Below are 97993 nucleotides of genomic sequence, written 5' to 3'. Positions count from 1 at the left end.
GGGGCGCCGGGGCGGGCGCGGGGGCGGCCCCGGGGGCGGGCGGCGCCCCCCCCCCGCCACAGGGTCGCGCGGGGGTGTTACAGCGCCGGGTGGGCGTTCTTCAGGAGCTCCTGGAACTGGGCCGAGAACCACTGGCCCGAGATCGGGGCGTCCGGCAGCGCGCCCGACATGCTGTTCCCGTTACGGGCGTTGCCCGTGTAGGTCGGGTCGCACATCCGGTCGAAGCCCTTGCCCTCGTTGTTCGGGATCTCCTTGCTGGCGCCGTCGGACTCGCCCGGGGGCTTCATCCAGACGTACGCGTCGATGCCCGTGGCGGGCGCCGCCTGCGGCCGCTCGCCGAGACCCGCGCCGGACTGGTTGCACCAGTTGCCGAGGTGGATGCGCCGGTCGTAACGGCCGCCGTTGACGTAGGTGTCGACGCTGGTCGTCGCGCCCGGGGCGGTGGGCCGGGCGGTGCCGCCCCAGCCGTTGCGGGAGGTGTCGATCAGCATGCCGAGGCCGCTGTCGAAGCCGAGCTGGACCAGCTTGGCACGCATGGCCTGGGCGTAGGACAGCTCGTCGGTGTACCGGTTCCAGTCGACCCACTTCGACTGGCGCACGGAGACGCCGTTCACGCTGTCGCCGATCGTGAAGTGGTTCTCCTTCAGCGCGCTGTAGTTGGCGGTGTTGACGATGAAGCCGTGGACGTTGGAGAGCGTGGAGCCCTCGGCGGTGGCCGCCTGCTTGAACAGTTCGGCGGAGGGGCCGAAGTTGTCGTCCCAGCCGAGCCAGCCGTGGTGGCCGGCGTCCACGTAGTTGTAGACGTTGCCGATCGCGCCGAGCTTCCTGAGCGCGTAGCCGACGCCGGTGACGTAGTTGCCGTTGGCCTTCATGACGTCGCAGTTGGGCGTGGCGGTCGGGCGGCCGGAGACGTTGGTGACGAGGTTGGGCAGCGAGTCGATCTCGACCGTGGTGACGATCCGCAGCCCCGCGTACTTGGGATCGGAGAGGATCGCGGCGATCGGGTCGATGTAGTCGGTCTTGTAGCGGCCGATCTCGGTCGGGCCGAGCTCGCCGTTGGAGGCGAGCGCGGCGCAGTCGCGGCCCGGCAGGTTGTAGACGACCAGCTGGACGACGAGCTCGCCGGCGCCCTTCTGCCGGAGGGCCTCGTCGAGGTGGGCGCGCAGGCCCATGGAGGTGGCGGAGCCGTTGACGGCGGCGATCCGGTCCAGCCAGACCCCGGTGGGCCGGCCGGAGATCTTCGTGCCGCCGGGCTCGGCCGCCGCCTTCGCCGCCCACTCCGGGTTCACGTACACCTTGGCGCCGGCGTACGGGTTGTCGGCCTTGCCGCCGGCCGGCGGCGGGGTGGTGGGAGGCGTGGTCGGGGGCGTCGTGGGCGGGGTGGTCGGCGGCTGGGTCGGCTCGGTGGCGCCGTTGCAGACGACCCCGTTCAGCTTGAAGGTGGCCGGTACGGCGTTGGTGCCGCTGTACGAGCCGTTGAAGCCGAAGGAGGTCGAACCCCCCGTGGCCAGGGTCCCGTTGTAGGAGAGGTTCTTGGCGGTGACGGCGGCGCCGGACTGGGTGATCGTGGCGTTCCAGCCCTGGGTGACCCGCTGGTTGCCCGCGTAGGACCATTCGAGGGTCCAGGCGGCCACGGGGTCACCGGTGTTGGTGACGGTCACGTCGGCGCCGAAGCCGGTGTTCCACTGGTTGGTGATCCGGTAGTCGACCCGGCAGCCGGGGGCCGCGGCGCCGGCGGTGGCGGTGCCGAGGGCGGTGGCGGTGGCGCCGGTGGCCGTGATGAGGCCGAGGGCCGCCAGGAGGGCGGTGCGGCTGGTGCTTCTGGTGCGGCTCATGCGGGTGGGTGTTCCTTTCAGGACGTCGGATCAGGAAGTGGGATCAGGGGGGGCGGGATCAGGGGGGGGGGCGGGATCAGGGGGTGAGGCCGCGCAGGTGATCGCGCAGCCCGATGCCGAACGCGGTGGGAGTGCCGTCGTACGAACTGATCAGCGCGGGACCCGAGTTGCAGTTCCAGGTGTTCCAGGTCCAGCCCAGGTACGAGAGACGGCGGTCGTCGAACCACGTCATGACGCGGTCGATGAACCCGTGTCCGCAGGTGTTCTCGCCGATCTCGCCGGCGAGGAGGGGAACCTCGGCGGCCACCGGGGCGAGGGTGGTGTTCCAGCACGTCTCGTCGGAGCAGGTGTTGAAGTTGTAGACGTGCCAGGCGGCGGCCAGATTGTCCGCCGGGTCGGTGGGGGCGTACGCGAGCCACTGGCTCAGGTCGTTGGAGTACGCGATGCCCGGGACGAGGACGAGGTTCCTTGCTCCCGTGGCGCGGACCGCGTCCACCAGGTCCTGCATGCCGGCGACCTCGTAGCCGATGCCCGGGCAGCTGCCGCCGTCGCGCCAGCAGGTCCACGCCTGGGTCGCGGTGGAGGTCGCCCGGTCCGGATAGGGCTCGTTGAACAGGTCGAACACGACGCGCCGGTCGTTCTTGAAGGTGTTCGCCACCGAGGTCCAGAACGCCGGGGTGTACCGGGCGCCGGGCATCGGCTTCTGGCAGGAGGCGTGCACGTCGGAGCAGCCCGCCGAGTTGCCCGTGTACAGACCGTGCGTCCAGTGCAGTTCGACCACGGGTGTCATGCCGTGGGCGAGGACCCTGTTCACCAGGTCCCTGACCGCGTCGACGTAGGGCGTGCCGCGGTACGCGGGCTTGATGTTGTCGAGGCCGAGCCAGCACTCCTCGTTGAGGGGGATGCGGACCGTGTTGGCCTTCCAGTCGGCGATGGCCCTGACCGAGGCGTCGTCGACGGGGCCGTCGAAGAAGCCGTGGCCCTGGACGCACATGAACTCACCGCCGGAGCGGTTGACGCCGAGGAGGCGTCGGGTGGCGCCGTTCTGGTCGGTGAACCTGTTCCCGGACACGCTGAGTTCGGGCGCGCCGGTGACCGGGGTCGGTGTGGTCGGGGGAGTGGTGGGCGGTGTGGTCGGAGGGGTGGTCGGCTCGGTGGGTGTGGGTGTGGGTGTGGGTGTGGGTGTCGGCGTCGGGGGGACGTCGGTGTCGCACGGGGCGCCGTTGAGCGTGAACGCGGTGGGAGCCGTGTTGGCGCCCGACCAGGAGGCGATGAAGCCGCCCGACACCTTCGCTCCCGTGCCGAGCGCGGCGTTCCAGCTCTCGTTCACGACCGTGACGGCGGTCCCGGACTGGGACCACTTCCCGCCCCAGCCCTGACTGACGGACTGGCCGGCCGGGAACCTGAAACCGAGGCTCCAACCGCTCAGCGGAGCGGCGTTGTTGGTGATCGTGACGGCGCCCTGATAGCCGCCGGCCCACTGGCCGACGACCGAGTACTCCACCGTGCAGACGGGTGCGGCCGCGGCTCCTGAGGCCGCACCCGAGAGGGCGAACGCGGTGCTCGCCATCGTGAGCGCCGCTCCGGAGAGCAGCGCGAACAGACGTGGGGGATGTCGCATGAGCGAGTCCTCGCAGCGAGGGCACACCTGTGACGGTGTGCCGACCGGACGGATTCGCTCCCACTGGTCGGCCAGACCGTAGCGTCAACTGCCGCCAAGGAAAAGAGGTGTTGGGTGAATTTCCTCGTCCGTTGCCTTCGACTCTTCACGCACCTTGACGCCGCAGCGCCCCAACTGCACAGTGGGAGCGCTCCCACTGGTTCACAGCTTGTCTCCAGGCACGTTCCGCTCTTCGCTCCCCCCGCCTCCACGAGCCGCGAGGAGAACCACCCGCATGCCACGCCTCCGACCGAGAACGAGCCCACGCCGGCAGCACCGTCGCCGCGGGCCCCGCGCTCGTGGCCTCCCCGAGCGGGCGACACCCACCTCACCGCGACCCCCGCCGCGCCCGTCTTCACGTACCACCGGCTCTGGGTCCAGGCGGACCTCGCCCCGGCCATGGGCTCGTACGCCGAGCGGCTCGCGCGGCAGCCGCCCCGCAGGGAGCGGCTCGGCGTACGGCGAGGCCGGGCGGCCGCCGGAAGGCGCCGCCCGGCCCGCACGCGCACCCGGGCGGTCCGCGGGATCAGGCGCCCGTCGTGGAGCCCGGGCGGACGATCATCAGGACGACGATGACCGCCCAGAGGACGTTGAACATCCCGGTGGTCATGGAGAGCCGGGACGCGATCGGCCGCGCCTCCCGCTCCGGCGCCGCGCCCTCGGCCAGGGCGAGCAGGCGTCGCTGGCCCGGCAGGATCGCCAGGCCGAGGAGGGCCGCGGCGGCGACGGTGAGCAGGAGCGAGACGATCAGCCACGCGTCGGTCAGCACGCCGAGCTGGGCGCCGGTGGCGATGCCGAACACCGGGACGACGACACCCGCCACGGCGTACCCGGCGCAGACCCGGTGGAGCAGCCTGGCCGTCCCGGTCCCGGTGTCCCTGCCGGTCAGGGTCCCGGCCTCCCCGGGGTGCGCGTCGGGCTCCCCGCCTCCGAAGGCCCGTAGTGCGACGCGCGGGAACATCGACGCCGCCACGGTGATCGATCCGACCGTGACGATCGCGACCAGGACGTGGACGGACAACAGGAACTCGGTCACGACGTGTGCCTCCGCGGGGGATGCCGAGCAGAAGCTCGATGGACTGGCTGCCAATATGTTGGCTACCAATACATACACTGCCTACGGCTCTCTTGTGTAGGCTGCCTACCTATGAAGGCGGATGCGGTGCGAGGGCACCTGGACGGACTGCTGCTCGCGGTGCTCGAACCGGGCCCGCTGCACGGCTACGCGATCATCGCCGCGGTCCAGAGCCGCAGCGGGGGCGTGCTCGAACTGCGGACGGGCACGATCTACCCGGCCCTGAACCGGCTGGAGCGGGTCGGACTCCTGAGCAGCAGCTGGCAGTCCTCGGGCGAACGGCGCCGGCGCTGCTACGAGCTCACCGACGCGGGCCGGCACACGCTCGCCGGCGAACGGACCGCGTGGAACGAGTTCACCGCCGCGATCGGCTCGGTCCTGAACCCCGCCACACCGCCCGGGCTCGCCACGTGAACGCCGCCGCCACCGGCCCCGACCCCCTCGCGGAGTACGTCGCCGACCTCGACGCGGCCCTCCACGGACCGGCCCGGGCCAAGGCCCGGCTGATCGAGGAGATCCGCGGCGGGCTCGCGGACACGGCGGATGCCCACGTCGAGCAGGGGGTCCCGCGCCGGGACGCGATCGGCGCGGCGGTACGGGAGTTCGGCACCGTCGGTGAACTCGTCCCCGGCTGCCAGCGCGAACTGACCCTCGCCCAGGCCCGCCACACCGCCCGGGCGGTCGCCCTCACCGCCCCCTTCCTGATCGCCTGCTGGTACCTGGCCGGGGCCCCCGACCACGACCTGACGGGGCTGATCCCCCGCACCGCACAGCTCCTCGCCGTGCACCTGGCCGGTGTCGCCATCGCCGCCACCCTGCTCGCCGCCGGGACGCTCGCGATCACCGGCACCCTCGCCCGCAGGCTGCCCACACCGCCCCGGCTGCCGCTCGTGGTGGCCTGGACGGGCACCACCGCGGGCATCGCCCTGGCGGTCACGACCCTCGCGCTCGCCACCGCCTCCGCCCTCGCCACCGACTGGCCCCTGCTCGCCTTCGCGGGCGCGCTCGCGGCCGCCTCCCACGCCGTCGTGGCGGCCTCGGCCCGCGCCTGCCGCCGCTGCGCCCGCCTCCCGGTCTCCGGAACACCGGCCCGCTGACCGCTCCGCACCACCCTTCGCCGCAATCCCGCCGGCCACCGCGTCGCACGGCGAGGAGCCCCTTACCGGCCCGGCCGTCCGCGTGGGAAGCGCGAGATGACGGCCCGGTCGGCCACGATGGAGCCATGAGCCACGGTTTCGAGACACGCACCCTGGACGTCACCACGGGGAGGGCGGAGACGGTCCACGACCTGACCCAGGAGTGCGCCTCCTTCCTCGCCGAGGTGGCACAGGGACGGGACGGACTCCTGAACGTCTTCGCACCCCACGCGACCACGGGCGTGGCGCTGATCGAGACCGGATCGGGAAGCGACGACGACCTGCTGTCGGCCCTCCACCACCTGCTCCCCGCCGACGAACGCTGGCAGCACCGCCACGGCAGCCGGGGACACGGCCGCGACCACGTCCTGCCGGCCATCGTCCCGCCCCACGCGACGCTCCCCGTGATCGCCGGCGAACTGGCTCTCGGCACCTGGCAGTCGGTGTGCCTCGTCGACACCAACAAGGACAACCCCCACCGCCAGGTGCGCCTCTCGTTCCTCGGGTGACGGGCCCGGCGGCTCCTGGGGCCTCGTGCTCAGCAGGGGCGGCCGGCGCCCGCACGGTGGCCGACCAGGGCGGGGACGGCCCTCGGGTGGTCGACGCGGGTGCGCAGGACCGGGGTCCAGCCCGCGTCCGGCCGCAGCGGCTCGTCGGGGAACTGCGCGTTGTGGACGGCGAGGAGGTCCACCGGCCGGCCGTTCACGTAGTTGCCCGCGGTGGTGACCGGCGCGTCCTTCCACCTCTTCAGGATCTTCCCGGCCGGCACCCCCTCGGCCAGCGTGAACGCGTTCTTCTCCGCGAAGAGCCGGGACTCCAGCCCGACCCCGAGGCTGTACGCGTAGGGGGCGGCGCTCGGCACCACGAAGTGGTTGTTGTACGCGTCGACCTGCCCGAACCGGACCCGGGGCGCCCGCTCGACCACGTTCTCGAAGAGGTTGTGGTGGAGGGTGACCCGCAGCTTCCCCCGGTCGGTGGCGCCCGCGCTGTCGCTGTTGCCGATCATCAGGGTCTTGTCGTGGTCGGTGAAGACGTTCCAGGAGACGGTGACCAGGTCCGCGCCCCGCACGATGTCCAGCTCGCCGTCGTGCCGCTGGTAGACCTCCCCGTAGTACGAGGGCAGCGAACTGTCCGGGTGGGCCCCGTCGGTGAAGGTGTTGTGGTCGATCCAGACATGGGTGGAGCCGTACACGACGAGGCTGTCGTACTCGGAGTTCCACGCCCCGGTCGCGCCGTCCGTCGGGTCCCACTGCGGGAAGCAGTCGAGCGGGCTCTCCAGCGTGAGGTCACGGACCACGACGTTGTCGACGCCCTGCACCTGGAGGCTGCCGCCGGTGATCCCGGCGTTCCCGCCGACACCGCTGATCGTGGTGTTGGCGGGCACCCTGACCTTGATCGCCTCGCCCTGGGCGGTCGCGGACGCGGCCCGCAGCTCCTCCTGGGGGCCGCTGACCACGTTCTCGTACCCCCAGACGGCGGGGTCGTAGTCGGCGAGGTAACGGGCGAAGTCGTAGCCGGGCGCCTCGAAGGCGGCGCAGCCGGCGGCGGTGGCGTTCAGCGTGCCGACCACCTTGACGATCCTTGGCTCGGTGCCGGGCACGGCGAGCGCGGCCCGGAACTCCTCCCAGGTGGTGACGGTGAAGACCCGCGAGGCGGGGGCGGCGGCCCCGCCGGTGGTGCCGGTGCCCGCGGACGCCCAGCCGTCACCGGCCGGGAGCGTCACACGGGCGGGGTCGGCGCTCGGGCGCGGGGCGGCGTGGGCGCCGGCCGCGGGGGCGGTGACCGTCAGGGCGAGGGCGGCCGCGGCCACCGCTCCCCGTCGCGTACGTCGGTTCATGGACGGCTCTCCTCGGAGGTGGCGGTGCGGGGGGAACGAGGTGTGGAATCGGGTGCGGGTGCCGACGGGGGCGCGGTCTCGGGTGCGGGCCAGGTGATCAGGCCGGCGGGGATCTCGGTCTCGGTGCGGCGCGTCTCGCGCGGCGCGAGGACCTGGGTGCGGAGCAGCTCGGCGACGACCAGGCGGGCCACCGCGATCGCCCCCGGCGGGTTGAAGTGCGTGTCGTCCCGCTCGGTCGCCGTCCAGTTGAAGTACGACTTCGTGGCCTCGGGGCCGAGCCGCTGCCACAGGGCGAGCGACAGCGCCGCGATGTCCAGGAGCGGGACGTCCGACGTGCGGGCGGTCTCCCGCATCGCCGCCGGATACGCCCCGTGGGTGCGCAGCGCGGTGCCGTCCGCGTCGAACCCGCGCCGCTCGACGGAGGTGGCGAGCACCGGGAGCGCGCCCCGCGACCGCGCGGCCTCGACGAAGACCCGCAGGTTGTCCTGGTAGGTGGTCCACGGCTCGGTGAAGCGGCGGGGGTCGGCGGCCTTCTGGTCGTTGTGGCCGAACTGGACCAGGAGCAGGTCGCCCGGGCGGAGCGCCGTCAGGAGGGTGTCGAGCCGCCCCTCGTCGAGGAAGCTCTTGGTGCTGCGCCCGTCGACGGCGTGGTTGGCGACCCGCACGCCCCGGTGCAGGAAGAAGGGGAGGGCCATGCCCCAGCCCGTCTCGGGCGCGGCGTCGGAGTACTTCTGGGCGGCCGTGGAGTCGCCCGCGAGGAAGAGGGTGCGCATGCGGGGGGTGTCCTTGGGAACGGGCCGGGGAAGCCCCGGCCAGGGCGAGCGCGAGGCCCGCCCCGGCCGTGACCACCGCGCGGCGGCCTGCGCTCACGGGTTCTGCCGCTTCCATTCGGCCTGCGCCGCGTTCAGCTGCTCGGCGAGGTGGTCGAGGAACTCCTTCGCGGTGGACGTGCCGAGCAGGACCTTCTGGAAGCCCGACTCGTTCTCGGCCTTGGAGATGGTGTTCCAGTCCGGCAGGTAGTACGGCAGCTCCACGATGGTGGCCCTGCTGCTGAAGAGGACGTCGGCGCCGAGCTTGGTCGGCTCCGCCTCCTGGAGCCACGGGTCCTTGGCGGCCTCGGTGTTGGCGGGGATGGCGCCGGCCGACCTGTTCCACTTGCTGTTGGAGGCGTGCGAGGCCGCGAACTCGATGAACTTCCAGGCGGCGGCCTTGTTCCTGCTGGAGGAGAAGAGACCGAGGCCGTCGACCGGGTTGGAGACCTGCACCCGGGTGCCGTCGTCCAGGGTCGGGTTGGGGATGCCCCGGAACTTCTCCGTGCCGAGCGCCTTCACGTGGTCCTGGTAGGAGCCGAGGTTGTGGTTCAGCATGCCGATCTCGCCGCTGTCCCACTGGGCGACCATCTTGGTGAAGTCGTTGTTGACGTCGGCGGCCGGGGTGGTCCGCTTGAACAGTCCGGCGTACTTCTCCAGGGCGGCCACGTTCCCGGGAGCGTTGACGGTGGTCCGGTCGCCGTTCCAGAACGTGGTGATGCCGCTCTGGCCGTACATCGCGTCCAGGGCCTGCGCGATCGAGCCCGCGCCGCCGCGGATCGTGTAGCCGAAGCGGTTCCTGTCGGTGGCGGTCAGCTTCTCGGCCGCCGTGTAGAAGGCCGACCAGGTGGCCGGCTCCGGCAGCCCGGCCGCCTCGAACAGGTCGGTGCGGTAGTAGAGCACGCCGTTGCTGGCGGAGGTGGGGACGGTGAACAGCTTGCCCTGCCCGCCCGCCGACTTCACGCTCGTGACCATGGCGGCGTTCAGCTTGCCCTTGAGCGAGCCGCCCTCGACGCGGGCGTCGAGCGGCTCCAGCGCGTTCTGCGCCGCGATTCCGGCGAGCATCGCCGCGCCGACACCGCCGACGTCGGGCAGACCACCGCCCTGGATGGCGGTGTCGTACTTGGACTGGACCTCCTTGGAGGCGATCCCGACGTACTCGACGTCGATGTCGGGGTTCGCCTTCTCGAAGTCCGCGATGATCTCCTTCCACACGTCGGTGCGGACACCGCCGTTGTTGTCCCAGAAGGTGATCTTTCCCTTGCCCGATCCCTCGGTGCCCTTGTCGCCGCCCGCGCCGCTGCCGTCGTCACCGCAGGCGGTGGCGGTCAGGGCGAGGACACCGGTCAGGGCGAGGGCGACAGCGGCTCTGCGCCGTCCGCCGGGGAAGATGGTCATCGTCGGCTCTCTTCTCTCGGGGTGGTACGAGGTACGGGGGGTGGTGCGGGGGTGTGGGGGAGCTCGGGGCCGCCCGGACGGGGAGCCCGGTCGGACCGTGGCGCCGGCCGGCCGGGCGGGGACGCGGGTCGGCGGGCATGGCGGTCGGCGGGGGTGACGGTCGGGCCGGGTGACGGTCAGGCGGGGGGGACGGTCAGGCGGGGGTGACGCGGAAGTCGGAGAACACGGCCGTCCCGGCGTGTCCCGCGCCCTGCGGCGCTCCGGCGAAGAGGCCGAGCAGCGCGCCGACCCAGCGCCACGGGGTGGCGGCGAACTCCGGCCCGAGCGGGACCGGACGGCCCCCGCCGGAGGGACCGGTGCCGTCGCCGTCGTGGGGGGCGTACGAGAAACGGCAGCGCGCGTCCGTTGTCACCTCGATCCGCAGCAGGACCCGGTCACCGGGGACCGGCCGGGAGCGCGCCGCGTCCCGTTCCCGGTCCGTGCCCGCCGGGGCGAAACGGTGCACGAGCCGGGCCGTGCCGTCCGGGGCCCGCTCCAGGCCGATCCACGCGTACGCGTCGCCCAGGACGACGAGCCCCGCGCGGGACCCGGGCGCCCCGGAGCCGAGCCGGAGCCCGGCCTCGACCACGCGCGCCCCGGCGGGCAGCCGTTGGGTGAGGACGTGCGGCACGGTCCGCAGATCGCCCAGCCGGTCCGTCCGCACACAGCCGAGCCGCAGCCCGTCGCCCGCGTGCTGACTGGCCCAGCCCTCGGCCGGGTTGGCGGTCCACTTGCGGTAGGTGCCGTCGCCGAGATCGCCGGTCGCGTACGGCTCGCCGCCGACCTGACCGGTCGGCGCCGGCCTCACGAGGTCACCGCCGTGCGGACCAGGGCGGCGGCCCCGGCCCGGTCGAGGCGGCCGTCGGCGACGACCGTCACCACACCCCGTACGAGGGTCTCGCCGTCCGCCACCGCGAGGCGTGTCTCGTGGGCGAGGGAGGAGCCGACCCCCGGGTATTCGGCGGCGCGGACGAACCACGGGTCCTCGCGGGTCCGCGCGGTCGCCCCCGCGAACACCAGGGTCCAGCCCTCGCCCGCGAGCGCCACCCAGTCGGCGCGGCGCCCGTGCACCGCCTCCTCGCCGTCCCCCTCCGCCGTGAACACCGCCGGGGCCGTGGCCTCCTTCGGCGCGCGCCAGAAGAATCCGCCGTACGCGGCGCCCGGCCGGCCGTTCGTCGCGGGGCTGCCGATCGACAGGTCCCGTCCGGACACGTTGGTGAGCGAGAAGGTGAGGCCGAGTGCCCAGGCGGAGTCGGTGAGCGCGGTGGCCGCCACCGTGCGGTGCTCGCGGAGGAGCGGATCGCCGGCCGCCGTCCAGGTCAACTCCTGCACAAAGCTTTCCGGTTCGCGCCGCGTGAACCCGTCGTGCCGCTGCGCGCCGTGGTTGTCGAGTGCGACGGGCCCGCGGTCGCGGACGAAGGTGCGGCCGCCCCAGAAGTTGTGACCCGCGACGTCGGGCACGGCGACACCCGCCCCCAGGTGGTGCGGATGGTCCTCGGGCAGGCTCTCCGTCACCACCCGCCCGGCGAGGGTGGTGACGGGGTGGAGATGAGGCCGGGGCGCGTGGCCGGGGGTGAGAGCGGACCGGGTCGTACAGCGGGCGACGGCGCGCCCCGCGCAGTACAGGACCGTCGCGGATGCGGATGCGGATGCGGACGGGGCTGCGGATGCCGGTGCGGATGCCGGTGCGGAAGGAGAGGAGGAGCGGGACGAGGAGGCGGACGGGGGCGGGGACGGGGGGCTCATCGGGCCTCCACCCGGGTCGACGGGGCCCAGGGGGCACCGAGTTCGGAGAACAGCCTGAGTTCGTCGGCGCTGGTGTCCACCAGGGCGTCGATGCCGTCGACGACCCGGCGCGGCGCGCTCTCGCCGGGTTCGCTGTGCCAGTGCGCCGCGGGAATCCCCCGGGGGTCGGGAGCCGTCCGCACCGCCTCGACGACCCGCATGAACGCACCGGTCTCCGTCGGCGGCACCCGGAGCGGCTCGCCGTCCGTGACGTGCGCGACGAGGTTCTCCAGAAGGTCGGTACGGCCGTACACGGTCTCCACCGGGCCGTGCCCGGCACGCTGCACGAGCACCCGGTCCTGCCGGTACCAGAAGGTGATCCGGCCCCGGCTGCCGTGCACGATCACATACGGCTCCGAGGACGTCTCGGCGCACAGCGTCACCGCCACCGTGACCTGGACACCGGCGGAGGTCACCACCCGTACCCCCGAGGTGTCGTCGGACTCGATGGAGTGGGCGTGCGACAGCTCGGTCTCGATGTGCTCGACGTCCTCGGCACGGGTGGCGCCGGAGAGCGCGAGCGCCGTCGCGACGGCGTGGGCGAGGGGGTTGGTCAGCACCCCGTCGACGACGTCGACCCCGCCGAGCCGACGCCGGCCGGCCCAGGGCGCCCGCCGGAAGTACGCCTCGTCGCGGACCCAGGCCCCGGCTCCGCCGACGCCGAGGAGTTCACCGATCGCGCCCTCCCCGACCATCCGGCGGATCGCGGGCACCGCGTGCGAACCGAGGGACTGGAAGCCGATCTGGCAGGCCACCCCGGCCGCCTCGACGCCGTCGGCCATCCGGCGGAACTCCGCGAACGACGGGGCCGGCGGCTTCTCCAGGAGCAGGTGGGCACCGTGCCGGGCGGCGGCGAGGGCCATCTCGGTGTGGGTCTGGATGGGGGTGCTGAGCACGGCGATCCGGGCGCCGGTGGAGGAGAGGAGGGCGTCGAGGTCGGCGGACTGCTCCGGGTCCCCGAGGCCGTCGAGCTCGGCCGGATCGAGCGGGCGCAGCTCGCAGATCCCGGCGAGGCGGACGAGCCCCCGCTCTTCGAGCCGGCGGATGTTGAGGAGGTGGCTGCGGCCGTGGCCGCGGGCCCCGGCGAGGACGACGGGCAGCGGCGTACGGGCGGGGGCGACGGGTGGCGCGGCTGCGGTGCTCATCCCTTCACCGCCCCCGCGCTGAAGCCGGTGACCAGCCACTTCTGGATGAAGGCGAAGACGACCACGACGGGCACCGCGGCGATGACCCCGCCCGCGGCGAGCGCCCCGAGGTCGACGCTGTCGGCGCCCATGAGGGTGTTGAGGCCGACCGGGATCGTCTGCTTGTCCTGGCTGCTGAGGAACATCAGGGCGAAGAGGAAGTGGTTCCAGGCGTGCACGAAGGCGAAGGAGCCGACGGCGACCAGACCGGGCCGCAGGAGCGGCAGGACGACGATCCGGAAGGCGTGGAAGCGGTTGCAGCCGTCGACCCAGGCCGCCTCCTCCAGGGAGTACGGCACGTTCCTGATGAAGCCGCTGATGAGGATCATCGAGAGGGGGAGCTGGAAGACGGTCTCGGCGATGATCACGCTGCCCAGGGAGTTGATCATCCGCAGCTCGGCGAAGATCTGGAACAGCGGCACGAGGAGCAGGGCGCCCGGCACGAACTGGGAGCAGAGCAGGGCCAGCATGAAGCCCTTCTTGATCCGGAAGTCGAAGCGGGCGAGCGCGTAGCCGCCGGCCAGGGCGACGACGGTGGTCATCACCAGGACCGCGACCCCGATGAGCAGGCTGTTCTGGAAGAAGACGCCGAAGCTGCGCTCGTTCCACACCTTCTCGAAGTGCGCCGTCGTCATCGGCCAGGGCAGCAGCGAGGTGGAGCCGGCGGGACGCACCGCGAAGAGCAGGATCCAGTAGAAGGGGATGAGGGTGAAGAGGAGATAGATCCCCAGGGGCAGGTAGATCTGCCAGCGGGGCACCTCGTCCCAGGCCCTGCGCCGGGCGCGGGCGGGGGCGGGCGGGGTCCGGTCGGGGGGCTGCGCGGCCCGGGGCGGGGTCACGCCGGCCGGGGCCGGGCTCAGGGTGGACTCGGCTGTCACTTGCCGTCGCCTCCGAACTTGCTCAGGCGCAGATAGACCATCGAGCAGAAGAGAAGGATCACGAACGCCACCGTGGTGAGGGCGGAGGCGTATCCGAAGTTGTGGGCGTCGACGCTGGTGTGGGCGATGTACAGCGGCAGGGTGGTCGTCTCGCCCGCGGGGCCGCCGCCGGTCAGCGTGTACAGCAGGTCGACGTTGTTGAACTCCCAGACCGCCCGCAGCAGGGTGGAGAGGACGATCGCGTCCCGGATGTGGGGCAGGGTGATGTGGAGGAACTGGCGGACCCGGCCCGCCCCGTCGACCTCGGCCGCCTCGTACAGGTCCTTCGGTACGGACTGGAGGTCGGCCAGGATGAGGATGGCGAAGAAGGGCACCCCGCGCCAGAGGTCGGCGACGATCGCCGCCGGGAAGACGGTCGAGGTGTCGGAGAGCCAGGACGTGCCGTACGTGCCGAGGCCCAGGTCCGCCAGGTAACGGCTGATCCCGGTCTGGGAGTTGTAGAGCAGCACCCAGATCGCGGAGGTGAGCACGCCCGACACGGCCCACGGGGAGAAGACCAGGGCCCGGCCCAGGGCGCGGCCGACGAACGTCTGGTTCACGATGAGGGCGAGCGCGAGGCCGAAGAGGAGCTGGAGCGTCACCTCGACCACGACCCACTTGAGGCTGAAGGACAGCGTCCCCCAGAACTTCGGGTCGTCCGTGAAGATCCGGGTGAAGTTCTCCAGGCCCGCGAAGCCGTTCCGCCAGGGCTTCGTGGGGTTGTAGTGCTGGAGGCTGTAGGAGAAGACGCTGAGCACCGGGTAGGCGATGAAGCCGAGCATCAACAGGCCGGCGGGGGCGATCAGCAGGTACGGCAGTCGGCGGGGAGTGGCTCCCGTGCGGCGGCGCCCCCGTGCCGCGGCGGCTCGGGGTGGTGGGGTCACAGCTGAGGCCATGACGGCGGCTCCGTTCTCGGTGAAGCGCTTCGCGAACGTCGTTCGAGAATTCGGACAAGGCGTTGCGGTGGGGCGGGAGACGGGGGAGGGGCGTTCCCGGTGTACGGACTGCGGGACGTCGGCCCCCGTGCCCCCGGCGGGCCGTCAGCCCGCGTACGGATCGGGGGTGGCGCCCGGCCGGGCCAGGAACGCGAAGTCGCAGCCGGTGTCGGCCTGGGAGATCTGCTCCATGTACAGCGCGCCGTAGCCGCGCTCGAACCGGTTCGGCGGCGGTGTCCACGCGGCCCGCCGGACATCCAACTCCTCGTCCGTCACGTGCAGATGGAGCGAGCGCGCCGCGACGTCGAGCGTGATCGTGTCGCCCGTGCGGACGAGGGCGAGCGGCCCGCCGACATGGGACTCGGGCGCCACGTGCAGCACGCACGCCCCGTAACTCGTCCCGCTCATCCGGGCGTCGGAGATCCGCACCATGTCCCGGACCCCCTGCTCCAGGAGGTACCGGGGGATGGGCAGCATGCCGTACTCCGGCATCCCCGGACCGCCCTTGGGGCCCGCTCCACGCAGCACCAGCACGTGCTCGGGGGTGATGCCGAGCGCCGGATCGTCGATGATCCGCTGCATCGACCGGTAGTCGTCGAAGACGACCGCCGGACCGGTGTGCTTGAGCAGCCGGGGCTCCGCCGCGATGTGCTTGATGACGGCGCCGTCGGGGCAGAGGTTGCCGCGCAGCACCGCGACCCCGCCCTCGGCGGCCAGCGGCCGCGTCCGGTCGCGGATCACCTCCTCGTCGTGGACGAGGGCGCCGGCGAGCTGCTCCCGCAGGGTGGCGTGGGAGACCGTGGGCCGGTCCAGGTGCAGGACGTCGGTGAGCCGGGAGAGGAAGCCCGGCATCCCTCCGGCGAAGTGGAAGTCCTCCATCAGGAACCGTCCGCCCGGCCGCAGGTTCGCCAGGACCGGGACCGTCCGCGCGATCCGGTCGAAGTCGTCGAGCGACAGCTCCACCCCGGAGCGCCCGGCCATCGCGATCAGATGGATGACCGCGTTGGTCGAACCGCCGAGCGCGAGCACCGCGGCGACGGCGTCCTCGTACGCCTCCGGGGTCAGGATCTCCGACAGTCGCAGGTCCCGGCGTACGAGCTCCACGATCCGCAGCCCCGACGCCGCCGCCATCCGGTCGTGCCCCGAGTCCACCGCCGGCACCGAGGAGGCCCCCGGCACCGTCACGCCCAGGGTCTCGGCGGCGGCGGTCAGCGTGGACGCCGTCCCCATCGTCATGCAGTGGCCGGGGGACCGGGCGAGACCGCTCTCCAGCTCGGCCATCTCGCAGTCACCGATGAGCCCGGCCCGCTTCTCGTCCCAGTACTTCCACATGTCCGTACCGGAGCCGAGGACCTCGCCCCGCCAGTGGCCCGGCAGCATCGGACCCGCCGGAACGAACACGGTCGGCAGGTCGACCGAGGCCGCGCCCATGAGGAGCGCCGGGGTCGTCTTGTCGCAGCCGCCCATCAGCACCGCCCCGTCCACCGGGTACGAGCGCAGCAGCTCCTCCGTCTCCATGGCCAGGAGGTTGCGGTAGAGCATCGGGGTCGGCTTCTGGAAGGTCTCCGAGAGCGTGGAGACCGGGAATTCGAGCGGGAAGCCGCCGGCCTGCCACACGCCCCGCTTCACCGCCTGGGCGCGGTCCCGCAGATGGACGTGACAGGGGTTGATGTCGGACCAGGTGTTGAGGATCGCGATGACCGGCTTGCCGAGGTGCTCCTCGGGCAGATAGCCGAGCTGCCGGGTGCGGGCGCGGTGGCTGAACGAACGCAGCCCGTCCGTGCCGTACCACTGGTGGCTGCGCAGCTCCTCGGGGCGCTTCGGGGCGCCGCCGGGGTGGCCCGGACCGGCGGGCGCGCCGTCCGTCGCGGGCCACGCGGGGTGCGTCCCGGCCGGACGGGTGCCGCTCATACCGGCCACCCGGCGGCTATGGCGGCGACCTCGGCCCGCTCGGCATCGGGGAGTTCGCGGCTCGGCGGACGGACCGCGCGGCGGCAGAGGCCGAGGGAGGCGAGCGCCTCCTTGACCACGGTCACGTTGTCCGCGTTGCCGTTGGCCGCGCGCAGCTCCTCGAAGCGGCGGATCCGCTCCCAGACCTTCATCGCCGTCGGGTAGTCGCCTGCCCTCAGGGCGTCCCGCATCTCCAGGGAGAGCGCGGCGGAGACGTTGACCAGGCCGGAGGTGAACCCGGTGGCGCCGCTCGCGAAGTAGGCGGGGGCGTACGGCTCGGCGAGGCCCGCCACCCACACGAACCGGTCGAGGCCCGCGTCCCGGGCGAAGCCGGCGAACCGGGCCGCGTCGGGGACCGCGTACTTCACTCCGACGACGTTGGGGCAGGAGGCGCCGAGCTCGGCGAGGCGCTCGCCGCCCAGCAGCGGGTTGCGGATGTAGGGGACGACGCCGAGTTCCGGGACGGCCTCGGCGATGGCCCGGTGGTAGTCGACCCAGCCGCCCCCGGAGACGTACGGATGGACCGGCTGGTGGACCATCACCATGTGCGCGCCGGTGGCGCGGGCGTGCCGGGCGGCCTCGACGGCGGTCGGCACGTCGTGGCCGACGCCGACCAGGACCGCGGCCCGGTCGCCTGCCTCCTCGACGGTCACCTCGGTGAGGGAGCGGCGCTCCTCGGGGGTGAGGGCGTAGAACTCACCGGTGTTGCCGTTCGGGGTGAGGGTGCGGACCCCGCCGTCGAGCAGCCGGCGCAGCAGCGCGCGGTGGGTGGCGGTGTCCACGGAGCCGTCCTCGGCGAACGGGGTGACCGGGATGGCCACGACGTCCGCGAGCGCGGTCCTGAGGGTCTCGAACTCGATGGTCACGTGCTGCCCGCTCATTCGCTGTCCAGGGGTGAGTGGGGAAAGGCGCGCTCGACGAACGAGGCGATGTGGTCGTGCACGGCCCGGCCCGCCCCGTCGACGTCGCCGCAGGTGGCCAGCCGCAGGATCTCCTCGTGCTCCGCGGCCTCGCGCTCCCACGAGGGGACGGCGGCCCAGGCGACCGTGGAGACCAGCGCGGCCTGGTCGCGCACCTCGTCGAGCATCCGGCCGAGGAGCGGGTTGCCGCACGGAAGGTAGAGCGCGCGGTGGAAGTCCCGGTTGGCCAGGGAGCGTTCGGCCGGATCCTCGGCACCGGCGGCCCGGCGCAGCGCCTCGTGGGCCGCTTCGAGCGGAGCGCCGGAGGCGACCGCGCGGCGGACCGCCTCGGGCTCCAGGAGCAGCCGCACGTCGTACACGGCGCGGGCCATGTCCGCGTCGACCATCCGGACGGTGACGCCCTTGTACTGGCTCATCACCACGAGCCCGCTGCCCGCGAGGGTCTTGAGCGCCTCACGGACCGGGGTCTTCGACACCCCGAAGCGGGCGGCGAGTTCGGTCTCCACCAGGGCCTGGCCGGGTCTGAGCCCTCCGGTGAGGATGTCGTGCTTGATCGCTTCCAGGACGTACTGGGTGCGGGAGGGGATGGGACTGGGGGCGAAGGCCATGGCGCACTCTCAGATCTCATGTATCGCGTCTCATATATGACGTACGAAGTGCAACGGGCATGAAGTTAGGGGGGCGTTCGTGTTTCGTCAATGGTTCGCGCAAGCGCTTTCTCCCTTGCGTGCCAACGGGACGCGTGGATCAGGGGAGGGACGGCCCGTAGGGTCGGGTCCATGACGAACGATCCGACGGTTCGGGGTCCCGAACAGCGCAAGAAGGACGTCCTCGCCCGCCTCGCGGAGGAGGCGGACATCTGGGTGGCCTCGGCCGGAGGCGCGGACGCGCCCTACCTCGTGCCGCTGTCCTTCCACTGGGACGGCACCGACATCTGGCTCTGCACCCGGCTGACCAACCCCACCGGCCGCAACCTCAGTACCGGGGGACGGGCCCGGCTGGCGCTCGGGAACACCCGGGACGTCGTCCTGCTCGGCGGCGAGGTGACGACCCTCTCCGTCGGGGACGTACCGACGCGGGCCGTCGAAGGGTTCGCCGCGAAGTGCGGGTGGGACCCGCGCGGCTCGGGCCCCGCGTACGCCTGGTTCCGGGTCCGGCCCACCGAGGTGGAGGCCTGGAACGAGGAGCCCGAGATCGCCGGTCGCCACCTCATGCGGGACGGCGTCTGGGCGGTCTGAGGCGGGCGCCGCCCACTGGGGCCCGTCAGCCGCCGGTCACCAGGACGACTTCGAGCGTCCGGGGGCCGTGGACGCCTTCCACCCGGTCGAGTTCGATGTCGCTGGTCGCCGACGGACCGGAGATCCAGGTCAGGGGGCGGGTCGGGTCGAGACGGGGGAGCGCCAGCGGCACCGAGGCCACCACCTGCTCCGGGGCGTGGACGACGCAGACGTGCAGGTCGGGGACGAGGGTGAGGGCGCGGCGGCCCTGCCCCGGTCCGCCGTCGAGGACGAGGGTGCCGGTCTCGGCGATCGCGAGGGCGCAGCCCGTCACCACGGCGTCGATGCCGTCGAGTTCGTACGGGGTCAGCCGGGGCTCGTCGGCGCGCCGCTCGGCCCCGGTGGAGCCGAGCCAGCCGCCGGGCAGTCCGGGCGGTACGGCGACGCTGCGGGCGCCGCGCTCGGCCAGGATCCGGGCGATCAGCCCGGCCAGACCGTCCGGCGCGGTGCGGTGGACGTGGGCGCGGTACTCGGCGAGGTTCTCGTGCAGCAGGTCCAGGAGTCCGTCGGGGTCGTCCGTGCTGTGGCTCGTCCGGTAGGCGCGGACGACGTCCGGCGCCGGGGTCGCGGGTGGTCGCGGGGCGCCCGGTGCTCCCGGTGCTCTGGGGACGGCGGCGGGCATTCCCGGGGCGTCCTGCGCTCCCTGGGCATCTCGGCCGTCGGGGTCGTCCTGGTCGTTCCGGTCGTGCCGGTCGCCCTGGCTGCCCCGGTCGTCCTGGCCGAACTGGCTGTCCTGGCTGTTCCGGTCGTCCCGGTGGTTCCGGTCGTCTCGGCTGTTCCGGCTGTCGTGGTCCTCCCGGGTGTCCGCGATCGCGGCCCGGATCCGGGCGAGTACGCGCGTGCGTGAGCCGCCCGGGGCGTCGCCGGGGGAGTGGGTGGGGGAGGGGGCGGGAGAGTCGGCGGCGGAGTGGGTCACGTGCGGTTCCTCTTCCACCAGTCACGGAACGGTTCGGCGGGCAGTTCGGGCAGGTTCCGGTGCGCGGACCACTGGCGGGCGCCGGGTCCCGGCAGCCGTTTCGGGTGCAGCGCACGCGTGGCGGAGGCCAGGCGTTCGCCCGCCACCAGGGCGGTCGGGTGGTCGAGCACCCAGGAGGACGCCTTGATCGCGGCCCGTTCGAGCCGGTGCCCGCTGCCTCCCTCCCCGGCCACCTTCTCGCGCAGGTGCACCAGCACCTCGGGGATGTCGATGGCCACCGGGCACACCTCGTAACAGGCGCCGCAGAGGGAGGAGGCGTACGGCAGGGAGGCGTCGACCTCGCTCGCCGTGCCCCGCAGCTGGGGCGTGAGGATCGCGCCGATCGGCCCGGGGTAGACGGAGCCGTACGCGTGCCCGCCGGCCCGCTCGTACACCGGGCAGACGTTGAGACAGGCGGAGCAGCGGATGCAGCGCAGTGCCTGGCGGCCGACCTCGTCGGCGAGGGCGTCCGTACGCCCGTTGTCGAGCAGCACCAGGTGGAAACGGGACGGCCCGTCGTCGTCGCTCGTGCCGGTCCACATGCTCGTGTACGGGTTCATCCGCTCGGCCGTCGAGGAGCGGGGCAGCGTCTGGAGGAACACCTCCAGGTCCCGCCAGGTCGGCACCACCTTCTCGATGCCGACGACGGAGATGAGGGTCTCGGGCAGGGTCAGGCACATGCGGCCGTTGCCCTCGGACTCGACGACGACGAGGGTGCCGGTCTCGGCGACCATGAAGTTCGCCCCGGAGATCCCGACCTTGGCCCGCAGGAACTTCTCCCGCAGGTGCAGCCGGGCGGCCTCGGCGAGCTCGGCCGGGGTGTCGCTCAGCCCCTCGGGTGCCGGCCGTCCCCAACTCCCCATCCGATCGCGGAAGATGTCGCGGATCTCGGCCCGGTTGCGGTGGATCGCCGGGACCAGGATGTGTGAGGGGCGGTCGTCGCCGAGCTGCACGATCAGCTCCGCGAGATCCGTCTCGTACGCGGCGATGCCCTCGGCCTCCAGGTGCTCGTTCAGTCCGATCTCCTGGGTCGCCATCGACTTGACCTTGACCACCTCCGTCTCGCCGGTGGCCCTCACGAGGCCGGTGACGATCCGGTTGGCCTCGGCCGCGTCGGCGGCCCAGTGCACGGTGCCGCCCGCCGCCGTGACCGCCGTCTCCAACTCCACCAGAAAGCTGTCCAGGTGACGGAGCGTCCGGTCCTTGATCTCCTTCCCGGCCTGCCGCAGTTCCGCCCAGTCGTCGAGTTCGGCGACCGCGCGCGCCCGCTTGTCCCGGATGGTGTGGGTCGCGTGCCGCAGGTTGGCGCGGAGCGTCGGGTCCCCGACGGCCGCCCGCGCCGCTGTCGGGAAGGCCGGCATGCCGACGAACGTTCCGCTCACGACCAGGGCTCCTCTTCGGTGCTCGCCAGGATGTCCGCCAGGTGCACCGCGCGCAGCGGCGAGCCCTGGCGGCTCAGCATGCCGCCCACGTGCAGCAGGCAGGAGTTGTCCGCACCGCACAGGACCTCCGCGCCGGTGGAGAGCGCGTGCGCGATCTTGTCCGCGCCCATCGCCGCCGACACGTCCGGGTTCTTCACCGCGAACGTTCCGCCGAAGCCGCAGCACTCCTCGGCGCCCGGCAGCTCCAGGAGTTCCAGACCCTTCACCGCCTCCAGGAGCCGCCGAGGCCGCTCCCCGAGCCCGAGGAGGCGAAGTCCGTGGCAGGACGGGTGGTACGTCACCCGGTGCGGGAAGTACGCGCCCACGTCCGTCACGCCCAGCACGTCCACCAGGAACTCGGTCAGCTCGTACACGCGGGGGCCCAGGCCCGCCGCCTCCGCGCCGAACGAGGCGTAGTGGTGGCGGACCATGGCCGCGCAGGAACCCGAGGGGGTGACGACGTACGCGTACCCCTCGAACGCCCGCACGGTGCGGCGCACGAGCGGTGCGGTCTCCTCGCGGTACCCGGTGTTGAACTGCGGCTGCCCGCAACAGGTCTGCGCGGCGGGGAAGTCGACCTCCACGCCGAGCCGTTCGAGGACCCGGACGGTGGCCACGCCCGTCGCGGGGAAGACGGCGTCGTTGACACAGGTGACGAAGAGGGCGACACGCATCACGGTTCCTCGGGGACGGGGCGGCGGTGTCCAGTGTCGCAGGACCGACGTGCCCAGGACGGGCCGACCGGCCGACGAGCCGACCCACCGGCGGCCGACCGGCAGGCGGATCGACCCACCGGAGGGCGACCGGCCGGCGGATCGACCCGCCGGCGGGCCGATCCGCCGACGCGACGGGTCGTCCGCGCCGGGCCCCCTCAGCGGACCCCGAGCAGGTGCTCCAGGGCCAGTTGGTCGAGGTGCTCGAAGGCCATGGAGCGCGCCGCCGCCGCGTCCGGATCGAAGGCCTCGTACGCCGTCGGGTCGGCGAGCAGCGCCGCGAGGCCGTCGGCGGCGGTGGGGACCGCGAGTTCGGGCAGTCGGGAGGCGGCGAGGGCCGCCGTCACGTCCGGGTCGGCGCGGAAGGCCGCAGCGCGCTCCTTGAGGATCAGGTAGTTGCGCATGCAGTTCCTCGCGGACTCCCACACCCCGTCCGCGCCGTCCGTGCGCACCGGCTTGAAGTCGAAGTGGCGCGGGCCCTGGTACCCGGCCGTCTCCAACAGGTCCACCAGCCAGAACGCCTGGCGCAGGTCGCCCGCCCCGAAACGGAAGTCCTGGTCGTACTTGATGCCGGACTGGCCGTTCAGGTCGATGTGGAAGAGCTTGCCCGCCCACAGCGCCTGCGCGATGCCGTGCGGGAAGTTGAGGCCGGCCATCTGCTCGTGGCCCGTCTCGGGGTTGACGCCCACGAGCTCGGGGCGCTCCAGGCGCTCGATGAAGGCGAGGGCGTGCCCGATGGTGGGGAGCAGGATGTCGCCGCGCGGCTCGTTCGGTTTGGGCTCGATGGCGAAGCGCAGGTCGTAGCCCTGCTCGGTGACGTACTGGCCGAGGAGGTCGAAGGCCTCCTTCATCCGGTCCAGCGCGACCCGTACGTCCTTCGCGGCTCCCGACTCGGCTCCCTCACGGCCGCCCCAGGCCACGTAGACGGTGGCGCCGAGTTCGACGGCCAGGTCGATGTTGCGGAGGGTCTTGCGCAGCGCGAAGCGGCGGACGTCCCGGTCGTTGGCGGTGAAGGCGCCGTCCTTGAAGACGGGGTGGGTGAAGAGGTTCGTGGTGGCCATCGGCACCGCGAGACCGGTGCGGTCCAGGGCGGACCGGAAGCGCTTGACGATCGCGTCGCGCTCGGTGTCCGGGGCGCCGAAGGGGATGAGGTCGTCGTCGTGGAAGGTGACGCCGTACGCGCCGAGGGCGGCGAGCCGCTCCACCGCCTCGACGGGGTCCAGGGCCGGGCGGGTGGCCTCGCCGAAGGGGTCGCGGCCCTGCCAGCCGACGGTCCACAGGCCGAAGGTGAAACGGTCGTCGGGGGTGGGGGAGAAGAGCTCCGGCATGGTGTGTCCTTCTCGGGTACGGGGGTGCCGAGCGGCGCCCAGGTCTGGCCGCCGTATTTGTTTTCTGAGATAACTAATACGCGACGGGGTACCGGGACGCCAGACCCGACGGCGAATCCGCGACACGCTCCACCGGCGCGCCCCGCAGGCGACCAAGGAACAGGGAAGAGGTGAGGGCGTGCCCACCAGCCGCTCCGTCGTGATCGGCGTGGACAGCTCCACGCAGTCCACCAAGGCCGTGGCCGTCGACGCCGACACCGGCGAACTCCTCGCCCTCGGACGCGCGCCGCACACCGTCACCGGCACGTCCGGCGCGCGCGAGAGCGACCCCGGGGAGTGGTGGACCGCCCTCGTCGCGGCGGTCCGGGCGGCGGTACGCGACGCGGGTGTGCCGCCCGGCTCCGTCACCGGCATCGCGGTCGCCGGACAACAGCACGGCCTCGTCACCCTCGGCGCCGACGGCCACCCCCTGCGCCCCGCGCTGCTCTGGAACGACACCCGCTCCGCCCCCCAGGCCGCCGCCCTCGCCACCCGTCTCGGCGGCCCCGGGGCCTGGCCGGCCCGGACCGGATCGCTCCCCGTCGCCTCGATGACCGCCGCCAAGTGGCAGTGGCTGCGGGAGCACGAACCACGGCACGCGGCGGCCGCCGCCGGGGTCCGCCTCCCGCACGACCACCTCACCGAGCGCCTCGCCGGAGTGGCCGTCACCGACCCCGGAGACGCCTCGGGCACCTGCTGGTACGGGACCGCCGACGGCGCCTACGACCCCGAGGTCCTCGACCTCATCGGCCTCGACCCGGCCCTGCTGCCCGCCGTCGCTCCCGGCGGCGCCACCCGCGTCGGCACCCTCACCGCGGCCGCCGCCGAGGCCCTCGGACTGCCCCGTACGGTCGTCGTCGCCGCCGGAACGGGCGACAACATGGCCGCCGCCGTCGGTCTCGGCCTCGGCGGCGGGGGGCTCCTGGACCACCCGGTCGTCAGCCTCGGCACCTCCGGCACCGTCTTCGCCGCGACCCGCGCCCGCCCCGCCGACCCCGAACTCGCCGGCTTCGCCGCCACCGACGGCACGCGCCTGCCGCTCGGCTGCACCCTCAACTGCACCCAGGCCGTGGACCGGTTCGCCACGCTCCTCGGCCTGGACCGGGAGGACGCGGTCCCGGGCGGCGGAGCCGTCGTCCTGCCCTACCTCGACGGCGAACGCACCCCCGACCTGCCGCACGCCTCGGGCCTCGTCACCGGCCTCCGGCACGACACGGACCCCCGGGCGGTCCTCGGCGCCGCCTACGAGGGCGCGGCCTTCACCGTGCTGCGCGCCCTCGACCGGGTCCTCGCCGCCTGCGGCCTCGACCCGGCCGCGCCGGACGTACGGGACCGGCCGCTGCGCCTCATCGGAGGCGGCGCGCGCGGCCGGGCCTGGACCGACACCGTCCGCAGGCTCTCCGGCCGTCCGCTGCTCCTCCCCGCCGCCGACGAACTCGTCGCGCTGGGCGCGGCGGCCCTCGCGGCGGGGGCGGCGACGGGCGCCGACCCGGTGGCCCTGGCGACGGCCTGGGGTACGGGGGCGGGCGAGGCCCTGCCCCCGGTCGGCCGCGACGACGAGACCTGGGACCGCGTCGCCGGCGTCCTGTCCGCCGCGACACCGGCGCTGCTGGGCGGCCCCGCCCGGTCGTGAGGGGTGTCCCTCGGGGTGAGGTGCGGCCCCGTCCGGTCGTCGAGGGGCTCCCCGCGACCGGACCGGTCACCGCCCCGGCGTCAGCGGCCGTCGAAGAGGTGGGCCAGGCGCGTGGGGGCGAGGCGGATCTCGTCGAACTCGACGCGGCAGCCCTCCCCGACGGGTGACTGCACCTCGATGCCCACCCGTACGGCACCGGGCCCGTCCAGGGCGAACTGCCGTACCAGGCGCCAGAGACCGCCGTCGTCCGAGACGTGGAAGGCGAACCCCTCCCCGGTCCGGCTGACGCGCAGCCACAGCGCGTCCCCCGCGGCCGGGCCCCCGACCGCGTCGTCGGAACGGCCGCGGGTCACGACCGAGAAGACGCCGGGAACCCCGTCGGGAGCCTGCTCGAAGTTCAGCTTGGCCCAGTGGTCGTCGTCGTACCGGACGATGAGGGCCCCGGCGTCCCAGGCCGCCCGGAAGCCGACGCGGAGCCGGGCCGAGAACTGCCAGTCGCCGTCCGGCGGGACGGTCAGGGCCACGGCGGCGTCACGTCGCGCCGCCCCGCTGAACGGATCCGTGAAGATGTCCGTTCGCGGGGCGGCCGTGACGGTCAGGACGCCTGCGGAGAGGGCCCACGCCTCGGGGGCGGTGACCCAGTCGAGGCCGAGCGGAAGCGGGATGTCGACGGTCATGGCGCCATGGTCGCGAGCCGGCCGCGGGCGCGCGAGGGATTCCTCCGAGGATCCACGCCCGCCGGGACGAAAGTCCAAGCCGACGCGGCCGCCCGGGGCGGAGCGGCAGTGCCACCGGCCGACCTCTCACCGGCCGACCCGTCACCGGCGGACCCGCCAGTGGCTCAGGGTCAGGCCCCCGCCGCGCGCTGCCCCGCCGTGACGCTCCGCTGGTGCACCCGCAGGTGCAGGGTCGCCAGGTCCAGGAGCGGGGTCGGTACGCCGAGGGCGCGCGCCCGGGCGGTCAGGTCGCCGAAGAGGTGCTCGACCTCGGTGGGGCGGCCCGTCGTGAGGTCCCGGTAGAGGGACGGCACCATGGGCGAACCGGACGCGGACACGACGGCCAGCGTCGCCGCCCGCTCCGCCTCCGTCACGGGGTGGCCCGCCGCGGCGGCCACCGCGGCGGCCTCGTCGAGCACCGCCGGGCCGAGGGCGGGGCCGCCCGGTGCGTCGTACACCTCGCCGACCGTGCCGCGCATCAGGCTCGTCACGGCGCCGAACGTGGTGATGAACACCCACTTGTGCCACATCGCCGTCATCACGTCCGCCGGCACGGGCGCGTCGATGCCCGCCCCTTCGAGGACCCCCCGGATCCTCTCGACGCGCGCGGAGACCGTGCCGTCCTGCTCGCCGAAGGCCAGATGGGCCAGCGGGGCGAGCCGCCGGATGTCCCCCGTGTCGTCGAGGGTGGTGACCACCTTGGCCACGCCGCCGAGGACGGCCGAGGCCCCGAAGCGGGCGTTGAGGGCGTCGATGTGGGCGAGACCGTTGAGGAGCGGGACGACGGCCGTGTGCGGGCCGACGGCCGGGGCTATGTCCTCGATCGCCCTGTCCAGGCCGGTGGACTTCACCGAGAGCAGGACCAGGTCGTACGGGGTGTCGAGCGCGTCGGCCGTGACGAGGCGGGGCGTCAGGACCCACTCCTCGTCCCGGCCCACGACCCGCAGTCCGCGTGCGCGCAGCGCCGCCGCGCGCACCGGGCGGACCAGGAAGGTCACGTCCTGCCCGGCGCGGGCGAGGAAGGCACCGAAGTAGCCACCGGTGGCACCGGCGCCGACGACCAGGATCTTCATCGTTGTGAACCTCTCGTGGAGCGCCCCGAGGGCGCGGTGGTGAGGAGGGGGGTGAGCAGCCGGTGCGGCCGGGCGAGCGCCGCCGTCACCGGGTCGTCGTCCGGGGACGCGGGGGCGAGCCCCGGGCGGGGGACGACCAGGACGTCCGCGACGGGCACGGCCGCGCCGCAGTCCGTACAGCGTCCGTCCGGGGTCAGGGGGGCCTCGTCCCCGGCGTGCAGGAAGGCACGGCGCGGGCCGCCCTCCGCCGCGTGGAACTCCTCGCCCCAGGCGGTGAGCGCGCGGACGGCCGGCCAGAGGGCGACGCCCTTGGGCGTGAGCGCGTACACCTCGCGGCGCCCCGTGCCCGGCTCGGGGCGGCGCTCCAGGACCCCCGCCCCGGTGAGCGTCGCGAGCCGGTCGCTGAGGACGGCCCGGGGAACGCCCAGGTGCGCGGCGAACTCCCCGAACCTGCGGACCCCGTAGAAGGCGTCGCGCAGGATCAGCAGCGTCCAGCGCTCTCCGACGATCTCCATCGAACGGGCGAGGGCGCAGGTCTGGCCGCGGTAGTCGCGCGGAAGCGTCATGGCCGGACCCTAGCGCAGAAGAGTTCGGTGACTGAACCGATGGAGGGGTGAACGGAGCCGTGCCCGGGCCGTGGAGAGCGGTCCTCGGCCACGCGAAAGGGGACGACTAGGCTCTTGCTCACCATGAACCAGCCCACGGAACCCAAGGCCGACAAGTCGGGTGTGCGCCGGCACAACCTGAGCCTCGTCCTGCGGACCGTCCACGACGCGGGAGAGACCACGCGGGCCGCGGTCGCCGCCCGCGTCGGCCTCACCCGGCCCGCCGTCTCCTCCCTCGTGGAGCAACTCCTCGACCTGGGCTTCCTCGTCGAGTCGGGCAAGACGTTCAGCGGGCAGGCGGGACGGCCGGGCACCGTCCTGAAACCCGCCGACACCGGACCTGCCGGGCTCGGCGTCGAGATCAACGTCGACTACGTGACCGTCCGCGTCGTCGACCTCACCGGCGCCGACCGCGTCCGGCGCACCGAACGCCTCGACAACCGCACCGCGGGCGCCCCCGAGGTCCTGGCCCGGGCCGCCCGGATCGCCGCCGGCGCCCTCGACGAGGCCGCCGAGCGGCACCTCGCCCCGGCGGGAGCGGGACTCGCCCTGCCGGGCCTCGTCTCCGGCGGAACCGTCCGGCAGGCCCCCAACCTCGGCTGGCACGAGGTCCCCGCCGAGCGTCTCTTCGGCGAAGCCCTGACCACCCTGCGCCCCGCCATCGAGGGCCTCGCCCTCACCTCGGACAACGAGGCCAACATGGCCGCCCTCGCGGAACTGTGGTCCGGCACGCTCGGCGACGTCCGCACCTTCCTGCACCTGACGGGGGAGATCGGCGTCGGCGGCGCGATCGTGGTCCACGGCGAACTCCTGCGCGGCGCCCACGGCTTCGCCGGAGAGATCGGCCACCTGGTCGTCGACGCCGAAGGGCCCCGGTGCCGTTGCGGCTCGCGCGGCTGTCTGGAGCAGTACGCGGGACAGGCGGCCCTCCTGAGGTCGGCGGGGGCGACCGACGTCCCCGCCCTGGCGCACCGCGCCGGCGCGGGGGACCGGGGCGCCCTCGCCGCGCTCGCCGACGCGGGCCGGATGCTCGGGCGCGCCCTGTCGGGAGCCGTCAACCTGCTCGACCCCGAGGCGATCGTCCTCGGAGGCATCTACCCCCAGCTGATGCCGTGGCTCCGACCGGCCCTCGCGGAGGAGCTCTCCGCGCGGGTCGTCTCCGGCCTCTGGACCCCGGACGCGGGCCGCCTGCGCCCCGCCTCCACGGCCACCGACGCCTCCCGCGGCGCGGCCGCCCTGGTCCTCCACGACGTCCTGGCCGACCCACTGACGTACGCCACGGCCGCCGGGGTCTGAAGTCGGGTCGGCCTCGTAGGCCACGGCCGCCGGGGTCTGACGGCGGGACGGCTGCGTACGTCACGGCGGGTGAGGTCGCCGGTGACCAGCACGTCCTGTCCGTCCGGCCGTTCGAAGGCGTCCCGTGCCGGCTTGAAGAACACCCCGGTGGCGTCGAGCAACGCCGTCACCGGTCCCCTCCGCGGCATCCCGCTGCTCTGCGACATGACGCCGGCCCTGCCATCCCGGACGCCCGCCCGCCCAGTGGATCGCCGCTCTCATCCCGCTCTCACGCGGGCCTTATCCCGTCATCACACGCCGCCCCTACCTTCACGCCCATGTTCTTCACCTACCTCCGGCGCGAACTGCGCCGTCGCAGAAGGGCGGCGCTCGTCGTCGCCTCCGGGCTCGCGCTCGGGATCGCGCTCGTCATCGTCGTCAACTCCGTCTCCTCCGGCATGAGTCAGGCCCAGGGCAAGGTCCTGGAGTCCCTCTACGGTCTCGGCACGGACCTGACGGTGACCAAGGCGCAGGAGCGGCCCGAGGACGGCGCGCGGCCACAGCGTCCCCGGTTCGAGTTCCAGGGCAAGGAGGACGGCGAGGAGCAGAGCAGCGACCGGCTGATGGTCCAGGGGTTCCAGACCCTCGCGGACACCACCGTCGCCACGGTCGCCGGGCAGCCGGGTGTCGACCGGGCGGTGGGCGGACTCAGCCTCGTCAACCTGAAGATCGACGGCGAGTTCCAGCGCGGCCGCATCGAGCGCGGCGAGCCCCAGCCGGAGCGACCGGGTGGCGAGAACGGCGGGGGCGACGGCGGCGGCTCCGGGCCGGGTGACACCGTCACCGGCGGCGGCGCGGCCTTCGACGTCGACTCCTTCACCCTCTACGGCACCGACGTCACCGCGCCCGACCTCGGCCCCCTCACCACCTCCACCGTCTCCCGGGGCCGTACCTTCAAGACCACCGAGACCGATGCGAACGTCGCGGTCGTCGACAGCGCCTACGCCCAGCAGCAGGGACTCGCCGTCGGTGGTGAACTGACCATCAAGGGCGTGAAGTTCGAGATCGTCGGCATCGCCACCGCCGACCGCGGCCAGTCCGCCGCGCAGGTCTACCTTCCGCTGAAGCGGGCGCAGACGCTCTCCGCCTCCGCCGCCAAGATCACCACGATCTACGTGAAGGCGGCCGACTCGACGCGGATCGACGCGGTCAAGACGGCCATCCAGAAGAACGTCGCCGGCACCACCGTCACCACCTCGGCCGACCTCGCCCAGACGGTCTCCGGCTCGCTCGACACCGCGGCCGACCTTGCCGCGAACGTCGGCAGGTGGCTCTCGTACGCCGTGCTGCTCGCCGCCGTCCTCGTGGCGGGGCTCCTCACCTCCTCCGCCGTCACCCGCCGGGTCCGCGAGTTCGGCACGCTCAAGGCGCTCGGCTGGAAGAGCGGCCGGGTCACCCGCCAGGTGGTCGGCGAGGCCCTCGTCAACGGAGTCATCGGCGGCGCCCTCGGCATCGCGATCGGCCTCGCCGGGGCGTATGCCGTGACCGCCGTCAGCCCGACGCTGACCGCCGAACTCGGTGCGGTCGGCGGTGGGTTCGGCGGAGGCGGACGCGGCGGCATGGCCTTCGGCGGCGGCCCCGGCGCCACGGCCGCGGGCCGGACGGTCGACATCGCCCTCACCGCCCCGGTCAGCGTCACCACCGTGGGTCTCGCCGTCCTCCTCGCCCTCGGCGGCGGACTCGTCGCGGGCGCGTTCGGCGCCTGGCGCGCCTCGCGGCTCCGCCCCGCCGACGCCCTGCGCCGCGTCGAGTAGCCGCCCGAACCCACCCACGTTGCACAGGAGTCGCACCATGTACGAACTCATCGGCGTCACCAAGCAGTACCGGCGGGGGCAGAAGAAGGTCGACGCGCTCGCCGGGGTCGACCTCACCCTCGCCCAGGGCGACCGGCTGGTCATCCAGGGCCCCACGGGCGGCGGCAAGTCGACCCTCCTCCAGATGCTCGGAGGGCTCGACCGCCCCACCTCCGGACAGGTCCTGCTCGACGGGACCGACCTCGCCGCGCTCTCCGAGCGCAGACTGACGGCCGTACGCGGCCAGAACATCGGCTTCGTCTTCCAGAGTTTCAACCTCATCCCCACGCTCACCGCGCAGGAGAACGTGGAGACCGCGCTCGTCCCGCTCGGCGTCCGCCCCGCCGAGCGCCGGAGCCGGGCCGCCGAGGCGCTGGACTCCGTCGGTCTCGGCGAGCGCCTCGGCCACCTGCCCTCCGAGCTCTCCGGCGGCCAGCAGCAGCGCGTGGCGATCGCCCGCGCGTTGGTGAAGCGGCCCAAGGTGCTGCTCGCCGACGAACCCACCGGAAACCTCGACGAGTCGATGCGCGACGAGATCGTCGACCTGCTCGAAGGGCTCTGGAAGGAGCACGGTCTGACCTTCGTCATGGTCACCCACGACAGCGCGATCGCCCGCCGGGCGCCGCGCCTGGCCACGATCCGCAAGGGCCGGATCACGGTCAGGGAGAACCTCCCGACGGCCTCACCGGCCCCGGTCGAGGCCTGAGAGGGGCCCCGTGCGGGGCCTGAGCGAGGCCCGTGCGGGCCTGAGTGGGGCGTGAGTGGGGGCTTCGCTGCCCGAGCGGCGCCTAGACGCGTACGCCGTGGGCCCGAAGGTAGGCCAGCGGGTCGACGTCCGAGCCGAAGTACGGCGTGGTCCGCACCTCGAAGTGCAGGTGCGGACCGGTCACCCGCCCGGTCGCCCCGGAGCGCGCGATCCGCTGTCCGGCCGACACGCTCTGCCCGGGGGACACCTCGATGCGGGAGAGGTGCGCGTACTGGGTGTGGCGGCCGTCGGGATGACGGATCACCACCTCGTAGCCGTACGAGCGGCCGTACCCGGCGGTCACCACCCGCCCGGGTCCGACCGAGCGGACCGCCGTGCCCGTCGGCACCGCGAAGTCCTGCCCCGTGTGGTAGCCCTTCGACCAGGCACCGGTCTGCCCGTAGTACCCGGTGAAGACGTACGAGGAGACCGGCGCCGTCCAGCCCCGGGAGGAGCCGGACGGCGGCGCCGTCGGCCCGGAAGGCGCGGAAGGCGCGGAAGGCCGGGACGGCTTGGACGTGTTCGAGGGCTTGGACGGCTTGGACGGCTTGGATGGTCCGCCCGGTCCGCCCGGTCCGCCCGGTCCGCTCGGGCGGTTCGGCCGCCTCGGTTCGTTCGGCTCGGACGGGTCGCCGGGCGGGCCCGTCCGCTGCCGGTACTTGCACGCGTGGCCCGTCCAGTACCAGTGGCCACCGGACTCGTACCAGTACACGTGGTCCCGGGCGTCCCAGCCCTGCCGCCCCCGGAAGACCGGTTCGCCCCTGTTCGCGGGGGTGGCGGACGCCGCGCGGCGGCGCTCGTACACCGTCGCGTGGCTGGTCCAGCGCCACTCACCGGCCTCGTTCCGGAACCAGTACTTCGAGCCGTCCCACCCCGCGTGCGCCGGGGCCGGTTCGGCGGCCGCCGTGCCCGTTCCCGCGCCGGCCAGGGCGAACGCGCCGACGGTCGCGACGACCGCGCGGCGCACCCCGTGCAGGGCGGGCGCCGTCCGCGTGCCGTCCGTGCCCGGGCGGCGGGCGGCGTCGGCGCAGCCCGCGCAGCCGCACTCCACGGGCGTCTCATCGGTGAACTCGGGGGTGTCCACGATCCTCCTCACTTCTGACCCGGGTCGGCGGGGCCGCCGCTCCGGGTGTAGAAGGCCACGGTCAAGTCCTTGACCAGGGCCTGGCGTTCGAAGTCGTCGAGCTCGACGAGTCCTCGCGTGGTCAGCCGGGTCACGGTGTCGTCCACGGCGTCGATCACGCCGGTGAGGACCGAGTCCCGGTGCTTCGCGTCCAGGACGGCGATCTGCCGCCGTCGCATGGCGGCGGCGACCTCGGGGGCGTACTCGATCCTGGTCGGCTGCGCGGAGAACACGGCGACGCCGACCGGTCGGCACTCGGCCGCGAGCAGGCGGGTGAGCGCCTCCCCCACCGCCTCGGCGTCCCGCAGGGTCGGCGCGTCGCCCCGGAAGGCGTCGGCGGGGAGCTGCGAGAGGACCCGGGCGGTCGCCGCCTCCACCTGCTCGCGCAGATAGCCGAGATGGTCGTCGACCGAGAGCAGGGCGCGAGCGGTGTCCCGCACCGACCACACGATCAGGACGACCACGCGCAGCGCCGAGCCCTCGGCGTCGACGACGGCGATCGGCTCGCTGCGCCAGTGCCTCAGCCGTACGTCGATCCGGCGGCGCAGGACGAAGGGGCTGATCCAGACGAGACCGGTGCGGCGCACGCTGCCCCGGTAGCGGCCGAAGAGCGAGAGCACCCAGGCGGAGCCGGTCCGTCCACGGGTCAGCCCGCCGAAGGAGACGACGGCGACGACGACACAGCCGGCGAGCGCCGCCCACTGCCAGGGCGAGAGGTCGGCGTCGCGGAGCGGCCTGGCACGCCACAGCGTCGTCGACGCTCCGGTGAGCGCGGTCAGCCCGGTCAGGACGGCGACCCAGCCGGGCAGGGCGGGGCCGGGGCGCTCCGCGAGGTCGGGGTCGGCGGGCGGGGGACGGCGGGGGAGCGGAGCGGGGCTCCCGGCGGCGCGGTCGGGTGCTCGCCCGGCCTCCCGGTCGGCGGCGGCGGTCGGGGTCCGTGTCGACCGGGCGGCACCCGACCGGAAGAGGTCGTCCATGGGTATGCCGTCGCTGTGCCGCCGGACACGGACGGGCAGGGGCCGCTTCTGTTCCTCGATCGTCATGAGGCCCTTCCGGCCGTTCGGCCGCCCGGCGGTTCCCGAGGTGACGGCGCGTCGGATGATCTTCAGGCACCATCGTCACAGGGGGTATGTCCGGAATGCCGCGACGAACGTCCCGAATGCCGAGGACTTAGGTCCCTCGGCCAAGGCTTCACCGAAAGTCGTTGTCAGTGGCTGCCCCTACCGTTTCCACCATGACGACGACCTACCTGGAGCTGTCGCAGGACGACGGCGCTGCCCACAAGTTCTACGAAGTGACCGTCGACGACCTCACGGTGTCGGTCCGTTACGGCCGGATCGGCGCGGCGGGCCAGACGCAGCGTTCCACGTTCCCGACGCAGGCGAAGGCCCAGGCCGCCGCGGCGAAGAAGATAGGGGAGAAGGTCCGCAAGGGATACGCCCCGGCCGTGCGGGGACAGCGGGCCGCCCGCGCCGTGACGCGCCGCGCGGTGACCTCCGTGCCCTCCACGGCACGCGCCGTCGCCCCCGTGCTCTGGCGCTTCCGGACCGGTTCGGCGGCCTTCGGCATCCACGTCGACGAGGAGCGCTGCTGGGTCGGCAACCAGGCGGGGGACGTCTTCACGCTCGACCGCTCCGGCGAGGTGCAGGCCCGGTTCAGCCTGCCGGAGGGCGTCAAGTGCCTGGTCGCCGACGACTTCTGGATCTACGCGGGCTGTGACGACGGCAAGGTGTACGACCTGTCGTCCAAGCTGCCGTTCGCCGCCTACGACATCGCCACCGACGTCGACATCTTCTGGCTCGACATCCACGAGGGCGTCCTGCACGTCGCCGACCGTTCGGGCCGGCTCACCGTCATCGACCACGAGGACGAGCACCAGTGGGCGCGCGGCGGGCAGGGCGAGCACGCCTGGATGGTCCGCGCCGACGGTGACGCCGTCTACTACGGGGACACGCGGGGCGTCGCCGCCCACGCGCCGGACGGCGGCGGGGAGCTGTGGCACACGGCCACCGAGGGCGGGGTCCTCTTCGGCTGGCAGGAGGACACCGCCGTCTACGCGGGCACGGCGCGGAAGAAGGTCCAGCGGCTCGCGAAGAAGGACGGACGCGTCGAGGCGGTCTACGCCTGCGACAGCCCGGTGTACTCCTGCGCCACCTCGCCCGGCGGCCGGTTCGTCTTCGCCGCCGACTCGGCCTCCTCCGTCTACTGCTTCGCGGAGGACGGCACCCGGCTGTGGAAGCTCGGCACGGGGGGCGGCTCGGCGCTCTCCATGCAGTACCGCGACGAGCGCCTCTACCTGGTGACCACGGACGGCTCGCTGGTGTGCGTGGACGCGAGCGAGTCGGCGATCGAGGCTGCCCAGGAGGGCACGGTCCCGGTCGCCCGGGACATCAAGCTCGCCGCGGCCCTGCCGGTGTACGAACCGGCGACCACCGTCACCGCCGTGACCTCGGTCAGTGACGCTCCCGCCGGCTCGGTGGTCGTGGAGTGTGTCAACGAGTCGGGCAGGACCCGGGTGCGGGTCATCTCGCAGGGCTACGACTCCGCGTGGAACGTCCAGTTCCCGCGCGCGATCAGGGAGCCCGGCGCGCGGTACGTGGTGGACGCCCTGCACGCCGCGGCGGGCGGCTTCTACCGGGTCCGCGGAGACATCCGGCGGCTGCTGTGACCGGCGGACCCGGAGGCGGCGCCGGAAGCGGCGGACCCGGAGGCGGTGGTCTCGGAGGCGGCCGGTCCGCGGGCGGCGGCACCTTCGAGGCGGCCACCGGCGACGGCCCGGCGGTGGCCGCGGCCGAGGTGGAGCAGCGCTCGCGGGACGTGCGGTCGGCGCTCGACGGGCTGCTCCAGATCAGACGGCTGACCCTCCACCAGGGCGGGGGCGACCCGAAGGCCGTGCCGGCCGAGTGGGAGCGCCGGCAGCCGGTCCGGGCGGTGGCGCTCGCCCTGGAGTCAGGCGGGCTCACGCCCTCGTCGGTGGACGCCTCCGGCACGCGGATCACCACCGGCTACCGGGTCCGGGCCGGGGACCGGCCCGGGACGACCGTGGTGGAGTGGCTGGGCCCACCGGGTTCGGGCGCCGCCCAGGAGGAGACGGCGGCCCTCGGCGCCTGCGTGCCGGCCCTGGCGCGGCTCGGCTGGGAGGCCCTGCTCTACAAGGGGCCGCGCGGACGTCGCTTCCTGGAGGTGGAGCCCTTGACGAGCTGAATCCAGGCTTCGGTCGTCAGAGGCTCCGTCGTCAGGCCTCTGCCGTCAGGCCCCTGTCGTGAGGGTTCGGTCGTCAGGGTTCGGTCGTCAGGCGATCGAGGCGGAGACGATCGCCGAAACCGCGATGTTGCAGGAGGCGGTCACCCAGACCGCCGGGTGCGGCTCGGGATCGACCAGGGTGGCGCCGAGCTTGCCCGGCGTGACCAGGTCCACGACGAGGAAGGCCACGGCCATCATCGCCAGGCCCAGGAGCCCGAACGCGGCCGTGGAGACCAGGCCCTTGCCGAAGTTCTCGTACGTCGTCCAGATCGAGGTGAAGACGATGCCGCCTATGCCCAGGAGCGCGGAGCTCAGCAGGATCGCGGCGTTGCGGTTGCGGTCCTCCCAGATCTGCCGCCCGAGCTTTCCGGGGGTCAGCAGGTCCACGAGCACGATGCCGAGGATCAGCAGGACCACGCCGAGGGCGCCGTAGGCGCCGGCGCGGCCGAGGCCGTTGACGATGTCGCTCATGGTGTGCCGGTCTCCGGAGGGCTCGCGATCGCGGGGGATCGGTGGTCAAGGACCGGCAAAATGTAGCGCACGCGTCAAACGAGCCCGCCGCCCGCCCGGAAATCGGGCGGACGGCAGGAGAAGTGGCGGAGCCCCGACGGACGTCCGACCCCAGGGCCTCCCCCGCCACCGGGGTCCTGTCGTCACCTTGCCGTCTGCCCCGCGACGCCTGGCACGCGCTCTCGCCGCACCGGGCGAAAGCCCGAGTACACCCAGTACGCCGACTTCCACCCGGCACGCCGAGAGCACGCACCAGACGGGGCCGCCCTCCGGGCGACGACGGCAAGTGACGACAGGACCCGGGGCGGGAGGGGACGGAGAGTCTCAGAGAGGGGTCGCGTACGTGCTGAGGAAGAGCGCCTCGGCCAGCGCCATGTGCTCGATCTCGGAGGGGTCGACGCTCTCGTTGGGCGCGTGGATGAGACAGCCGGGCTCCTCGACACCGATCAGGGCGATCTCCGCGTCGGGGAAGTGGGCGCCGAGCACGTTGCACAGCGGGATCGAACCGCCCTGCCCCGACTGGACCATGTCCTTCCCGTACGCCTCGCGGAGCGCCGTCGCCAGCGCCCGGTAGGCGGGACCGTCGGTGCGCGCCCGGAAGGGCTGACCGGCGCTCTCCGGCTCCACCTCCACCCGCGCGCCCCAGGGCGCGGCCGAGACGAGGTGGTCGGTGAGGGCGCGCAGGGCCTCGTCGGCGTCGACCCCGGGCGGGATCCGCAGGCTCACCCTGGCGCGTACCTTCGCCTGCACCGCGGCCGAGGAGCCCACCACCGGCGGGCAGTCGATGCCGAGGACGGTGACGGCGGGCCGGGCCCACAGCTCGTCGGCGACCGAGCCGGTCCCGACGAGGGACACGCCGTCGAGGGCGCCGACATCGGTCCGGAACTGCTCGTCCGGATACTCCACCCCGTCCCAGACACCGTCGCCGGGCAGTCCCTTGATCGCCGTGTTGCCGTCCTCGTCGCGGAGGCTGTCGAGGATCCGGACCAGCGCGGCCAGCGCGTCGGGGGCGGGACCGCCGAACATGCCGGAGTGCATCGCGCCCTTGAGGGTGGAGACGGTGACGACGACGTTGGTGAGACCGCGCAGCGAGGTGGTCGTGGTGGGCAGGCCGAGCGCGAAGTTTCCGGTGTCGCAGATCAGCAGGGTGTCGGCGGCGAAGAGTTCGGGCCGCAGGGGCACGAGCTGCTCCAGACCGCCCGTCCCCTGCTCCTCCGAACCCTCCGCCACGAACTTGATGTGGACGGGGAAGCCCCGGCCCTCCGGTCCGCCCAGGGCGCGCAAGGCCGTGAGGTGCATCGCGATGTTGCCCTTGCAGTCGGCCGAACCGCGTCCGTACCAGCGCCCGTCGCGTTCGGTGAGTTCGAAGGGCGGGGTCTCCCAGGCGGCGTCGTCCAGCGGCGGCTGGACGTCGTAGTGGCAGTACAGGAGCACGGTGGGCGCCCCCTCGGGGCCCGGCGCGTGCCCCACGACCGCGTCGGTGCCGTCCGGGGTCGTCACCCGCCGCATGTCGCGGAGTCCGGCCTCGGTGAAGGCCCGTACGAGGAAGTCGGCGGTCTTCGCGCACTCTTCGGGCGGGAACTGGCGCGGGTCGGCGACGGAACGCATCGCCACGAGCGCGGTCAGGTCCTCCTTCGCCCGGGGCATCAGCGCCCGGACCTTCTCCCGCAGGGCTGCGGTCTCGGCGGACCCGGCGGACCCGGCGGACCCGGTCGACCCGGTGGACTCGGCGGTCATGCGTACCCACTTCCCTCGGCCGCTGCGGGGTCACGGCTCGCGAAGCCCCGGCGCGGCGACAGCCCTCCCAGCCAAGCACCGGCGGGCAGGCGCCGCAAAAGGTGACACAAGTGGAGTAGTCGTCCGGGGTGCCGGGCGGCGCGGGCGGGGGCGGGCGACGACAGTGGACGGCGTACGTGTCCGCGCCCCCGCCCCCTCACCTGGAGGAATCCATGGGCCAGAGTCACCCCAACCGACGCGATCTCGGGCTCCTCGTCCTGAGGGTCGGCACCGGTGCCGTGCTCGCCGCGCACGGCACGCAGAAGCTCTTCGGCTGGTTCGGTGGCGGTGGTGTCGAGGGCACCAGCAAGGCCATGGAGGCCATGGGCTTCCGGCCGGGCCGGGAGAGCGCGATCGCCGCCGGACTCGGAGAGGCGGGCGGCGGACTCCTGCTCGCCCTCGGCCTCGCCACCCCGGCCGCCGGCGCGGCCGCCGCCGGAGCCATGACCGGAGCCGTCGCCGTGCACGCCCCGGCCGGCTTCTTCGCCCAGGGCGGCGGGTACGAGTACCCGGCGTTCCTCGGGTTCGTCGCCGCCGCGATCGGCGTCACCGGCGCCGGACGCTACTCCCTCGACCACGCCACGGGGCACGTCCTCGACCGTCCCTGGGTGGTCGCCACCGCCTTCGTCGGCACCGCGCTCGCCGCCGCGGCCGTGGTCGGCCGCCGCGCCGACGAGCAGGCCGCCGCCGCGGACGCCGGACCGGATCCGGAGCCGGAAGCGGCCTGAGGGACCTCCCGCGGCAGCCGCCGCACGCGTCCGAGGGTGGGGGCCCGCACGCGCGCGCCCCGGGGGAGGGTTAGGCTCGCCGCAGAGGAAGGGACGGCCGCCGCGCATGAAGATCGATCTGACGGACACCGATTCCAGCAAGATCAACAAGGCGATCCTGGAAGGCCGCAGGGCCGTCGGCACACCCGCCGTCGGCGCCGTGCTCACCCTTGTCGTCGTCACCGACGAGGAGAACGCCTACGACGCGGTCAAGGCCGCCAACGACGCCTCCCGGGAACATCCTTCCCGCATCCTCGTCGTCATCAAGCGCCACGCCCGCACCCGCCGGGAGCGCCACGAGACCCGGCTCGACGCCGAGGTCCGCCTCGGCACCGACGCCGGCGCGGGCGAGACGGTCCTGCTCCGGCTCCACGGCGACCTCGGCGCCCGCGCCGACTCCGTGGTCCTGCCGCTGCTGCTGCCGGACGCGCCCGTCGTCATCTGGTGGCCCATGGACGCCCCCGAGGTGCCGTCCCGCGACCCGTTGGGCGCCCTCGCGCAGCGCCGGATCACCGACATGTACGCGGTCGAGGACCCGCTCGCCGCCCTGGAGGCCCGAGCCGCCTCGTACGCACCCGGTGACACGGACCTCGCCTGGACCCGGCTCACCCCGTGGCGTTCGATGCTGGCCGCCGCGCTCGACCAGGCCCCGCTGACCGTGACCTCGGCGGCCGTCGAGAGCGAGGCGGAGAATCCCAGCGCCGAACTCCTCGCCCGCTGGTTCGAGGTCAGGCTCGGCGTGACCGTCGAACGGATCGTCAGCGACGGCCCCGTCGTCACGGCCGTCCGCATGGGCACCGCCGACGGCGAGATCCGTATCGACCGGCCCGAGGGCCCGGTGGCCCGGCTCGCGATCCCCGGCCAGCCCAACCGGGTGCTCGCCCTGAAGGTGCGGACCACCGCCGAGCTGATCGCCGAGGAACTGCGCCGCCTCGACCCCGACGAGGCCTACGAGGCCGCCCTGCGCGGCCGCGACTGACGGAGCCCGCGCGCCGCTCGCACCGGGCGTGGACCGGGGAGTCCGGCCCGGTCGCGACTTCGGTTCGCCCGTCCCGGCCCGGTCCGGCCCCGTCGGCGTCGGCCGGGTCAGCCCTCGGGCGTGAAGGCCACGGGCAGCGTCGCCATGCCGCGCAGGATGCCCTCGCGTCGGCTCAGGTCCGCGTCCGGGTCGGCCAGCCGCAGGTCAGGGAAGCGGCGCAGCAGGGTGCCGATGGCGATCCTGGCCTCGGCGCGGGCCAGCGGGGCACCCAGGCAGAAGTGCACGCCGTGACCGAAAGCGAGCTGTTGCGGCACCTCGTGCCGTGCCACGTCGAGGATGTCGGCGCGGTCGTAGCGGGCCGGGTCGCGGTTGGCGGCGGCGAGCCCGATGATGATCATCTCGCCCGGCGGGACCGTGACCCCGCCGATCTCGTACGCCTCCACGGTGAAGCGGGCGACGCCACGGCTCACCGGGCCCTCGTAGCGCAGGAGTTCATCGATCGCCCCCGGCAGCAGCGAGGGGTCGTCGCGCAGCGCGGCGAACTGGTCGGGGTGGCGCAGGAGGGCGTGGACGCCGTTGGCGATGAGGCTCGCCGTCGTCTCGTGTCCGGCGAGCGTGAGCAGGATCGTCATCGCCGTCAGCTCGCGGTCGCTGATCCGCTCCTCGGCCTGCGCGGCGCAGAGTGCGCTCAGCAGGTCGTCCTGCGGCTCCTTCTTGCGCTGGGCGATCAACGGCTCGAAGAACTCGGTGAGTTCGGCGCGCGCCCGAGCGCCCTTGGCGAGGCGCTCCGGAGTGTTGGGCGGCATGATGAGGCCGACCGCGAGACGGGCGAAGTCCGGCTGCCCCTCGGCCGGGATGCCGATGAGTTCGCTGAGTACGGCCATGGGGAGCGGCAGGGCGAACTCGGAGACCAGATCGGCGGTCCCGCGCGCCGCGATCGCGTCGAGGAAGGCGTCGGTGTGGGCCTGGACGCGGGGCGCGAGCTGCTCCACGCGGCGGGCCGTGAAGGCCTTCGAGACGAGGTTGCGCAGACGGGTGTGGTCCGCGCCGTCGGCGACGAGCATGCTGGCCATCAGGACGTTGGTGCGTTCCTGGCGGGCCATCTCCTCCGCGAGCCCGGTCACCCCGACGGGGCTGCTGCTGAGGCGGGGGTCGGTGAGGGCGGCCACCGCCTCGTCGTACCCGGTGACCATCCAGACTTCAAGGGTGGGATTCAGCCGTACGCGCTGGACGACTCCGTGCTCGCGGATGCGCTCGAAGAGCGGGTAGGGGTCGGGCTGTTGAGCAACGTCCACCGGGACATCGTGAACGATCGTCTGGTCTTGACCGGTCATCTTCCGTAACTCCCCGCTGCTTTGTGAAAGATCTCTTGCAAGTAGTCATACCAGCAGCCCCAGTTGCGTGGTAGCGTCACCGGCGCTCGGCTCGGATGACGCACGGGGAAGGACCGGCGAACAGCCGGTGACAAGATCAGCGAGGCGGCTCCACCCACCGGTGGCCGGCGTCTCGTGTCGCTCGACTCGGTAGCGGTCAAGGCCTCAACCAGGCCCTATGCGCAGGGGGAGACGTTTCGTGGAGCAAGCGGCAGCCGTGGACCCGATTCTGGATCTGGCCCGTCCGTCGATCCTGCGGAACCCCTACCCGTCCTACGACCGGATGCGCGAGACCGCCCCCGTCCTCTGGCACGAACTGCTCGGTTCCTGGGTCCTGACCCGGCACGCCGACTGCCTCGCCGTGCTCACGGACAGCAACCGCTTCGCCTCCGACTGGCGGCGCGCCGGAGGGGACATCCCCGCTCCGCTGCTGAGCGTGCAGACCCTCGACCCGCCGGAGCACACCGCCATCCGGCACCTCCTGCTCGACGGTTTCCGGGCCCAGGACCGCCGGGCGCTCCACGACGACCTGGAGGGGCAGATCGCGGACCTGCTCGCCGAGTTGGCCCGGCGGCCCTCGTTCGACCTCGTCGGGGAGCTCGCGGAACCGGTCGCCCTCCGCTTCGTCACCGCCTTCCTCGGCGTTCCGGCCCCCGATCCGGACTGGTTCGTGCCCATGTCCCGCACCGTCGTCGACGGCATGGACGCCGGCCTGTGGCCCGAGAAGCACGAGCCGGCCGTGGCCGCCCGGGCCCGGCTCGCCGAGTACGCGGGCGGGTGGCTCGCCGACCCGCCCAGGACGGGTCTCATCGCCCACGTGGCCGAACACGCGGCGGACAGCGGGGTGGCAGAAACGGTTCTGCGCAACAGCCTGCGCGCCGTCCTCCACGCCGGCTACGAATCCGCCTCCCGGCTCCTCGGCAACGCGGCGGCCGCCCTCCTCACCACCCCCGGCGCGCTCGACGCGTTCCGGGCGACCCCGTCCACGGCCGTGGACGAACTCGTCCGGTACGACGCACCGGTCCAGGCGGACGCCCGGGTCTGCGTCACCGACACCGAACTGGGTGGCGTCACGATGAAGGCGGGTGATCCGGTCACGCTCTTCCTCGGCGCGGCCAACCACGACCCGCTCCGGTTCGACCACCCCACAGAGCTGCGACTCGACCGCGCGCCCAACCCGCACCTCGGGTTCGGCCGCGGGGCCCACGCCTGTCTGGGCGCGTCCATGGCGATCCGTCTCACCGGATCGGTCCTGGGGACCCTGGCCAAGGAGCACCCCGACGCACGGGCGGTCGCGGAACCGCACCACCGGCGCAACCTGACCCTTCGCGGTCTCGACCGCTTCGAGGTCACCCTGCGTCCAGACACGGGGGAGGAGGTACGACCATGAAGTACTGGCACTGAGACCAGTGAGCGTGCGGCCCGTCCTGGAGGCGGGCACCACGCCGGTGCGCGACACGCGCACCCCGCCGGAGCCCGAGCCCGCTGCACGGCTCGGGCTCCGGCCCGTCGGCGGCACGGCGCCGCGCGTCGCGCGCCGCGCGTCAGCGGGGCGGCCGAACGGGTGCGTCGTCGACGAAGAGCGCCAGTGACCCGTCGGCCACACACCGCAGGCCGACCGACAGGCGCTCGACACGCCCGTCCGCACCGAGTCCGTACACGGCCGCCACGTGGAACAGGTCGTGCCCCGTGGGACACCTGACCATGTCCGTGGCGGCGCCCCACGCCGCGGTGGCGGACGGCGCGAGCCCCCAGCGCGAGTCCTCGCCGTGGATGTCCCCGTCCTGTACGCCGATCGGCAGACAGCAGCCCACGCAGAAGCACTCCAGCGCGGTCACCTCGAACTCGTCGTGCGCGCAGTACCGGCAGACGAGGGGACCGGTCACGAGCCGCCGGTCCGCCGCTCCGGGTCCGTGCCCGGCCCCACCGAGCAGCCCCAGCAGACCGTCGCCCCCGGCACCGCCGCCCCCCGGCCCGTCACGCCACACTCCGCCCCCGTCCACGCCGTCCACGCCGACCTCGTCCACCCCGTCCGCCCGGACCGTTTCCACGCCGTCCACCCCGACCCCGTCCACCCCGTCCGCCCGGACCGTTTCCACGCCGTCCACCCCGACCCCGTCCACCCCGTCCACGCTCTTCACGGCACGGATCCTTCCATCCCCGCGGTGAGCGGAGGCTCCACCGGGTGGGTCCCGCGCCGGACACTCCGCGGCGCCGGAGCCACGAGAACGCCGTGGGGCCAGGTCCCATGACATCCTCGGACGAACCGCCCACACCGTGTCGAGTCGTGGGCCTTCGTCGTCCTGCGCGGAGGGACACCATGCTCATCACCCACGCCGTCCGTCAGCACGTCCTGCACGTGACCCTCCTCCGCGACCTGGACGTCACCAACCGGGCCGCGGCCGCCCTTCAGGTACAGGCCCTGGTCCAGACGCACCGGCCGACCCGGGTGGTCATCGCCGTCCCCACCGTCGACCCCACCCCGGCCACCCTCAGCGCCCTCGCCCGAGCCCACCGCATGTGCCTGAGCCTGGGCATCCCGCTCGCCCTGAGCGGAGCGAGCGCCCGCACCCGCAGACTCCTCGACGCGACAGCCGAGTGAACCGCGCGCTCCGGCCCACGGCCGGAGGGCATTGTCCCGGCGCGTCCTTTCCGGTCGCGCGGTGACGGTGATCACGGAGCGACTCCACGGGCGGGCGACGTTCCGTCAGCGGTCTCCGGCGAGGTGCTCCGTCAGCTCGCGCATCAGCGTCTCGTGCTGCTGGATCAGGTAGAAGTGGCCGCCGGGCAGCACCCGTACCTGGAAGCCGTGGGGCGCGACATCGGCCCAGGCGTCCATGTCCCGCACCGCGACGATCGGATCCGTGTCGCCGATCCAGGCGTGCACCGGACAGCCGACGGCGGTGGCTGCGCGCGGTCCGTAGGTGCCCACGACGGTGAAGTCCGCCCGGACCGCGGGCAGCACGACCTGTCGGATGTCCGGGTCGTCCAGCAGGGCCGTATCGGTCCCGCCGAGCCTGCGCAATTCGGCGACCAGCTCGTCGTCCCCCTTCCGGTGCGGGTCGCGCGGGGTCACCCGGTGCGGGGCCTTGCGGCTGGAGACGTGGAGGGCGGCGGGCGTGACGTGGTGCCGCTCCTCCAGACGCAGCGCCACCTCGTAGGCCAGGGACGCTCCCATGCTGTGGCCGAAGAGCGTCAGGGGTAGGTCCGCGAACGGCAGCAGCGCCGCCGTGACCCGGTCGGCGAGCACGTCCATCCGGTCGACGCACGGCTCGTTGAACCGCTCCTGCCGTCCGGGGTACTGCGCCACCAGGACCTCGGTGTCGCCGTCGAAGGCGCCGCCCCAGGCGTGGAAGAAGCTCGCGGTACCGCCCGCGTGCGGCAGGACCACCAGCCGGCGCCGGGGTGCGGGCGTTGTGGAGTACCTGCGCAACCACGTCGTGCCGTTCGTGCCGTTCGTCATGCGTGCGTCCACCTCGTCCTCGGGTTCGTAGGGTGCCAGTGTCGCCGCGGGGCCCGGTGTCCCAACGCGGTGGGGTCCGGTGGCGACCCGGGACCCGGTGCCCCCGGGACCGGCAGCCGGACAGGCGTCGGCCCCCACGAACACCAGGGTTCGTGGGGGCCGATGCGTGTTTCGAGTCCTGGGCTGGCGATTTCCGGCCGAAAGGCATGCCGGACTTTACAGCTGCGATCGAAGCCGATCGATAATGCCGTGGACGGGTAACGTCGGAATCACTCGGTGCTCTTGAGCGCACCGCTCACGTTGACGACCTCGTGGCACTCCCGCGCCTGCTGTCCCGTCGCGGGCGTACCGGGCTTCGTGCAGGTCACGTCGATGGTCACGGTGTCCTTCGCGCCGATCCTGATGGGAGTCACCCAGTGGTAGTCCTGGTTGCGGAACGTCTCCAGCGCGATCGTCGTGATCTTACGGTCGCCGAAGGTGATCGTCATCACCCCCTCGTCGCCCTGGAAGTTTGCGACAACGATGTCCGTGATCCCGAACACGGTCTTCTCGGGGACCGTGTACGTCCCTGTCTTGGACTGTCCGGCTCCCGACTTCAGGTCGATGGTGGCCGAGCTCTGCCGGCCCCCGCCGGTCGCCGTGCCGTCGTCCGTGCCGGTCGAACCGTCCTCCCCGCCGCCGGTTCCACCGCCGGGTCCACCGCCCGTTCCCGGCTTCTGGCTGCTGCCGCCGGACGGCCGGCCCGGGCCGGGGGACGATCCGTCCGAGCCGCTCTCCGTCGGGATCGGTCGGGGCTGCACCGCCTGGGTGGCCGCCTCCTGGGCGGCGCTGCGCACAGCCGGCCGGACCAGCGTGAACCAGGCGATCAGCAGTGCGAGCAGCGCCGCGAGCAGCACGAGCAGCCACTTGGGGAAGATCGGTATCTGGACGAACTCCGCGTCCAGCGTCGGCCCCGCATGGGGCTCCTCGGTACGGTCCTCGGTCTGCTCCCGCTCGCCGGTCTCGCGGGAGTCCACGGTGAACGGCCAGACCACGGGGTCGCCGAACCACACCGGTTGCGCGGTGCGGACCCGCAGCCGGAGTTCCTTCGACTCGCCCGGCTCCAGCGCCGGTTCCGTCGGCGTGAAGGCGAACCGGAGCTCCTCGCCCGCCTGTCCGGGGGTGAAGCCCACCCGTACCGGGGTGTTGCCCTGGTTGCGGACGGCCAGCAGATAGCGGCCCCGGAGCCAGCCGCGCCTGCGGCGCGGCGACAGGTCGGTCCGCAGCTCGTGGAACGCGCCGACGCGCACCACGGTTTCGAGGACCTTGACCGACTCGGGCTGCTCGTTCGGGAGGATCCGTACGCCGAGGGGCAGCTCGCCGGCGCGTATCTCCGGCGAGCGCGGCAGGGCCAGACGGAGCGTCACCGTCTCGGACGTGCCGGGATAGAGGGAGAGCCGCTCGGGCTCCACGGTGGTCCATTCGGCACCGTCACCGACGACCTTCAGGTCGTACGCCTCGACGATGTCACTGTCGTTGCGGACGGTCAGGGTGGTGGTGGCGATGTCACCCGGCGTCACGGACACGGCCGGGATGTCGAGGCCGGGCGCACCGGGACCGGAGGAGGCTGCGGAAGGCGTCACCCGCCCCACCGTAGGAGACCTGACAGATCCGTACGAGGCACGCGAGGGCAATGTCCGGGCAGCGCGGCTGCCCGGCAAGCACAAGTCAACTCTCCGGTAACAATGGATTTCTAGTCTGGAGAGCCGCCTTCGACACACGGCCGGCCCGTGCTCGGCTCGTGTCGTGTCCGCCTTCCCCCCACCGACTCAGGAAAACAGGTATCCGATGTTCCGCACCGAGGAGAAGAGGCCGGTCGCGACCGGCAGTACGGCACATGACGCCGTCCGGGGTCATCCGGACCCCCATGCCTCCGGCTTCGGCCGCCCGCCCCGCGTCACCGTGGCGGTCTACGCCGCCGACCCCGTGCTGCGGGTCGGTGTCGTCCAGCAGCTGCGCCAGCGCCCCGAGACCGAACTCGTCGACAGCACGGACGCGGAGAACGCCCAGGTCTCCCTGGTCGTCGTCGACGCCCTCGACGACGACGTGACCGCCCTGCTGTCCCGGTTGAGCCGCAACGGCGCCACCCGCGCGGGACTCGTGATCGGCACCCTCGGCGTCGGCGCTCTCCAGCGCGTCGTCGAGAGCGGGGTGTCGGCGGTGCTGCGCCGCTCCGAGGCCGACCAGGACCAGCTCGTCCAGCTGGTCCTGGCGGTGGCCAACGGCGAGGGCGTGCTCCCGGGCGACCTGCTCGGCGAGTTACTGGGACACGTCGGCAGCCTGCGTCGCGCGGCCCTCGACCCCGGCGCCCTGCCCCTCTCCACCCTCACCAGCCGGGAGGCGGAGATGCTGCGCCTGGTCTCGGAGGGCCTGGACACCGCGGCGATCGCCCGCAAGACCTCGTACTCCGAGCGGACCGTGAAGAACGTCCTGCACGAGATCACCACCCGCCTCCAACTGCGCAACCGCGCCCACGCCGTGGGCTACGCGCTCCGCAACGGCCTGATATGACCGTCCCGTCCGGCGCGCGGCCCGACGGCCGGAGGGAAGGCGGCGCTGCCCCAAAGTGCATCCCGCCCTTCCCCCGGGTGCGGCCCCCGGGCCCTCCCGCCGCGTGCGCCGCCGACGCACGATGACGGGGGGCACCTCCCGGTGCCGCACCGGACGGAGAAGGGCACCGTGATGAAGACCGCTGGCCCCGGTGGACGGCACCGCCGGGGGAGACTCGCCTCGGCGCTCCTGCTGCTCGTCCCCCTGCTGGGGGCGACGGGCGTGGTCGGGCCGGACGGCCCCCGGACCGTGGCGGCCGCGGCGGACGCCGCGGAGACCACCCGCATCGCCTACGCGGGCACCGGCCACCGCAGCCTCGGCGAACCGGTCTCCACCAGCTCCAGCCCCCCGCTGTTCGGTGCGGGACCCACCCACTACGACACCGACCCGTCCGCCCTCGGCGACCGGCTGGTCTTCGCGAGCCGCCGCGACGAGAAGCACCCGCAGATCTATCTGCGGGGCGCCGACGGCGGGGTCCTGCGGCTCACCAGCGGCCTGGACGCGGCCCATCCCCGGCTCACCCCGGACGGCGGGTCGGTGCTCTTCGACGCCGCCGACCCGGCCGGCGGCTCCCAGCGCGACCTGTGGCTGGTGCGCACCGACGGCACCGGGCTGACCCGGCTGACGGACACCCCCGCCAGCGAGGAGGACCCGGCGGTCTCTCCCGACGGCGCCCGGATCGCCTACTCCAGCGACGCCGACCCCCTGGCCGGGCGGCAGATCTACGTCCGCGCCCTCGCGGGCGGCATCCCCACCCGGCTCACCGACCCGGCCCGCGGCACCGCCTCCGAGCCCGCCTGGAACCCCGTCGACGACGACGTCAACCGCGCGTGGATCGCGTACACGTCGACCACGACCGAGGACGGGCAGACCAGGCAGCGGCTGCGGCTCACCGACGGCACCACCGACGAGACGCTGTTCACCGGCGCGTACGCGAACTGGCAGGGCCACGGGGCGGCGTGGCTGCCCGATGGGGACGGCATCGTCTTCCTCAGCCCCGAGACCACCTGCACCTGCAGGACCCCCTACGACCACGTCTTCCGGTCGGTCGTGCACTCCGGCCAGGAACCCTCCCTGGTGCTCGACGAGGACCGCGACGTCCTCTCGCCCACCTGGCTCGGCCCCGCCGAGGGCGGCCACGCGGTCGTGGAGCGCAGCTCGGCGGCGACCGCGCACACGGCGACCCTCCAGGACATCCGCGCGGACGGTTCCGACCCGCGCGACCTGGAGCGGAAGATCCTGCGCGAGGACCCCCAGGCCGACACCAACACCGACCCCGCCAAGGACCCGCTCTTCCAGCCCGCGTCCCCCTTCGACCCGTGGACCGAACGGCAGAGCTACACCCCCGACGGGCGCCGCATCGTCCTCACCCGCTTCGAGGGCCCCGACGACGCGCGGATCGAGCGGATCTGGACGGCCGACGCCGACGGTACGAACGAGGCGCCGATGCCCCTCGACGGGCGGGGCGCGCGGGACTGGGACACCGACCCGACGTTCTCCCCGGACGGCACCCGCCTGGCCTTCACCCGTACCTCGCCCGGCGGGGTCGGCGAGGCCGCAGGGGACAGCCGCATCCTCCTCGCCGAGGTCGCCACCGGCCGGATCACCGGCGAGATCGTGCCCCCGGCCGGTGAGCTCCGCGGCCGGGACGCCCAGCCGACCTGGTCCTCCGACGGCACCACCCTGGCCTTCACCCGCGACCAGCGGATCGACGGGGGCGGCGGCAACAAGCACGTGTGGACCGCGTCCGTGGCCGACCTGACCCGGCAGCGCGACCTCAGCACGGCGCACTGCCCGCGCAGCTGCGACGTCATCGACGACAGCCCCGCCTTCTCGCCCGACGGGCGCTCCCTCGCCTTCAACCGCAAGAACGGCGGCGGGCGGATCGACGAGCGCAACGGCCTCCTCCTGACCACCGTGTCCGGCGACGCCTGCCAGGTCCTGCTGCCCACCGCCGCCCGCGGTCAGGACGGCGCCTGCGACCGGGAACTGCCGGACACCACGCTCACCGGACCGCACCAGCCGCGCGACGCCGCCTGGACCGCCGACGGCAGGAAACTGGTCTTCAGCTCCCGGGCCACGGCCGCGGTCAACAGCCCGGAGAAGCTGAACGTCCTGGACGTCGGCTCCGGCGACGTCACCCCGCTCACCGCCGAACTCGCCGGACGCCAGAAGGAACCCACCGTCCAGCAGTCCGTGGACCTCGCCGTCGAGGCACCCGGCACGACGCCGGACGTCACCGTCGGCGCGTCCGGCACGGTCACCGTCCACGTGGTCAACCACGGCCCCGCCGCCTCGCCCGGCACCCGGCTCACCGTCGTCCCGCCGCCCGGTGTCCGGATCACCGGGATCGAGTGGTCCGGCGGCAGCTGCGACGCCGCCTCCCTCCAGTGCGATCTGGGCGTCGTCGAGCCCGGCGCCCAGGTCCCCGTGGACGTCACGCTCACCGGCGTCACCGCCGGCGACGCGCCCGTCGACTGGTCGGTCACCGGCGCGGTCCTCGATCCGCGGCCCGGCGACAACGAGGGCCGGAGCGTGATCCCCGTACGCGAAGCACCCCCGACGCCGACCCCCACGCCCCCCACGCCCACCCCGACTCCGACCCCGACGCCGACCCCCACCCGGACCCCGACGCCCACCCCGACCCCGACCGTGCCCCCGCAGCCCCCCGCGCCGAAGGCCGGACCCGGGGTGCGGATCACCGTCCAGCCCGAACCGGGGTACGTCGGCGGACGCGTCGTCGTCACGTACAGCGTCCGCAACGGCCGCAACGCGCTGGCCACCGGACTCCGGCTCAGGATCGGACTGCCCGCCGGGGTGCCCCACGGCGGACTCCCGGCGGGCTGCGACCGGAACGGCGCGTGCGCGCTGCCCGACCTCACCCCGGGCACGACCGCCGTCCTGCGGGTCGTCCTCAGCCCGAAGAAGGCGATGACCGCCCGCGTCACCGCCGTGCTCACCACCACCGGCACGGACGCCGACCGGAGCGACAACACCGCCCGGGAGCGGCTGCGCGTCCTCCAGCCGCGCATCGTCGCCGTGCCCGCGATCGGCAAGCCCGGATTCGTCACCTCCGTGCGCGGCGTGGACTTCCCGTCCGGGGTCCCGGTGCGCTTCAGCTGGAACCCGGGGATCACCGCCGCCGCCTCGCCGACCTTCCCGAAGGCCGACGGCACGTTCATCGGACAGCTGCTCATCCTCGCCAAGGACCAGACCGGGCCCCGCACCATCACGGCCTCGGGCCCCGGATTCTCCCCGGTGAAGACCGACTTCCTGGTCGTCAGCGGCACCGTGCAGCCGCCGGACGGGGTGACCCGCCGGTGATCCACGAGGTCGACGAGGGCCTCAGGCGGCTGCTGAACGGCAGCGGCCTGGAGGCCTCGGGCATCGACGTCACCTTCGACGCCCCCACCCGCGACTGGGCGGCGCGCCGCAGCGCCCCCACCGTCTGCGTGTTCCTGTACGACATCCGCGAGGACGCCCTGCGGCGCGGCTCCGGGACGGGCGAGGTCTACGACGAGGACGGCCACCTCGTCGCGCGCCGCTCACCGCCGCGCTGGTTCCAGCTCACCTACCTGGTGACCGCGTGGGCCAACCGCCCGCAGGACGAGCACCGGCTGCTGTCCCAGGTGCTCGCCGCCCTCGTCGCGCAGGACGCGCTCCCCGCGCCGCTGCTCACCGGCTCGCTGGCCGAACTCGGCCTGACCGTCGCCCTGGAGGCCGCCGGACCGGTCGTGGACGCGCCGGCCGCGGCCGACGTGTGGTCGGCGCTCGGCGGCGAGATGAGAGCCTCCCTCGGGGTACGGGTGTGGGCCCCGCTCGCCGGGGTGGCCAAGGCCGCCGCACCCCCCGTCACCGAAGGACTCGTCGTCCGCTCGGCCGCCGCCCGCGACGGCGCCGCCGAGGAGGGCGACCAGGGCCGCAGGCTGCGCTACACCGAGGTCACCGACCCCGGCAGCGCCGGCTTCACCGGCCCCCGCGAGCGACCGCCCGCCCCGGCCCGGAGGCGCCGCAGGGGGGACCGGCAGCCGTGACGTACACCATCGAACCCCTGACCGACGGCGGGCCCGGCGCCCGGCGGCCCCGCGCCCCCGACGCCCTGTGGACGCGGCTCGGCGCCGTCGAGGCGCGCGTGCGGGAGGCCGTGGCCGCCCGTCGTGCCGTCGACCCCGACCCCGACGACCCCTACCGGGGCCAGTACCTCGCCCCCGACGCCGCCGCGCGGATCCTGGACGAGCCGGGCGGTCTCGGCCTGCCACGGGCGGAGCCCTGGCGGCCGCCCGCCGGGTCCCTGCTCGACGTCCTCGCGGAGCGCTTCGGCCTGACCCCGCTCGACGTGGACCTGCTCCTCGTCGCCACCGCCCCGGACCTCGACGTCCGGTTCGAGCGGCTCTACGGCTATCTCAACGACGACCTGACGCGCCGTCGGCCCACCGTCGGTCTTGCCCTGGAGCTGTGCGGACTCGACGGCGCCTCGCCCGCCCGGTTCCGGCTCGCCCCCGGCGCGCCGCTGATCGACCACGGCCTCCTCGAGGTCACCGAGCCGGAACGGCCGCCGCTGTCCCGCGTCCTGGCCGTGCCCGACCGGGTCACCGCCCACCTCCTCGGCGACGGCCGGCCCGACGCCCGCCTCACCGGGGTGCTCGACGAGGTCCGCGCGGACCCGACCGCCGAGGCGGCGGACGTCCGCCGCGCCGCCTCGGCCGCCACCACCGGCGTCGGACTCGTCCATCTGCGCGGCCGGGGCGGCGACGCCGAGGGACTGGCCGCCGCCGCCCTCGCCGAGGCCGGGCTCGGCACGCTCGTCCTGGACGCGGCGGCGCTCGCCCGGCGCCCCGCCGACGTGCCCGCGCTCGCCCGGGTGCTCGCCCGCGAGGCCCGGCTGACCGGCTCCGGCGTCGTCCTCGGCCCGCTGACCGCGCTGCCCGGCGAACCCGCCGAACGGGAGCGGGTCCTCGCGTCGCTGTGCGCCGCGCTGCGCGGCCTCCCGCTCCTCACCCACGGCACGACCGGCTGGGATCCGGTCTGGTCGGCCGACACCCCCGTCGTCCTGGACGTCGGGCCGCCCTCTCCGGAACGCCAGGCCGCCCGCTGGCGCCACGCCCTCGACCGGGCCGCCGGCGACGGGGGCGCGGTGACCGGCGACGTCGGGGCGCTCGCCCGTGCCGTCGCCGCGCACCGCCTGGACTCCGGGCAACTGCGCCGCGCCGCCGACGCGGCCGTGCGGACCGCCGCCCTGGACGGCCGCCCGGTGGCGCCCGACGACCTGCGGACCGCCGTGCGGGCACAGAACGGCGCGGGACTCGACCGGCTCGCCCGCCGGGTGGAGCCGGCCGTCGGCTGGGACGACCTGGTGCTGCCGCCGACCACCCACCGCCGGCTGCGTGAACTCGCGCTGCGCGCACGCCACCGCGAGCAGGTGCTCGGGCAGTGGGGGATGCGGCCCGGCGGCGGACGGGGCCGCGGGGTCGTCGCGCTGTTCGCCGGCGGGTCCGGCACCGGCAAGACCATGTCCGCCGAGGTCGTCGCCGCCGACCTCGGCATGGACCTCTACGTGGTGGACCTGTCCACGGTCGTCGACAAGTACATCGGCGAGACCGAGAAGAACCTGGAGCGGATCTTCACCGGCGCGTCGGCGGTCAACGCCGTCCTGCTCTTCGACGAGGCCGACGCCATCTTCGGCAAACGCTCCGAGGTCAAGGACGCGCACGACCGGCACGCCAACATCGAGTCGGCGTACCTGCTCCAGCGCATGGAGTCCTTCGACGGGATCGCGGTGCTGACCACCAACCTGCGGGCCAACCTCGACGAGGCGTTCACCCGCCGCCTGGACGTCGTGGCGGACTTCCCCGTGCCGGACGCGGAACAGCGCCTCGCGCTGTGGGAGCGGTGCCTGGGCACCCGGCTGCCCCGGAGCGAGGACCTGGACCTCGCCTTCTGCGCCGACCGGTTCGAACTGGCCGGCGGCTCGATCCGTGCCTGCGCGGTCACCGCGGCCTATCTCGCCGCCGAGTCCGGGGAGCCGCTCACCATGGGACAGGTGGTCACCGCGGTGGCCCAGGAGTACCGCAAGCTCGGACGGCTCGTCCTGGAGGGCGAGTTCGGGCCGTACCTGGCCGAGGCCACGGGAGCCTGACGGAGGGACCCGACCCGAGGGGCCCGGTCCACGGACCGGGCCCCTCGGCACGTCACATCTCCATCATCTCGGCCTGGTGCACGCCCTGCCCGCCCGCGGCCGGTGCCGCGGTGGGGTCGTTGGCCGCCGCCAGGATCGCCGCGCGGGCCTCGGGCGGGACCGACATCAGGTTGGCCTTACGAGCCTCGTCCGTGATCTCCTTGAACATGCGCGCCAGCTGACCGATCTGGGTGGCGCGCGTGGTCAGCCAGCGCATCTCGACCGGGGCGCCCTTCTGGCCGCCGATGTGCGGCACGATCGCGGCGTTGGGCTCGTCGGCCTTCGGCAGGGCCTTGCCCGGCGCGATCACCGGGAAGTCCTCCCTGCCGTGGAGGAGGCTGTCCAGCATCTGCGCGGTGTTCGTGACCCCGGTGGCACCGTGGCCGTACGCCGGTCCGGCCGGGTTCGGCTTGTTGGCCGGGTACCGCGCCAGCAACCCCTGCCAGTGCGCGACACCGGTCTCCGGGATCTGGCCGTGCAGCCAGGACGCGAGCTGCTGGACGACGTCCTGCCCGACCACCTTCTCGCGCAGCGTGTCCGTGGTCGCGGCCGGGCGGATGCGGCCCAGGTTGGCCAGCTTCAGCAGGAACGGCACGGCGTTCTTCGTGGAGGCCGTGGGCCCGCGCACCCCCGCCTCGACCATGGCCGAGCCGATCGCGTACGACAGGCCGAGGGCCAGGGTGCCGGTCAGGGCCTCCTGGTCGCCGGCGTCCAGTCCGGGGATCAGGTGCGGCACGACCTCGGAACGCAGGCGCGGCACCGCGTTGCTGACCGCGGCGGCGGCGTCGCGCCAGCCGTCGGCGATGTGCTCCTTGCCGGGGGCCCGACGCGAATCGTGGCTGACCTGGGCCTGGTAGTCGTAGAGCGACGGCAGTCCGGACGGCAGGACGCCGAGGGTGGCCTGGATGTACATCTCGGCCTTGACCTCGGCCTGGAAGTCCGCGACCGCCTTCTGGACCTCGGGCCTGGCGAACAGCTCCGGACCCAGCCACTGCTTCAGGGCGTCCAGCGGGGTGCCGGTCCAGGCGGTGGGCGAACCCGGCACCCGGAGGAGGTTGCGATCCGGCGCCTGCTGGAAGATCGCGTTCACATGCGCGTCGATCCGGTCGGCGACCTGCCGGATCGCGACGTCGGAGCCCGCCGCCATCTCGTCGAACGGCGCCGTGACGTACTCCAGGTTGCTCATCGACGCGGCGGGCTGCCCGGTCACCACCGGCTGCCCGCCGTCGCCGGGCAGCCCGCAGAGCAGCGCGTACAGCGCCCGGGCTTTGCGCCCGACCGAGTTGTGGTCGGTGAGGATCGTCAGGTTCTGCTCGCTCATCACCGTGGTGGCGTAGGGGAACCCGCCGTGGAAGAACCCGCCGATGTCCGTTCCGGCCGCCCGGCCGCCGACGGTGTTCAGACCCGTCGGCTCGTGCAGGGCGAAGCTCGGCACGCTCAGCTCCACCTCGAAGCCGACCAGACGCTGCACGGCGTCCGGGTCTGCCGCGCGCTGCGCCGTGCCGTGCCCGGGGTGTCCGTGGTCGTGCCCGTCGCCCGCGTGGTGCCCAGAGCCGTGGTCCTCGACGGCGCGGGCCACCGGTACCGGCCCGGAGAGCACCCGCCGGGCGTTGCTCTCCGCCTCCCGCTCGAAGCGGTCGCCGGGGTCGCTGATCCGCAGCCCGTCCCCCCGGTCGGTGCCCGACACCGGGCCCTGGCGCTGCTGGACGACATGGGTCAGCTCATGGGCCAGGGTGTGCTTGTCCCGGCCGCCCTCTCCGAGGACGACATGGCTGCCCGAGGTGTACGCGCGTGCCCCGATGGCCCGCGCCGAGCGGGTCGCCGCGGCTCCGGTGTGCAGCCGCACGCCCGAGAAGTCCGTGCCGAAGCGGGACTCCATCTCCGAGCGCACCGGACCGGCCAGCGGCCGGCCCGCCGAGCCCAGCACCTCCCGCACCCCGGTGTCCTGCCGCGCCGGGGCGGGCCCGGCGCTCGCCCGGCGGGCGATCATGCCGCTCACCGCGGCGTTGCCCGCGCTGCCCTGGGCCGCCCGCAGCACGTCGGCCGTGAGCGGGGGCGGGACGGCGGCGCCGGTCCCCGGGCTCTCCCGCCGGGGCCCGGACCGGTCGCGCGTCGGCCGGTGCTCCTCGACCCGATCGGTGCGCGGCCTGGAAGTCTGCACAGTTGCCTCCTCGTCGGCGCCCGTCGTACGACTCTCCAGCACACCGCCCGCCCGGCGGCGCGTCCAGGGACGAACGGGCAGCGTGCGGGCAGTCCCCGGTGATGTCCGGGCGGCCAACGCGGACCGCCCGTTGAGGCAGACGCGCTGCCCCCGGGCAGGTCCCCCGGTCCCTGCCGGTCCGGCCGCGGGCCGAACAGACTCGACCTGGACACAGGTCATCGCGAGGCCGCAAGAACGTGAAGGAGCGAGCATGCCGACGTACCTCACCCCGGGCGTGTACGTGGAGGAGGTGCAGTCCGGTGCCAGGCCGATCGAGGGGGTCGGCACGGCCGTCGCCGCTTTCGTGGGCTTCGCCGAGAAGGGGCCGTTCCACACACCGACCCTGGTCACCGGCTGGGACCAGTACACCCAGGTCTTCGGTGGCTTCACCGAGGGCACCTACCTCGCCCACGCGCTCTACGGGTACTTCTCCAACGGCGGCGGCGCCGCGTACGTCGTGCGCATCGGCGGATCGGCCGAGTCCGGTGCCAAGTCCACCGGCACGGGCCGGCCCGACCGCGAGACCGGGGCCGCACGCCCGGTGGAGCTCGGCGGCTTCCTCATCGCGGCCAAGCCGGGCGTGACCGGCGTCTCGGTCGAGGTCGCCGACCCCGAGGGCGAGAACCAGCCGGAGGACCGCTTCCGGCTGCTGGTCCGCCGCGGCGACCAGGTCGGCGAGACCTACGACGTCTCCGCCCGCAAGAACGTCAAGGGCTACCTGGTCACCCAGGCCCGCGCCTCCGAGCTGATCGAGGTCACCGAGCAGCGCGGCACCCCCCAGACCCGGCCCGGCACCCAGACCCTGGCGATCCCCGACGCGCCCGGCGTCCCCGCCGCCCCGGCCGCCTCCGACGTGGCCCGCATCGACCCCGCCGAGTACGTCGGCGACGCGGCGGCCCGCACCGGCTTCGGCGGCCTGGAGACCATCGACGAGATCACCATGGTCGCGGTCCCCGACCTGATGGGCGCCTACCAGCGCGGCGACATCGACGCCGAGGGCGTGCGCACCGTCCAGCTCGCCGTCATCTCGCACTGCGAGCAGATGGGCGACCGCGTGGCCGTCCTCGACACCCCGCCCGGCCTCAACGCCCAGCAGGTGCGCAACTGGCGCATGGACGAGGCCGGTTACGACTCGCGGTACGCCACCCTCTACTACCCCTGGGTGCGGGTCTTCGACCCGGCCCTCGGGCGCAACACCACCGTCCCGCCGAGCGGTCACATCGCCGGCGTGTGGGCGCGCAGCGACGCCGAGCGCGGCGTGCACAAGGCCCCCGCCAACGAGGTGATCCGAGGCGCGGTCGACCTGGACATCCGCCTCAGCAAGGGCGAGCAGGACCTGCTGAACCCGATCGGCGTCAACTGCGTCCGGGCCTTCCCCGGCCGGGGCATCCGGATCTGGGGCGCCCGCACGCTCTCCTCCGACCCGGCCTGGCGCTACCTGAACGTGCGCCGCCTCTTCAACTACCTGGAGGAGTCGATCCTCCTGGGCACGCAGTGGGTCGTCTTCGAGCCCAACGACGACCGGCTGTGGTCCAGCATCCGGCGCAACGTCACCGCGTTCCTCATGGAGGAGTGGCGCCGGGGCGCGCTGTTCGGCCGCACCGCCGACGAGGCGTTCTACGTGAAGTGCGACCGCACGAACAACCCGCAGGAGTCCATCGACCAGGGCCGCGTGGTCTGTGAGATCGGCGTCTCGCCGGTCAAGCCGGCCGAGTTCGTGGTCTTCCGACTGGCCCAGTTCTCCGACACCACCAGCCTCATCGACGAGTGACCCGCGGGTCCCGGTCGCACACGCAAGGAAAGGTTGACAGACAGACATGGCAACGGGCGATGCACTCTCCACCCACGTCTTCGGCGTGCAGCTCGGCGGATACCTCGTGGAGTCCATCCAGGAGATCAGCGGCTTCACCGTCGAAGAGGACGTCGTAGAGGTCAAGCAGGTCACCGCCGAGGGCAAGCAGATCATCCGCAAGCAGCCGGGCGCCCGGCAGGCCGGCGAGATCACGATCACCCGCGGACTCGACCAGAGCAGCGAGTTCACCAAGTGGATCAAGGAGACCCTGAACAACGGGGCCGTCAACTCCGCTCGGCAGAACCTGACCATCGAGATCAAGGACACCGAGGGCACCACGGTGCGCCGCATCCAGCTCATGCAGGGCTGGGCGTCCAAGTGGGAGGGCCCGTCGCTGAAGGCGGGCGAGTCCTCCCCGGCCACCGAGTCCGTCACGATCGTGTTCGAGGAGATCGTCGTCGAATGAGGCGCCGCACCGTGACGGCGGGCAACCTGGAGGAGATCCTCCAGCTGACGGAGCCCGACCGGGCGCCGGAGCAGCAGGCCGCGCCCCCCGCCCCCGCCCCGCAGCCCCCGCCGCGCCAGGAGGGCGACGGGCTGCGCACGGAGTTCGAGTTCGAGCTCCCGCGCGGATACGTGGACGAGACGGGCACGGTGCACCGGCACGGCACCATGCGCCTCGCCACCGCCCGCGACGAACTGCGGCCCCAGATCGACCTGCGGGTCAAGGAGAACCCGGCCTATCTGAGCGTGGTCCTGCTGAGCCAGGTGATCACCCGGCTCGGCGGCATCACCGACGTGCACGCCGGGATCGTCGAGCGGATGTACGCCACCGACGTGGCGTTCCTCCAGGACTTCTACCGCCGCGTCAACAGCGAGGGCCACACCCGCGCGGCGGTCACCTGCCCGCACTGCGAGGGCGGCTTCGAGGTCGACCTCTCGGGTGGGCGCCTGGGGGAATCGTGACGTACGCCCTTCCCCGCCTCCGGGAGGAGATCGCGTACATCGCCTACCACTTCCACTGGCAGCGCGAGGAGATCCTCGACCTCACCCACGGCGAACGACAGCAGTGGGTGGCCGAGATCGCCCGCATCAACACCCGCATGAACGAAGGCGGCTGAACACATGGCATGGCGGGACAGGCTGCGCCGCGGCGGTGCGGCCGGCCGTACGGGCGCCGGGCCGGGCACGTCGGGCGGCTCCACCGGTCCCGGCCCGTCCGGTGGCTCCGGCGGTCCGGGTCCGTCCGGTGCTGCCGCCGGTCCGGGTCCGTCCGGTGGCTATGGCGTGTCCGGCGGCGCCCCGGATCCTTCCGCCGTGCCCGGCGACTGGGACGGCGGCTGGCGGCGTGCCGCACCGCCGCTCCTGACCCTCTCCCGCGCGCCCCTGGGCGTGAGCGACGGTCTCGCCTTCCGCTCCGGCCTCGCCGCCTGGCAGAACCCGTCCTTCGACAGCGGCATGGGCCACGCCCTGCTGCCCACGGCCCCGACCGGGCTGGTGCACGGGGCGACCCGCCCGGCCACGCCCCGCACCACCGACTCCGGCGGGGGGCCACTGCTGCTGCGCGCGGTCCGCGCGGGCGGGACTCCCGAGCCCCTGCACGCCCCTGCCGCCCCGACCGCCCCGGACTCCGGCACGGCGGCCCGTCCGTCGTCCGGTGGGCGCGGCACGGCGGCCTCCTCGTCGTCCGGTGGTACGCGCGGCACCGCCGTTCCCTCCGGAGGCCGGAGCGCGGGCGGTCGTCCGCCGAGCCGCGACCTGTCCGTCACGACGTCCCCGGCGGTGCTCTCCGCACCGGAGCCGGCCGCCGTCCAACGGGCCGCCGCCTCCGCCGACGGGGGCCGCGCCTCGGCCACGGCCCCTGTCCCACTGGTCCGACGCGTCGCGGTGGTCCCCGTGGCCCCGCGCACCCGCGGGGCGTCCGCCCCCCGGCCCGCGACGGGCCCGGCACGGACGACCGCGACGGAGACGGGCGCGGCGCGGGAGGCCTCGCCCCGGGTGAGCGGCGAGGCCCGGGGGAGCACGGCACGGCAGGGCGCCGCGTCGAGCGGGTCGCCGGTCGCGCCCGGCGGTGGCCGGCCGGAACCCTCGTCCCCGCCCGTCGTCCGGCCCCGACCGGTCGGGGCCCGGCTGACGGTCGCCCGCCGTGTGCCGGGGGGCGCCCGCCCGGTGCCCGCGCTCCGGCCCGCCGCCCCGGCGGCATCCCGCCAGGACAGTACGGCGGCGGCCACGGACGCTCCGTCAGCCACCGCTCCCGAGCGCGCCGAACCGACCGGGACCGCGGCCCCCGACCCGGCCGCGCCGAGCCCCGCCGTCCAGCGCACCGCCGCCCGGACGGTCCTGGGCGCCCCCCTGACCGAACTGCCGTCGACCGCCGGCACCACCCTGGCGACCGGCACCCCTTCCCCCGCGCCGGGTGGGGGAGCAACGGGCCCGGGACTCCCCATCGTCCAGCGACAGGCCGAGGGCACCACCCCGGACACGTCCCGCGTCTCCGCCTCCGACCCGGTGTCCCCGCGCCGTTCGGGCGCGCGGGCGCGCGGCGGCCTGGGCGCGCCCCTGTCCGCGATCCCGCCCAGCGCGACCCCGCCCGCCGGTTCCACGGCTCCCGGCGCCCGCCCCGGCCGCCAGGCGCCCGGCCCCGGTGTCCAGCGCGCCCCGGCCCCGCCCGCCGGGGAACGGCCCTCGCCCGCCGCGCCCCGCCCGGACGCCTCCGCACCCGAGGCTCCGCTGCTGGGGGCCACCGACGTGCAGCGCCGCATCACGGACCACCCGGCGCCCCCGAGCGCCGAGCGCACGGACCGCACGCCGGGCGGCGCCCCCGTCGTGCGTACTCCGGGCTCCGCCGCGCCGCCCTCCGGGGGTGCTCCGCAACCCGCCGCGGGCCGCGAGGCCGTACGACCTCACACGGCTCCCGGCGGCTCCGGCTCCACCGCCTCCGTTCCGGTCGTCGTGGCCCGCGCCGCGTCCGGACCGGGTACGACTGCCCCCGGCGCGGCGCACGGACCCGGCGGCGACCGGGCGGGCACGGCCGGGCCGTCGCCCACCCCGGGACCCGCGAGCACCACGGGATCGAAGCCGACCACGGGATCGAAGCCGGCCACCGGATCGAAGCCGACCACGGGATCGAAGCCGACCGCCGGGCGTCAGGCGGGCCCCGGTCCGAAAGCGGGCACCGCCGCGCGGACGGCCGCCGGACCGTCGGGGACCCTCCGGGCATCCGACACTCCCGGGACCAGTCCGCGCCCCACCTCCGGCTCCGCGTCCCGGGCCGGGACCGGCGGCGGGCGCCCGGCGTTCGTCCCGTACCTCGGGAGCCCGGCGAACGGGCCCGTTCCGGTGGCGCGGCGTGCCCTCGGGCTGCTCCCGGCCCGCCCCCTCACGCTCAGCACCGGGGCCGCCGAGGGACTGGCCCCGTCCGCCGCGTCCCGCGCGGTCAGTGGCCCTCCCGTGGTGGCGGCGCGCTGGAACACGGCGCGGGACGCCCCGGGCGGGCCCGCCCACGCGTCGCCCCCCGGCGGCGGCGGCGCCTCGGCACCCGTACAGCGGGCCGCGTCGGCATCCGTACCGGGAGTCCCGGCGTCCCCCGTCCAGCGGGCCGCGTCGGCGCCCGTACGGGGAGCCGGAGCCGCGTCCGTACAGCGAGCCGCGTCGCCCTCTCGGGGTCTCCCGGCGTCCGGCGCCGTACCTCCCCCGTCCACCCGCCCGGACGCGCCGGGGCCCTTCGCCGTGCCGACCGTCCAGCGCGCCGCCACCGCCCCCGGGTCATGGCACGCCGACGGGGGAGCGGCGGCGGGCGCGCCGGCCGTCCGGGCACGGGTCCCGGTCGTCAGGCTCGCTCCTCCGGGCGGAGGCGCGTCCGCCACCCCGGCCCGCTCCCTCCCGGTCGCGCCTCCGCAGGCTCCTCCCGTGGCGCACGGCCCGTCCGCTCCGGGGACGCCCGCGCCCGGCGCGCCCGTCCCCGTGGTGCGGCCCCGCAGCCTGCCTGCCGCGGCCCCTTCGTCGGGTGGCGGTACGGCGCCCCGGATCCAGCGCGCCGTACCGGACACCGGCAGGAGCGTGTCCGCCACCCCGGCCGTCCCCGTGAAGGAGGTCCCCGCGCGCGGGAAGCAGGCGTCGTCCTCCGCACCGGCCGCCACCGGCCGGGGCACGGGCCGGAACACCGGGCGCGACGCCGAGCCGCCGCAGGACCCCGGTCTCGACCTGGACGACCTCGCGCGACGGCTGCTCGACCCGATGGCCCGCCTGCTGCGCACCGAACTGCGGCGCGGCCGGGAGCGCTCGGGCCGCCCCTTCGACGGACGCCGCTGAGCGCACGGCACGGAACGGATGACGGATCAATGACGGACAACATCTTCGCGAGCAGCGTGTTCTTCCGGCTCGCGATCGGCGGCAACGACCTGGGCGCCTTCCACACCTGCTCCGGCATGGGCGCCGAAGTGGAGATGGAGAGCTACGCGGAGGGCGGCAACAACGGCTTCACCTGGCAGCTGCCCGGCCGCGTGAGCTGGTCGAACATCACCCTGACGCGGCCGGTCACCGCGGACACCGCGAAGATCGCCCGCTGGCTCGACGAGACGCTGAAGCGTGTGGAGCCCAAGGACGGCGAGATCGTCGCCCTCCGGCCCGACCTGACCCGGATCATCAGCTGGCAGGTCTTCGGGATCGTCCCGGTGCGCTGGCAGGGCCCGTCCTTCGACCCCAGCAGTTCGCAGGCGGCGATCGAGACCCTGGAGATCGCCCACGAGGGACTCCGCCCCTCCTGACGTCCCCACCCGCCACCCGCCACCCGCCGGTCGTCCGTCGTCCGGCACCCCCTCAGTTCCCCTGGTTCCCCGGAAAGGACCCCCGTCATGTCCCCAGCGTCCCGAGCCAGTCGGGCCAGGGCCCAGCTCACGCTGAAGGAGCCTCCGGCGTCCGTCGGCGCCAAGCCCGGCGGGACGCTGGCACGGCTGAACCTCCAGTTCAACCCCTCCACCCTGGAACTGAGCAAGACCACCGAGTGGCGGCGCTCCCCGTCCCGGATGGCGGAGGAGTCCTCCCTGCCCGAGTTCGTCGGCAGCGGCCCGCGCGAGCTCAGCCTCGAAGTGTTCCTGGACGCCACCGCCACCCACGACAACTCCGTGGAGCAGGCGGTGGAGAAGCTGATGAAGGCGTGCGTGCCGACCAAGGCCAGCCTGGCGCGCAAGAAGCCCGCCAGCCCCTGGGTCCGGTTCGAGTGGGGCAGCGCGCGCACCACGTCGTTCGACGGCGTGCTCTCCAACCTGTCCGTGTCGTACACGCTGTTCGACGTGGACGGAAAGCCGCTGCGCGCCACCTGCCGCCTCTCCATCGAGGAGGCGAGCGTCGGCCCCGGCGGACAGAACCCGACGTCCGGCTCGCGCACCGGACGCAGCACGCACGTCGTCGTGGCCGGCGACAGCCTGGCCCTGCTGGCCTGGCGGGAGTACGGCGACGCGACGGCCTGGCGGGTCATCGCGGAGGCCAACGACATCGACGACCCGATGGCGCTCGTGCCCGGCACCGAACTCGTCGTACCGGCGCTGACCGACGCGGGCGCCGAGGAGGAGCGGTGACCGGCGGGGAGCGCGAGGGCCGGTCGTTCGCCGCGGACCCGATCGTCGAGACGCCCGGCGAGCTGCCGCCGGTCTGGGCGGCCCAGCTGGTGAGCTGCGTGATCGACGAGAACGTGGGGCTGCCGGACGCGGCGGTGCTCACCTACCGCGACCCCGACCACGAGTTCCTGCGCAAGACCGGCATCACCATCGGCACCCCGCTCCGGGTCTCCGTGGTCACCGTGACCGGGCAGGCCCGTGAGCGGCTGTTCAACGGCGAGGTGACGGCCCTGGAGGCGGACCGGGACCGCACCGGTTCGTTCACCGTGCTCCGCGCCTACTCCAAGGCGCACCGGCTCCAGCGCGGCCGGAGGGTGGTGGCGTACCGGAACATGACGGCGGCGGCCATCGTCCGCAAGGTGGCCGCCGGTGCCGGCCTGGCCTGCGGCACCGTCGAGGCCGCGCCCGTCACCTACCAGCAGCTGTCCCAGGCGAACGTCTCCGACTGGGAGTTCCTCCAGTACCTGGCCGCCGAGAGCGGCGCGCTGGTGCGCGTCGACGACAAGGGACTGCTCCAGTTCACCAAGCCCCGGAAGGCGTCCGGGGCGCCTTCGCCGACCACCTCGGCCGCCCGCGATCCGCTCGTCCTGGAGTACGGGCGCAACCTGCTCGCACTACGCGCCTCCCTGTCGACGGCGGACGGGGCGCAGCAGGTGGAGGTGCGCGGCTGGGACGTCACCACCAAGCGGCCGCTGGTGGCCCGGCAGCCCTCGGTCGACAGCGACACGGTCGTGCCGGGCCTGAGCCCGGCGCTCGCCGCCCGGTTCGGCAAGGCGTCCAAGCTCACCGTCACCGACACCCCGTACCGCACCCAGGCCGAGACGAAGGCGGTCGCGGACGCGGTCGCCGGGCAGGTCAGCGCCGGCTTCGGCGAGCTGGAGGCGCTGGTCGAGGGCAATCCGCTGCTGCGCGCGGGCAAGCCCGTGGCGCTCGGGAACGTCGGAGGGGCGTTCTCCGGCAAGTACACGGCCACCGCCGTGCAGCACGTCCTCGAACCGCACGGCGGTTACCGCACGACGGTGTGGGTGAGCGCCAGCCCCGACCGCTCCCTGACCGGACTGGTCACCGGCGCCAACGCGCCCTCCCGGGGGCCGCGCATGCCGGGCCTGGCGATCGGCGTGGTGACGGACGTCCGCGAGACCGGCGGCGGCGAGAGCGGTTCGGTGCGGCTGCGGTTCCCCTGGCTGGACGACACCTACGTCACCGACTGGGTCCGTACGGTGCAGTGGGGCGGCAAGGGCGGCGGCGGTGTGGTGAGCCCCGAGGTCAACGACGAGGTCCTCGTCGGCTTCGAACAGGGCCTGCTCGACAGCCCGTACGTCATCGGCGGGCTCTACAACGGCGTGGACAAGCCCTCGCCGCATGACGTGCCCCTGATCGACAAGACCACCGGCAAGGTCAACCGCCGTTCCCTCGTGTCCCGTTCCGGCCACCGGGTGGAGCTGCTCGACGCGCGGGCGCCGGGCCGCTCCGGAGTGCGGCTGATGTCCGCCGACGAACGCCTGGAGGTCTTCCTCGACGACCGCCGGGACCGGATCGAGCTGACCGTGTACCAGGGGAGGAGCCGGCAGGTGCTCAGCTCCGTCGTGCTCGACAAGAAGGGCATCACCGTGGACGCGGGACGCGGCGACGTGAACGTGTCGGGCCGCAACGTCGCCATCAACGGCCGGGTCGGGGTGAAGATCGGCGGCCGCACGGTGGACGTCTCCGGCGCCACCGGCGTCACCGTCGACGGAGGCCTGCTCGCCACCCTCAAGGCCAAGCTCATCCGCATCAACTGACCCTCCGCAGACAGCTCGTGAAAGGAGCTCCGCATGCCCGCCGCCGCCCGTACCGGCGACCCCACCAACCACGGCGGGGTCGTCGCCACCCCGCCGCCCGCCGTCGCGAGGGCGGTGGCGACCGTGCTCATCGGCGGCCGTCCCGCCGCCGTCACCGGCAGCCTGCACACCTGCGTGGTGCCGCCGCACGCCGCCACCGGACCGGCCAACGTGATCCTGCCGAACCCGGCCGGGCTCGCCGGCCGGCAGGTCCTCATCGGCGGTCTCCCGGCCGCGCGCGCCCGCGACAAGACGGCCTGCGGCGCGATGATCCTCACCGGGGCGCCCAACGTGCTGATCGGGGGCGTGTGATGGCGAGCCTCCCGGAGCAGCGCCGCCGCGCCGCCGCTTACGGGTCCCCGGAGGACACGGGGCTCACCGCCGCGTACGGGTCCCCGGTGGGCACGGGGCGCGCCGCCGCGTACGGGTCCCCGGTGGGCACGGGGCGCGCCGCCGCGCACAGCTCCCCGGAGGACGGCCGATGAGCGAACGGTTCATCGGCCGGGGCTGGGGATTCCCCCTGCGCGTCGGGCCGACCGGAGGCATCGCCCTCGTCGAACGGGAGCGGGAGATCGAGGAGGCCATCCGCCTGGTCCTCGGCACCGCGCCCGGCGAGCGCCCCATGCGCCCCGAGTTCGGCTGCGGCATCCACGAGTACGTCTTCGCCCCCGGCGACGGTGCCACCGCCGGCCGCGTCGCGCGGCAGGTGCGGGAGGCGCTGGAGCGATGGGAGCCGCGGATCACCGTGGACGACGTGGTCGTCGCCTTCGACGCGGTCGAGGACGGCACCCTCTACATCGACGTGCACTACACCCTGCGTTCCACCAACGACCGGCGCAACCTGGTCTTTCCCTTCTACACGATCCCCTCCGAGGAGGGGGCCGAGGAAGCGGGCGCTGACTGATGGCCCTGCCCTCCCCGAACCTGGACGACCGGCGGTTCCAGCAGCTCGTCGACGAGGCGAAGCGGTACGTGCAGCAGCGTGCCCCGGAGTGGACCGACCACAACGTGTCCGACCCGGGCGTCACCCTGATCGAGACGTTCGCCTACCTCGTGGACCAGGTGCTGTACCGGCTCAACAGGGTGCCGGACAAGAACTACCACGCCTTCCTCGACCTGCTCGGCATCCGGCTGTTCCCGCCGACGGCCGCGGCCGCCGACGTCGACTTCTGGCTGTCCGCCCCGCAGCCCGACACTGTCACGCTGCCGCCCGGCACCGAGGTGACCACCGCCGGCGGCGAGACCGACGACGCCGTGGTCTTCGCCACCACCGGTGAACTGCGCATCCTGCCCAGCGAGCTGACGCGCCTGGTGACCGCGTGGCGGAGCAGCGAGCAGCACGACAGGACCGGCATGCTCGCCGACGGCCTCGACATCCCCTGCTTCCAGTCCACGCCGGAACCCGGCGACGCGCTGCTCTTCGGGCTGCCCACGGCCGTCCCCCGCTGCATCGTCGCCGTACGCCTCGACAGCCGCGTCGAGGGCGTCGGCGTCGACCCGCGCCAGCCTCCGCTCGTGTGGGAGGCGTGGAACGGCGGCGGCTGGGAGCCCTGCGAGACCGGCGACGACACCACCGGCGGCCTCAACCGGCCCGGTGAGGTCGTCGTGCACGTGCCCGCCGGACACGTCGCGTCCGTGATCGGCGGGACCCGGGCCGGGTGGCTGCGCTGCCGGGTCACCGAGCCGGAACCGGGCCAGCCGTTCTACTCCGAGTCCCCGACGGTCCGCGAGGCGGAGGTCTTCACCGTCGGCGGCACCATCTCCGCCGAGCACGCCGAGACGGTCACCGACGTGCCGCTCGGCACCTCCGAGGGCGTCGCCGGACAGACCTTCCGGCTCGGCCGGCCGCCCGTCCTCCTCGACGCCGGACCGCCCGTGGTGGAGGTGTCCTCCGAGGAGGGCTGGCAGCGCTGGGAGGTCGTCGAGCACTTCGGCCGCTCCCGTCCCGCCGAACGGCACGTCCGGTTGGACGCCACCACCGGCGAGTTCGCGTTCCCCCCGGCCCTGCGGGAGCCGGACGGCACCCTGCGGCAGTGCGGTGCCGTCCCGCCCAAGGGCGAGCGGATCCGGGTCGCCCGCTACCGCACCGGCGGCGGCCCCGCGGGCAACGTCGCCCGCGGCGCGATCTCCGTCCTGCTCAGCTCCGTCCCGTACGTCGCCCGGGTCGGCAACCGGGAGGCGGCGCGCGGCGGGGTCGCGGGCGAGAGCGTGCACAACGCCCGGCTGCGCGCCCCCGAGGCGCTGCGCATGCAGGACCGCGCGGTGACCGCCGAGGACTACGAGATCATCAGCCGCCAGGCAGCGCCCTCGGTGCGCCGGGTGCGCTGCCTGCCGGCCGCCGACACGGCGGGCGCGGTCCGGGTCCTGGTGGTGCCGGACGCCGTCGCCGACGAGGGCGACGACCGGCTCCGCTTCGAACAGCTCATCCCCGGCGAGCAGGTCCTCTCGGCGATCACCGCGAGTCTCGACGAACGGCGCCTGATCGGCACCCGCCTCGTGGTGGAGCCGCCGGTCTACCAGGGCGTCACCGTCGTCGCCCGCCTGTCCGCCGCCCCGGGCGACACGGACGCGGTCCGCACGGCCGCCCTGGACGCCCTGTTCCGGCACTTCAACCCGCTGACCGGCGGTCCGGACGGCACCGGATGGCCGTTCGGACGACCCGTCCAGTACGGCGAGGTCTTCGGCGTCCTGCAGCGCGCCACGGGCGACGCGCTGGTCGAGGAGATCCGGCTCTTCCCCGCCGACCCGGTCACCGGCCGGCGCGGCGCCCCGGCGGACCGCATCGACGTCGGTCCCGGCGCCCTGGTCTTCTCCTACCAGCACCAGGTGGTCGTGTCCCCCCGGGAAGCGGAGGCACGATGAGCCGCGCCGCGATCCCCGGGCTGCCCAGCCGGCACCCCATCGGGGAGCAACTGCCCGCCCTCTACGCCGACGACGACCTCGCGCAGCGCCTCACCGCCGGTCTCGACACCGTCCTCGCCCCGGTCTTCTCCACCCTCGACAACCTGCCCTCCTACCTCGATCCCCGGCTGGCGCCGCCGGACTTCCTGGTGTGGCTGGCGTCCTGGGTCGGCGCCGCCGACGATCCGCGCCGACCCATGGAACTGCGCCGCGAGACCGTCGCGCGCGCGGTGGAGCTGCACCGGTGGCGCGGTACGAAGCGGGGACTGGCCGAGGCCCTGCGGCTCGCCCTGGACGTGCGCACCGAGATCGTCGGCGACGGCGGCGCGGTCTGGTCGGACGTCGCGGGCTCGGACCTCCCGCCGGAGCCCGAAGCCGAACTGCTCGTACGGGTCGTTCCCGAGGGCGCGCGGGCCGGGCGGGTGGACGTGGACCGGGTCCACGAGGTCGTACGGGCGATGTGCCCGGTCCACGTGGCGTTCCGGGTGGAGGTCCTCACCGGCCCGCCCGCCGAGGAAGGGAACTGACGCATGCGCGCGTGTCCTGCGTGCGGGGCCGCCAACGACCCCGCCGACGACTTCTGCGGCAACTGCGGCGCGTACCTGGGCTGGTCGAACGAGCCCGCGCGCCCCACGACGAGGGGCGGGGCGGAGCCGGACGAAGACGCCGCACCGCCGGGCGGGACGGCGTCGTCCGGGGGAGCGGGCGAAGCCGGTTCCTCCCCGTCCCGGGAGGCCCCGGTGACCGCGCCCGCGCCGACGGGTACGACCCGCACCCGCGAGCCGGGGAACGCGGGAGGGGCCGACGGCGCGGGCCCGGCCGTCCGGGGCGGCACCCCGGCGGCCGCGGACTCCCCGGGCGCACCGCCCGCCGCGCCGGACGGCGGGACTCCCGACCGCGCGGGGGCCGGGACGCGGAGGTCCGGCGCCGAGGGGGACGACGGCACCCGGGGGGCGGGCGCCGCGCCGACGAGCCCCCAGGCACCGCATGCCTCCGCACCGCCTGCCTCCGCACCGGACGTCGCAGCTCCGGACCTCCCGGCTCCGCGCCTACCGGCTCCGGACATCCCGGAACCGGAGACCCCGGCGTCCGTCACCGAGTCGGCCCGTGCCCGGGTGGTCAGGACCCGGGCGGCCCTCACCCAGGTGGCCCGGAACCGGATCACCCGGGGCAGGGCGGCCGAGACCCCGGACGAGGGAACCCCGGACGCCCCCGCCCAGGACGCCTCGCCCTCCGGCCCCGAAGACCCCGCACGCCCCACCGGCCCGGCTCCGACGCCCGGCCCGGCTCCGGCGCCTGGCCCGGCTCCGACGCCTGGCCCGGCTCCGGCGTCCGGCCCGGCTCCGGCGCCCGAGGCGGCTCCCCCATCCGGCCCGGCACGTACGCCCGACCCTGCCCCGGCTGCCGACCCGGGGACGCGACCCGGCTCGGACACGGGCTCCGGTCCGGCGACGGCCCCCCGTCGGCCGAGCGCTCCTGCCGTGCCGCCCAGGCGCCCCTCCTCCCCGATCGGCCCGCGCACGCCCGTCGGCCCCGCGCCCGCCGGCGACCCGATCCTGCCCGTGCTCCCGGCGAAGGCCGTGGCCCCGCGTCCGGTCGTGCGCCCGGCGGCGGTGGAGGACGAGGGGAGCGGGCTCGCCTGCCCGGCCTGCGGGGCGGCCAACCGGCCGGACCGGCGCTTCTGCCGTCGCTGCGCAGCGGAGCTGCGACCCGCGCCGAAGGCGGCGCCGTTGCCGTGGTGGCGTACCGTGTGGCCGTTCCGGCGCCGGGCGCGGGCGGGTTCGGGGAAGGGCACACGCTTCGTCGTGATCCTCCTGGTCGTGCTCGCGCTGTGCGCCGCCGGGTTCTTCCTGATGCCCGCGGGCCGGGCCCTGATCGAGGACACCCGGGACAAGCTGGGCAAGGCCACGGCCATCACGCCCGAGAGGACCGAGGGGAGCGGCGAGCTTCCGGGGCACCCCGTGACGAACACCACGGACGGCATCAACAACAAGTACTGGGCGGCCCCCGGAGCGGGTGCCTCGGTGACGTACACGTTCCGCAAGCCGTTCCGGATGGTCGACCTGATCATCACCAACGGCGCGTCCAAGTCCCCCGAGGCGTACGCCCGTCAGGGACGAGCCCTGCAGATGGACATGGAGGTGACGGCGGCGGACGGCACGCGTCAGGTCAAGGAACTCACCCTGAGCGACAAGGCGGGCCCGCAGACGATCCAGACCAGGATCAGCGACGTGAAGACGGTCCGGCTGACGCTCCGTTCACCCGTCGGCCTGGCCCCGGGAAGCCATCTCGCACTGGCGGAGGTGGAGTTCTTCCGGAGGAGCTGAGACGACGTCGCACCGTCCGTAGGCGTCGGGGCGGCGTACCGGCACGGCGCGGGGGAGAGGGCGTCCGGCGGCGGACCCGACTCAGGTGCCTGACGCGTGGGCTGCGGGCCTGTTGGCTGCCACCACCTCTTCCCCGTCTCCGTCGTGACGTTCCGTGACGCTGGGTGAGGTGTCCGATGCGTGTCTGGTCGACCCCGTGGTCGAGGAAGTGCCCATCTGCCGCATCGTCAGGCAGGTCGGCATCCGGTCAGCATGAGTCCTTGAGCATCCCGAGACGGTCGCCCCAACAGGCGCCCCTGAAGGGAGGAAACCCCCATGGGAAGCCTCCCCGCCCAGGGCGGAGCGACGTTCCTCACAAACATCGAACGGGTGTGTCGGTGTAGGCTCGGCGCCGCCCTTGACCTGCACAAAGCAGGCAGGGAGCCGTCTCAGAGGAGTCCACAGTGCTGCGCACTCTGTTCAAGTCCAAGATCCACCGGGCGACCGTGACCCAGGCGGACCTGCACTACGTCGGTTCGGTCACCGTCGACGCGGAGCTGATGGAGGCGGCCGACCTCCTTCCAGGGGAGCTGGTGCACATCGTCGACATCGACAACGGCGCCCGCCTGGAGACCTATGTCATCGAGGGCGAGCGCGGGTCCGGTGTCATCGGCATCAACGGTGCCGCCGCCCATCTGGTGCACCCCGGGGACCTCGTGATCCTCATCAGTTACGCGCAGGTCGAGGACGCCGAGGCCCGGACGTTCGTGCCGCGCGTCGTGCACGTCGACGGTGACAACCGCATCGTGGAGCTGGGGACGGACGCGTCCGCGCCCGTCCCGGGCAGCGACACGGTGCGCGGCCCGCACGCCGTACCCGCGACGGCGTAGGGAGCCGTGCCCGTGGCGGCGCCCGGACCCTGAGCGACCCGAGCAGAGGGAGACGCGCCGCATGGCAGAGCCGAGGATCCGTGACGACCGGGCGAACGGACGCCTGGAGGCGTTCGAGGGCGACACCCCCATCGGTGTCGTCGTCTACTTCGTCCTCGACGAGGCGCCCCACGCGCTGGTGGCGGTGCACACGGTCGTCGAGGACGGCCACGAGGGGAAGGGCGTCGCCGGAGCGCTCGTGCGCGAGTTCTACCGGATCGCCGCCGCCGAGGGCGTACCCGTCGTGCCGCTCTGCCCGTACGCCGCGAGGTGGGCCGAACGCCACCCGGACGAGGCCCCGGCCGCCCCGTCCGAGGTGGTCGACGCGGCGAAGCGCCGGCTGAGGGCCACGCCCGGTCTGTGGTGAGCCCGGGGGAGGGGCTTTGGACTCCCCTCCCCCTCTCCCGCGTACACGACCGGGGGCGGGGTACCCGAAGAGCGGGGTTCGGCGGGCGGGACAGGGTCCGGCGCGCCACCCTGGAGAAGGACGAACCCGTCGACCGAGAGGTCCGTGATGACCCAGCCCTACCCCGATCCCGTGCCCCCCTCGCCCATCCCGCCGCCGGTTCCCTCGCCGCCGCCGGTCCCCCCGCCCAACCCGGTGCCCGCGCCCCCGAGTCCCGAACCGGGGCCGCCGCAGCCCGGCGGACCCGTTCCGGAACCCGAGCCTCAGCCCCAGCCGGGCCCCGCCGGCCGCGGCCGGGAGTCAACCCAGAGGTGACGTAAGAGGGTTGGGCTTTCGCGAATCCCTTGTCACGGAGCGTGCGCCACCCCTAACTTGGACGGCTGCTGCTGTGTTCAAGGGGGGCCCATGGCCGTACGCGGACGTCACCGCCGCCACCAGCCGAGCCGGATCAACCGTGCCTCGCTGACCGTCACCGCGGGAGGCGCCGGAATGGCGCTGCCGCTGATCGGCGCGGGCGCCGTGCAGGCCGCCTCGCTCGATGTCTGGGAGAAGGTCGCCGCCTGCGAGTCGACCTCCACCTGGCACATCAACACCGGGAACGGCTACTTCGGCGGCCTGCAGTTCAGCCAGTCCACCTGGGAGCAGTACGGCGGGACGCACTACGCGCCGCGCGCCGACCTCGCCTCCAAGGACCAGCAGATCGCCATCGCCGAGCGGGTCCTGAAGGGCCAGGGGCCCGGCGCCTGGCCCTCCTGCGGGCCCCGGGCGGGTCTCGCCCGGGGCGGGGACGCGCCGGACGTCACCCCCGCCGCCAAGGCGGCGAAGCCGTCCGGCGGCGGGAACGCGGTCAGGACCGCCTCGTTGCCCGGCCAGCGTGCGCTGGCCGAGAAGAAGCCCGCCAGGAACGTCGGCCCCACCGCCGTGCCCACCGTCCGCGAGATGTACACGGTGACGCCCGGCGACTCGCTGTCGAAGATCGCGCGGGAGGAGCGGGTCCAGGGCGGCTGGAAGGGTCTGTACGAGACGAACCGGCCCGTCGTGGGCGACGACCCCGACCTCATCCACCCCGGCCAGCGGCTGACCCTGCGCATCGCCGCGCCGAAGAAGGCGGACGAGGCGAAGGCGACCGTGCCGTCGAAGGTCGCCCCGCCGGCGAAGGCGACCCCGCCGAAGTCCTCCGCGCAGGCCGCCGTTCCCCGGACCCGGCCCGCCGCGCACCCGTCGGCGAAGCCGACCACGAAGCCCACGGCCCGCCCGACCGCCCGGCCCGAGTCGCGGCCGAGCGGGAAGCCGAGCACCGGGCCGCAGTCGAGGCCGACGGCCAAGCCGCAGTCGAAGCCGGTCGCCAGGCCCGAGTCGAGGCCGACCACCAAGCCGCAGACCGGTTCCCAGCCCAAGCCGCAGACCAAGCCCAAGCCGCGACCGGTCTCCTCGGAGGTCCGCTTCTCCGCCCCCGTCTCGGCGGACATCGGCACCCGCTACGGCACCCGCGGCTCCTCCTGGTCCAGCGGCTACCACACCGGCGTCGACTTCCCCGTGCCCACCGGGACCTCGGTCAAGGCCGTCGCCGGGGGCCGGATCGTCTCCGCCGGGTGGGGCGGCGCGTACGGCTACCAGATCGTCCTCCGCCACGACGACGGCCGGTACAGCCAGTACGCGCACCTCTCCGCGCTCTCCGTCCGTGAGGGCCAGCGGGTCAGCGCCGGTCAGCGCATCGGGCGCTCAGGATCGACCGGCAACAGCTCGGGACCGCACCTCCACTTCGAGGTGCGAACGGGTCCCGGGTACGGGTCCGACATCGACCCCCTGGCCTACCTCAGGGCGCGCGGCGTCTCCGTCTGACGCCGATGGTCCCGGCCCGGACTCCGGCTCACGCACGGGGTCCGACGCCGCCGGCGCGCCGGCCGGGACCGACATCCGGTCGAGCGTGAGCTGCACCAGGCCGCCCGCGGCGACCGCGCCGCAGATCAGGGCGGCGACGGTGCCCGCCGTGCCGTACCGGAAGCTCTCGCCGAACAGGGTCAGGCCCACGGCGGCGGCGACCACCGGGTTGACCACCGTGACCGTGGCCAGCGGGGCGGCGAGTCCCGCACCCCGGTACGAGGCCTGCGACAGGAGCAGGCCGGTCACGGCGAGCGCCGAGAGCACCAGCAGCCCGGTCCACTCGGCGAGCGGCGCGTCGGGCGTCCACTCCTCGGCCACCGCCTTCGTGAAGACCGAGGCGATGCCGAAGGAGACACCCGCCGCCGCGGCGAGCACCACGCTGCGCAGCACGGACCGGCCCACCAGGTGCGCGGCCGTGAAAAGGACGCCCACCAGACCGAAGGTGCAGGCCGTGAGGAGCCAGCGGTCCCCGTCGGCCAGGGACCGGCCCTCGGAGCCGCTCGTGAGGCTGAGCAGCCCCGCCAGGCCCACCGTGGCCATCAGCGCGCCGCGCCAGGCCCGGTGGCCGGCCCTGCGGCCGACGAAGAGCGCCGCCATGGGCAGCGCGAACACGATCGTGAGGGCACCCAGCGGCTGGACCAGGCTGAGCGGGCCGTACGCGAGGGCCGCGACGTGCAGGGTCGCGCCGACGCCGTTGAGCAGGACGGAACCCCACCAGGCCGGGCTGCGCAGCGGCGCGTAGCGCGGACCGGCGGCGGAGGCCGCGACCCGCTCCTGCACGATCGCCGCGGCCGCGTAGGCGACCGCCGAGACCAGGGCCAGGAGAACGGACAGCAGGAGGGGACTCATACCTTCCACGATCTCTCTTCCCGGCCGATCGCGTCGTCGTACCAGGGGACGTCTTCGCGGCTACACCCTCCGCAGTACGTCGCCTCCGCGTACGCCCTGAGATGTACACCCGCGCAGGTCGGAACGGGTGCAAAGCGACTTTTTCGAGTGGCCGGGGAGGGGTTCGAAAGAGGCCGATACGGTAGGCGGAGGACATCGGAAGATTCCGGAAGTCGCCGGAGGAGACCGAGCGGGACGAGCGGTTCAGGGGGATGTACGGGTGGATCTCGTCGAGAGCGGTCGGGTCGGCGGATTCTTCGCCCTGCGCACCTCGGAGCCGGAGACCGGGGGAGCGCACCGTCCGCTCGCGCGCCTGTACGCGGGGGAGGACGGCCCCCTCCACGCGCGCGTGGACCGGGTCGCCACCCGGCTCGGCGCCCCCGAGCGGCGCGTCGGGGCCTCCGTCGCCCACCTCGGGCTCGCGGCCCGGCTCTGGTCGACGGCCCTCGGCCCGGCCGCCCTCCACGGCCGTTTCCCCGCCCTCGACCCCGCCGAGCTGTACTGGGACGGGGCGCTGACCTCCCCCGACGACCTGTGGTGGGCCGGTTCCGAGACCCGCCCCGCGACCGTGGAGGCGCTCCGCGCGGCCGTCCAGGAGGCCCACCTCGTGCCGCTCCACGCGGCGCTGCGCCGCGACGGCCGGATCTCCCCGCGCCTGCTCTGGGGCAACGCGGGCTCCGCCCTCGCCGGGGCCCTGCGCGAGCTGAGCCGCTGGGCGCACGCCCACGGCCGCCCGGAGGCGGCCGAACGGGCCGCCGTCCTGGTCTCCGGACTGCTCGACCACCCCGACCTCGCCGGCACGGTCCGCGGTCCCCGGCTGCGGCGCGCCAGCTGCTGCCTCTACTACCGCTGCCCCGGCGCGGGGCTCTGCGGCGACTGTGTCTTCGACCACGCCCCCCGAACGGGTTTGGATACGCGGCCGTCCGCTCCGTAAAGTTGCCCTTTCGAAAGCCCACGAACGGCGACCCGCCCACGAACGGCGACGTACGAGCGAACGAGGAACCCGAAGGCCATGACGGTGACCGAAGAAACCCAGGACTACGGGCCGGGCGTCGACCCCGAGCGCCTGGCCGTCTGCCTCGCCGTCCTCGACGAGCTCGACAAGCTGGACGTGGACCACCCCGACGCGATCCGCGTCCGGCGCGCCACCGCCGGGATCTACCGGACGGTGAAGCAGCGCCGCCGCCAGGAGCGCCGCGCCTCCAAGACGGCCAACGACAAGGCCGTCACCGAGGCCACCGCCACCGGCTCCGCGCAGCGCATCGACGACGAGACCGAGGGCATCCTGCCCTCCTCCGTCACCGAGGAGGGCCGGATCGCCGGGATACTCCAGCGCCCCCGCTCCTGCTACGTCTGCAAGGCGCGGTTCGTCGAGGTCGACTACTTCTACCACCAGCTCTGCCAGAAGTGCGCCGCCGAGAACCGGGCCAAGCGCGAGGCCCGCGCCGACCTCACCGGCAAGCGCGCCCTGCTCACCGGCGGCCGGGCCAAGATCGGCATGTACATCGCGCTGCGGCTGCTGCGCGACGGCGCCCACACCACCATCACGACCCGCTTCCCCAAGGACGCCATCCGCCGCTTCAAGGCGATGGACGACTCGGCGGAGTGGATGCACCGTCTGGAGGTCGTCGGCATCGACCTGCGCGACCCGGCCCAGGCCGTCGCCCTCGCCGACCAGGTGAGCGAGGCGGGTCCGCTCGACATCCTCATCAACAACGCGACGCAGACCGTGCGCCGGCTGCCGTCCGCGTACGCCGCCCTGGTCGACGGCGAGAGCGCGCCGCTGCCGGCCGGTGAGCTTCCGGCCCACCACGTCATCGGTGCCTTCAACTCCGGCGCGGTCGGTGAGCTCGGCTCCGCCGCCGCGCTGCCCGCCGGCGTGAGCGACCTCGACGCCCAGCAGGTCGCCGACCTCGCCCTCGTCGCGGGCAACGCCAGCATCGCCCGGCACCTCGACGGCACCGCCATCGACGCGGGCGGCCTGGTGCCGGACGTCGTCGAATCCAACACCTGGGTGCAGAGCATCGAGCAGATCTCCCCGGTGGAGCTCCTCGAGACGCAGCTGTGCAACTACACGGCGCCGTTCATCCTGATCAGCAAGTTGCGACCGGTGATGGCCGAGGCCGCGAAGAAGGCCGCCAGCGGCCGTTCCTACGTCGTCAACGTCTCCGCGATGGAGGGCGTCTTCAGTCGCGGCTACAAGGGCGCCGGGCACCCGAACACCAACGCGGCCAAGGCCGCCATGAACATGGTGACGCGGACCAGCGGCCAGGAGATGTTCACGACCGACGGCATCCTGATGACCTCCGTCGACACCGGCTGGATCACCGACGAGCGTCCCCACTTCGACAAGCTGCGCCTCGCCGAGGCCGGCTTCCACGCCCCGCTCGACCTGGTCGACGGCGCGGCCCGCGTCTACGACCCGATCGTGCGCGGCGAGGAGGGCGAGGACCTCTACGGCTGCTTCCTGAAGGACTACGCCCCCGCCAACTGGTAGGAGCTGATTTCGGCCGTCCTGACAAGAGCGCCCCACCGGCCCGGTGGGGCGCTTTTTCGGCTGCGTTCACCCGATCGCGTCACACTTGGAAGCCCGGTAGAGCGCGGATGCGCTCATTTGGTTACTCTGAGGACCACGGTCGGCCACCGAGGACACACACCGTCCTCACGGCCTTCCCGGGACAGGTCTGCCACCAAGGCCGCGGTCCCCGCCCGACGAACGGCGCCACCGCGACCGACCGGCACTGTCCCACAGGTACGCGACACAGAGGAGTGCGCGGTGACACCAGAACTGACGAAGCAGGATTCCCACCCGGCCGAACCCAACGACCGGACGCGGAGGAACGGCGAGCTGGGAAGCCTGGAAGTCTGGGCCCACGCGGCCCCGATCCGGCTCGCGGGCTACGAGGACGACCTCGCCGAGCCCCACATCCTGCCCAGCATCGACTGATCCTGCTTCACCTCCGGATGCCCCCGGCCGCCCATGGCCGGGGGCATCCGCACGTCCGGGAGCGCCCGCGCCCCGTTCACGGCGGAGGCCGGTGCGCCGGCTCCCGGAGCCGGGTGGGCGGCAGGTACTCGCGCACCAGCGTGCGGTGCCACCAGGCGCCGGTCGCGCGCAGCTCGCGCCAGGTCGTGTACCGGTACCGGTACAGCCGGGCGCGGACGAGGACCGGCGGATCCCCGGGGAAGGGGTTGCGGGCGAGCAGCCGCAGGGTGTCCCGGTCGCCGTCCAGCAGGCGCTCGACGAACGGGCCGAACCAGTCGCGCGCATAGCCGGGGCTGAGCGCCGCGAACCACATCAGCCAGTCGAGCCGAAGGTGGTACGGGGCGAACTGCCGGGGCATCCGGCGCGGGTCCCCGGGCTTCCCCCTGAAGCCGTACTCGCGCCACACCGTGCCCGGGTGCGGCACCGGCTCGTCGGTGCCCTCGACGACGATCTCGTCCCGGACCCGGCCGACCGTGCCGAACGCCCCGTACGTGTTGACCAGGTGGAACGGGTCGTACGAGCGGTTCATCGCCTGGTGCCGGGAGAGCAGGTTGCGCACCGGGCGGTAACTCCGTACCAGGACGAGCGCGGTCACCGCGACGACGAGCACCACGTACCAGAGCGGCGGGTCCGGCCGCGGGTGGGCGCCGGTGAGCGGGGAGGCGTCGACGACGGAGAGCGCGAGCACGACGGTGAGCCAGTTCAGCCAGGCGAAGTTGCCGGAGAGCACCAGCCACAGCTGGGTGGCGACCATGAGCCCGGCGGCGACGGTGGCCACCGGCTGCGGGGCGAAGAGCAGGAACGGTACGAGCAGCTGCACGACGTGGTTGGCCGCCACCTCCACCCGGTGCAGCGGGCGGGGCAGATGGTGGAAGAACCAGCTCAGCGGGCCGGGCATCGGCTGGGTCTCGTGGTGGTGGTAGAGGCAGGTCAGCTTCCGCCAGCAGGGATCGCCGCGGATCTTGATGAGCCCGGCGCCGAACTCGACCCGGAAGAGCAGCCAGCGCAGCAGGAACAGGACGAGGACGGGCGGTCCGGTCTCGTCGTTGCCGAGGAAGACCGCCAGGAACCCGGTCTCCAGGAGCAGGGACTCCCAGCCGAAGGCGTACCAGGTCTGGCCCACGTTCACGATCGACAGGTACATCGCCCAGAGCAGCAGCCACAGCAGCATCGAGACCGGCAGCGGCACCGCGTCCCCGGCGCCGGCGACGAGCGCCAGGGCTAGTGCGGCGCCGGACCAGGCGACGGCCGCGAAGAGGCGGTCGGAGTAGCGCCAGTGGAAGAGCGAGGGGGTCTGCCGGGGCCGGGTCCGCCGCAGGTACTCCGGTACGGGGAGCATGCCGCGCGCCCCGATCAGCGCCCGGAACTGAAGGGCCGCCGAAAGGAACGCCACGCAGTACAGCCCGGCGAGGCCCCGCTGGAAGACGATCCGGCTCAGCCATAGGTCGGGTGCGGTGAACCACTCCATCGCTACCAGTATCGGCCCGGGATCACGTCCTGACGAGGCGCCGGAGGGTCCGGCCCAGGTGACGGGCGTACGCCCGCTGGAACAGCGGGACGACGGGGCCGCCGAGCCGGGTGTACCAGGCGGCGGGGCGGCTGAACGCGGTGACCGCGAACCGGACCGTGCCGTCGGGGTCGAGGTGGACCATGAACGACTCCTCGCCGCGTTCCGGGTGTCCGGTCAGGGTCCCGTAGGCGAAGCCGACGCGGTCCTCCTCGTACGCGGTCCAGATCACCGAGCAGGGGGCGGCGAGGCGGAGCGGGCCGATGCCCGCCGAGACCTCCAGGGTGACGCCCGGCTCGGCGCGGCCGGCGTCGGTCAGGACGTTCGCGCCGGAGACGCGGTGCATCCGCCAGGTGGTGACGGCGGCGCCGGCGGTCTCGAAGGCGGCCCGTCCGTGGCCGACGACCGCGCTGTACCGGAGGTGGTGGTAGCCCTCGGGGAGGGCCGTCGGGGTGCGGGTGGCGCCCACCTCGCCGTAGGTGAGGGTCGGGCGGGGGCGGTCGGGCCGGGACAGGCTTTTCATGAGGCGGGTCATGCCGGAAGCTCCGTTCGCGGGCGGGCCGGGTGCGAGGGCGTGGGCGGTGCGGGTGTGGTGCGGTCCGCCCGGAGGCGGCGGTGGGCGAGCAGGGCGCAGACCGTGAAGCCGAGGGCGTTGCCCAGCCCGTGCGTCGCGGCCGTCCAGGTCAGGTCGAGGTGGGGCAGTCCGGTCGCCTCGCCGACCGCCCAGCTCAGCGCGAGCAGCATGGTGACGACGAGGATCAGCGCCGAGACGGCGAGCAGACCACGGGTGAGCCGGTCGGCCGCGGCCACCGTGCGGCGCTCGCGCAGCGTCAGTACGGCGACCGCCGTCATGCCGGCGGTCAGGACGACGGCCCCGGCGAGCTCGGCCCAGTCGTCGACGAAGTAGCCGAGCAGGACGAGCAGGGTGCCCGCGGGGACGCTGAGCGCGGCGAAGCGGGCGGTGGGGCCGTCGGAGACGCGGCAGAGGAGCCCGGCGACCAGTGCGGCGCCGAAGCCCGCGAAATGGAAGTGCGGGACGGTCAGCGCCAGGATGTCGAGGTCGAAGCCGAACAGCGGGTACGAGGCCCGTTCGGCGACGAGCGCGAGACCGGCGACGGAGGGCGCGACCAGGGCGGTCAGGACGGCCACCTCGGCAGGCCGGAGGGAACGGGTCAGGAACAGCCGGGCCGGGGCCTGGAGCGCGAGCGCCAGGGTGGCGAGGGCGTAGACGGCGGCCAGCGCGGCCGAGAACCCGGAGCGGGGCAGCCAGAGCGCCAGCGCCCCGGGGGCGGCGAACAGCGGCCAGGCGCGCCGGAGCGCGGTCCACCCCGGTGGTCGGGGGCCGTCCAGGAGGGCGAGCCCGGTCGGGACCACCCAGAACATGCCGAGCGTCACGACCGAGGCCACGAGGACCGACAGCGCGGTCATGTGCCACCACCCCCACTTGAACGTGTTCAACTGCGATTCGCAGCGTAGGCCCTTTCTTGAACGTGTTCAAGCCTGCGGTCGATGTCGATCGACACGGTCGGCCGCCCTCCGCTTGCGGGACCCCGGGCGCTGCGACAGACATGAGGGACTGGCCGGAACCGGGCGCCGTGGCCCGGGGGAGAGAAAGCGGGAGAACCAGGTGCGCTCAGCCCCACGCCGGACACGGCGAACCCCCACGTCCGCCGCGCCCCCGCGCGCCGGGGCCCGCTCCGCACTCGCGGCGGTCACCGCCTCCGTCCTGCTCGCGGGGTGCACCTCCGTGTGGGAGGGATCGGACGGCGGCGCCCCGCCCGCCGCGGCCGGCGCCCCCGACGTCCTCCTCCAGCCGGTCGCGGCCGGGGGCCCCGATCCCTTCACCGCCTCCACGGCCCGCCACACCGCCTCGGCGCCCTCCGGGGGGCGGACCCCCGACCCCACAGCCGAGCAGGTCCGCGAGGTCACCGGCTCCACCCCCGGGCTCTACGGCGGCACCCGCGCGGAGGGCAGCTGCGACGTCGAGCAGCAGGTCTCCTTCCTCGCCGCCGACCAGGACAGGACACGCGCCTTCGCCGAGGGCGCCGGCGTCCCCGAGGCCGGCGTCGCCGCCTGGCTGCGCGGACTGACCCCCGTCGTCCTGCGCGCGGACACCAGGGTCACCAACCACGGCTACCGCGAGGGCGCGGCCGACGCCTTCCAGGCCGTCCTCCAGACCGGTACGGCGGTCCTCGTCGACCAGTACGGCTCCCCGCGCGTCCGCTGCGCCTGCGGCAACCCGCTCCGCACCCCCACCGCCGTCCCGGACGGAGTCCACCAGGGGGACCCCTGGGACGACTTCGACCCCGACCGGGTCATCGTCGTCCGGCCCACCACCACCGTCATCACGAGCCTCGTCATCGTCAACGCCGCCGACCGCAGCTGGATCGAGCGGCGCACCGGCAGCGACGGCGCCGAGGACCGCAAGCCGGCCGTCGAGCCCACCTGCGACCCGGACACCTGCGCCCTGACCGGCCGGGGCACCCCCGACCCGACGGCGCCCGACACCGCCCCGCCCACCTCCCCCGGCACCGGCTCCCGGCCGCCCGTCCCGCCGCCGCCCGTCCCGTCGAGCCCCGACGCCTCCGGGACCGGGGGTACGGACACGGCGCCGAGCCCCGCCGACCCGGACCCGTACCCGGTCCCCGACACGGAGCCGTACCCCGACCCGTACGAGGACCCCGGCACGGAGCCGTACCCCGACCCGTTCGCCGAGCCGCCGGCCGAGTCGCCCACCGTGCCGGACGGCGAGCTCCCGCCCGAGGAGCTCTTCCCGGCCGGGCCGGCCCCCGAGCAGCCCGAGACCTTCGAGGGATGAAGCGGATCTTCCTGGTGCGCACGGGCGGGGCTGCGCCTAGCGTGGCCCCATGAACGTGGGCAACGGGGGAGGGGAGCCGGTCGAGCGGTTCCCCCGCGGGCCGCAGGAGCCGGGAGAGCCGGGGTCGGGCGCCGGGCTCCTGTCGGAGTACGCCTCCGCCTTCCGGATGGGAGGCTTCGACTGGGACCTCGTCGCGGGCACGATGCTCATGGACGACGTGGCCCTCGACGTCTTCGACTTCGACCGCGAGGAGTACGACGGCCGCCCCGAGTCCCTGGAGAGCCGGGTCCTCCCGGACGAGGGCCGCCGCCTCGACACGCTGGTCACCCAGGCGCTCAAGGACGGCAGCAAGCAGTACGGCGCGTACTTCCGCATCCGCCGGCGCGACGGCAGCCACCAGTGGACCCACACCCAGGGGCTCGTCCAGCGCGACGGCAGCGGCCGTCCGGTGCGCATCGTCGGCGTGGTCCGGGACGCCACCCACGAGCTCAGCGAGTCCGCCGCCCGGCTCGGCCTCGACGAGGGGCGCCGCCAGCGCGCCGGCGTCGTGGAGGGGACCACGGCCGCCCTCGCCTACGCGCGGACCGTGAAGGACGTCATCGACCTGCTCAACGACTCGCACGCCCTCGAACACTTCGGCGCCGCGAGTCTCGTCATGGGTCTCCTCGACGCCGGCCGCATCCACCTGGTCGCCGAGGGTCCCGAGGGCGCCTTCGTGCCGGGCACCCGGTTCACCCGGGTGGACGAGCCGTACCCGATGAGCGAGGTGATCCGCACCCTGCGGCCGCGGTTCATCGAGTCGGGCCGTGACTTCGCCGAGTCCTTCCCGGTGCTCTGGCCGCACATCAGCGGACTCGGCATCACCGCCGCCGCCTACCTCCCGCTCATCGCCCAGGCCCGGCCCATCGGCGCGCTCGGGCTGCTGTACAGCGACAAGACCGGATTCAGCGAGGACGAGCGGACCCTGCTCGTCGCCCTCGGCAGCAGCATCGCGCAGAGCCTCCAGCGGGCCATGCTCTACGAGCAGGAGCACGACCTCGCGGAGGGGCTCCAGCAGGCGATGCTGCCGCGCCGGATCCCCGAGGTGCCCGGCGCCCAGACCGCCGTCCGCTACCGCTCGGCCCGGCTCGGCCGCGACATCGGCGGCGACTGGTACGACATCATCCCGCTGCCCGGCGGGCGGGTCGGCGCCGTCATCGGAGACGTACAGGGGCACGACACCCACGCGGCGGCCGTCATGGGGCAGCTGCGGATCGTGCTGCGCGCGTACGCCGCCGAGGGGCACACCCCGGCCACGGTGATGGCCCGCGCCTCCGTCTTCCTGCACGAACTCGACACCGAACGCTTCGCCACCTGCACCTACGCCGAGGTCGACCTCGGCACCGGCGTCGTCCAGGTGGTCCGGGCCGGCCATGTCGACCCGCTCGTCCGGGAGGACGACGGGCGCTGCCGCAGGATCCCGGTGGAGGGCGGGCTGCCGCTCGGTCTCTCCGCCGAGTTCGGCCGCCTCGACTACCCGGTCACCACCCTGGAGCTGGACCCCGGACAGACCCTGATGCTCTACACCGACGGCCTGGTCGAGAAGCCCGGCGCCGACCTCGACGAGGGCCTCCAGTGGCTCTCCGCGCTCGTCCGGAGCGGACCCGCCGACCTCCAGGAACTCGCCGACCACCTGTGCGACGTGGTCGCCGACCGGGGCGGCGAGGACGACGTCGCGATCCTGCTGCTCCGTCGCGAGGGCGTGGTCGCCGGCCACGGGGCGGGCAGGTTCCAGCAGCACGTCGCCCAGAGCGACCCCGAGGCGCTGAGCTCCGCCCGGCACATGATCAGGGCCGCCGTCCGGGCCTGGGGGGCCGGGGAGCGGGCGGACGAGATCGAGCTGGTGGCCGACGAGCTGATGACCAACGCCCTGATGCACACCGACGGCGGGGCGATCGTGACCCTGCGGGTCCTCGGCGGGGCCGAGCGGCGGCTGCGGGTGGAGGTGGAGGACCGCTCCAGCGCCCTGCCCCGGCGCCGCGAGGCGGGGGAGGCGGGAGTGTCCGGGCGGGGCCTGCTGCTCGTCGACCAGATCTCCGACGTCTGGGGCGTGGAGTCGCGCGGCAGCGGCAAGTGCGTGTGGTGCGAGTTCGCCGTGGAGAGCTGAACGCCGACTTCCCGCGGAGAGGTCGAACCGGTGACTTCACCGCGGAGGGGGTCGAGCCGATGAATCCACCATGGAGGCTGAACCGATGACTTCACCACGGGCGGGGCCGAGCCGATGTCTTCACCACGGGCGGGTCGAGCCGATGTGTTCCCCACGGACGGGTCGAGCCGATGGCCTCACCACGGCTGGGTCGAGCCGATGATTCCACCGTGGAGAACTGAACCGTCGGCCGAGCCGGTCGGACGGCTCTGTTAACTGAGCGTGAACTGATCGTACTTGACCGTAACTGTCTGTACGCGATTGACTTCGTTCTTCCAGCTTTTCGTGCAGGACGTGAGGACCCCCGTGAGCAGCGAGCTACTGGCACCGCTTGACCTGGCCTTCTGGCACCTCGAATCCACCGCGCACCCCCTGCACCTCGGGGCCCTCGCCCACTTCGGGCCCGCCCCCACCGACGGCGGCCACGAGCCGCCGGACGTCCTCGGCCTGCTCGCCCGCCGCGCCGCCGCCGTCCCCCGGCTCCGGATGCGGGTCCGCGACGTCCTGATCCCCGTCGGCGGCGCCGCCTGGAGCGCCGACCCGGACTTCGACGTGCGCCACCACGTCCACGAGCTCACCCTGCCGGGCGCCGACTTCCCCGCCGAGACCGCCCGGCTCGCCGCCGAACTCATGGAACGCCCGGTCGCCCGCGGCCTGCCGCCCTGGGAGATGTACCTCCTCAGCGGCGCGCCCGACGGCTCCTTCGCCGTCCTCGTCAAACTCCACCACGCCCTCGCCGACGGCATGCGGGCCGTCGCCATCGGCGCCGGGATCTTCGACGAGATCGCGGCGGGCCGCCGACCCGCCGGACGGCCCCGCCCCGTGCCCCCGCGCTCCTGGCTCCCCGGCCCCGGACGGCTCCTCGGCATGGCCAGGGACCGGATCGGCGACCTCGGCCGGGCCGTCGAGGTCGGCGCCTCCGTCGTCCGCGCCAGCCGCCTCGACGGACGCCCCACCGCGGCGCTCGCCGCCGAGTCCAGCGGGACCCGCCGGGTCGCCACGGTCACCCTCCCCCTCGACCGGGTCCAGAGGATCCGGCGCACCACCGGCGGCACCTCCAACGACGTCCTCCTCGCGATCGTCGCCGGAGCGCTCCGCCGCTGGTTCGACGGGCGCGGCCTGCCCTTCCCCGGAGCCGACCCCCGGGCGCTCGTCCCCGTCTCCCGCCGCCGCCCCGGCGCCCCGGCCGGGCCCGGCAACAGCCTCTCCGGATACCTCCTCGACCTGCCCGTCACCGAGGCCGACCCGGCCGCCCGGCTCGCCGCGGTCCGGCGTTCCATGGACCGCAACAAGGCGGCCGGTCCCTTCCGGGGGGCGGGAGCCGTCGCCCTCCTCGCCGACCAACTTCCCCCGCTCGCCCATCGCTTCGGCGCCCCCCTCGCCTCCGGCGCCGCCCGGCTCCTCTTCGACGTCCTGGTCACCCAGGTGCCGCTGCCGCGCTCGGCGCTCTCCCTCGGCGGCGCCCCGCTGCGCGCCCTCTACCCGATGGCCCCGCTGGCCCGCGGCCAGTCCCTCGCCGTCGCCATGTCCCCGTACGGCGGCCAGGTCCACATCGGTCTCGTCGCCGACGGCGAGGCGGTCCCGGACCTCGACGCGCTGGCCGCCGCGCTCACGGCCGAACTCGACCTGCTCGACCCGCCGGTCCTGCCGCACCCGGCGGACCCGGTGGACCGGCCGGACCCGGTCGACCCGGCGGCGCGGACTGACCCGACGACGGACCCAGGGGAGCCCACGACGGACGAGAGGGACGCGACGCCGAGTGCCTGACGCGGTCAGGGATCCCGGCGATGACGGCCGGTCATGCCCTCGACATCTCGGTCTCCACGATCCCCGACCTCGTCACCCGCGATCAGCTCCGCGTCTCCTCGCGGCGTCCCACAGCGGCCGCACCGGGTACGACGAGCAGCTTGCCGGTGGTACGCCGAGCCTCCAGATCGCTGTGGGCCCGGGCGGCCTCGGACAGCGCGTAGCGGCCCGTCACGGTGACCTCAAGCGCCTTGGAGCGCACCCACTCGAACACATCGGCGGCCCGTCGGAGCAGTTCGGACCGATCGGCGATGAAGTCCCCGAGGCTGGGCCGGATCAGGGTCAGCGAACCGCCGTGGGCCAGCCGAATCGGATCGAACGGCGGCACGGCACCACTCGCCGCGCCGAAGAGCACGAGATGGCCGCGGGTTCGCAGGCTGGCGAGGCTCGCGTCGAAGGTGTGCGCGCCGACGCCGTCGAAGACAACCGGCAGTCCCTGACCGCCGTTGAGCCGCCTCACCTCGGCTGCGAGATCGTCGACCGCGGAGGAAAGGATCACCTCGGCGGCCCCGGCGCGCTTCGCCAGCTCGGCCTTCGCGGTGGTCGACGTCGTGCCGATCACCCTGCCGCCGAGATGGGTGATGAGCTGGGTCAAGAGCAGCCCCATGCCACCAGCGGCCGCGTGCACGAGCACCGTGTCGCCCCCCTGGACCGGGTAGGCGTCCTTGATGAGGTAGTGCGCGGTCATGCCCTGGAGGAGCACGGCGGCGGCTGTCTCGAAGCCGATGTCGTCGGGCAGCGGCACCAGCCGGGAGGAGTCCACGACGGCCCGCTCGGCATACGTGCCGGGAATCTCCACCCAACCGACCCGGTCCCCGACCGCGACGTCGGCGACGCCGGGTCCGACGTCGACGACCGTGCCGGCGCCCTCGGCGCCCGGGGTGAAGGGCAGCGGGAGGCTGTACCGGCCTTCGCGGTGGTAGACGTCGAGGAAGTTGACCCCGGACGCGGCGACCTCCACGACCGCCTCGCCCGGACCCGGCCGCGGCTGCTCCACCTCGGCCTCCCGCAGCACCTCGGGACCGCCCACTTCGTACACCTGAATCGCTCGCATGACCCTCCAATATCGTTTCATCCCCCACCAACCCCGTTGACGGCGATCCGATTCCCGGCGAGCCGACCAGCCCGCCGCCCCCGCCGAGAGCTGAGACGCCTGCTCCGCACCCGGGTCCTGGACAGGAGACCGACGACGTCAAGGCGCGGGCGGGCCACCCGCGAGCCGCGTCCCCGACCTGACGAGGCAATACACACCCAGGCCGTGTCCGGCGGGCGGCCCCGTCCCTCGTCGGGCAGGGTGGGACCATGCCCGAACTCCCCGAGGTGGAATCGCTCCGCGCGTTCCTCGACACGCACCTGGTGGGCAAGGAGATCGCCCGCGTGCTGCCCGTCGCGATCAGCGTCCTCAAGACGTACGACCCGCCCCTGAACGCCGTCGAGGGCGCCGAGGTCACCGCCGTGGGACGGCACGGCAAGTTCCTCGACCTCACCACCTCGGGACCCGCGGGCGAGCTCCACCTCCTCTTCCACCTGGCCCGCGCGGGCTGGCTCCGCTGGCACGACCCCCTGCCCTCGGGACCGCCCAAGCCCGGCAAGGGCCCGCTGGCCCTGCGTACCGCGCTCACCGGCGGCGACGGCTTCGACCTCACCGAGGCGGGCACCACCAAACGGCTCGCGGTCCACCTGGTGCGCGACCCCCAGGAGGTGCCGGGCGTCGCACGGCTCGGCCCCGATCCGCTCGCCGAGGACTTCGGCCCCGAGGAGTTCGCCGCCCTGCTCGCCGGCGAGCGGCGCCAGATCAAGGGCGCCCTGCGCGACCAGAGCCTCATCGCCGGCATCGGCAACGCGTACAGCGACGAGATCCTGCACGTCGCGAGGATGTCCCCGTTCAAACCCACCCAGAACCTCACCCCGGAGGAGACCGCCGACCTGTACACGGCGATGCGGACCACCCTCCACGAGGCCGTCGACCGCTCCCGGGGACTCGCCGCCGGCAAGCTCAAGGCCGAGAAGAAGAGCGGCCTGCGCGTCCACGGCCGCACCGGCGAACCCTGCCCGGTGTGCGGGGACACCATCCGCGAGGTCTCCTTCAGCGACTCCTCCCTCCAGTACTGCCCCACCTGCCAGACCGGCGGAAAGCCCCTCGCCGACCGCCGTCTGTCGAAGTTCCTCAAGTAGGCCTCGGCAGCGGGAGGAAGCCGCTCGCCGCCGTCGTCCGTGGAAGTTCCTCAAGTGGGCCTCCACACCGGGGGGAAGCCCCTCGCCGGCCGCCGTCTGTCGAAGTTCCTCACGCAGGCCTCCGCACCCGGGAGGCCCCGCCGCCTCCCGTTACACTCCGCCGCATGCTGCGCGTACTGGCCGTCGACGACGAGGCACCCGCCCTCGGGGAGCTGCTCTACCTGCTGCGCGCCGACCCCCGCGTCCGCACCGCCGAGGGGGCCGGCGACGCCACCGCCGCCCTCCGCCGGATCGGGCGCGCCCTGGAGACCGGGCCCGACGGCGACGAGGCGATCGACGTCGTCTTCCTCGACATCCACATGCCCGGCCTCACCGGGCTCGACGTCGCCCGGCTGCTCGCCGGCTTCGCCCGCCCGCCGCTCGTCGTCTTCGTCACCGCCCACGAGGGCTTCGCGCTCCAGGCCTTCGACCTGAAGGCCGTCGACTACGTCCTCAAGCCCGTCCGCCGCGAGCGGCTCGCCGAGGCCGTCCGCCGGGTCCACGACCTGGTGCACGCCACCACCGCCCCGGCCGCGCCCGCCGCACCCGAACAGATCCCCGTGGAGCTCGGCGGGATCACCCGCTTCGTCTCCGTCGACGACATCGCCTACGTGGAGGCCCACGGCGACTACGCCCGCCTCCACACCGACCACGGCAGCCACCTCGTCCGCATCCCGCTCTCCACCCTGGAGGAGCGGTGGGCCGCCCGGGGCTTCGTCCGCATCCACCGCAGCCATCTCGTGGCCCTCGCCCGGATCGACGAGCTCCGGCTCGACGGCGGCGCCACCTCGGTCCGCGTCGGCGACACCGACCTGGCGGTCAGCCGACGCCACGCCCGCACCCTGCGGGACCTGCTCATGCGCCGCGCCGGGGGCTGAGCGCCTCCCCGGCCACCCCCTATCGCAGGTGCTCCCACCTGCGTAGACTCCACGCGTCCCGGGCCCCGAGGGCCGCCGCCTCAAGGGGAGTCGAGACATGCCGGAGCGGACGCCGATGCCCGAGCAGCACCCTCTCCCGGCCTCCGGCCGGGTGGACCCCCCGCGCAGACCCCGCCGCGAGACCGTCACGTACGCCTCCGCCCACGGCGCCGGGGCCGCGCCGGGGCCCGCCCGGCGGCGCGCCGTCCATCCGCCGGCCCGCTCCGAGATCGACGAGCAGACCACGCTCGGCCACACCTACGTACGCTCCCTGATGCGCAGCCAGCTGCGCGCCGCCCTCACCGCCCTCGGGGCGCTCGCCCTCCTCGTCGGCCCGCTGCCGCTGCTCCTGGCCCTGCCCGCACCCGAGGCCCTGGTCTGGGCCGCCCTCGGCGTCGGGGTCTACCCCGTCGTCTGGGCGACGGCCCTCTGGTACGTGCGCCGCGCCGAACGCAACGAGCGCGACTTCACCGGCCTCGTCGAACGGTGACGCGCCCCGCATGAACGAACCCTCCACACGCGCCCCGGGCCGAGCCCTCGGCGGTGCGCCCGCGCACGTGTCCCGCGCGGTGTACGCGTGAACCAGACCTACGCCGTCGCCGCCGTCACGGCCGTCGTCCTCGCCACCGTCCTCATCGGCGCCCTCGGGCTGCGGATCTCCCGTACCACCTCCGACTTCTACGTCGCCTCGCGCACCGTCCGGCCCGGCCTCAACGCCGCCGCGATCAGCGGCGAGTACCTCTCCGCCGCCTCCTTCCTGGGCATCGCGGGGCTCGTCCTCGTCCAGGGCCCCGCCATGCTCTGGTACCCGGTCGGCTACACCGCCGGCTACCTCGTCCTGCTCGTCCTCGTCGCCGCCCCCCTGCGCCGCTCCGGGGCGTACACCCTCTCGGACTTCGCGGAGGCGCGGCTCGAATCCCCGGGGGCCCGCAAGCTCGCCAGTCTCTTCGTCGTCGGCATCGGCTGGCTGTACCTGCTGCCGCAACTCCAGGGCGCCGGCCTCACCCTGGAGATCCTCACCGGCGCCCCCGACTGGGTCGGCGGACTGCTCGTCGCCGTCGTCGTCACGGGGACGGTCGCCGCGGGCGGGATGCGCAGCATCACCTTCGTGCAGGCCTTCCAGTACTGGCTGAAGCTCACCGCGCTGCTCGTCCCCGTCCTCTTCCTGCTCGCCGCCTGGTACGGGGACGGTGCGCCGAGGGCCCGCTTCGACGCTCCCGCCGCGCTGCGCGGCCACACCGTCGTCACGGTCGCCGACTCCGTGCGCGTCGGGCTCGACGAACCCCTCACCCTGACCGTCACCGGCAGCGTCGACTCCGTCCGGTACGACGGCGGGACCGTGACCCTCGCGCCCGGCACCCACCACGTCCTCGGCGGCACCACACTCGCCTTCGCCCCGGGGGCGGCGCTGCCCGAGCGGAGCGGGAGGGGCCCGGCCGAGGAGGTGTCCGACGGGACCGACCCCCTCGGCTGGTCCCAGCCCCTGGCCGGGGGCCGTGACGGACACCAGCTGTACGCCACGTACGGACTGATCCTGGCGACCTTCCTCGGCACGATGGGCCTGCCGCACGTCGCCGTCCGCTTCTACACCAGCCCGCACGGCCGGGCCGCTCGCCGGACCACCCTCGTGGTGCTCGGCCTGGTCGGCGCCTTCTACCTGCTGCCGCCGCTCTACGGCGCCCTCGGCCGGATCTACGCCCCCGAACTCGCCCTCACCGGCTCCGCCGACGCCGCCGTGCTCGTCCTGCCCGACCGCATCATCGGCGGACTCCTCGGCGACCTCCTGGGGGCGCTCCTCGCGGGCGGCGCCTTCGCGGCCTTCCTCTCCACCGCCTCCGGGCTCACCATGTCGGTCGCCGGCGTCCTCACCCAGGACGTGCTGCCCTCCCGGGGCGTACGGCACTTCCGCCTCGGGACCCTGCTCGCCACCGCCGTCCCGCTCGCCGTCGGGGTGTTCGCGTCGAAGGTCCCGGTCGCCGACGCCGTCGGCCTCGCCTTCGCCGTCTCGGCGTCCTCCTTCTGCCCGCTGCTCGTCCTGGGCATCTGGTGGCGGCGGCTCACCCCGCCCGGCGCCATGGCCGGGCTGCTGCTCGGCGGCGGCTCCGCCCTCGCGGCCGTGATGGCGACCCGGGCCGGACTCGCCCCCGGGGGCTGGCCGCACACCCTGATGGCCTGGCCGGCCGTCTGGTCGGTGCCGCTCGGCTTCCTCAGCATGGTCCTGGTCTCGCTCGCGACGCCCCGCCGGGTCCCGCCCGGCACCCCGGCGCTCCTCGCCCGTCTGCATCTGCCGGAGGAGATCACCTCCTCGGAGGCGACCGGCGGGCCGGGCGGGGCCGCCGGTCCCGGACCCGTCCAGGAGGTACGCCGATGAGCGGCATCGCCCTCGCCGCCGCGGCCGCCGCCGGGGCCGTCCTGCTCGCGGTGGGCTTCGTCCTGGGGCGGCTCGCCGCCCGGCGCGCCGGGCGCGACGCCGACCCCGACCTGGGCACACCCGTCGAGCGGGCCACCTTCCACACCCTGCACACGGCCTCGCTCGCCGCCCCGCCGCTGCGCGCCGGACTCACCGAGGAGACCGCGCGCAGGGCGGCCGGCACCCTCCGCTCGCTGCTGGGCACCGAGGCCCTCTGCCTGACCGACCGGGGCGCCGTCCTCGCCTGGGACGGACCGGGTGAGGAACACCACCGCGCGCACGTCCCGGAGCAGGTGGCCGAGACGCTTGAGACCGGCCGCAGCCGGTCCGCGCACACCGGGTGCGCCGACCCGGCCTGCCCGTTGCGCTGGGCGGTGATCGCCCCCCTCGCGGGGGAGGACGGGGTGCTCGGCGCGCTCGTCGCCTACGGATCGCGGGAGTCGGCCGTCCTGGTGCGGGCCGCGACCGAGGTGGCCCGCTGGGCCTCCGTACAGCTGGAGCTGGCCGAGCTGGACCGCTCCCGCACCCGGATCGTGGAGGCCGAGATCCGGGCGCTGCGTGCCCAGATCTCCCCGCACTTCATCTTCAACTCCCTCGCCGCCATCGCCTCGTTCGTCCGCACGGACCCGGAGCAGGCCAGGGAACTCCTCCTCGAATTCGCCGACTTCACCCGCTACTCCTTCCGCAGGCACGGAGAGTTCGCCCAGCTCGCCGACGAACTGCGCTCCATCGAGCAGTACTTGGCGCTCGCCGGAGCGCGCTTCGGGGACCGGCTCAAGGTGACCCTGCAGATCGCCCCCGAGGTGCTGCCGGTGACCCTGCCCTTCCTCTGCCTCCAACCCCTCGTGGAGAACGCGGTGAAGCACGGCCTGGAGGACCGCGAGCGGGGCTGCCGGGTCACGATCGCGGCCCGGGACGCGGGCGCGGAGGCCGTCGTGACCGTCGAGGACGACGGCATCGGCATGGAGCCCGAGCTGCTCCGCGCCGTCCTGCGCGGCGAGCACCCCGCCGGCTCCGGCATCGGCCTCTCCAATGTGGACGAGCGGCTGCGGCAGGTGTACGGGGCGGAGTACGGGCTCGTCATCGAGACCGGGGTCGGCGCGGGGATGAAGGTGACGGTGCGCATCCCCAAGTACCGTCAGGGAGTGCACCGTTCGGCACCCTGACGGAGAGCGGAACCGGTCAGCGCAGGTGCAGCGAGAGATGGGCGAGCGGCAGACCGAGCCGCCAGGCGGGCAGCCAGATCTGCTCCTCCTCGTCGACCGGGGACCCGGTGTCGTCGTCCGCCCGGCCGTCGAGGTCCGTGGCGCGCATCCAGGTGTCCCGCAGCCGCCGCCACGCGGTCACCGCGAGGGCCAGATCGGGACCGGCGCCACCGCTCGCGCGCCGTGCCGCGAGCCGCTCCTCGACCCAGGGCGGCCAGGGCCGGTCGTAGGCCGTGTGGCCCAGCCACTCGTCGACCCGCCCGGCGGCCCACCCGTCCGCGGGCCCGTCGGGCTCCCCGGAGAGGTGGACGGTGAGGGCGAGGGCCTGGAGGCCCGCCCGGTACTCCAGTGACCCGGGCGCCACGAGGGCGGCGGCCCGCAGGACCTCGTCGGCCAGGTACTCGGCGCACAGCCAGGCCATCGGGACGGCGAGTCCGCCGCCGCTCGTGCCGCCGGCGCCGTTCGTGCTCTCGGGGCGCAACGCTCCCACCTTCTCCCGGACATCGGGGACCCGGACGTGTGGGACCCGGGGAGAGCTTCCTCCGTCGGGGGCGTCCATGGGTCCCGCTTTGCTCAACTCGCCCGTGTGGTTTCGGATACGTTTCCCGGCCGGATAGGTGCCGGTGGGATTCCCGGTGTCACGGGAGGCGTACGGGGCGGAGGAGGCGTCTCGGGAAGGGATGTCTCGGGAAGGGATGTCTCGGGAAGGCCTCTCCAGGAGAAGCGTCTCCGGGAGGAAGCGTCTCCGGGAGCGGGACGGGCGCGCGGAGCCTCAGCCGAGCAGTGCGTACACCGCGGTCGCGTGGGCGGCGACCTCCTCCGTGCCCTCGGCCGTCATGGTGATGTCGGCGAAGGCCATCCGCCTGCCCGCCTTGGTGAGCCGGGCGCGCACGAGGACGTCCGCGCCGACGACCGCCCGCTGGAAGCTGATGGACTGCTGGACGGTGGTCATCGGGACGAAACCGCCCCGGGCCGCGGCGACCGCGACGACCGTCGCCGTGTCGGCGGCGGCCATCAGGGCCTGACCGGAGAGGCCCCCGCCCTCCCGGGCGAGCCGGTCCGACCACGGGAGGCGGAGCACGGCCTCCTGGCCGTCGACCGACTCGACGGTGAGTCCGAGATCGAGCACCCAGGGGGCGAAGTTGTCGGCGAGGACCTGTCCGGCGGCGGCGAGTGTCAGCGTCACCGCGTCATTGTGGGGCCGCGACGCGGGGCCGGGCAACGCCCGCGCGGCGCGGCCGGTAGCCGGGCAGCGACCGGCCGAGCTGCCGCAGCGCGTAGTGCGAGCGGGACTTGACGGTGCCGGCGGGGATGCCGAGTTCGACGGCGGCCTCGTTGACGGTGAGGCCGTGGAAGTAGAGCCGGACGAGGACCGCGCGGTGCTCGGGGCTCAGCTCGCGGACGGCCGCCCGGACGTCGAGCGCCGCTTCGGCCGAGGTGGTGGCGTCGGCGGGGTCGGGCGTCACCGCGAGGACGCCGTCCCCGATCTCGGCGGGCCGCGCCAGCCGTGAGCGCCGGGCGTCGATGGCGATGCGGCGGGCCACGGTGAAGAGCCAGGGGCGCATCGACTCGTAGGGGCGGTCGAAGGCCTCGGGGTGGAGCCAGGCCCGTACCAGGGTCTCCTGCGCGAGGTCCTCGGCCCGCTGGCGGTCCCCGTAGGTGAGCCCGAGCAGGAAGGAGAGCAGCGCGGGGCCGTGGTCCCGCTGCAGCTGCTCCAGGGTCCGTTCGTCGGTGGTCGCCGTCGTCATGCTTCCCGCCTCTCCTGCGGCTCGTCGTCCGGGGCGTATCGGAACGCATCCGGACGGCGAGGGACAGGGAACGGACATCGGTGTGCGACGAACGGTCGCACCGAGCGGCGAGTGGTACGCCGAACGGTCACCCGGAGTCGCTGCGTCCGTTTCAGCGGGGTTGGTGACTCTCTGCGGCCTTGACCCTTGACTGCGGCTTTCCCAGGAGATCAATTCGTCAGAACAGATGTTCATCCCATTAATAGGGGGAGTGCCGCCATGACCTCACGCACGAGACCCGCGGGGGCGGTGGCGCTCGCCGCCGTCCTGCTCGCGGCGGCGACCGGCTGCGGCGACGGGGGCGCACCGGCGGTCGGCACCCCCACCCCCCAGGGCACGGCGGGGCGCACCGCCGCCCCGTCCGCCGCGCCCGGTGGCGCCTCCGCGCCCGCCGGATTCACCCTCGTCGCCTCCGGCGACGTCCTCCCGCACGACTCGATCATCCGCAGGGCGGCCCAGGACGCGGGCGGCGACGGCTATGACTTCGCGCCCATGTTCTCCGGCGTGAAGTCCGTCGTCTCCGGAGCCGACGTGGCCCTCTGCCACATGGAGACCGTGTACGGGAGGGACGGCGGGCCCTACACCGGCTACCCGGCCTTCAAGTCGCCGCCCGAGGTCGCCGCCGCGCTCGGGGCCACCGGCTACGACTCCTGCTCCACCGCCTCCAACCACACCCTCGACGACGGCGCCGAGGGCCTCGGCCGCACCCTCGACGCACTCGACCGCGCCGGTGTCCGTCACGCCGGATCGGCCCGTACCGCCGAGGAGGCGCGCAGGCCCACGCTGCTCAAGGCCGGCGGTGCCACCGTGGCGCAGCTCGCCTACACCTACGACACCAACGGCTACCCCATGCCCGAGGGGCAGCCCTGGGCGGTCCGGCTGCTCGACGAGCGGAAGGTGATCGCCGACGCCCGCGCGGCCCGCGCGGCCGGCGCCGACGTGGTCGTGGTCAGCGTCCACTGGGGCAGCGAGTGGCAGACCGAACCCGACGAGCGGCAGCTCTCGCTCGGCCGCGCGCTCACCGCCTCGCGCAGCGGCGGCCGCCCCGACATCGACCTGATCGTCGGCACCCACGCACACGTGCCGCAGGCGTACGAGAAGGTCAACGGCACCTGGATCGTCTACGGGATGGGCGACCAGATCGCCGGGGACATGATCAACCACGAGGGTGTCCTCGACCCCCGAGGCAACCAGGGCAGCATCGGCCGCTTCACCTTCAACCCGCCCCGGAATCCCGGGGGACGCTGGGAGGTCGCCAAGGCCGAGTTCGTCCCCCAGTGGTTCGACACCGGCCGCGGCCGGGTGGTCAACCTCGGCGCCGCCGACGCCTCCGACCCGCGCCACGCCGAGATCCGCGACACGATCCGGAAGGTGGTCATGAGCCGGGGCGCCGCCGAGGACGGCCTGGTGATGGGCAGATGACGCGCGGGGCGTGAGGGCCGGTCACGGGAGGGCCGGGCCGGCGCTATCGGCTCATCGGGTGCTTTCGGACGGGCGGCCGGTGTCGATGAGCCACCCGGACCCTCATCCGTACGAACCATTGGTCATGAAAAAGGATCAGATGACCAGTGGGCGCCGGGCGGTGCTGAGGCTCGCCGCCGCCCTCGGGGCCACCGCCACCGTCGGAGTCCTCGCGGCGGACCGGCTCACCGCGCCCGACGGGGCCACCACACCCCCGGCCCCGCCCCACGGGGGCGGCACCGGAGCGGGACCCGCCGCGGGCCCCCAGGCCCAGGCCGCACGGCTGCGCCCCTCCGCGTACCGGCTCCAGCCGATGACCGCGTACGCGCCCCCGGCCTTCCGGCGCGCCGTGCCACCGGTCCGGCAGCGCCCCTTCCTCAGCATGTCCGGCGTCGGCCGCTCCCTCGTGCTGAGCTTCGACGACGGCCCCGACCCCCGCTACACCCCGGCCATCCTGGAGACCCTGCGCCGTCACGACTGCCGGGCGATGTTCTTCGTCTGCGGCGAGATGGCCGTCGAGAACCCCGACCTGCTGCGGGAGATGGCCGCGGACGGGCACGTCGTCGGCAACCACACCTGGTCCCATCCCCTCGTCCCCAAGCTGCGGCCCTCCCTCATCCGCGACGAACTCGGCTCCACCAGCGAGGTGATCGAGCGGACCCTGGGAACGGCGCCGCTCTGGTACCGGGCCCCCTACGGGGCCTGGAACCGGCACTCCTTCGAGATCGGCGCCGAACTCGGCATGGAACCGCTCGCCTGGACCGTGGACACCCTCGACTGGAAGGAGCCCGGCACCGACACCATCGTCCGGCGGGTCCTCGACGGCGCGGCCCCCGGGGCCGTCGTCCTCTCCCACGACGCCGGCGGCGACCGTGCCCAGAGCGTGGCCGCGCTCCGCCGCTATCTCCCCGAACTCCTCGACGCCGGCTACCAGATCACCGTGCCCCGGCGCTGACCGTCGCGGTACGGCGAAGGGCCCCGGCACCTCGTGTGCCGGGGCCCTTCGCCTGTCCCGACGCCTACCGGGAGCCGACCAGGCGCGCGTACACGACGACGTTCCCGTCGTAGCCACGCGCGCGCGTGTAGCCGCCGCCGCAGGTGATGACCCGCAGTTCGGGCTCACCGGTGTCGGCGTAGACCTGCACGCCCGGGAAGTTGTCCTTCGCGTACACCTCGACCCCGTAGATCTCGAAGATCGCGACCCGGCCGTCGTACCGCTCGACCTCGACGTGCTGGCCCTTCTCCAGGGACCCCAGGCCGTAGAAGACCGCCGGGCCCTGCTCGTTGTCGACATGGCCGACGACCACGGCGGTGCCGCGCTGGCCCGGGGAGATGCCGTTCTGGTACCAGCCGGCGAGGTTGGCGTCCTGGGGCGGAGGGGCCGCCACCCAGCCGTCCGGGTCCAGGCCCACGTCCATGATCGGGGCCGCGACCCGGATCGCCGGGATCTTGATCCGGGAGGCGGGAGCGAAGGTCAGCGGCTCCAGACCCTCGACGGACCCGGGCGGCGGGGCGACGGGGCGCGCCACCGGCCGGGCCGCCGCGGCGGGCTGCGGAGGCCCCTGTGCGATGTCGACTCCGTTGCGCATCATCGCGATCCCGGACAGCATGGCGAGGGCCAGGACGCCCCAGGGTCGGCGTCTCCTGCGGGCGAGGACGCGGAAGTCCTTCGGGGGCATGGTTCTCCCTTCGTGGCGTCGTCAGAACGGTAAGTGCGGTCCGGCGGACCGTCGCGCCGGACGGCGCGAACGGGTGGGGACCGCTGCCGGACGGGTGTCGGCGGCCGCGGGGGAGTGTCGTCGACGGGTCCGGGGAGCGTCTTCGGCACGGGTCCGGGACGTGGGGGAGCGCGGCTCGTTCGAGGCTCCTCCGGTGGCCTTGCCGATGGCTCCTTCGCGGCTCCTCCGGTGCCTTCCGGATGGCTCCTTCGCGGTTCCTTCGAGGCTCCTCCGGCGGCCCGGGTGAGGGTGTGCGGAGGTCCCCGCCGCCGACAGGCGGAGGGCGGGCCGGGGGCAGGCGGGTGACGGAGGGCTGACCCATCCGAGTATTCGTCAGATAAGCGGCCCAGTCGGCTCTGACCTGCGGCTCTGTCGTCCGCGAGGGGCTCGATCCGGGCGTGTCGCCTCACCGGGGTGGACCAGTGCCGACATGCACAGCGCGCCCCGACTTGTGATGGTTCGTCATGGAAGGCGTACTCGTCGAAACTCCCGGAGCACCGCTTTGGGGCGTCTTCCACTGGAGGTTCAACCATGCGTGCTGCACGCACTCTGGCGGTGACCGCCACCGCGATCGCGGCGGTCGGGCTCTCGGCCCCTCTCGCCGCCGCCACCTACACGCCGGGCAACGTCCTCAGCGGTGGCTCGAACAACGGCCCGAGCGACGTCACCGTCAACCCCTACGAGGTCCACCCCGGGTCGACGCTCACGATCACCGCCAGGGGCTGCAACCGCGGCGGCACGGTCACGTCCAACGCCTTCCCGGAGACCACCCTGTCGGGTAACAACAACGGGGTCTCCACCGCCGTCGCCCGTGTCTACAACCACGCCACTCCCGGCAACTACAACCTGGCCGTGAGGTGCAACGGGAACAACTCCGTGGTCACGCAGCCGTTCCGGGTCCTCCCGGGCCGGGGTGCGCAGGGCGGTCTCGGTGGCTCGCTGGCGCCCAGCTCCACCGAGATGGCCGTCGGCGGCAGCCTCGTCGCCGCGGCCGCGCTCGGTGGCGGTCTCTTCATCGTCCGCCGCCGCCGTGTGACCGGTGCGGGGGTCTGACCGGCCGAACCTCCTGGTCGGCGTCCTCCCCCGCGCGCTCCCCGAGCTGCCGCGCGTACGTCGCCTCGCTGGTG

At 74.0% G+C, this 97993-nt stretch carries 86 protein-coding genes and 2 pseudogenes; 49 read left to right on the top strand and 39 right to left on the bottom strand.

The annotated features are described in order from the left end of the window. Window positions 1–77: 77 nt before the first annotated feature. From ABT129_RS22575 to ABT129_RS22565, 3 genes are all read right to left on the bottom strand, one after another. On the bottom strand, window positions 78–1835 hold the full coding sequence (locus ABT129_RS22575) for a glycoside hydrolase family 6 protein (RefSeq protein WP_351904350.1): 1758 nt from the start codon (window positions 1833–1835) through the stop codon (window positions 78–80). 76 nt (window positions 1836–1911) lie between these two features. Further along, window positions 1912–3456, bottom strand: a complete 1545-nt coding sequence (locus ABT129_RS22570; protein ID WP_351904348.1) for a cellulase family glycosylhydrolase — start codon at window positions 3454–3456, stop codon at window positions 1912–1914. A 565-nt stretch (window positions 3457–4021) separates the two neighbouring features. Next, the gene (locus ABT129_RS22565) at window positions 4022–4531 is read right to left on the bottom strand and encodes a hypothetical protein (protein ID WP_351904346.1); all 510 of its coding nucleotides are present in this window, start codon (window positions 4529–4531) and stop codon (window positions 4022–4024) included. Between the two features lie 111 nt (window positions 4532–4642). Here ABT129_RS22565 and ABT129_RS22560 point away from each other — a divergent pair, with 111 nt between their 5' ends. The 3 genes from ABT129_RS22560 (at window position 4643) to ABT129_RS22550 (ending at window position 6215) form a co-directional block, all read left to right on the top strand. Next, complete coding sequence (locus tag ABT129_RS22560) at window positions 4643–4984, top strand: PadR family transcriptional regulator (protein WP_351904343.1); 342 nt, start codon at window positions 4643–4645, stop codon at window positions 4982–4984. After that, window positions 4981–5667, top strand: coding sequence for a permease prefix domain 1-containing protein (locus ABT129_RS22555; protein WP_351904340.1), 687 nt, complete (start codon window positions 4981–4983; stop codon window positions 5665–5667). Before ABT129_RS22560 ends, ABT129_RS22555 begins: the two co-directional genes overlap by 4 nt. Before the next feature lie 125 nt (window positions 5668–5792). Further along, window positions 5793–6215, top strand: a complete 423-nt coding sequence (locus tag ABT129_RS22550) for a secondary thiamine-phosphate synthase enzyme YjbQ (protein WP_351904337.1) — start codon at window positions 5793–5795, stop codon at window positions 6213–6215. Window positions 6216–6244: 29 nt separating this feature from the next. Here the strand turns inward: ABT129_RS22550 and ABT129_RS22545 are convergent, their stop codons facing one another. From ABT129_RS22545 to ABT129_RS22495, 11 genes and pseudogenes are all read right to left on the bottom strand, one after another. Beyond that, window positions 6245–7543 (bottom strand): pectate lyase family protein, encoded by a 1299-nt coding sequence (locus ABT129_RS22545; protein WP_351904335.1) that lies wholly within the window; start codon window positions 7541–7543, stop codon window positions 6245–6247. 71 nt (window positions 7544–7614) lie between these two features. Beyond that, window positions 7615–8413, bottom strand: a pseudogene (locus ABT129_RS22540) (rhamnogalacturonan acetylesterase); the annotation flags it as partial. Beyond that, window positions 8410–9750, bottom strand: coding sequence for an ABC transporter substrate-binding protein (locus ABT129_RS22535; protein ID WP_351904329.1), 1341 nt, complete (start codon window positions 9748–9750; stop codon window positions 8410–8412). The pseudogene ABT129_RS22540 and the gene ABT129_RS22535, both read right to left, overlap by 4 nt. A gap of 193 nt (window positions 9751–9943) precedes the next feature. Further along, window positions 9944–10597 (bottom strand): beta-xylosidase family glycoside hydrolase, encoded by a 654-nt coding sequence (locus ABT129_RS22530; RefSeq protein WP_502981856.1) that lies wholly within the window; start codon window positions 10595–10597, stop codon window positions 9944–9946. Continuing rightward, the gene (locus tag ABT129_RS22525; protein WP_351904371.1) at window positions 10594–11415 is read right to left on the bottom strand and encodes a DUF6807 domain-containing protein; all 822 of its coding nucleotides are present in this window, start codon (window positions 11413–11415) and stop codon (window positions 10594–10596) included. The genes ABT129_RS22530 and ABT129_RS22525 overlap by 4 nt, the downstream gene beginning before the upstream one ends. Window positions 11416–11531: 116 nt before the next feature. After that, window positions 11532–12719 carry a Gfo/Idh/MocA family protein gene (locus tag ABT129_RS22520; RefSeq protein ID WP_351904326.1) on the bottom strand — a complete coding sequence of 396 codons (1188 nt, stop codon included), beginning with the start codon at window positions 12717–12719 and terminating at the stop codon, window positions 11532–11534. After that, window positions 12716–13597 carry a carbohydrate ABC transporter permease gene (locus ABT129_RS22515; RefSeq protein ID WP_351904368.1) on the bottom strand — a complete coding sequence of 294 codons (882 nt, stop codon included), beginning with the start codon at window positions 13595–13597 and terminating at the stop codon, window positions 12716–12718. Before ABT129_RS22515 ends, ABT129_RS22520 begins: the two co-directional genes overlap by 4 nt. A gap of 35 nt (window positions 13598–13632) precedes the next feature. Then, window positions 13633–14571 (bottom strand): carbohydrate ABC transporter permease, encoded by a 939-nt coding sequence (locus tag ABT129_RS22510; RefSeq protein WP_351904323.1) that lies wholly within the window; start codon window positions 14569–14571, stop codon window positions 13633–13635. Between the two features lie 144 nt (window positions 14572–14715). Further along, window positions 14716–16521, bottom strand: a complete 1806-nt coding sequence (gene araD, locus ABT129_RS22505) for an L-arabinonate dehydratase (protein ID WP_351904320.1) — start codon at window positions 16519–16521, stop codon at window positions 14716–14718. Then, complete coding sequence (locus ABT129_RS22500) at window positions 16518–17426, bottom strand: dihydrodipicolinate synthase family protein (RefSeq protein WP_351904317.1); 909 nt, start codon at window positions 17424–17426, stop codon at window positions 16518–16520. The genes araD and ABT129_RS22500 overlap by 4 nt, the downstream gene beginning before the upstream one ends. An 11-nt stretch (window positions 17427–17437) precedes the next feature. Then, a complete protein-coding gene (locus ABT129_RS22495) occupies window positions 17438–18088 on the bottom strand; it encodes a GntR family transcriptional regulator (RefSeq protein ID WP_351904314.1) in 651 nt (216 codons plus the stop codon). A 171-nt stretch (window positions 18089–18259) separates the two neighbouring features. Here ABT129_RS22495 and ABT129_RS22490 point away from each other — a divergent pair, with 171 nt between their 5' ends. After that, window positions 18260–18718 (top strand): pyridoxamine 5'-phosphate oxidase family protein, encoded by a 459-nt coding sequence (locus ABT129_RS22490; RefSeq protein WP_351904311.1) that lies wholly within the window; start codon window positions 18260–18262, stop codon window positions 18716–18718. Between the two features lie 25 nt (window positions 18719–18743). On the opposite strand, the gene ABT129_RS22485 is transcribed toward ABT129_RS22490, so the two are convergent. From ABT129_RS22485 to xylA, 4 genes are all read right to left on the bottom strand, one after another. Further along, a complete protein-coding gene (locus tag ABT129_RS22485; RefSeq protein ID WP_351904365.1) occupies window positions 18744–19379 on the bottom strand; it encodes a LutC/YkgG family protein in 636 nt (211 codons plus the stop codon). Window positions 19380–19669: 290 nt separating this feature from the next. After that, window positions 19670–21094, bottom strand: a complete 1425-nt coding sequence (locus tag ABT129_RS22480; protein WP_351904308.1) for a lactate utilization protein B — start codon at window positions 21092–21094, stop codon at window positions 19670–19672. Beyond that, complete coding sequence (locus ABT129_RS22475) at window positions 21091–21807, bottom strand: (Fe-S)-binding protein (RefSeq protein ID WP_351904305.1); 717 nt, start codon at window positions 21805–21807, stop codon at window positions 21091–21093. Before ABT129_RS22475 ends, ABT129_RS22480 begins: the two co-directional genes overlap by 4 nt. Window positions 21808–22004: 197 nt before the next feature. Further along, a complete protein-coding gene (xylA, locus tag ABT129_RS22470) occupies window positions 22005–23174 on the bottom strand; it encodes a xylose isomerase (protein ID WP_351904302.1) in 1170 nt (389 codons plus the stop codon). Window positions 23175–23352: 178 nt separating this feature from the next. Here xylA and xylB point away from each other — a divergent pair, with 178 nt between their 5' ends. Continuing rightward, complete coding sequence (xylB, locus tag ABT129_RS22465) at window positions 23353–24846, top strand: xylulokinase (RefSeq protein ID WP_351904299.1); 1494 nt, start codon at window positions 23353–23355, stop codon at window positions 24844–24846. 80 nt (window positions 24847–24926) lie between these two features. Here xylB and ABT129_RS22460 read toward each other — a convergent pair whose 3' ends face one another. From ABT129_RS22460 to ABT129_RS22450, 3 genes are all read right to left on the bottom strand, one after another. Next, window positions 24927–25523, bottom strand: coding sequence for a DUF1349 domain-containing protein (locus ABT129_RS22460; protein WP_351904296.1), 597 nt, complete (start codon window positions 25521–25523; stop codon window positions 24927–24929). A gap of 170 nt (window positions 25524–25693) precedes the next feature. Further along, entirely contained in the window at window positions 25694–26635 is a 942-nt protein-coding gene (locus tag ABT129_RS22455) for a ketopantoate reductase family protein (RefSeq protein WP_351904294.1), read from the bottom strand. Beyond that, window positions 26632–27201, bottom strand: a complete 570-nt coding sequence (locus tag ABT129_RS22450) for a winged helix-turn-helix transcriptional regulator (RefSeq protein ID WP_351904291.1) — start codon at window positions 27199–27201, stop codon at window positions 26632–26634. Before ABT129_RS22450 ends, ABT129_RS22455 begins: the two co-directional genes overlap by 4 nt. 123 nt (window positions 27202–27324) lie before the next feature. On the opposite strand from ABT129_RS22450, the gene ABT129_RS22445 reads away from it, so the two are divergent. The 3 genes from ABT129_RS22445 (at window position 27325) to ABT129_RS22435 (ending at window position 31074) form a co-directional block, all read left to right on the top strand. Beyond that, entirely contained in the window at window positions 27325–28536 is a 1212-nt protein-coding gene (locus ABT129_RS22445; protein WP_351904289.1) for an ROK family protein, read from the top strand. A gap of 317 nt (window positions 28537–28853) precedes the next feature. After that, window positions 28854–30329 carry an ABC transporter permease gene (locus ABT129_RS22440; RefSeq protein ID WP_351904286.1) on the top strand — a complete coding sequence of 492 codons (1476 nt, stop codon included), beginning with the start codon at window positions 28854–28856 and terminating at the stop codon, window positions 30327–30329. A gap of 37 nt (window positions 30330–30366) precedes the next feature. Further along, window positions 30367–31074 carry an ABC transporter ATP-binding protein gene (locus tag ABT129_RS22435; protein WP_351904284.1) on the top strand — a complete coding sequence of 236 codons (708 nt, stop codon included), beginning with the start codon at window positions 30367–30369 and terminating at the stop codon, window positions 31072–31074. Between the two features lie 82 nt (window positions 31075–31156). Here the strand turns inward: ABT129_RS22435 and ABT129_RS22430 are convergent, their stop codons facing one another. After that, on the bottom strand, window positions 31157–32197 hold the full coding sequence (locus ABT129_RS22430) for a M23 family metallopeptidase (protein WP_351904281.1): 1041 nt from the start codon (window positions 32195–32197) through the stop codon (window positions 31157–31159). 8 nt (window positions 32198–32205) lie between these two features. Then, window positions 32206–33279, bottom strand: a complete 1074-nt coding sequence (locus ABT129_RS22425) for an SPFH domain-containing protein (protein ID WP_351904278.1) — start codon at window positions 33277–33279, stop codon at window positions 32206–32208. Window positions 33280–33470: 191 nt separating this feature from the next. Between ABT129_RS22425 and ABT129_RS22420 the strand changes: the two genes are divergently transcribed. Further along, on the top strand, window positions 33471–34904 hold the full coding sequence (locus ABT129_RS22420) for a WGR domain-containing protein (protein WP_351904275.1): 1434 nt from the start codon (window positions 33471–33473) through the stop codon (window positions 34902–34904). Further along, a complete protein-coding gene (locus tag ABT129_RS22415; RefSeq protein WP_351904272.1) occupies window positions 34901–35440 on the top strand; it encodes a hypothetical protein in 540 nt (179 codons plus the stop codon). Before ABT129_RS22420 ends, ABT129_RS22415 begins: the two co-directional genes overlap by 4 nt. 87 nt (window positions 35441–35527) lie before the next feature. On the opposite strand, the gene ABT129_RS22410 is transcribed toward ABT129_RS22415, so the two are convergent. Together ABT129_RS22410 and ABT129_RS22405 are read right to left on the bottom strand one after the other, a co-directional pair. Next, entirely contained in the window at window positions 35528–35950 is a 423-nt protein-coding gene (locus ABT129_RS22410; RefSeq protein ID WP_351904269.1) for a DUF350 domain-containing protein, read from the bottom strand. A 363-nt stretch (window positions 35951–36313) separates the two neighbouring features. Next, window positions 36314–37726 (bottom strand): dipeptidase, encoded by a 1413-nt coding sequence (locus tag ABT129_RS22405; RefSeq protein ID WP_351904266.1) that lies wholly within the window; start codon window positions 37724–37726, stop codon window positions 36314–36316. Window positions 37727–37938: 212 nt separating this feature from the next. Between ABT129_RS22405 and ABT129_RS22400 the strand changes: the two genes are divergently transcribed. Next, complete coding sequence (locus tag ABT129_RS22400; RefSeq protein ID WP_351904263.1) at window positions 37939–38493, top strand: DoxX family protein; 555 nt, start codon at window positions 37939–37941, stop codon at window positions 38491–38493. Between the two features lie 106 nt (window positions 38494–38599). Next, complete coding sequence (gene opcA / locus ABT129_RS22395) at window positions 38600–39511, top strand: glucose-6-phosphate dehydrogenase assembly protein OpcA (RefSeq protein ID WP_351904260.1); 912 nt, start codon at window positions 38600–38602, stop codon at window positions 39509–39511. 107 nt (window positions 39512–39618) lie between these two features. Here the strand turns inward: opcA and ABT129_RS22390 are convergent, their stop codons facing one another. Continuing rightward, entirely contained in the window at window positions 39619–40806 is a 1188-nt protein-coding gene (locus ABT129_RS22390) for a cytochrome P450 family protein (RefSeq protein ID WP_351904257.1), read from the bottom strand. Between the two features lie 295 nt (window positions 40807–41101). On the opposite strand from ABT129_RS22390, the gene ABT129_RS22385 reads away from it, so the two are divergent. Continuing rightward, complete coding sequence (locus tag ABT129_RS22385) at window positions 41102–42274, top strand: cytochrome P450 (protein ID WP_351904254.1); 1173 nt, start codon at window positions 41102–41104, stop codon at window positions 42272–42274. Between the two features lie 154 nt (window positions 42275–42428). Here the strand turns inward: ABT129_RS22385 and ABT129_RS22380 are convergent, their stop codons facing one another. Further along, window positions 42429–43025, bottom strand: a complete 597-nt coding sequence (locus tag ABT129_RS22380; protein ID WP_351904251.1) for a hypothetical protein — start codon at window positions 43023–43025, stop codon at window positions 42429–42431. Between the two features lie 179 nt (window positions 43026–43204). On the opposite strand from ABT129_RS22380, the gene ABT129_RS22375 reads away from it, so the two are divergent. Continuing rightward, complete coding sequence (locus ABT129_RS22375; protein WP_351904249.1) at window positions 43205–43486, top strand: hypothetical protein; 282 nt, start codon at window positions 43205–43207, stop codon at window positions 43484–43486. A gap of 105 nt (window positions 43487–43591) precedes the next feature. Here ABT129_RS22375 and ABT129_RS22370 read toward each other — a convergent pair whose 3' ends face one another. Both ABT129_RS22370 and ABT129_RS22365 read right to left on the bottom strand, forming a co-directional pair. After that, window positions 43592–44347, bottom strand: coding sequence for a thioesterase II family protein (locus tag ABT129_RS22370; RefSeq protein WP_351904246.1), 756 nt, complete (start codon window positions 44345–44347; stop codon window positions 43592–43594). Window positions 44348–44616: 269 nt separating this feature from the next. Further along, window positions 44617–45969: a COG1470 family protein gene (locus tag ABT129_RS22365; protein WP_351904243.1), complete on the bottom strand. Its 1353-nt coding sequence runs from the start codon at window positions 45967–45969 to the stop codon at window positions 44617–44619. A 205-nt stretch (window positions 45970–46174) separates the two neighbouring features. On the opposite strand from ABT129_RS22365, the gene ABT129_RS22360 reads away from it, so the two are divergent. The 4 genes from ABT129_RS22360 to ABT129_RS22345 all read left to right on the top strand — a co-directional run bounded on the left by ABT129_RS22360 (window position 46175) and on the right by ABT129_RS22345 (window position 53072). Next, window positions 46175–46897, top strand: coding sequence for a helix-turn-helix transcriptional regulator (locus tag ABT129_RS22360; protein ID WP_351904240.1), 723 nt, complete (start codon window positions 46175–46177; stop codon window positions 46895–46897). Between the two features lie 171 nt (window positions 46898–47068). Next, window positions 47069–50260 (top strand): hypothetical protein, encoded by a 3192-nt coding sequence (locus ABT129_RS22355; RefSeq protein WP_502981858.1) that lies wholly within the window; start codon window positions 47069–47071, stop codon window positions 50258–50260. Beyond that, entirely contained in the window at window positions 50257–50970 is a 714-nt protein-coding gene (locus ABT129_RS22350) for a Pvc16 family protein (RefSeq protein ID WP_351904234.1), read from the top strand. Before ABT129_RS22355 ends, ABT129_RS22350 begins: the two co-directional genes overlap by 4 nt. Window positions 50971–50978: 8 nt before the next feature. Beyond that, a complete protein-coding gene (locus ABT129_RS22345) occupies window positions 50979–53072 on the top strand; it encodes an AAA family ATPase (RefSeq protein WP_502981857.1) in 2094 nt (697 codons plus the stop codon). A gap of 52 nt (window positions 53073–53124) precedes the next feature. Here ABT129_RS22345 and ABT129_RS22340 read toward each other — a convergent pair whose 3' ends face one another. Continuing rightward, window positions 53125–55272 carry an eCIS core domain-containing protein gene (locus ABT129_RS22340; RefSeq protein WP_502981855.1) on the bottom strand — a complete coding sequence of 716 codons (2148 nt, stop codon included), beginning with the start codon at window positions 55270–55272 and terminating at the stop codon, window positions 53125–53127. 250 nt (window positions 55273–55522) lie between these two features. On the opposite strand from ABT129_RS22340, the gene ABT129_RS22335 reads away from it, so the two are divergent. The 17 genes and pseudogenes from ABT129_RS22335 to ABT129_RS22255 all read left to right on the top strand — a co-directional run bounded on the left by ABT129_RS22335 (window position 55523) and on the right by ABT129_RS22255 (window position 72922). Then, the gene (locus tag ABT129_RS22335) at window positions 55523–57082 is read left to right on the top strand and encodes a phage tail sheath family protein (RefSeq protein WP_351904231.1); all 1560 of its coding nucleotides are present in this window, start codon (window positions 55523–55525) and stop codon (window positions 57080–57082) included. 46 nt (window positions 57083–57128) lie between these two features. Beyond that, window positions 57129–57569 carry a phage tail protein gene (locus ABT129_RS22330; RefSeq protein ID WP_053640843.1) on the top strand — a complete coding sequence of 147 codons (441 nt, stop codon included), beginning with the start codon at window positions 57129–57131 and terminating at the stop codon, window positions 57567–57569. Further along, window positions 57566–58069, top strand: a complete 504-nt coding sequence (locus ABT129_RS22325; RefSeq protein WP_351904228.1) for a hypothetical protein — start codon at window positions 57566–57568, stop codon at window positions 58067–58069. Before ABT129_RS22330 ends, ABT129_RS22325 begins: the two co-directional genes overlap by 4 nt. Further along, complete coding sequence (locus ABT129_RS22320; protein ID WP_163014002.1) at window positions 58066–58224, top strand: DUF6760 family protein; 159 nt, start codon at window positions 58066–58068, stop codon at window positions 58222–58224. The genes ABT129_RS22325 and ABT129_RS22320 overlap by 4 nt, the downstream gene beginning before the upstream one ends. Before the next feature lie 196 nt (window positions 58225–58420). After that, window positions 58421–61414: a hypothetical protein gene (locus ABT129_RS22315; RefSeq protein WP_351904225.1), complete on the top strand. Its 2994-nt coding sequence runs from the start codon at window positions 58421–58423 to the stop codon at window positions 61412–61414. 29 nt (window positions 61415–61443) lie between these two features. Then, window positions 61444–61869, top strand: a complete 426-nt coding sequence (locus ABT129_RS22310; protein WP_351904222.1) for a phage tail protein — start codon at window positions 61444–61446, stop codon at window positions 61867–61869. An 87-nt stretch (window positions 61870–61956) separates the two neighbouring features. Beyond that, window positions 61957–62679 (top strand): CIS tube protein, encoded by a 723-nt coding sequence (locus ABT129_RS22305; protein WP_351904219.1) that lies wholly within the window; start codon window positions 61957–61959, stop codon window positions 62677–62679. Continuing rightward, window positions 62676–64499, top strand: coding sequence for a VgrG-related protein (locus tag ABT129_RS22300; protein WP_351904216.1), 1824 nt, complete (start codon window positions 62676–62678; stop codon window positions 64497–64499). The genes ABT129_RS22305 and ABT129_RS22300 overlap by 4 nt, the downstream gene beginning before the upstream one ends. A gap of 33 nt (window positions 64500–64532) precedes the next feature. Beyond that, window positions 64533–64850: a PAAR domain-containing protein gene (locus ABT129_RS22295; protein ID WP_351904213.1), complete on the top strand. Its 318-nt coding sequence runs from the start codon at window positions 64533–64535 to the stop codon at window positions 64848–64850. Then, the gene (locus ABT129_RS22290) at window positions 64850–65023 is read left to right on the top strand and encodes a hypothetical protein (RefSeq protein ID WP_351904210.1); all 174 of its coding nucleotides are present in this window, start codon (window positions 64850–64852) and stop codon (window positions 65021–65023) included. Before ABT129_RS22295 ends, ABT129_RS22290 begins: the two co-directional genes overlap by 1 nt. Then, window positions 65020–65442 (top strand): GPW/gp25 family protein, encoded by a 423-nt coding sequence (locus ABT129_RS22285; RefSeq protein WP_329857180.1) that lies wholly within the window; start codon window positions 65020–65022, stop codon window positions 65440–65442. Before ABT129_RS22290 ends, ABT129_RS22285 begins: the two co-directional genes overlap by 4 nt. Next, on the top strand, window positions 65442–67400 hold the full coding sequence (locus ABT129_RS22280) for a putative baseplate assembly protein (protein WP_351904206.1): 1959 nt from the start codon (window positions 65442–65444) through the stop codon (window positions 67398–67400). The genes ABT129_RS22285 and ABT129_RS22280 overlap by 1 nt, the downstream gene beginning before the upstream one ends. Continuing rightward, window positions 67397–67966, top strand: a complete 570-nt coding sequence (locus ABT129_RS22275) for a phage tail protein (RefSeq protein WP_351904203.1) — start codon at window positions 67397–67399, stop codon at window positions 67964–67966. The genes ABT129_RS22280 and ABT129_RS22275 overlap by 4 nt, the downstream gene beginning before the upstream one ends. A 954-nt stretch (window positions 67967–68920) precedes the next feature. After that, entirely contained in the window at window positions 68921–69766 is an 846-nt protein-coding gene (locus tag ABT129_RS22270) for an NADase-type glycan-binding domain-containing protein (RefSeq protein WP_351904200.1), read from the top strand. Window positions 69767–70209: 443 nt separating this feature from the next. Further along, window positions 70210–70635: an aspartate 1-decarboxylase gene (gene panD / locus ABT129_RS22265; protein WP_351904197.1), complete on the top strand. Its 426-nt coding sequence runs from the start codon at window positions 70210–70212 to the stop codon at window positions 70633–70635. Window positions 70636–70648: 13 nt separating this feature from the next. Then, window positions 70649–71041: pseudogene (locus tag ABT129_RS22260) on the top strand (GNAT family N-acetyltransferase); the annotation flags it as partial. A 444-nt stretch (window positions 71042–71485) separates the two neighbouring features. After that, on the top strand, window positions 71486–72922 hold the full coding sequence (locus ABT129_RS22255) for a transglycosylase family protein (protein ID WP_351904191.1): 1437 nt from the start codon (window positions 71486–71488) through the stop codon (window positions 72920–72922). On the opposite strand, the gene ABT129_RS22250 is transcribed toward ABT129_RS22255, so the two are convergent. Further along, window positions 72803–73813: a DMT family transporter gene (locus ABT129_RS22250; protein ID WP_351904188.1), complete on the bottom strand. Its 1011-nt coding sequence runs from the start codon at window positions 73811–73813 to the stop codon at window positions 72803–72805. The genes ABT129_RS22255 and ABT129_RS22250 overlap by 120 nt on opposite strands. A gap of 259 nt (window positions 73814–74072) precedes the next feature. On the opposite strand from ABT129_RS22250, the gene ABT129_RS22245 reads away from it, so the two are divergent. From ABT129_RS22245 to ABT129_RS22235, 3 genes are all read left to right on the top strand, one after another. Continuing rightward, window positions 74073–74786, top strand: coding sequence for a (2Fe-2S)-binding protein (locus tag ABT129_RS22245; RefSeq protein WP_351904185.1), 714 nt, complete (start codon window positions 74073–74075; stop codon window positions 74784–74786). Window positions 74787–74864: 78 nt separating this feature from the next. After that, window positions 74865–76349: an SDR family NAD(P)-dependent oxidoreductase gene (locus tag ABT129_RS22240; protein ID WP_351904182.1), complete on the top strand. Its 1485-nt coding sequence runs from the start codon at window positions 74865–74867 to the stop codon at window positions 76347–76349. Between the two features lie 279 nt (window positions 76350–76628). Then, window positions 76629–76799: a hypothetical protein gene (locus ABT129_RS22235; RefSeq protein WP_351904179.1), complete on the top strand. Its 171-nt coding sequence runs from the start codon at window positions 76629–76631 to the stop codon at window positions 76797–76799. Between the two features lie 76 nt (window positions 76800–76875). On the opposite strand, the gene ABT129_RS22230 is transcribed toward ABT129_RS22235, so the two are convergent. Genes ABT129_RS22230 through ABT129_RS22220 form a run of 3 tightly spaced genes read right to left on the bottom strand, consistent with a single transcriptional unit; the run spans window position 76876 to window position 79764 of the window. Then, on the bottom strand, window positions 76876–78306 hold the full coding sequence (locus ABT129_RS22230) for a lipase maturation factor family protein (protein WP_351904176.1): 1431 nt from the start codon (window positions 78304–78306) through the stop codon (window positions 76876–76878). A gap of 22 nt (window positions 78307–78328) precedes the next feature. After that, the gene (locus ABT129_RS22225; protein ID WP_351904173.1) at window positions 78329–78880 is read right to left on the bottom strand and encodes a DUF1990 domain-containing protein; all 552 of its coding nucleotides are present in this window, start codon (window positions 78878–78880) and stop codon (window positions 78329–78331) included. Then, window positions 78877–79764: a YndJ family protein gene (locus tag ABT129_RS22220; RefSeq protein WP_351904357.1), complete on the bottom strand. Its 888-nt coding sequence runs from the start codon at window positions 79762–79764 to the stop codon at window positions 78877–78879. Before ABT129_RS22220 ends, ABT129_RS22225 begins: the two co-directional genes overlap by 4 nt. Before the next feature lie 208 nt (window positions 79765–79972). Between ABT129_RS22220 and ABT129_RS22215 the strand changes: the two genes are divergently transcribed. From ABT129_RS22215 to ABT129_RS22205, 3 genes are all read left to right on the top strand, one after another. Then, complete coding sequence (locus tag ABT129_RS22215; protein WP_351904170.1) at window positions 79973–81163, top strand: DUF6777 domain-containing protein; 1191 nt, start codon at window positions 79973–79975, stop codon at window positions 81161–81163. A 49-nt stretch (window positions 81164–81212) separates the two neighbouring features. Beyond that, window positions 81213–83309: a SpoIIE family protein phosphatase gene (locus tag ABT129_RS22210; protein WP_502981854.1), complete on the top strand. Its 2097-nt coding sequence runs from the start codon at window positions 81213–81215 to the stop codon at window positions 83307–83309. A 345-nt stretch (window positions 83310–83654) separates the two neighbouring features. Then, window positions 83655–85115: a wax ester/triacylglycerol synthase family O-acyltransferase gene (locus ABT129_RS22205; protein WP_351904167.1), complete on the top strand. Its 1461-nt coding sequence runs from the start codon at window positions 83655–83657 to the stop codon at window positions 85113–85115. Window positions 85116–85197: 82 nt separating this feature from the next. Here the strand turns inward: ABT129_RS22205 and ABT129_RS22200 are convergent, their stop codons facing one another. Continuing rightward, the gene (locus ABT129_RS22200; RefSeq protein WP_351904164.1) at window positions 85198–86208 is read right to left on the bottom strand and encodes a quinone oxidoreductase family protein; all 1011 of its coding nucleotides are present in this window, start codon (window positions 86206–86208) and stop codon (window positions 85198–85200) included. A 248-nt stretch (window positions 86209–86456) separates the two neighbouring features. On the opposite strand from ABT129_RS22200, the gene ABT129_RS22195 reads away from it, so the two are divergent. The 5 genes from ABT129_RS22195 (at window position 86457) to ABT129_RS22175 (ending at window position 91861) form a co-directional block, all read left to right on the top strand. Then, window positions 86457–87329, top strand: a complete 873-nt coding sequence (locus ABT129_RS22195) for an Fpg/Nei family DNA glycosylase (RefSeq protein ID WP_351904161.1) — start codon at window positions 86457–86459, stop codon at window positions 87327–87329. 164 nt (window positions 87330–87493) lie between these two features. Beyond that, complete coding sequence (locus tag ABT129_RS22190; protein ID WP_351904158.1) at window positions 87494–88246, top strand: LytR/AlgR family response regulator transcription factor; 753 nt, start codon at window positions 87494–87496, stop codon at window positions 88244–88246. 115 nt (window positions 88247–88361) lie between these two features. Beyond that, window positions 88362–88775: a hypothetical protein gene (locus ABT129_RS22185; RefSeq protein ID WP_351904352.1), complete on the top strand. Its 414-nt coding sequence runs from the start codon at window positions 88362–88364 to the stop codon at window positions 88773–88775. Between the two features lie 87 nt (window positions 88776–88862). After that, window positions 88863–90656 (top strand): sodium/solute symporter, encoded by a 1794-nt coding sequence (locus ABT129_RS22180; protein WP_351904155.1) that lies wholly within the window; start codon window positions 88863–88865, stop codon window positions 90654–90656. Continuing rightward, window positions 90653–91861 carry a sensor histidine kinase gene (locus ABT129_RS22175; RefSeq protein ID WP_351904152.1) on the top strand — a complete coding sequence of 403 codons (1209 nt, stop codon included), beginning with the start codon at window positions 90653–90655 and terminating at the stop codon, window positions 91859–91861. Before ABT129_RS22180 ends, ABT129_RS22175 begins: the two co-directional genes overlap by 4 nt. A 16-nt stretch (window positions 91862–91877) precedes the next feature. Here the strand turns inward: ABT129_RS22175 and ABT129_RS22170 are convergent, their stop codons facing one another. The 3 genes from ABT129_RS22170 to ABT129_RS22160 all read right to left on the bottom strand — a co-directional run bounded on the left by ABT129_RS22170 (window position 91878) and on the right by ABT129_RS22160 (window position 93648). Further along, window positions 91878–92381, bottom strand: a complete 504-nt coding sequence (locus ABT129_RS22170; protein ID WP_351904149.1) for a hypothetical protein — start codon at window positions 92379–92381, stop codon at window positions 91878–91880. A 291-nt stretch (window positions 92382–92672) separates the two neighbouring features. Further along, window positions 92673–93086, bottom strand: coding sequence for a PaaI family thioesterase (locus ABT129_RS22165; protein ID WP_351904146.1), 414 nt, complete (start codon window positions 93084–93086; stop codon window positions 92673–92675). Window positions 93087–93090: 4 nt separating this feature from the next. After that, window positions 93091–93648, bottom strand: coding sequence for a sigma-70 family RNA polymerase sigma factor (locus ABT129_RS22160; protein WP_351904143.1), 558 nt, complete (start codon window positions 93646–93648; stop codon window positions 93091–93093). A gap of 258 nt (window positions 93649–93906) precedes the next feature. Between ABT129_RS22160 and ABT129_RS22155 the strand changes: the two genes are divergently transcribed. Together ABT129_RS22155 and ABT129_RS22150 are read left to right on the top strand one after the other, a co-directional pair. Beyond that, a complete protein-coding gene (locus ABT129_RS22155; RefSeq protein WP_351904140.1) occupies window positions 93907–95109 on the top strand; it encodes a CapA family protein in 1203 nt (400 codons plus the stop codon). Window positions 95110–95248: 139 nt separating this feature from the next. Continuing rightward, entirely contained in the window at window positions 95249–96103 is an 855-nt protein-coding gene (locus ABT129_RS22150) for a polysaccharide deacetylase family protein (protein WP_351904137.1), read from the top strand. A 64-nt stretch (window positions 96104–96167) separates the two neighbouring features. Here the strand turns inward: ABT129_RS22150 and ABT129_RS22145 are convergent, their stop codons facing one another. After that, on the bottom strand, window positions 96168–96827 hold the full coding sequence (locus tag ABT129_RS22145; protein ID WP_351904134.1) for a class F sortase: 660 nt from the start codon (window positions 96825–96827) through the stop codon (window positions 96168–96170). Between the two features lie 570 nt (window positions 96828–97397). On the opposite strand from ABT129_RS22145, the gene ABT129_RS22140 reads away from it, so the two are divergent. Then, on the top strand, window positions 97398–97919 hold the full coding sequence (locus tag ABT129_RS22140) for a hypothetical protein (protein ID WP_351904131.1): 522 nt from the start codon (window positions 97398–97400) through the stop codon (window positions 97917–97919). The last annotated feature ends 74 nt before the right edge of the window (window positions 97920–97993 follow it).

It is taken from the genome of Streptomyces sp. NPDC002057 (genome assembly GCF_040296665.1).
Classification (GTDB): Bacteria; Actinomycetota; Actinomycetes; order Streptomycetales; family Streptomycetaceae; genus Streptomyces.
Note: the sequence above shows the minus strand (reverse complement) of the source record. Positions and strands in the feature narration are given on the sequence as shown.

What these genes read in the sequence shown, in the direction of transcription:
- ABT129_RS22575 (WP_351904350.1), bottom strand. Translation starts at nt 1,835, where the DNA reads ATGAGCCGCACCAGAAGCACCAGCCGCACCGCCCTCCTGGCGGCCCTC.
- ABT129_RS22570 (WP_351904348.1), bottom strand. Translation starts at nt 3,456, where the DNA reads ATGCGACATCCCCCACGTCTGTTCGCGCTGCTCTCCGGAGCGGCGCTC.
- ABT129_RS22560 (WP_351904343.1), top strand. Translation starts at nt 4,643, where the DNA reads ATGAAGGCGGATGCGGTGCGAGGGCACCTGGACGGACTGCTGCTCGCG.
- ABT129_RS22550 (WP_351904337.1), top strand. Translation starts at nt 5,793, where the DNA reads ATGAGCCACGGTTTCGAGACACGCACCCTGGACGTCACCACGGGGAGG.
- ABT129_RS22545 (WP_351904335.1), bottom strand. Translation starts at nt 7,543, where the DNA reads ATGAACCGACGTACGCGACGGGGAGCGGTGGCCGCGGCCGCCCTCGCC.
- ABT129_RS22535 (WP_351904329.1), bottom strand. Translation starts at nt 9,750, where the DNA reads ATGACCATCTTCCCCGGCGGACGGCGCAGAGCCGCTGTCGCCCTCGCC.
- ABT129_RS22520 (WP_351904326.1), bottom strand. Translation starts at nt 12,719, where the DNA reads ATGAGCACCGCAGCCGCGCCACCCGTCGCCCCCGCCCGTACGCCGCTG.
- ABT129_RS22510 (WP_351904323.1), bottom strand. Translation starts at nt 14,571, where the DNA reads ATGGCCTCAGCTGTGACCCCACCACCCCGAGCCGCCGCGGCACGGGGG.
- araD (WP_351904320.1), bottom strand. Translation starts at nt 16,521, where the DNA reads ATGAGCGGCACCCGTCCGGCCGGGACGCACCCCGCGTGGCCCGCGACG.
- ABT129_RS22495 (WP_351904314.1), bottom strand. Translation starts at nt 18,088, where the DNA reads ATGGCCTTCGCCCCCAGTCCCATCCCCTCCCGCACCCAGTACGTCCTG.
- ABT129_RS22490 (WP_351904311.1), top strand. Translation starts at nt 18,260, where the DNA reads ATGACGAACGATCCGACGGTTCGGGGTCCCGAACAGCGCAAGAAGGAC.
- ABT129_RS22485 (WP_351904365.1), bottom strand. Translation starts at nt 19,379, where the DNA reads ATGCCCGCCGCCGTCCCCAGAGCACCGGGAGCACCGGGCGCCCCGCGA.
- ABT129_RS22475 (WP_351904305.1), bottom strand. Translation starts at nt 21,807, where the DNA reads ATGCGTGTCGCCCTCTTCGTCACCTGTGTCAACGACGCCGTCTTCCCC.
- xylA (WP_351904302.1), bottom strand. Translation starts at nt 23,174, where the DNA reads ATGCCGGAGCTCTTCTCCCCCACCCCCGACGACCGTTTCACCTTCGGC.
- ABT129_RS22460 (WP_351904296.1), bottom strand. Translation starts at nt 25,523, where the DNA reads ATGACCGTCGACATCCCGCTTCCGCTCGGCCTCGACTGGGTCACCGCC.
- ABT129_RS22455 (WP_351904294.1), bottom strand. Translation starts at nt 26,635, where the DNA reads ATGAAGATCCTGGTCGTCGGCGCCGGTGCCACCGGTGGCTACTTCGGT.
- ABT129_RS22450 (WP_351904291.1), bottom strand. Translation starts at nt 27,201, where the DNA reads ATGACGCTTCCGCGCGACTACCGCGGCCAGACCTGCGCCCTCGCCCGT.
- ABT129_RS22445 (WP_351904289.1), top strand. Translation starts at nt 27,325, where the DNA reads ATGAACCAGCCCACGGAACCCAAGGCCGACAAGTCGGGTGTGCGCCGG.
- ABT129_RS22440 (WP_351904286.1), top strand. Translation starts at nt 28,854, where the DNA reads ATGTTCTTCACCTACCTCCGGCGCGAACTGCGCCGTCGCAGAAGGGCG.
- ABT129_RS22435 (WP_351904284.1), top strand. Translation starts at nt 30,367, where the DNA reads ATGTACGAACTCATCGGCGTCACCAAGCAGTACCGGCGGGGGCAGAAG.
- ABT129_RS22425 (WP_351904278.1), bottom strand. Translation starts at nt 33,279, where the DNA reads ATGACGATCGAGGAACAGAAGCGGCCCCTGCCCGTCCGTGTCCGGCGG.
- ABT129_RS22420 (WP_351904275.1), top strand. Translation starts at nt 33,471, where the DNA reads ATGACGACGACCTACCTGGAGCTGTCGCAGGACGACGGCGCTGCCCAC.
- ABT129_RS22410 (WP_351904269.1), bottom strand. Translation starts at nt 35,950, where the DNA reads ATGAGCGACATCGTCAACGGCCTCGGCCGCGCCGGCGCCTACGGCGCC.
- ABT129_RS22405 (WP_351904266.1), bottom strand. Translation starts at nt 37,726, where the DNA reads ATGACCGCCGAGTCCACCGGGTCGACCGGGTCCGCCGGGTCCGCCGGG.
- ABT129_RS22400 (WP_351904263.1), top strand. Translation starts at nt 37,939, where the DNA reads ATGGGCCAGAGTCACCCCAACCGACGCGATCTCGGGCTCCTCGTCCTG.
- opcA (WP_351904260.1), top strand. Translation starts at nt 38,600, where the DNA reads ATGAAGATCGATCTGACGGACACCGATTCCAGCAAGATCAACAAGGCG.
- ABT129_RS22375 (WP_351904249.1), top strand. Translation starts at nt 43,205, where the DNA reads ATGCTCATCACCCACGCCGTCCGTCAGCACGTCCTGCACGTGACCCTC.
- ABT129_RS22370 (WP_351904246.1), bottom strand. Translation starts at nt 44,347, where the DNA reads ATGACGAACGGCACGAACGGCACGACGTGGTTGCGCAGGTACTCCACA.
- ABT129_RS22360 (WP_351904240.1), top strand. Translation starts at nt 46,175, where the DNA reads ATGTTCCGCACCGAGGAGAAGAGGCCGGTCGCGACCGGCAGTACGGCA.
- ABT129_RS22355 (WP_502981858.1), top strand. Translation starts at nt 47,069, where the DNA reads ATGAAGACCGCTGGCCCCGGTGGACGGCACCGCCGGGGGAGACTCGCC.
- ABT129_RS22335 (WP_351904231.1), top strand. Translation starts at nt 55,523, where the DNA reads ATGCCGACGTACCTCACCCCGGGCGTGTACGTGGAGGAGGTGCAGTCC.
- ABT129_RS22330 (WP_053640843.1), top strand. Translation starts at nt 57,129, where the DNA reads ATGGCAACGGGCGATGCACTCTCCACCCACGTCTTCGGCGTGCAGCTC.
- ABT129_RS22325 (WP_351904228.1), top strand. Translation starts at nt 57,566, where the DNA reads ATGAGGCGCCGCACCGTGACGGCGGGCAACCTGGAGGAGATCCTCCAG.
- ABT129_RS22310 (WP_351904222.1), top strand. Translation starts at nt 61,444, where the DNA reads ATGACGGACAACATCTTCGCGAGCAGCGTGTTCTTCCGGCTCGCGATC.
- ABT129_RS22305 (WP_351904219.1), top strand. Translation starts at nt 61,957, where the DNA reads ATGTCCCCAGCGTCCCGAGCCAGTCGGGCCAGGGCCCAGCTCACGCTG.
- ABT129_RS22295 (WP_351904213.1), top strand. Translation starts at nt 64,533, where the DNA reads ATGCCCGCCGCCGCCCGTACCGGCGACCCCACCAACCACGGCGGGGTC.
- ABT129_RS22290 (WP_351904210.1), top strand. Translation starts at nt 64,850, where the DNA reads ATGGCGAGCCTCCCGGAGCAGCGCCGCCGCGCCGCCGCTTACGGGTCC.
- ABT129_RS22285 (WP_329857180.1), top strand. Translation starts at nt 65,020, where the DNA reads ATGAGCGAACGGTTCATCGGCCGGGGCTGGGGATTCCCCCTGCGCGTC.
- ABT129_RS22280 (WP_351904206.1), top strand. Translation starts at nt 65,442, where the DNA reads ATGGCCCTGCCCTCCCCGAACCTGGACGACCGGCGGTTCCAGCAGCTC.
- ABT129_RS22275 (WP_351904203.1), top strand. Translation starts at nt 67,397, where the DNA reads ATGAGCCGCGCCGCGATCCCCGGGCTGCCCAGCCGGCACCCCATCGGG.
- ABT129_RS22255 (WP_351904191.1), top strand. Translation starts at nt 71,486, where the DNA reads ATGGCCGTACGCGGACGTCACCGCCGCCACCAGCCGAGCCGGATCAAC.
- ABT129_RS22250 (WP_351904188.1), bottom strand. Translation starts at nt 73,813, where the DNA reads ATGAGTCCCCTCCTGCTGTCCGTTCTCCTGGCCCTGGTCTCGGCGGTC.
- ABT129_RS22240 (WP_351904182.1), top strand. Translation starts at nt 74,865, where the DNA reads ATGACGGTGACCGAAGAAACCCAGGACTACGGGCCGGGCGTCGACCCC.
- ABT129_RS22230 (WP_351904176.1), bottom strand. Translation starts at nt 78,306, where the DNA reads ATGGAGTGGTTCACCGCACCCGACCTATGGCTGAGCCGGATCGTCTTC.
- ABT129_RS22225 (WP_351904173.1), bottom strand. Translation starts at nt 78,880, where the DNA reads ATGACCCGCCTCATGAAAAGCCTGTCCCGGCCCGACCGCCCCCGCCCG.
- ABT129_RS22210 (WP_502981854.1), top strand. Translation starts at nt 81,213, where the DNA reads ATGAACGTGGGCAACGGGGGAGGGGAGCCGGTCGAGCGGTTCCCCCGC.
- ABT129_RS22200 (WP_351904164.1), bottom strand. Translation starts at nt 86,208, where the DNA reads ATGCGAGCGATTCAGGTGTACGAAGTGGGCGGTCCCGAGGTGCTGCGG.
- ABT129_RS22195 (WP_351904161.1), top strand. Translation starts at nt 86,457, where the DNA reads ATGCCCGAACTCCCCGAGGTGGAATCGCTCCGCGCGTTCCTCGACACG.
- ABT129_RS22190 (WP_351904158.1), top strand. Translation starts at nt 87,494, where the DNA reads ATGCTGCGCGTACTGGCCGTCGACGACGAGGCACCCGCCCTCGGGGAG.
- ABT129_RS22185 (WP_351904352.1), top strand. Translation starts at nt 88,362, where the DNA reads ATGCCCGAGCAGCACCCTCTCCCGGCCTCCGGCCGGGTGGACCCCCCG.
- ABT129_RS22175 (WP_351904152.1), top strand. Translation starts at nt 90,653, where the DNA reads ATGAGCGGCATCGCCCTCGCCGCCGCGGCCGCCGCCGGGGCCGTCCTG.
- ABT129_RS22160 (WP_351904143.1), bottom strand. Translation starts at nt 93,648, where the DNA reads ATGACGACGGCGACCACCGACGAACGGACCCTGGAGCAGCTGCAGCGG.
- ABT129_RS22155 (WP_351904140.1), top strand. Translation starts at nt 93,907, where the DNA reads ATGACCTCACGCACGAGACCCGCGGGGGCGGTGGCGCTCGCCGCCGTC.
- ABT129_RS22150 (WP_351904137.1), top strand. Translation starts at nt 95,249, where the DNA reads ATGACCAGTGGGCGCCGGGCGGTGCTGAGGCTCGCCGCCGCCCTCGGG.
- ABT129_RS22145 (WP_351904134.1), bottom strand. Translation starts at nt 96,827, where the DNA reads ATGCCCCCGAAGGACTTCCGCGTCCTCGCCCGCAGGAGACGCCGACCC.
- ABT129_RS22140 (WP_351904131.1), top strand. Translation starts at nt 97,398, where the DNA reads ATGCGTGCTGCACGCACTCTGGCGGTGACCGCCACCGCGATCGCGGCG.